The 94,920-nt window shown below is 74.0% G+C and carries 80 protein-coding genes and 1 riboswitch; of the genes, 50 read left to right on the forward strand and 30 right to left on the reverse strand.

What is annotated here, in order from left to right:
• From AC1WTP_RS25020 to AC1WTP_RS25030, 3 genes are all read left to right on the forward strand, one after another.
• A partial coding sequence (locus tag AC1WTP_RS25020; RefSeq protein WP_481651711.1) for a DUF998 domain-containing protein occupies window positions 1-355 on the forward strand: 355 nt, incomplete at its 5' end.
• 144 nt (window positions 356-499) lie between these two features.
• Window positions 500-1,144, forward strand: a complete 645-nt coding sequence (locus tag AC1WTP_RS25025) for a hypothetical protein (RefSeq protein WP_481651712.1) — start codon at window positions 500-502, stop codon at window positions 1,142-1,144.
• A gap of 174 nt (window positions 1,145-1,318) precedes the next feature.
• Window positions 1,319-2,215, forward strand: a complete 897-nt coding sequence (locus AC1WTP_RS25030; protein ID WP_481651713.1) for a hypothetical protein — start codon at window positions 1,319-1,321, stop codon at window positions 2,213-2,215.
• A gap of 100 nt (window positions 2,216-2,315) precedes the next feature.
• Here AC1WTP_RS25030 and AC1WTP_RS25035 read toward each other — a convergent pair whose 3' ends face one another.
• From AC1WTP_RS25035 to AC1WTP_RS25050, 4 genes are all read right to left on the reverse strand, one after another.
• Entirely contained in the window at window positions 2,316-3,260 is a 945-nt protein-coding gene (locus AC1WTP_RS25035) for an ABC transporter substrate-binding protein (protein WP_481651714.1), read from the reverse strand.
• The gene (locus AC1WTP_RS25040; RefSeq protein WP_481651715.1) at window positions 3,260-4,132 is read right to left on the reverse strand and encodes an ABC transporter ATP-binding protein; all 873 of its coding nucleotides are present in this window, start codon (window positions 4,130-4,132) and stop codon (window positions 3,260-3,262) included. Before AC1WTP_RS25040 ends, AC1WTP_RS25035 begins: the two co-directional genes overlap by 1 nt.
• A 74-nt stretch (window positions 4,133-4,206) precedes the next feature.
• Window positions 4,207-5,313, reverse strand: a complete 1,107-nt coding sequence (locus AC1WTP_RS25045; protein ID WP_481651716.1) for a FecCD family ABC transporter permease — start codon at window positions 5,311-5,313, stop codon at window positions 4,207-4,209.
• Window positions 5,310-6,356, reverse strand: coding sequence for a FecCD family ABC transporter permease (locus AC1WTP_RS25050; RefSeq protein WP_481651717.1), 1,047 nt, complete (start codon window positions 6,354-6,356; stop codon window positions 5,310-5,312). The genes AC1WTP_RS25045 and AC1WTP_RS25050 overlap by 4 nt, the downstream gene beginning before the upstream one ends.
• A gap of 152 nt (window positions 6,357-6,508) precedes the next feature.
• Between AC1WTP_RS25050 and AC1WTP_RS25055 the strand changes: the two genes are divergently transcribed.
• The gene (locus AC1WTP_RS25055; protein WP_481651718.1) at window positions 6,509-6,868 is read left to right on the forward strand and encodes a YciI family protein; all 360 of its coding nucleotides are present in this window, start codon (window positions 6,509-6,511) and stop codon (window positions 6,866-6,868) included.
• Window positions 6,869-6,915: 47 nt separating this feature from the next.
• Here the strand turns inward: AC1WTP_RS25055 and AC1WTP_RS25060 are convergent, their stop codons facing one another.
• On the reverse strand, window positions 6,916-7,356 hold the full coding sequence (locus AC1WTP_RS25060) for a cytidine deaminase family protein (protein WP_481651719.1): 441 nt from the start codon (window positions 7,354-7,356) through the stop codon (window positions 6,916-6,918).
• Between the two features lie 110 nt (window positions 7,357-7,466).
• Here AC1WTP_RS25060 and hrpA point away from each other — a divergent pair, with 110 nt between their 5' ends.
• Window positions 7,467-11,522: an ATP-dependent RNA helicase HrpA gene (gene hrpA / locus AC1WTP_RS25065; protein ID WP_481651720.1), complete on the forward strand. Its 4,056-nt coding sequence runs from the start codon at window positions 7,467-7,469 to the stop codon at window positions 11,520-11,522.
• Here hrpA and AC1WTP_RS25070 read toward each other — a convergent pair.
• On the reverse strand, window positions 11,519-12,448 hold the full coding sequence (locus AC1WTP_RS25070; RefSeq protein ID WP_481651721.1) for a LysR family transcriptional regulator: 930 nt from the start codon (window positions 12,446-12,448) through the stop codon (window positions 11,519-11,521). The two genes, hrpA and AC1WTP_RS25070, sit on opposite strands and share 4 nt — an antisense overlap.
• A 35-nt stretch (window positions 12,449-12,483) precedes the next feature.
• On the opposite strand from AC1WTP_RS25070, the gene AC1WTP_RS25075 reads away from it, so the two are divergent.
• The 7 genes from AC1WTP_RS25075 to AC1WTP_RS25105 all read left to right on the forward strand — a co-directional run bounded on the left by AC1WTP_RS25075 (window position 12,484) and on the right by AC1WTP_RS25105 (window position 20,582).
• Entirely contained in the window at window positions 12,484-13,215 is a 732-nt protein-coding gene (locus AC1WTP_RS25075) for a succinate dehydrogenase cytochrome b subunit (protein ID WP_481651722.1), read from the forward strand.
• A 1-nt stretch (window position 13,216) separates the two neighbouring features.
• On the forward strand, window positions 13,217-15,154 hold the full coding sequence (locus AC1WTP_RS25080; protein WP_481651723.1) for a fumarate reductase/succinate dehydrogenase flavoprotein subunit: 1,938 nt from the start codon (window positions 13,217-13,219) through the stop codon (window positions 15,152-15,154).
• Window positions 15,151-15,915 carry a succinate dehydrogenase/fumarate reductase iron-sulfur subunit gene (locus AC1WTP_RS25085; RefSeq protein ID WP_481651724.1) on the forward strand — a complete coding sequence of 255 codons (765 nt, stop codon included), beginning with the start codon at window positions 15,151-15,153 and terminating at the stop codon, window positions 15,913-15,915. The genes AC1WTP_RS25080 and AC1WTP_RS25085 overlap by 4 nt, the downstream gene beginning before the upstream one ends.
• A 183-nt stretch (window positions 15,916-16,098) precedes the next feature.
• Entirely contained in the window at window positions 16,099-17,283 is a 1,185-nt protein-coding gene (locus tag AC1WTP_RS25090) for a zinc-dependent alcohol dehydrogenase (RefSeq protein WP_481651725.1), read from the forward strand.
• Window positions 17,280-18,224: an SDR family NAD(P)-dependent oxidoreductase gene (locus tag AC1WTP_RS25095; protein ID WP_481651726.1), complete on the forward strand. Its 945-nt coding sequence runs from the start codon at window positions 17,280-17,282 to the stop codon at window positions 18,222-18,224. The genes AC1WTP_RS25090 and AC1WTP_RS25095 overlap by 4 nt, the downstream gene beginning before the upstream one ends.
• Window positions 18,225-18,317: 93 nt before the next feature.
• Window positions 18,318-19,337: a serine hydrolase gene (locus AC1WTP_RS25100; protein ID WP_481651727.1), complete on the forward strand. Its 1,020-nt coding sequence runs from the start codon at window positions 18,318-18,320 to the stop codon at window positions 19,335-19,337.
• A gap of 99 nt (window positions 19,338-19,436) precedes the next feature.
• Window positions 19,437-20,582: an MBL fold metallo-hydrolase gene (locus AC1WTP_RS25105; RefSeq protein WP_481651728.1), complete on the forward strand. Its 1,146-nt coding sequence runs from the start codon at window positions 19,437-19,439 to the stop codon at window positions 20,580-20,582.
• 36 nt (window positions 20,583-20,618) lie between these two features.
• Here AC1WTP_RS25105 and AC1WTP_RS25110 read toward each other — a convergent pair whose 3' ends face one another.
• Window positions 20,619-22,130, reverse strand: coding sequence for a deoxyguanosinetriphosphate triphosphohydrolase family protein (locus tag AC1WTP_RS25110; protein ID WP_481651729.1), 1,512 nt, complete (start codon window positions 22,128-22,130; stop codon window positions 20,619-20,621).
• A gap of 86 nt (window positions 22,131-22,216) precedes the next feature.
• Between AC1WTP_RS25110 and AC1WTP_RS25115 the strand changes: the two genes are divergently transcribed.
• The 3 genes from AC1WTP_RS25115 to AC1WTP_RS25125 all read left to right on the forward strand — a co-directional run bounded on the left by AC1WTP_RS25115 (window position 22,217) and on the right by AC1WTP_RS25125 (window position 25,579).
• Window positions 22,217-24,673 carry a Tex family protein gene (locus AC1WTP_RS25115; RefSeq protein ID WP_481651730.1) on the forward strand — a complete coding sequence of 819 codons (2,457 nt, stop codon included), beginning with the start codon at window positions 22,217-22,219 and terminating at the stop codon, window positions 24,671-24,673.
• A 78-nt stretch (window positions 24,674-24,751) separates the two neighbouring features.
• Window positions 24,752-24,880: a hypothetical protein gene (locus tag AC1WTP_RS25120; protein ID WP_481651731.1), complete on the forward strand. Its 129-nt coding sequence runs from the start codon at window positions 24,752-24,754 to the stop codon at window positions 24,878-24,880.
• Window positions 24,881-25,144: 264 nt separating this feature from the next.
• On the forward strand, window positions 25,145-25,579 hold the full coding sequence (locus AC1WTP_RS25125) for a hypothetical protein (RefSeq protein WP_481651732.1): 435 nt from the start codon (window positions 25,145-25,147) through the stop codon (window positions 25,577-25,579).
• Between the two features lie 6 nt (window positions 25,580-25,585).
• Here the strand turns inward: AC1WTP_RS25125 and AC1WTP_RS25130 are convergent, their stop codons facing one another.
• The gene (locus tag AC1WTP_RS25130; RefSeq protein ID WP_481651733.1) at window positions 25,586-25,792 is read right to left on the reverse strand and encodes a DUF389 domain-containing protein; all 207 of its coding nucleotides are present in this window, start codon (window positions 25,790-25,792) and stop codon (window positions 25,586-25,588) included.
• A gap of 349 nt (window positions 25,793-26,141) precedes the next feature.
• Here AC1WTP_RS25130 and AC1WTP_RS25135 point away from each other — a divergent pair, with 349 nt between their 5' ends.
• The 9 genes from AC1WTP_RS25135 to AC1WTP_RS25175 all read left to right on the forward strand — a co-directional run bounded on the left by AC1WTP_RS25135 (window position 26,142) and on the right by AC1WTP_RS25175 (window position 37,716).
• A complete protein-coding gene (locus tag AC1WTP_RS25135; protein ID WP_481651734.1) occupies window positions 26,142-26,834 on the forward strand; it encodes a sugar transferase in 693 nt (230 codons plus the stop codon).
• 22 nt (window positions 26,835-26,856) lie between these two features.
• A complete protein-coding gene (locus AC1WTP_RS25140; RefSeq protein WP_481651735.1) occupies window positions 26,857-28,005 on the forward strand; it encodes a DegT/DnrJ/EryC1/StrS family aminotransferase in 1,149 nt (382 codons plus the stop codon).
• A complete protein-coding gene (locus AC1WTP_RS25145; RefSeq protein ID WP_481651736.1) occupies window positions 28,002-28,646 on the forward strand; it encodes an acetyltransferase in 645 nt (214 codons plus the stop codon). Before AC1WTP_RS25140 ends, AC1WTP_RS25145 begins: the two co-directional genes overlap by 4 nt.
• A gap of 157 nt (window positions 28,647-28,803) precedes the next feature.
• Complete coding sequence (locus tag AC1WTP_RS25150) at window positions 28,804-30,735, forward strand: polysaccharide biosynthesis protein (RefSeq protein WP_481651737.1); 1,932 nt, start codon at window positions 28,804-28,806, stop codon at window positions 30,733-30,735.
• Window positions 30,736-31,126: 391 nt separating this feature from the next.
• Complete coding sequence (locus tag AC1WTP_RS25155; protein ID WP_481651738.1) at window positions 31,127-32,392, forward strand: lipopolysaccharide biosynthesis protein; 1,266 nt, start codon at window positions 31,127-31,129, stop codon at window positions 32,390-32,392.
• Window positions 32,393-32,412: 20 nt separating this feature from the next.
• Window positions 32,413-33,714 carry an O-antigen ligase family protein gene (locus tag AC1WTP_RS25160; RefSeq protein WP_481651739.1) on the forward strand — a complete coding sequence of 434 codons (1,302 nt, stop codon included), beginning with the start codon at window positions 32,413-32,415 and terminating at the stop codon, window positions 33,712-33,714.
• Complete coding sequence (locus AC1WTP_RS25165; protein ID WP_481651740.1) at window positions 33,672-34,913, forward strand: glycosyltransferase family 4 protein; 1,242 nt, start codon at window positions 33,672-33,674, stop codon at window positions 34,911-34,913. The genes AC1WTP_RS25160 and AC1WTP_RS25165 overlap by 43 nt, the downstream gene beginning before the upstream one ends.
• 365 nt (window positions 34,914-35,278) lie before the next feature.
• Entirely contained in the window at window positions 35,279-36,619 is a 1,341-nt protein-coding gene (locus tag AC1WTP_RS25170) for a D-glucuronyl C5-epimerase family protein (protein ID WP_481651741.1), read from the forward strand.
• 167 nt (window positions 36,620-36,786) lie between these two features.
• Window positions 36,787-37,716 (forward strand): NAD(+)/NADH kinase, encoded by a 930-nt coding sequence (locus AC1WTP_RS25175; RefSeq protein ID WP_481651742.1) that lies wholly within the window; start codon window positions 36,787-36,789, stop codon window positions 37,714-37,716.
• 7 nt (window positions 37,717-37,723) lie between these two features.
• On the opposite strand, the gene pgm is transcribed toward AC1WTP_RS25175, so the two are convergent.
• Together pgm and glgC are read right to left on the reverse strand one after the other, a co-directional pair.
• Window positions 37,724-39,367 carry a phosphoglucomutase (alpha-D-glucose-1,6-bisphosphate-dependent) gene (gene pgm / locus AC1WTP_RS25180; protein WP_481651743.1) on the reverse strand — a complete coding sequence of 548 codons (1,644 nt, stop codon included), beginning with the start codon at window positions 39,365-39,367 and terminating at the stop codon, window positions 37,724-37,726.
• A gap of 73 nt (window positions 39,368-39,440) precedes the next feature.
• On the reverse strand, window positions 39,441-40,673 hold the full coding sequence (gene glgC, locus AC1WTP_RS25185; RefSeq protein ID WP_481651744.1) for a glucose-1-phosphate adenylyltransferase: 1,233 nt from the start codon (window positions 40,671-40,673) through the stop codon (window positions 39,441-39,443).
• A 71-nt stretch (window positions 40,674-40,744) separates the two neighbouring features.
• Between glgC and glgA the strand changes: the two genes are divergently transcribed.
• The 3 genes from glgA to glgB are packed head-to-tail and all read left to right on the forward strand — an operon-like array spanning window position 40,745 to window position 46,178.
• Entirely contained in the window at window positions 40,745-41,953 is a 1,209-nt protein-coding gene (gene glgA / locus AC1WTP_RS25190) for a glycogen synthase (protein WP_481651745.1), read from the forward strand.
• A 38-nt stretch (window positions 41,954-41,991) separates the two neighbouring features.
• Window positions 41,992-44,088, forward strand: a complete 2,097-nt coding sequence (locus AC1WTP_RS25195) for an alpha-1,4-glucan--maltose-1-phosphate maltosyltransferase (RefSeq protein ID WP_481651746.1) — start codon at window positions 41,992-41,994, stop codon at window positions 44,086-44,088.
• Window positions 44,076-46,178: a 1,4-alpha-glucan branching protein GlgB gene (gene glgB, locus AC1WTP_RS25200; protein WP_481651747.1), complete on the forward strand. Its 2,103-nt coding sequence runs from the start codon at window positions 44,076-44,078 to the stop codon at window positions 46,176-46,178. The genes AC1WTP_RS25195 and glgB overlap by 13 nt, the downstream gene beginning before the upstream one ends.
• Window positions 46,179-46,391: 213 nt before the next feature.
• Here glgB and AC1WTP_RS25205 read toward each other — a convergent pair whose 3' ends face one another.
• Window positions 46,392-47,432, reverse strand: coding sequence for an App1 family protein (locus AC1WTP_RS25205; RefSeq protein ID WP_481651748.1), 1,041 nt, complete (start codon window positions 47,430-47,432; stop codon window positions 46,392-46,394).
• 132 nt (window positions 47,433-47,564) lie between these two features.
• Here AC1WTP_RS25205 and AC1WTP_RS25210 point away from each other — a divergent pair, with 132 nt between their 5' ends.
• The 4 genes from AC1WTP_RS25210 to AC1WTP_RS25225 all read left to right on the forward strand — a co-directional run bounded on the left by AC1WTP_RS25210 (window position 47,565) and on the right by AC1WTP_RS25225 (window position 51,885).
• Window positions 47,565-49,187 carry a hypothetical protein gene (locus AC1WTP_RS25210; RefSeq protein ID WP_481651749.1) on the forward strand — a complete coding sequence of 541 codons (1,623 nt, stop codon included), beginning with the start codon at window positions 47,565-47,567 and terminating at the stop codon, window positions 49,185-49,187.
• Between the two features lie 59 nt (window positions 49,188-49,246).
• Window positions 49,247-50,041, forward strand: coding sequence for a peroxide stress protein YaaA (gene yaaA, locus AC1WTP_RS25215; RefSeq protein ID WP_481651750.1), 795 nt, complete (start codon window positions 49,247-49,249; stop codon window positions 50,039-50,041).
• 98 nt (window positions 50,042-50,139) lie between these two features.
• Window positions 50,140-50,811, forward strand: coding sequence for a hypothetical protein (locus AC1WTP_RS25220; RefSeq protein ID WP_481651782.1), 672 nt, complete (start codon window positions 50,140-50,142; stop codon window positions 50,809-50,811).
• Window positions 50,812-50,910: 99 nt separating this feature from the next.
• A complete protein-coding gene (locus tag AC1WTP_RS25225) occupies window positions 50,911-51,885 on the forward strand; it encodes a TAXI family TRAP transporter solute-binding subunit (RefSeq protein WP_481651751.1) in 975 nt (324 codons plus the stop codon).
• Between the two features lie 15 nt (window positions 51,886-51,900).
• Here the strand turns inward: AC1WTP_RS25225 and AC1WTP_RS25230 are convergent, their stop codons facing one another.
• From AC1WTP_RS25230 to AC1WTP_RS25240, 3 genes are all read right to left on the reverse strand, one after another.
• Entirely contained in the window at window positions 51,901-53,358 is a 1,458-nt protein-coding gene (locus AC1WTP_RS25230; RefSeq protein ID WP_481651752.1) for a sensor histidine kinase, read from the reverse strand.
• Between the two features lie 9 nt (window positions 53,359-53,367).
• Complete coding sequence (locus AC1WTP_RS25235; protein WP_088995023.1) at window positions 53,368-54,024, reverse strand: response regulator transcription factor; 657 nt, start codon at window positions 54,022-54,024, stop codon at window positions 53,368-53,370.
• A 99-nt stretch (window positions 54,025-54,123) separates the two neighbouring features.
• Entirely contained in the window at window positions 54,124-54,435 is a 312-nt protein-coding gene (locus AC1WTP_RS25240; RefSeq protein WP_302922846.1) for a hypothetical protein, read from the reverse strand.
• Between the two features lie 129 nt (window positions 54,436-54,564).
• Here AC1WTP_RS25240 and AC1WTP_RS25245 point away from each other — a divergent pair, with 129 nt between their 5' ends.
• Window positions 54,565-54,903, forward strand: coding sequence for a DUF952 domain-containing protein (locus tag AC1WTP_RS25245; protein ID WP_447139061.1), 339 nt, complete (start codon window positions 54,565-54,567; stop codon window positions 54,901-54,903).
• Between the two features lie 150 nt (window positions 54,904-55,053).
• On the opposite strand, the gene AC1WTP_RS25250 is transcribed toward AC1WTP_RS25245, so the two are convergent.
• The 3 genes from AC1WTP_RS25250 to AC1WTP_RS25260 form a co-directional block, all read right to left on the reverse strand.
• Window positions 55,054-56,814: a CDP-glycerol glycerophosphotransferase family protein gene (locus AC1WTP_RS25250; RefSeq protein WP_481651753.1), complete on the reverse strand. Its 1,761-nt coding sequence runs from the start codon at window positions 56,812-56,814 to the stop codon at window positions 55,054-55,056.
• A gap of 214 nt (window positions 56,815-57,028) precedes the next feature.
• Window positions 57,029-59,125: a DUF6077 domain-containing protein gene (locus AC1WTP_RS25255; protein WP_481651754.1), complete on the reverse strand. Its 2,097-nt coding sequence runs from the start codon at window positions 59,123-59,125 to the stop codon at window positions 57,029-57,031.
• A 148-nt stretch (window positions 59,126-59,273) separates the two neighbouring features.
• On the reverse strand, window positions 59,274-59,873 hold the full coding sequence (locus tag AC1WTP_RS25260; protein ID WP_481651783.1) for a TetR/AcrR family transcriptional regulator: 600 nt from the start codon (window positions 59,871-59,873) through the stop codon (window positions 59,274-59,276).
• Between the two features lie 216 nt (window positions 59,874-60,089).
• Between AC1WTP_RS25260 and AC1WTP_RS25265 the strand changes: the two genes are divergently transcribed.
• The 5 genes from AC1WTP_RS25265 (at window position 60,090) to AC1WTP_RS25285 (ending at window position 65,962) form a co-directional block, all read left to right on the forward strand.
• On the forward strand, window positions 60,090-60,986 hold the full coding sequence (locus tag AC1WTP_RS25265; RefSeq protein ID WP_481651755.1) for an ABC transporter permease: 897 nt from the start codon (window positions 60,090-60,092) through the stop codon (window positions 60,984-60,986).
• The gene (locus tag AC1WTP_RS25270; protein WP_481651756.1) at window positions 60,979-61,797 is read left to right on the forward strand and encodes an ABC transporter ATP-binding protein; all 819 of its coding nucleotides are present in this window, start codon (window positions 60,979-60,981) and stop codon (window positions 61,795-61,797) included. The genes AC1WTP_RS25265 and AC1WTP_RS25270 overlap by 8 nt, the downstream gene beginning before the upstream one ends.
• Before the next feature lie 133 nt (window positions 61,798-61,930).
• On the forward strand, window positions 61,931-63,430 hold the full coding sequence (locus AC1WTP_RS25275; RefSeq protein ID WP_481651757.1) for a D-ribitol-5-phosphate cytidylyltransferase: 1,500 nt from the start codon (window positions 61,931-61,933) through the stop codon (window positions 63,428-63,430).
• 31 nt (window positions 63,431-63,461) lie between these two features.
• The gene (locus tag AC1WTP_RS25280) at window positions 63,462-65,168 is read left to right on the forward strand and encodes a CDP-glycerol glycerophosphotransferase family protein (RefSeq protein WP_481651758.1); all 1,707 of its coding nucleotides are present in this window, start codon (window positions 63,462-63,464) and stop codon (window positions 65,166-65,168) included.
• A gap of 242 nt (window positions 65,169-65,410) precedes the next feature.
• Window positions 65,411-65,962, forward strand: a complete 552-nt coding sequence (locus AC1WTP_RS25285; RefSeq protein WP_481651759.1) for an acyltransferase — start codon at window positions 65,411-65,413, stop codon at window positions 65,960-65,962.
• A 60-nt stretch (window positions 65,963-66,022) separates the two neighbouring features.
• Here the strand turns inward: AC1WTP_RS25285 and AC1WTP_RS25290 are convergent, their stop codons facing one another.
• Entirely contained in the window at window positions 66,023-67,306 is a 1,284-nt protein-coding gene (locus AC1WTP_RS25290) for a nucleotide sugar dehydrogenase (RefSeq protein WP_481651760.1), read from the reverse strand.
• 279 nt (window positions 67,307-67,585) lie between these two features.
• On the opposite strand from AC1WTP_RS25290, the gene wecB reads away from it, so the two are divergent.
• Entirely contained in the window at window positions 67,586-68,674 is a 1,089-nt protein-coding gene (gene wecB, locus AC1WTP_RS25295) for a non-hydrolyzing UDP-N-acetylglucosamine 2-epimerase (RefSeq protein ID WP_481651761.1), read from the forward strand.
• A 126-nt stretch (window positions 68,675-68,800) separates the two neighbouring features.
• Here the strand turns inward: wecB and AC1WTP_RS25300 are convergent, their stop codons facing one another.
• The 6 genes from AC1WTP_RS25300 to AC1WTP_RS25325 form a co-directional block, all read right to left on the reverse strand.
• On the reverse strand, window positions 68,801-69,835 hold the full coding sequence (locus AC1WTP_RS25300) for a Gfo/Idh/MocA family protein (protein ID WP_481651762.1): 1,035 nt from the start codon (window positions 69,833-69,835) through the stop codon (window positions 68,801-68,803).
• Window positions 69,832-70,944: a DegT/DnrJ/EryC1/StrS family aminotransferase gene (locus AC1WTP_RS25305; protein ID WP_481651763.1), complete on the reverse strand. Its 1,113-nt coding sequence runs from the start codon at window positions 70,942-70,944 to the stop codon at window positions 69,832-69,834. The genes AC1WTP_RS25300 and AC1WTP_RS25305 overlap by 4 nt, the downstream gene beginning before the upstream one ends.
• A 225-nt stretch (window positions 70,945-71,169) precedes the next feature.
• Entirely contained in the window at window positions 71,170-71,916 is a 747-nt protein-coding gene (locus AC1WTP_RS25310; protein WP_481651764.1) for an alpha/beta fold hydrolase, read from the reverse strand.
• A gap of 118 nt (window positions 71,917-72,034) precedes the next feature.
• Window positions 72,035-72,877: a C39 family peptidase gene (locus AC1WTP_RS25315; RefSeq protein WP_481651765.1), complete on the reverse strand. Its 843-nt coding sequence runs from the start codon at window positions 72,875-72,877 to the stop codon at window positions 72,035-72,037.
• Window positions 72,878-73,105: 228 nt separating this feature from the next.
• Window positions 73,106-73,247: riboswitch (cyclic di-AMP (ydaO/yuaA leader) on the reverse strand.
• 289 nt (window positions 73,248-73,536) lie between these two features.
• The gene (locus tag AC1WTP_RS25320) at window positions 73,537-74,298 is read right to left on the reverse strand and encodes a hypothetical protein (RefSeq protein WP_481651766.1); all 762 of its coding nucleotides are present in this window, start codon (window positions 74,296-74,298) and stop codon (window positions 73,537-73,539) included.
• A 111-nt stretch (window positions 74,299-74,409) separates the two neighbouring features.
• The gene (locus AC1WTP_RS25325; RefSeq protein WP_481651767.1) at window positions 74,410-74,880 is read right to left on the reverse strand and encodes a hypothetical protein; all 471 of its coding nucleotides are present in this window, start codon (window positions 74,878-74,880) and stop codon (window positions 74,410-74,412) included.
• A gap of 627 nt (window positions 74,881-75,507) precedes the next feature.
• Here AC1WTP_RS25325 and AC1WTP_RS25330 point away from each other — a divergent pair.
• The 3 genes from AC1WTP_RS25330 (at window position 75,508) to pseI (ending at window position 79,236) form a co-directional block, all read left to right on the forward strand.
• On the forward strand, window positions 75,508-76,833 hold the full coding sequence (locus AC1WTP_RS25330; protein ID WP_481651768.1) for a polysaccharide pyruvyl transferase family protein: 1,326 nt from the start codon (window positions 75,508-75,510) through the stop codon (window positions 76,831-76,833).
• Between the two features lie 89 nt (window positions 76,834-76,922).
• Window positions 76,923-78,050, forward strand: a complete 1,128-nt coding sequence (locus AC1WTP_RS25335; RefSeq protein WP_481651769.1) for a glycosyltransferase family 2 protein — start codon at window positions 76,923-76,925, stop codon at window positions 78,048-78,050.
• Between the two features lie 133 nt (window positions 78,051-78,183).
• Complete coding sequence (gene pseI / locus AC1WTP_RS25340) at window positions 78,184-79,236, forward strand: pseudaminic acid synthase (RefSeq protein ID WP_481651770.1); 1,053 nt, start codon at window positions 78,184-78,186, stop codon at window positions 79,234-79,236.
• 418 nt (window positions 79,237-79,654) lie between these two features.
• Here pseI and AC1WTP_RS25345 read toward each other — a convergent pair whose 3' ends face one another.
• From AC1WTP_RS25345 to AC1WTP_RS25360, 4 genes are read right to left on the reverse strand one after another with little or no spacing between them, the layout of a single operon-like run.
• Window positions 79,655-80,077 carry a hypothetical protein gene (locus tag AC1WTP_RS25345; RefSeq protein WP_481651771.1) on the reverse strand — a complete coding sequence of 141 codons (423 nt, stop codon included), beginning with the start codon at window positions 80,075-80,077 and terminating at the stop codon, window positions 79,655-79,657.
• Window positions 80,061-80,816 (reverse strand): SDR family NAD(P)-dependent oxidoreductase, encoded by a 756-nt coding sequence (locus AC1WTP_RS25350; RefSeq protein WP_481651772.1) that lies wholly within the window; start codon window positions 80,814-80,816, stop codon window positions 80,061-80,063. Before AC1WTP_RS25350 ends, AC1WTP_RS25345 begins: the two co-directional genes overlap by 17 nt.
• Window positions 80,809-82,068, reverse strand: a complete 1,260-nt coding sequence (locus tag AC1WTP_RS25355) for an AMP-binding protein (RefSeq protein WP_481651773.1) — start codon at window positions 82,066-82,068, stop codon at window positions 80,809-80,811. The genes AC1WTP_RS25350 and AC1WTP_RS25355 overlap by 8 nt, the downstream gene beginning before the upstream one ends.
• Entirely contained in the window at window positions 82,065-82,316 is a 252-nt protein-coding gene (locus tag AC1WTP_RS25360) for a phosphopantetheine-binding protein (protein WP_481651774.1), read from the reverse strand. The genes AC1WTP_RS25355 and AC1WTP_RS25360 overlap by 4 nt, the downstream gene beginning before the upstream one ends.
• Before the next feature lie 101 nt (window positions 82,317-82,417).
• Here AC1WTP_RS25360 and AC1WTP_RS25365 point away from each other — a divergent pair, with 101 nt between their 5' ends.
• A complete protein-coding gene (locus AC1WTP_RS25365) occupies window positions 82,418-82,927 on the forward strand; it encodes a GNAT family N-acetyltransferase (protein WP_481651775.1) in 510 nt (169 codons plus the stop codon).
• A gap of 152 nt (window positions 82,928-83,079) precedes the next feature.
• On the opposite strand, the gene AC1WTP_RS25370 is transcribed toward AC1WTP_RS25365, so the two are convergent.
• Entirely contained in the window at window positions 83,080-84,891 is a 1,812-nt protein-coding gene (locus AC1WTP_RS25370) for a hypothetical protein (RefSeq protein ID WP_481651776.1), read from the reverse strand.
• A gap of 363 nt (window positions 84,892-85,254) precedes the next feature.
• Here AC1WTP_RS25370 and pseB point away from each other — a divergent pair, with 363 nt between their 5' ends.
• The 7 genes from pseB (at window position 85,255) to AC1WTP_RS25405 (ending at window position 92,602) form a co-directional block, all read left to right on the forward strand.
• Window positions 85,255-86,238, forward strand: coding sequence for a UDP-N-acetylglucosamine 4,6-dehydratase (inverting) (gene pseB / locus AC1WTP_RS25375; RefSeq protein ID WP_481651777.1), 984 nt, complete (start codon window positions 85,255-85,257; stop codon window positions 86,236-86,238).
• A gap of 5 nt (window positions 86,239-86,243) precedes the next feature.
• The gene (locus tag AC1WTP_RS25380) at window positions 86,244-87,392 is read left to right on the forward strand and encodes a DegT/DnrJ/EryC1/StrS family aminotransferase (protein ID WP_481651784.1); all 1,149 of its coding nucleotides are present in this window, start codon (window positions 86,244-86,246) and stop codon (window positions 87,390-87,392) included.
• 9 nt (window positions 87,393-87,401) lie between these two features.
• The gene (locus AC1WTP_RS25385; RefSeq protein ID WP_481651778.1) at window positions 87,402-88,238 is read left to right on the forward strand and encodes a hypothetical protein; all 837 of its coding nucleotides are present in this window, start codon (window positions 87,402-87,404) and stop codon (window positions 88,236-88,238) included.
• A 41-nt stretch (window positions 88,239-88,279) separates the two neighbouring features.
• Window positions 88,280-90,049 carry a class I SAM-dependent methyltransferase gene (locus AC1WTP_RS25390; protein WP_481651785.1) on the forward strand — a complete coding sequence of 590 codons (1,770 nt, stop codon included), beginning with the start codon at window positions 88,280-88,282 and terminating at the stop codon, window positions 90,047-90,049.
• Between the two features lie 110 nt (window positions 90,050-90,159).
• Complete coding sequence (locus AC1WTP_RS25395) at window positions 90,160-90,870, forward strand: cytidylyltransferase domain-containing protein (protein WP_481651786.1); 711 nt, start codon at window positions 90,160-90,162, stop codon at window positions 90,868-90,870.
• Window positions 90,867-91,925, forward strand: coding sequence for a PseG/SpsG family protein (locus AC1WTP_RS25400; protein ID WP_481651787.1), 1,059 nt, complete (start codon window positions 90,867-90,869; stop codon window positions 91,923-91,925). Before AC1WTP_RS25395 ends, AC1WTP_RS25400 begins: the two co-directional genes overlap by 4 nt.
• Window positions 91,926-91,966: 41 nt before the next feature.
• The gene (locus AC1WTP_RS25405; protein WP_481651779.1) at window positions 91,967-92,602 is read left to right on the forward strand and encodes an alpha-ketoglutarate-dependent dioxygenase AlkB; all 636 of its coding nucleotides are present in this window, start codon (window positions 91,967-91,969) and stop codon (window positions 92,600-92,602) included.
• A gap of 12 nt (window positions 92,603-92,614) precedes the next feature.
• On the opposite strand, the gene AC1WTP_RS25410 is transcribed toward AC1WTP_RS25405, so the two are convergent.
• Window positions 92,615-93,133 (reverse strand): TrmH family RNA methyltransferase, encoded by a 519-nt coding sequence (locus tag AC1WTP_RS25410; RefSeq protein WP_481651780.1) that lies wholly within the window; start codon window positions 93,131-93,133, stop codon window positions 92,615-92,617.
• Between the two features lie 293 nt (window positions 93,134-93,426).
• Here AC1WTP_RS25410 and AC1WTP_RS25415 point away from each other — a divergent pair, with 293 nt between their 5' ends.
• On the forward strand, window positions 93,427-94,773 hold the full coding sequence (locus tag AC1WTP_RS25415) for a uracil-xanthine permease family protein (protein WP_481651781.1): 1,347 nt from the start codon (window positions 93,427-93,429) through the stop codon (window positions 94,771-94,773).
• Window positions 94,774-94,920: the final 147 nt, after the last annotated feature.

Genomic DNA, 94,920 nt, shown 5'->3' on the forward strand with positions numbered 1-94,920 from the left:
TACACGCGATGACCCACCCGGTCACCGCACCCCTGAAAACCAGCTAACCAACTCTCCATCAAACCCGGGGCTTGACACCCTGTTCGCGTTCCCGGCGCTGGCGGCCGCCTGCTTCGTCTTCACCCGGAGATTCACCGGGCGGGGCGAGCGCGGGTGGGCGGTCTATTCCGCCCTCACCGGCCTCGCCTTCCTGGCCGGAGACGTCCTCGCCAGCGCCGGCTTCAGTCAGACCACCGGCCTGGTCGACCTCGCCGGGCTGTACCAGCGCGGCACCGTCATCATCGGGCTGCTCTGGCTCACCCTGCTCGCCCTGCACCTGGCCCGCCAGCTCTCCCGCACCCAACGCCGGGGGTGAGCACCGGCACGGCGAACGACCGGCTCCGGTGGCTCCGGCCACCGCGAGGTGACCGGCCGGCGGCGGCCAACTTTCCCTGGGCGATGTCAGACCCGTCGATTAGAATGTGTGTACTAATCGAGTTCCTGACCTGGGAGGACGACCGTGACTGCGCCCGCCTCCGCCCCCCTCACGCCCTACGCCACGCTCCTCGGCTTCACCCGCTACGTCGACCGCACCGGCCCGACCAAGGCCACCTTCGTCGGCGGCCTGCGCAAGCAACGGGCCAGCCGTTCCGGGTTCAACCCGCACGGCCAGTTCGTCAAGGCACTCAAGGCCGACATCGCCTTCCACACCGGCGGCACCCACCTCGACCAGGTGGTCGACACGGTCAAGCCCCGCTGGCGCCCGCTCTACCAGGCACTGGTGCCCGGCGCCACCGCCTGGCTGCACTCGCTGGGCGAGCCCACCGCCGTCGACCTGGCCCAGACCCGCGACGCGCTCGCCATGCTCGGCGACCTGCCCGTCAAGATCAACCCTCACTTCGGCGTACGGCACGCCGACGGCCGGGCCGAGGCCGTCCGGCTGCACTTCGACGAGACCCCGCCGAGCGAGGAAGCCGTGCTCGCCACCCTGCACCTGATGGCCCGACACATGGACCAGATCCTCCCGCACGCCGAGCCGGTCCTGGTCGACGTACGGCGCGGCCAGGCCCACCGGATGCCCGACGGCACCAAGCCCGACCAGGTCGAACGCTGGCTGGCCGGCGAAGCCGCCGCCTTCCGCGCCATCTGGTCCACCGCCGCCTGACCCCACCCCTCCCCCGACGACCAAGATCCGCGCAACCGCCCGTCAACTGCGACCTCCGCCACACCGGGGAGGCGGCATCGTCGGGGAGGTTGCGCGGATCTTGCCGTCGGCGTGCGGCAGCAGGGTTATCCACAGGGTCTGCGCGACGGCACAGGCGTGGGCCAGGGTGGCAGCATGCCCGTTCCGCCGCGACGCCCGAGCCATCTGCAAGGACGTGTCTTCCGGGGCTCCGACGTGGTGGCCCGGGGGCTGCTGACCCGATCCGAACTGCGCAGCAGGGCGTGGCGGCCGCTGTTCCGGGACGTCTACGCCGACGCCCGGCTGGCGATTTCCCACCGGACACGCTGCCGGGCAGCGGCGCGATGGGTGTTGCCACCGGGTGCCGTGATCGCCGGACGGAGTGCGGCAGCCCTCTACGGGATCGGATCGGTGGCCACCACCCAGCCACTCGACGTGCTGGTGCCCGTTGGACAGCGTTTCGGGCCCGTCGCCGGCCTCGCTGTGCACACCGCGGAGGTGGCACCCGACGCCGACGTACAGCTTCGTGCCGGGATTCCGGTGACCACACCCTTGCGCACCTGCTGGGATCTGGCGCAGTGGCTCACGGTCGAGGAGGCCGTGGCGCTCGTGGACGGGTTCGCCGGGCAGCGGTTGGTACGGGTCGACCAGTTGCGCGACCAGGCGCGGGGCCGCCTCGGTACGCGGGGCTGGAAGCGCGCGCTCCGGGTGGCGGAACTGACCGACGCCGGGGCCGAGTCGGTCCAGGAATCGCGACTGCGGGTCCGGCTGGTGTTGGCGGGCCTACCGAGGCCGGTCACCCAGTTCGTGGTCGAGCGGGACGGCCGGTTCGTCGCACGGCTCGACCTCGCCTGGCCGGAGTTCCGGGTCGCGGTCGAGTACGACGGCCTCTGGCATGACGATCCGGAGCAGTTCCACCGCGACCGGCGTCGCCTCAACCGCCTCCTCGGAGAGGACTGGATCGTGCTGCACGTGACCTCCAAGCGATTCCGCGACGATTTCGACGGCTTCCTGACCGAACTCCGCCACGCTCTCCGCACCCGCGCCCGCTGAAACGCCAAGATCCGCGCAACTTCAGGGGAAGTGCTGCCTCGACACGGTGTGAGGCAGCATCTTCGGTGAAGTTGCGCGGATCTTGGACAGCCGGGGTGGGTCAGGCGGCGAGGTGCTTCTGGAGGTCGTCGAGGATCTTGTTGGCGGCGCCGACGCCGATGCCGGTCATCCAGATCTCGTCGGAGACCACGTACGTCTTGCCGGCCTTGACCGCCGACAGGCCCTTCCAGAGGCTGCCCGCGGTGACCTTGGCCTGCTCGGCGGCGGCCTTCTCGCCGTACGCCGTCACGAAGATGACGTCACCGTCGACCTCGCTGACCCGCTCGGGGCTGACCAGGTCGAACCGCTTGTCCTCCTTGTTCGCCAGCTGCTGCCGCTCGGGGCGGCCCAGCCCGGTGTCGCCGATGACGATGCCGGAGAAGGAGTCCGGGCCGTAGACCCGGATGTTGCCCGGGACGAAGCGGACGATGGAGATCTTGCGGGTGGCGGCGTCGCCGAGCTTGGCGCCGAACTCCTTGGCCCGCGTCTCGTACGCGGCCAGCAGATCCTTGGCCTGCTGCTCCTTGCCGAGCGCCTTGCCGTCGAGGAGGAAGTTCTCCTTCCAGGTGATGCCGACCTTCTCCGTGAAGACGGTCGGCGCGATGGCGGCCAGCTCGTCGTAGAACTTCTCCTGGCGGAACTTGCTGCCCAGGATCAGGTCCGGGTTCAGCGCGTTGATCGCCTCCAGGTCGGGCTCGGTGAGCACCCCGACCTCCTTGATGCCGGCGAGCTTCTCCTCACCGAAGTAGGTCGGCCAGCTCTTCGCCTCGCCGGCGGTGGCGGCACCGACCGGCGTGACGCCGAGGGAGAGCGCCGTGTCGATCTTGTCGGTGTCGAGCACGACGACGCGCTTCGGCTCGGCCGGCACCTTGGTGGTGCCCATGGCGTGGGTGATCTCCCGGGTCTCCCCGGTGGCGGTGCCGGCGACCGGGTCGCTCTCACCGCAGGCGGTGAGCCCGACGCCGAGGAGGGCGGCCGCGGCGAGGGCGGCGACGAGACGACGCATCAGATTCCTTCCGAAGGGTACGAGCCGGCGAGAGCGTTCCCGCCGACGGTTGGCGCGGCGCCGGACGGCGCGGCACCGGAGAGGGTGGCCAGGGTCGGGCTGGTCAGCGCGGGCACCACCAGCGGCGCCCCGGTCACCGGGCAGGGCACGACCACGCAGTCGAGCCCGAAGACGTCGCGGACCAGGTCCGCGGTGAGGATCTGCCGCGGTGGCCCGGCGGCCACCACGGCGCCGGCCTTCATCGCGATCAGGTGGTCGGCGTACCGGGCGGCCTGGTTGAGGTCGTGCAGCACGGCCACCACGGTGCGGCCCCGCTCGACGCGCAGCCGGTGCAGCAGGTCCAGCACCTCCACCTGGTGGGCCAGGTCGAGGAAGGTGGTCGGCTCGTCGAGCAGCAGCGCCTCGGTGTCCTGGGCGAGCGTCATCGCGATCCACACCCGCTGCCGCTGGCCGCCGGAGAGGGTGTCCACCGGCCGGTCGGCCAGCCCGGCGACGTCGGCGAGGGCCATCGCCCGGTCCACCGCGGCGCCGTCCTGTTCCGACCACTGCCGCCACCAGCGCTGGTACGGCTGCCGGCCGCGGCCGACCAGGTCGGCGACCGTGACGCCCTCGGGCACCAGCGGGCTCTGCGGCAGCACGGCGAGCCGGCGGGCGACCTCGCGGGTGGGCAGCTCCCGGATGGCCGTGCCGTCGAGCAGCACCGCGCCGCGCCGGGGGGTGAGCAGCCGGGCCAGGGTGCGCAGCAGGGTGGACTTGCCGCAGGCGTTCGGGCCGACGATGACCGTGAACGCGTCGGCGGGCAGTTCCAGGTCCAGCCCGTCCAGCACGGTCCGCTCGTCGTAGCCGGCGACCAGGTCGCGGGTGGAGAGCATCGCGCCTCCTTCGAGGGGTCGGCGAACGGCGGCGTCGGCACGGGCCGGGTCGCGACGGCCGGGGACGGCGGGCGTCACGACGACCGCCGGCGGCCGCGGAGCAGCAGGAACATCAGGTACGGCCCGCCGATGGCGGCGGTGAGCACGCCGGCGGGCAGCTGGGTGGGGGCGAACAGCCGCCGGCCGGCCAGGTCGGCCAGCACCAGCAGCAGCGCGCCGAGCAGCGCGGCGCAGACCAGCGGCGGGCGTTCGGCGCGGACCAGCCGCCGGGCGAGTTGCGGGGCGACCAGGGCGACGAAGTCGACCGCGCCGACCTGGGCGGTGACCATCGCGGCGGCGAACACGCCGGTGACGGCGAGCCCGATCCGGCGGGCCACCGGGCGCAACCCGATCCCCCGGGCGGTGTCGTCGTCCAGGGCGGAGCTGTTCAACGCCCAACCGGCCCAGGCCAGCACCGGCAGCAGCGCCAGCAGGGTGAGCGCGATCCAGACGGTCTCCGTCCAGCCCTTGCCGGCGAGCGTGCCGATCAGCCAGATCTGCGCCCGCAGGCCGTCGATCGGGTCGGCGGTGAGCATGACCACCTCGGTGAGCGCCCGCAGCGCGAAGGCGACCGCCACCCCGGCGAGCACGAACCGCTGCGCGGCCAGTCCGTGCCGGGCGCCGAGGACGAGCAGCAGCAGCGCGGCGGCCAGCCCGCCGGCCAGTGCGGCGGGCGCCACCAGCACCGCGGCGGCGCCGGTGGTCAGCGCCACCGTGGCGGCCAGGCCGGCGCCCTGGGTGATGCCGATGACGTCGGGGCTGGCCAGCGGGTTGCGGGCCACGCTCTGGATCAGGGTGCCGGCGATGCCGAACGCCGCGCCGGCCACCGCGGCCAGCACCAGCCGGGGCAGCCGCAGTTCGAAGACCACCAGGTCGTACGGGGTGCCGGCGCCGGAGAGCGCGCGCAGCACGTCGGCCGGGGCGACGTACGGGGTGCCGAGGGAGAGGCTGAGCACCCCGGCGGCGAGCAGCAGCACGACCAGCGTGGCGGCGACCAGCACCGAGCGGCGGCGTACCTGCATGCTGACCGGGCCGACCTGCAGCAGCGAGCGCCCCGGCAGGGCGGCGACGCCGGAGCGGGCGCGGTCGGCCGGCGCGGCGGCGGCCGGGCCGGGGGTGGCGGGGCGGGCCGGGGCGGTCACGCCGTCACCACCTTGGCGCGGCGGACCAGGAAGGCCAGCAGCGGGGCGCCGATCAGCGCGGTGATGATGCCGGCCGGCACCTCCCCGGGCGGGGCGACGAGCCGGCCGACCACGTCGGCGCCGAGCAGCAGGGCCGGCCCGAGCAGCGCGGAGACCGCGAGGGTCCAGCGGTGGTCGGCGCCGACCAGGGCACGGGCCAGGTGCGGCACGGCGAGCCCGACGAACGCGATCGGCCCGGCGGCGGCGACCGCCGCCCCGGTGAGCAGCACCGCGGCGGCGCCGCCGCCGAGGCGGACCAGCCCGATCCGGTGCCCGAGCCCCCGGGCGACGTCGTCGCCGAGGGCGAGCGCGTCGAGGCCGCGGGCGACCAGGGCGGCCAGCGCGAGCCCGGCGAGCACGAACGGCAGCACCTGGACGGCCACCGTGAGGTCGCGGCCGGTCAGCCCGCCGACCACCCAGAACCGGTACTCCTCGAAGGTGCGGGCGTCGATGCTGAGCAGCGCGTACACCACGGAGGCGAGACTGGCGTCGAGGGCCGCGCCGACCAGCGCGAGGGTGACCGGGCTGGCGCCCTCGCGGGCGCGGCTGGCGACCGCGAAGACCAGCAGTCCGGCCAGCAGCGCGCCGCCGATGCCGAACCAGACGTACCCGGCGAGGGTGCCGACGCCGAAGACGGAGATGGCCAGCACCACGCCGGTCGAGGCGCCGGCGCTGATGCCGAGGATCCGCGGCTCGGCCAGCGGGTTGCGAGTGAGGGCCTGGAAGAGCACCCCGGCGACGGCCAGCGCGAGCCCGACGGCGAGGCCCAGGGCGGTACGCGGCATGCGCAGTTCCCGGACGATGGTGCTGGCCTCGCCGCCGTCCGGGGCGACCAGCGCGTGCCAGACCTGGTCGACCGCGAGCGGCCGGCTGCCCAGCGCGAAGCTGGCCAGCACGGCGAGCAGCAGCGCCAGCGCGGCGGCGACGGTGACCGCCACCCGGCGGCCGCCACGACCGCCGGTCCGGCTGCCGGCCGGTGCCGGTCGGGTGGCGAGGGTGGTCACGGATCTCCTGCACGTTCACGCTTAGGTTCGCCTTACCTTAGCCGACCGACTTAGCCGGACCTAACTCGCGGCCGTCGATCCGACCCCCGCCGAGCAGGGCGGACAGCGCCGGTTCGGGGCGCGGACGGCCCGCTCCGCCCTAGGGTGTGGGCATGCGATTCGACCAGCACACGGTCGTGCTCCTGGTCCGCCCGCCGGACGCCCCGGACCTGCCGCTGGAGGCGGCCGACCGGTTGCAGGACGCGCACCTGGCCCACCAGGCGGGGCTGGTGGAGCAGGGGCTCGTCCTCGCCGCCGGGCCGTTCGTGGACGCCGACGACGACCGGCTGCGCGGTTTCGTCGTCCTCTCGGTCAGCCCCGGGGAGGCCCGCGAGCTGTATCACAACGACCCGGCGGTGCGGGCCGGGCGGCTGGCCGTACAGGTGATGAGCTGGATGGTGCCGGAGGGCAACCTGCGGTTCGAGAGCGTGCCGGTGCCCCGGTCGATGCTGGAGGCCGCCGCCGGCGACTGAGCGTCGCGCGGGCCGGCACCGGCGGTCGCCGGCCGGGCTCCGGGCGGTCAGTCGCCGGCGCGCGGCGGCGGCACCGCCTCGACCGCCCCGTCGAGCTGGTGGTCGGCCCAGACGTACGTCTCCGGCAGCAGCTCGCCGATCGGCACCACCCGCAGCGCGTCCGCCGGCCCCACGATCACCCGGAGCCGCGGGAAGTAGTCCCGCAGCACCTGCCGGCAGCGCCCGCACGGCGGGATCACCCCGCGGCCCCGGTCGCCCACCGCGACGATGGTCTCCAGCTCGGTCACGCCCTGGGTGGCCGCCGCGCCGATCGCCACCACCTCGGCGCACGGGCCGCCGGTGAAGTGGTAGACGTTCACGCCGGTGAAGACCCGGCCGTCGGCGGAGCGGGCGGCGGCGGCCACGGTGTGGTTCTCGCTGCGGCAGCGCAGCTTGGCCACCGCCGTGGCGGCCTGCACCAGCGCCCGGTCGGTGTCGCGCATCGTCATCCGGTCCCCCCGCGTCGATCGGCGGTCAACTCTAAACCCGGCGGCCCGCCGGCGGCGCCGCCGTAACCCAGGGGCGGTCCCGCGCCGGGCTGCCTATCCTTGGCCACGACATGCAGAATCCAGCCGCACCCGCCGCGACCGACGTTCGCGAGCTGCACCGCCGCCTGAATCCCCTGATGTTCCGTGACCAGCGCCGCCTCCAGCGGCGGCTGGACGGCGCGCGCAAGCTGCGGGACCCGCAGCGCCGGGAGGCGGCGCTCGCCGAGATCGCCACCGACGTGACGGCGGCGGAGCTGCGGCTGGAGTCGCGCCGGGCCGCGGTGCCGGTGATCACCTATCCGGCCGGGCTGCCGGTCAGCGAGCGCAAGGACGACATCGCCGCCGCGATCCGCGACCACCAGGTGGTGATCGTGGCCGGCGAGACCGGGTCGGGCAAGACCACCCAGCTGCCGAAGATCTGCCTGGAGCTGGGGCGCGGCGTGCACGGGCTGATCGGGCACACCCAGCCGCGCCGGCTGGCCGCCCGGACGGTGGCGGACCGGATCGCCGAGGAGCTCGGCACCGAGCTGGGCGACGTGGTCGGCTACAAGGTGCGCTTCACCGACCAGGTGAGCGACCGCAGCCTGGTCAAGCTGATGACCGACGGCATCCTGCTCGCCGAGCTGCAGACCGACCGGATGCTGCGCCAGTACGACACGCTGATCATCGACGAGGCGCACGAGCGCAGCCTCAACATCGACTTCATCCTCGGCTACCTGAGGCAGCTGCTGCCGCGCCGTCCCGACCTGAAGGTGATCATCACCTCGGCGACCATCGAGACCGAGCGCTTCGCCCGGCACTTCGCCGGGCCGGCGACCGCGGACGAGCCGGCGGGCGTACCGGCGCCGGTGGTGGAGGTCTCCGGGCGGACCTACCCGGTGGAGGTCCGCTACCGGCCGCTGGTCGAGGTCGCCGAGGCCGAGGACGACGGGGAGGACGAGGAGAACGTCCGGGACCAGATCCAGGCGATCGGCGACGCCGTCGAGGAGCTGGCCGCCGAGGGGCCCGGGGACGTCCTGGTCTTCCTCAGCGGGGAGCGCGAGATCCGGGACACCGCGGACGCGCTGGGCAGGCTGGTGGAGAAGAAGCCGGCGCTGCGCGGCACGGAGATCCTGCCGCTGTACGCCCGGCTCTCCACCGCCGAGCAGCACCGGGTCTTCGCCCCGCACGCCGGCCGCCGGGTGGTGCTGGCCACCAACGTGGCGGAGACCTCGCTGACCGTGCCCGGCATCAAGTACGTGGTGGACCCGGGCACCGCCCGGATCTCCCGCTACAGCAGCCGGCTCAAGGTGCAGCGGCTGCCGATCGAGCCGATCTCCCAGGCGTCGGCCAACCAGCGCAAGGGTCGCTGCGGCCGCACCTCGGACGGCATCTGCATCCGCCTCTACGACGAGCAGGGCTTCCTCTCCCGGCCGGAGTTCACCGACCCGGAGATCCTGCGCACCAACCTGGCCTCGGTCATCCTCCAGATGACCGCGATCGGGCTGGGCGACATCGCCGCCTTCCCGTTCATCGACCCGCCGGACCGGCGCAACATCACCGACGGCGTCAACCTGCTGCACGAGCTGGGCGCGCTGGACGTCACCGAGACCGACCCGGCGAAGCGGCTCACCCCGCTGGGCCGGCGGCTGGCCCAGCTCCCGGTCGACCCGCGGCTGGCCCGGATGGTGCTCGAGGGCGAGCGCAACGGCTGCGCCACCGAGGTGATGGTGATCGCCGCCGCGCTGTCGATCCAGGACCCGCGGGAGCGGCCGGCCGACCGGCAGGCCCAGGCCGACCAGGCGCACGCCCGGTTCACCGACCGGGAGTCGGACTTCGTGTCGCTGCTCAACCTCTGGCGGCACCTGCGCGAGCAGCAGCGCGCCCTCTCCTCCGGCGCGTTCCGCCGGATGTGCAAGGCCGAGTTCCTCAACTACCTGCGGGTCCGCGAGTGGCAGGACATCGTCAGCCAGCTGCGCCAGGTGGGACGTACGCCCGAGGCCGGCGACGGGCGGCGGGGCCGGCGCGGCGGCGCGGAGGCCACGCCCGACGGCGGCGGGCGGCGCGGTGCCGGCGCGGACCTGCCGGAGGAGATCGACACCCCGAAGGTGCACCAGTCGCTGCTGGCCGGCCTGCTCTCCCACGTCGGGCTGAAGGACGCCCAGAAGAACGAGTACCTGGGCGCCCGGGGGGCGAAGTTCGCGCTCTTCCCCGGTTCGGCGCTGTTCCGCAAGCCGCCGCGCTGGGTGATGGCCGCCGAGCTGGTGGAGACCTCCCGGCTCTGGGGCCGGGTGGCCGGCCGGATCGAGCCGGAGTGGGTCGAGCCGCTCGCCCAGCACCTGGTCAAGCGCAGCTACAGCGAGCCGCACTGGGAGAAGAAGCAGGCCGCGGTGATGGCCTACGAGAAGGTGACCCTCTACGGCGTCCCGCTGGTCACCTCCCGCAAGGTCAACTTCGGGCGGATCGACCCGGCGCTGAGCCGCGAGCTGTTCATCCGGCACGCGCTGGTCGAGGGCGACTGGTCCACCCACCACCAGTTCTGGCGCGACAACCAGCGGCTGCTGACCGAGATCGAGGAGCTGGAGCACCGGGCCCGGCGGCGGGACATCCTGGTCGACGACGAAACGATCTTCCACTTCTACGACGAGCGGATCCCGGCCGACGTGGTCTCCGGGCGGCACTTCGACACCTGGTGGAAGAAGACCCGGCGGGAGCGGCCGGACCTGCTCACCTTCACCCGCGCGCTGCTGGTCAACGCCGGCCGGGGCGGGGTGGACGAGGCCGACTATCCCGACGAGTGGTCCGCCGACGGGGTGAGCCTGCCGCTGACCTACCGGTTCGAGCCGGGCACCCCGACCGACGGGGTGACCGTGGACATCCCGCTGCCGCTGCTCAACCAGGTGCCGGCGGAGAGCTTCGACTGGCAGGTCCCCGGGCTGCGCGAGGAACTGGTCGTCGCGCTGATCCGCTCGCTGCCCAAGGCGGTGCGCCGCAACTTCGTCCCGGTGCCCGACTTCGCCCGCGCGGCGCTGGCGGCGATGCCGGCCGGCGAGGAGCCGCTGCTCGACGCGCTGACCCGGCAGCTGCGCCGGATGACCGGGGTGACCGTGCCCCGGGACGCGTGGGACCCGGACAAGCTCCCGCCGCACCTGCGGGTCCGCTTCCGGGTGCTCGACGAGGAGAACCGGCCGGTCGCCGAGGGCAAGGACCTGCCGGCCCTGCAACGCCAGCTCAAGGCGGAGGTCCGCCAGGTGGTGGCCGCCGCCGCGCCGGACGTGGCCCGCACCGGGCTGCGCGAGTGGAGCATCGGCACCCTGCCGCGCACCATCGAGCAGGTGCGCGCCGGGTACGCGGTGACCGCGTACCCGGCGCTGGTCGACGAGGGCGCCACGGCCGGGGTGAAGGTGTTCGACTCGCCGGCCGAGCAGGAGGCCGCGCACTGGGCGGGCACCCGGCGGCTGCTGCGGCTGACCGTGCCGTCCCCGGCCAAGTTCCTCCAGGGGCGGCTGAGCAACGAGGCGAAGCTGGCGCTGAGCCGCAACCCGCACGGCGGCGTGCAGCAGCTCATCTCCGACGCCGCCGGGGCGGCGATCGACAAGCTGGTCGCCGACGCCGGCGGCCCGGCCTGGGACGCCGAGGGGTTCGCCGCGCTGCGCGAGAAGGTCCGCGCCGACCTGGTGGACACCGTGGTCGAGGTGATGGACCGGGTACGCCGGGTGCTCGCCGCCGGGTACGCGGTGGAGCAGCGGCTGGGCCGGACCCAGAACCTGGCCGTGGTGGCGGCGCTGGCCGACATCCGGGCCCAGCTCACCGGGCTGCTGCACGCCGGCTTCGTCACCGAGACCGGGTACGGCCGGCTGCCCGACCTGCTGCGCTACCTCACCGCGATCGAGCGGCGGCTGGACCGGCTGCCGGGCAACCCGCAGCGCGACAAGCAGCAGCAGGACCGGATCGCGGTGGTGCAGAAGGAGTACCAGGAGATGCTCGCCGCCCTCCCGCCGACGAAGCGGAACTCGGCGGCGGTACGGCAGATCCGCTGGATGATCGAGGAGTTGCGGGTGAACGTCTTCGCGCAGGCGCTGGGCACCCCGTACCCGGTGTCGGAGCAGCGGATCTACCGGGCGATGGACGAGGCCGAGGGGCGCTAGCGCGGCTCCACCCCGGGCGGCAGGTCGTCCTGGTCGATCGCGGTCTGCACGTAGTCGAGCAGGATCCGGCGCAGCTCCCGGCCGGCGTGGGTGGGCACCACGTCCCGGCGGCGGGCCACCGCGATGGTCCGGGTCACCCCCGGCGGCGCGAGCCGGGTGATCCGCACGCCCGGCCGGCGGGCGACCACGATGCCGGGCACCAGCGCGACGCCCAGCCCGGCCTCGACGAAGCTGAGCACGGCGTCCATCTCGCCACCGTCGACCGCGACGGTCGGCTCGAAGCCCGCCTCCCGGCACGCCTGCAGGGTGGCGTCGCGCAGGTCGTAGCCCTCGCGGAACATCACCATCGGCTGGTCGCGCAGGTCGGTGATCCGCAGCCGGCCGGTCCGCGCCGCGGCCGGCAACTCCTCCACCGAGGCCAGCACCAGGCTCTCCCGCAGGATCGGATCGGCGCGCAGGCCCGGATCGGTGCCCTGCGCCGGCATGATGATCAGCGCCAGGTCGAGGTCGCCGCGGAGCAGGTCGCGGACCAGGTCCTGCGAGCCACCCTCCTCCACCCGCAGGTCGACGGTGGGGTGCGCGTCGCGGAAGCGGCGCAGCACCGGCGGGGCGAGCGAGGTGGCCAGGCTCGGGGTGGCGCCGAGGCGCACCCGACCCCGGCGCAGGCCGACCAGCTCCTGCACCTCGCGGGTGGCGGTGTCGACGTCGGCGAGGATCCGCTTGGCCAACGGCAGCAGCACCTCGCCCGCCGTGGTGAGGGCGATGTTGCCCCTTACCCGTTCGAAGAGCGGGGCCCCGAGGTCGGTCTCCAGGGCGTGAATTTGCTTACTGAGCGACGGCTGGGTTATGCCGACGATGTCGGCGGCTTGGGTGAAATGTCGTACTTCTGCGACCGCCACGAAGTACTTGAGCTGATGGAGCTGCATCTACATAGTTTACGGCTATCAAGACTGCGAGTTCGATGCATTGGACGACTGATCAAACTGCTCCTAGCGTCGATCGGGTGGTAGTCACGAGAACGCGGTCGCCCATCCGTTCCAACGTCGGCCTCAAGGCCGTCATGGCGGTGACGGGCATCATCCTGGTGCTGTTCCTGATCCTGCACATGCTCGGCAACCTGAAGGTGTTCACGGGGGAGACCTCGTTCGACCACTACGCGCACTGGCTGCGCGACATCGGCAAGCCGCTGCTGCCGGGCGTCTGGTTCCTCTGGATCCAGCGCGGCGTGCTGACCGTCGCGGTCCTGGGGCACATCGCCGCCGCCACGGTGCTGGCCCGACGCTCCCGCGCCGCCCGCCCGGTCCGGTACGCGCACCGCGCGAAGGTCCAGGGCAGCTACGCCGCCCGCACCATGCGCTGGGGCGGAGTGATCATTCTGCTCTTCGTGATCTACCACCTGCTGGACCTGACCACAGGCCACCTCAACCCGGTCGGCGACCCGACCAAGCCGTACGCCAACGTCGTCGCCGACTTCGCGCCGGGGCGCTGGTACGTCACGCTCTTCTACACCCTGGCGATCGTCGCCCTCGGCTTCCACCTGCGGCACGGCGCGTTCAGCGCGTTCCGCAGCCTGGGGCAGCAGACCCCGAAGGGTGAGCGCCGGGCGCGCACCGCCGCGCTGGTGTTCGCGGTCGCCCTCTGCGCCGGCTTCCTGGTGGTCCCGTTCGCCGTACTCACCGGATTGGTGTCCTGACATGGATCTCTACACCGAGGGCGACCCGATCGCCGACACCAAGGCTCCCGACGGCCCGATCGAGACCCGCTGGGAACGCCGCCGCTTCGAGGCGAAGCTGGTCAACCCGGCCAACCGCCGGAAGATGACGGTGATCGTGGTCGGCACCGGCCTGGCCGGCGGCTCGGCCGCGGCCACCCTGGCCGAGCAGGGCTACCGGGTCAAGTCCTACTGCTACCAGGACAGCCCGCGCCGGGCCCACTCCATCGCCGCCCAGGGCGGCATCAACGCTGCCAAGAACTACCGCAACGACGGCGACTCGGTCCACCGGCTCTTCTACGACACCGTCAAGGGCGGCGACTTCCGCTCCCGGGAGTCGAACGTGCACCGGCTGGCGGAGGTCTCGGTCAACATCATCGACCAGTGCGTGGCCCAGGGCGTCCCGTTCGCCCGCGAGTACGGCGGCCTGCTGGACACCCGGTCCTTCGGCGGCGCCCAGGTGCAGCGCACCTTCTACGCCCGGGGCCAGACGGGCCAGCAGCTGCTGCTCGGCGCGTACCAGGCGCTGGAGCGCCAGATCGGCCTGGGCAACGTGGAGATGAACGCCCGGCACGAGATGCTGGAGCTGATCGTGGTCGACGGCAAGGCCCGGGGCATCGTGGTCCGGGACCTGGTCACCGGCGAGATCACATGCGAGTTCGCGGACGCGGTGGTGCTCGCCTCCGGCGGCTACGGCAACGTCTTCTACCTCTCCACCAACGCCAAGGGCTGCAACGTCACCGCCACCTGGCGGGCGCACCGCAAGGGCGCGTACTTCGCCAACCCCTGCTACACCCAGATCCACCCGACCTGCATCCCGGTCTCCGGCGACCACCAGTCGAAGCTGACCCTGATGAGCGAGTCGCTGCGCAACGACGGCCGGGTCTGGGTGCCGAAGGCCAAGGGCGACAACCGCAGCCCGAAGGACATCGGAGAGGACGAGCGGGACTACTACCTGGAGCGGATCTACCCCTCCTTCGGCAACCTGGTGCCCCGGGACATCGCCTCCCGCGCCGCCAAGGCCGTCTGCGACCAGGGTCGCGGCGTCGGCCCGGGCGGGCTCGGCGTCTACCTGGACTTCGCCGACGCCATCGAGCGGCTCGGCCGCAAGGCGATCGAGGCCAAGTACGGCAACCTCTTCGAGATGTACGAGCGGATCACCGGCGAGGACCCGTACGAGGTGCCGATGCGGATCTACCCCGCCGTGCACTACACGATGGGCGGCCTCTGGGTCGACTACGACCTCCAGTCGACCATCCCCGGCCTGTTCGTGATCGGCGAGGCGAACTTCTCCGACCACGGCGCGAACCGGCTCGGCGCCTCGGCGCTGATGCAGGGCCTCGCGGACGGCTACTTCGTGCTGCCGAACACCATCGCCAACTACCTGGCCGCCGGCCCGTTCGAGAAGGTCGACGCCAGCCACCCGGCGGCGGTCGAGGCGCGCCGCGACGTCGAGGACCGGATCCAGCGGCTGCTGGCGGTCAACGGCGACCGGACGGTGGACTCGTTCCACCGCGAGCTGGGCCAGATCATGTGGGAGCACTGCGGCATGGAGCGCAGTGACGCCGGGCTGCGCAAGGCGATCGCCGAGATCCGGGCGCTGCGCGAGCAGTTCTGGCAGCGGGTCCGGGTGCTCGGCGACGGCGAGGGGCTCAACCAGTCGCTGGAGAAGGCCGGCCGGGTGGCCGACTTCTTCGAGCTGGCCGAGCTCATGTGCATCGACGCGCTGCACCGGGAGGAGTCCTGCGGCGGCCACTTCCGGGCCGAGCACCAGACCTCCGACGGTGAGGCCCAGCGCGACGACGAACGCTTCTCGTACGTCGCGGCCTGGGAGTTCACCGCCACCGGCGAGCCCGCCGTGCTGCACAAGGAAGACCTGAAGTTCGAATACGTCCACCCCACGCAGCGGAGCTACAAGTGAACCTGACCCTGCGCATCTGGCGCCAGAAGGGCCCTGAGGACAAGGGTCGGATGGTGACCTACCAGGTCGACGACGTCTCCCCGGACATGTCGTTCCTGGAGATGCTCGACGTGCTCAACGAACGCCTGATCCTCGCGGGCGAGGACCCGGTGGCGTTCGACCACGACTGCCGCGAGGGCATCTGCGGCATGTGCGGCATGATGATCAACGGCAACGCGCACGGGCCGCAGCGCGGCACCACCGCCTGCCAGCTGCACATGCGGCAGTTCTCCGACGGCGACACGATCGACATCGAGCCGTGGCGGGCCCGGGCCTTCCCGGTCGTCAAGGACCTGGTCGTCGACCGGAACGCGTTCGACAAGATCATCGCAGCCGGCGGGTACATCACCGCGCCGACCGGCAGCGCGCCCGAGGCGCACTCGGTGCCGGTGGCCAAGGCCAATGCCGACGCCGCGTTCGAGTCGGCGGCCTGCATCGGCTGCGGCGCCTGCGTGGCGGCCTGCCCGAACGGCTCCGGCATGCTCTTCACCGCGGCCAAGGTCACCCAGCTATCGCTGCTGCCGCAGGGCCAGCCCGAGCGGTACACCCGGGTGATCGGCATGGTCGACGCGCACGACGAGGCCGGCTTCGGCGGCTGCACCAACGCCGGCGAGTGCACCGTGGTCTGCCCGAAGGGCATCCCGCTGAACACCATCGGCCGGCTGAACCGGGACTACCTGAAGGCCACCACCAAGCGGGGCGACAACGCCCCCGGCTCCTGACCGGGCCGCGGACGCCGACGGCGGGCCGCCACACCCCGGGTCCGGGGTGTGGCGGCCCGTCCGTTTCCGCCTCGCGGGTCCCGCCGGCAACCCGGGGCGCGCCGCCGCCCGGGCGGACGCCCGCCGGTTCAACCGCCCGTGCGCGGGTAGCAGGACCGGGACGGGCGGTGGAAGGGGCGCGGCATGAAGGCACTGACCTGGCAGGGCAAACGGGACGTACGGGTCGAGGAGGTGCCCGACCCGCGGATCGAGGAGCCCACGGACGCGGTCGTCCGGATCACCTCCACCGCCATCTGCGGCTCCGACCTGCACCTCTACGAGGTTCTCGGGCCGTACCTGAAGCCCGGTGACGTGCTCGGCCACGAGCCGATGGGCATCGTCGAGGAGGTCGGGCCCGGGGTGACCCGGCTCAAGCCGGGCGACCGGGTGGTGGTGCCGTTCAACATCGCCTGCGGCTCCTGCTGGATGTGCGACCGGCAGCTCTACGCGCACTGCGAGACCACCCAGGTCACCGCCGAGGGCAAGGGCGCCGCGCTGTTCGGCTACACCTCGCTCTACGGCTCGGTGCCCGGCGGACAGGCCGAGTACCTGCGGGTGCCGCAGGCCGAGTTCGGCCCGATCAAGGTGCCGGAGACCGGCCCCGACGAACGCTGGCTCTACCTCTCCGACATCCTCCCCACCGCCTGGCAGGCCGTGAAGTACGCCGACACCCCGCCCGGCGGCACCCTCGCCGTCTTCGGGCTGGGCCCGGTGGGGCAGTTCTGCGCCCGGATCGGGCGGCACCTCGGCGCCGACCGGGTGATCGGGCTGGACCTGGTGCCGGAGCGGCTGGAGATGGCCCGCCGGCACGGCGTCGAGGTGCTCGACGTCAGCGCGCTGGACGACGTGCCGGGCACGCTCATCGACCTGGTCGACGGGCGCGGCCCGGACGCGGTGATCGACGCGGTCGGCATGGAGGCGCACGGCGCGCCGGTCGGCAAGCTCGCCCAGACGGCCGCCGGGCTGCTGCCGGACAAACTCGCCCGGACGATGACCGACAAGGTCGGCGTCGACCGGCTGGTCGTGCTCAAGGCCGCGCTCAAGGCGGTCCGCCGCGGCGGCACCGTCTCCGTCTCCGGGGTGTACGGCGGCGAGGTCGACCCACTGCCGCTGATGGAGTTGTTCGACCGGGGCGTGCAGTTGCGGATGGGGCAGTGCCACGTACGCCGCTGGGTGGACGAGATCATGCCGCTGCTCACCGGCGACGACGACCCGCTGGGCGTGGCGGACCTGCGGACCCACCGGGTGCCGCTGGCCCGGGCGCCGCAGGCGTACGAGATGTTCCAGCGGAAGACGGACGGCTGCGTCAAGGTCGTGCTCGAACCGTGAGCCGGGTGGTGGTGGTCACCGGGGCCACCAGCGGGATCGGTCGGGCGGCGGCCCGGGCCTTCGCCGGGCGCGGGGACCGCCTGGTGCTCGCCGCCCGCTCCGCCGCCACCCTGGCCGAGGTACGCGCCGAGTGCGCGGCCGCCGGCGCGCAGGCGCTGGACGTGCCGACCGACGTCACGGCGCCCGGCGCGGTCGGCGCGCTCGCGGACGCCGCGCTGGACCGGTTCGGCCGCCTCGACGTCTGGGTGCACACCGCGGCGGTGATGGCGTACGGGCGGTTCGAGGAGACCCCCGAGCGGGTCTTCGAGCAGGTGGTGCGCACCGACCTGCTCGCCGCCGCGGCGGTGGCCCGGGTGGCGCTCACGCGCTTCCGGGCCGCCGGTGGTGGCACGCTGATCCTCACCGGTTCGGTCCTCGGGCACATCACCGCCCCCTACCTGAGCGGCTACGTGGCCAGCAAGTGGGGGTTGCAGGGGCTGACCCGGGTGCTGCAGCAGGAGGCCCGGGAGGCTCCGGGCGTCGCGGTCTGCCTGGTCAATCCGGGCAGTGTGGACACCCCGGTCTACCAGCGGGCCGCCAACCACCTGGGCCGCCTCGGCCGCCCGCCGCTGCCGGTCACCACCCCGGAGCGGGTCGCCCGGGCCATCCTGGACTGCGCCGAGCGGCCCCGCCGGGAGGTCTCCGTGGGCAAGGCCAACACGGTGATGCGGGTCGGCTTCACCGTGCTGCCCGGCCTCTACGACGTCCTGGTCGGACCGCTGATGCGGCTGGCCGCGCTGACCGACCGCCGGATCCCGCCGCACGACGGGGTGGTGTTCGCCCCCGACCCGTCCGGTACCGCGGTGCGCGGCGGCTGGCTGCCCGACCTCGGGCACCTGGCCCGCGCCGTCGGCGGCCTGCCCGGAGCGGTCGGCTCGGCGCTGCGGCGACGGCTGCCGTGAGCGGCCCGCCGGGATCACCGGCGTCGATCTCTTCGCCTAGGGTGGCCGGAGGAGACGATCCGGACCCGACGGGAGAGACGATTGGCGATCAGGGTGAACCGCAGGACCGCACTGGGCATCGGCACGGTGGCCACCGCCGGCACCGTGCTGGGAGGCGCCGTGCCCGCCGCCGCTGACCCCGGCCCGGGCCGGGCGGTCACCGACCTGTCCTCCCGCGCCGCCACCCGGCCCGACCTGGTGGTGCCGCTGGTGGCGGCGGCCTACCTGCGGGAGACGACGCTCGCCGGTGGCAACTGGCAGGCGTACCTCAGCCTGGCCACCGCCGACGGGCCGCTGGTGGCCGTGGTCGACTCGCCCGACCAGGTGCTCGAGGCGTACAGCGTCAACAAGATCGCCGTCGCGGTGGCGGTGCTGGACAAGGTCGACCGGGGGCTGCTCACGCTGGACCAGCGGGTGGACGTGACCGCCGCGATCGTGGTGCCCGGCGGTGACGGGATCTTCAGCCTCGACAACGCGTACCCCAGCTCGGTCACCCTCGGCCACGCCCTCGCGGCCCTGCTGACCGTCTCCGACGACACCGCGGTACGCCTCTGCGGCCTGGTCTGCCCGGCCGCCGAGCTGAACAGCATCCTGGTGGCCAAGGGCTTCCCGAAGACCCAGGTGCAGCCGGTGGCCAACCCGAACCGGTTCTTCCTCGGCACCAGCACGCCCCGCGAGACGCACGACCTGCTGCGGGCGCTGGTGGCCGGCACCCTGCTGTCGCCGGCCGGCACCGCGTTCCTGCTCAACCTGCTGCGCTCCCCCATCGCGTTCAACGACGGGATTCGGCGCACCACCTCGTCGGCCGAGCGGGCCCGGATCGCCACCAAGGCCGGCTGGTTCGCCGACGCCCGGCACGAGGCCGGCGTGATCTTCGACGCCGCCGGGGCGCCCCTGGTGACGTACGCGCTCTTCGCCGACGGGCAGGCCGACCCTGACAACTTCGGCGCCACCCACCCCGCGGTGGCGGCCCGGGCCCGGCTGGGCCGGCGGATCCTGGACCTGACGGGCGGGCTCACCGGCGCCGGTGTCACCCACCGGCTGGCGGCCCAGCGGCCGAGCAACGGCGGCTGAGCGGCCCGCGCCGCGCCCGCCGTGGCCGTCGGATTCGCCCGGCCACGGCGGTGCCGCGGTGGCTACCGTGTAGGGCGGGAGACGGCGGAGGGGACGACGATGCGGCGACCAGCGGGGCGATCGGAACTCGACCGGGCGTGGGGGCGCCGGCTGGGCGGCAGCGTGGGGCTGGCCGCGCTGGCCGGGCTGGCCTGGATCGCCCGGGACGTGCCGGCGGCGCTCGGCGGCCGGCTGACCGGTGCCCGGGCGGAGCGGGCGGCCCGCTCGCCGCAGTTCCGCGACGGCACCTTCCACAACCGGGCGAGCACCCGGACGATGGTCGCCGATCCCGGCCGGAACCTGCTCTGGGAGCTGGTCTTCGGCAAGCAGCAGCGGCGGCCCCGCTCGGCGGTGCCGCTGCTGCGGCCCGCCGACACGCCGGGCTCCGGCACCGAGCGGGAGCTGAACATCGTCTGGTACGGCCACGCCTCCGCGCTGATCGAGATCGAGGGCCGGCGGGTGCTGCTCGACCCGGTGTGGAGCGAACGGTGCTCGCCGTCGGCCCTGGTGGGCCCCCGCCGGCTGCACGAGCCGCCGGTACGCCTCGACGAGCTGCCGCGCGTCGACGCGATCCTGATCTCCCACGACCACTACGACCACCTGGACATGGCGACGGTGCGGGCGCTGTCGACGAGCCAGTCCGCGCCGTTCCTGGTGCCGCTCGGGGTCGGCGCCCACCTCGACCGGTGGGGCGTCCCGGCGGACCGGATCGTCGAACTGGACTGGTCGGAGACCCACCGGGTGGGCGGGCTGGAGGTCACCGCCACCGCGGCCCAGCACTTCTCCGGGCGAGGGCTGCGCCGCGACGGCACGCTCTGGAGCTCCTGGGTGGTCGCCGGGGCGCGGCGCCGGGTCTTCTACACCGGCGATTCCGGCTACTTCGACGGCTATGGCGAGATCGGCGCGGAGTACGGGCCGTTCGACGTGACCCTGATGCAGATCGGCGCGTACGACCGGGCCTGGCCGAGCATCCACATGTTCCCGGAGGAGGCGGTCACCGCCCACCTCGACCTGCGGGGCGGGCTGCTGATCCCGGTGCACTGGGCCACCTTCAACCTGGCCCTGCACGACTGGGCCGAGCCGGTGGACCGGCTCTGGGCCGAGGCCAAGGCGCGCGACGTGCGGCTGGCCGTACCGCGGCCGGGCGAGCGGGTGGTGGTGGACGACCCGCCGGCGGTGGACGGCTGGTGGCAGTCGGTCGCCTGAGCGGGTCGGGACGGGCGGCCGGTCCCCGGGCGCCGGTCAGAGCACGAAGGCGTCGGTCCAGAGCGCCCCGGAGCGGCCGGAGAGCGCGTCCAGCATGGCGACCGCCTGGTTGTCGGTGAGCTGCGCGACGAAGTCGACGATCGCCCGACCCCGGGCCCTGCCGATCCGGTCCGGGGTACGCGGATGCAGCTCCGCCTCGGCGAGCTCCACCAGGTCGTGCAGCCTGCGCGGCAGCCGGGACTCCTCCGCCGGGTCGAGCAGCCAGTCCAGCAGCGCCTCCACCAGCGTGCCCAGCAGCCGGGCCTGACCGCGCTGGTGCAGCGCCAGGTCGGGACGGGCCAGCACGAACCGGTGGTGGACGAACTTGAGCACCTGCACCTCGTGCCACTGCGCCGGGGCCAGCAGCACGTGCCCGGATCGCACCGAGGGCTGCTCGACCACGGTGATCGCGTCGACCAGCCGGGTGGTCCACCGCGCGGAGAAGCGGGCCACGTACTGCTCCGCCTCGATCGAGCCGTCGAACGGCACCGCGAGCAGCCCCTCGACCAGCTCCTCGCGGACGTGCTCGACCGCGGCGGCGAACGCCTCGTCGTCGGCCACCCAGGCGTCCTTGTGGTGCAGCTGCCGGCGCAGTCGTTCGATCGCCGCGCCGGGCCGGCGGGCCGCGCTGGCCAGCGCCGCGTCGGTGATGGCCCGGAAGTGCCCGCTCTCGCGCTGCCAGGCCATCAGCTCGGCGGCCACCGCGCCCTGCTGGAGCACCCCCACCCGGTAGAAGTCCTCCACGTCGTGGATGGCGTACGCGATGTCGTCGGCGGTGTCCATCACGGACGCCTCGACGGTCTGCTGCCAGTCCGCGATTCGGCCGACGAACGGCTCCCGCGCCTGGCGCAGGTCGTCCACCTCGGTGCGGTACGCGCCGAACTTCGAGGAGCCGCTGGCCGGGTCGTCCGGCGGCGGGGTGGCCCCGCGCGGCGGCGGGTCCATCAGCCGGGGGTGCGGGTCGGGGTGGTCGAGCCGGGTCCACGGGTACTTCAGCATCGCCGCCCGGACGGCCGCGGTGAGGTCCAGGCCGGTGGTCGCCGCGCCCCGGATCTCGGTGCTGGTGACGATCCGGTACGACTGGGCGTTGCCCTCGAAGCCGTCGGCCAGCCCCAGCCGGTGCCGGGCCAGCCGGTCCAGCACCCGCTCCCCCAGGTGCCCGAACGGCGGGTGGCCGAGGTCGTGCGCGAGCGCCGCCGCCTCCACCACGTCCGGGTCACAGCCACCGAGCTTCGCCAGCAGGTCACCGTGCTCGCCGTCCGCGGCGAGCCGCTCGGCGATCGCCCGGGCCACCTGGGCGACCTTGAGGCTGTGGGTGAGCCGGTTGTGCACCAGCAGGCCGCTGCCGACCGGGCTGATCACCTGGGTGACCCCGCCGAGGCGGGCGAAGAACGGCGAGCCGACGATCCGGTCCCGGTCCGCGCGGAACGGGCTCGCCGCCAGGTCGCCGAGGGCCCGGGCGCTGCCGCCGAAGAGCCGCCGGGCGCGCGGCTCCGCAGGTTGCTCCATGATCGCCACGCTAGCGCAGCCGAGCGCACGCCGACGACGGGTCGCCCGGCCGGGCGCGACGACGGTCGTCGGGGCGGGCCGGCACAATGCAGAGCGGAACCCAGACCCGAAGGCGGATCGAGATCGTGACCCTCTCTGTTCATCAGCGGATCGCCGAGGAGCTCGGCGTCGCCGAGCGTCAGGTGCGAGCGGCCGTGGAGCTGCTCGACGGCGGCGCCACCGTGCCGTTCATCGCCCGGTACCGCAAGGAGGCCACCGGCCTGCTCGACGACACCCAGCTGCGCACCCTGGAGGAGCGGCTGCGCTACCTGCGCGAGCTGGACGAGCGGCGGGCCGCCGTGCTGGAGTCGATCCGCGGCCAGGGCAAGCTGGACGAGGCGCTGGAAGCGCAGATCATGGCCGCCGACTCCAAGTCCCGGCTGGAGGACATCTACCTGCCGTACAAGCCGAAGCGGCGGACCCGGGCGCAGATCGCTCGCGAGGCGGGGCTGGAGCCGCTGGCGGACGCGCTGCTGACCGACCCGACGCGGGAGCCCCGGGAGGCGGCCACCGGGTTCGTCGACGCGGAGAAGGGTGTCGCGGACGCGGCCGCCGCGCTGGACGGCGCCCGGGCCATCCTGATCGAGCGGTTCGCCGAGGACGCGGACCTGATCGGCTCGCTGCGCGAGCAGATGTGGTCGCGGGGCCGGTTGGTGTCCCGGGTACGCGAGGGGCAGGAGCAGGCCGGCGCGAAGTTCGCCGACTACTTCGACTTTGCCGAGCCCTATCCGAAGCTGCCGTCGCACCGGATCCTGGCGATGTTCCGGGGCGAGAAGGAGGGCGTGCTCGACCTGACCATGGAGCCGGAGTCGGAGGGTGCGGCGGACGCCGTGCCGACCGGCCCGAGCCGCTACGAGGCGGCCATCGCGGCCAAGTTCGGCGTCAGCGACGCGGGCCGGCCGGCCGACCGGTGGCTGGCCGACACGGTGCGCTGGGCCTGGCGCACCCGGATCCTCATCCACCTCGGCGCGGACCTGCGGATGCGGCTGTGGCAGGCGGCCGAGGAGGAGGCCGTCCGGGTCTTCGCCACCAACCTGCGCGACCTGCTGCTCGCCGCGCCGGCCGGCGCCCGGCCCACCATGGGCCTGGACCCGGGCCTGCGCACCGGCGTGAAGGTCGCCGTGGTCGACGCCACCGGCAAGGTCGTCGCCACCGACACGATCTACCCGCACGAGCCGCGCCGGCAGTGGGACGCCTCGATCGAGACCCTGGCCCGGCTCGCCGCGGCGCACCGGGTGGAGCTGATCGCGATCGGCAACGGCACCGCCTCCCGGGAGACCGACAAGCTCGCCGGCGAGCTAATCAAGCGGCACCCGCAGCTCAACCTCACCAAGGTGGTGGTCTCCGAGGCCGGCGCGTCGGTCTACTCGGCGTCCGCGTACGCCGCCCAGGAGCTGCCCGGGCTGGACGTCTCGCTGCGCGGGGCGGTCTCCATCGCCCGCCGCCTGCAGGATCCGCTCGCCGAGCTGGTCAAGATCGACCCGCGCTCGATCGGCGTCGGCCAGTACCAGCACGACCTGTCCGAGGTGAAGCTCTCCCGGTCGCTGGACGCGGTCGTGGAGGACTGCGTGAACGCCGTCGGGGTGGACGTCAACACGGCCTCGGCGCCGCTGCTGACCCGGGTCTCCGGCATCGGCGCCGGGCTGGCGGAGAACATCGTGCTGCACCGGGACGCCAACGGCCCGTTCCGCTCCCGGGCGGCGCTGAAGAAGGTGCCCCGGCTCGGCCCGAAGGCGTTCGAGCAGTGCGCCGGCTTCCTGCGCATCCCCGACGGCGACGACCCGCTGGACTCCTCCAGCGTGCACCCGGAGGCGTACCCGGTGGTGCGCCGGATCCTGGCGCACACCGGGCAGGACCTGCGGTCGCTGATCGGGAAGAGCACCATCCTGCGCGGGCTGCGGGCCACCGACTTCGTCGACGACACGTTCGGCCTGCCCACCGTCACCGACATCCTCAGCGAGTTGGAGAAGCCGGGCCGCGACCCCCGGCCGGAGTTCCGCACCGCCACCTTCGTCGAGGGGGTGGAGAAGATCAGCGACCTGGTCCCCGGGATGGTGCTGGAGGGGGTGGTCACCAACGTGGCCGCGTTCGGCGCGTTCGTCGACGTCGGGGTGCACCAGGACGGCCTGGTGCACGTCTCGGCGATGTCCCGGACGTTCGTGAAGGACCCCCGCGAGGTGGTCAAGTCCGGGGACGTGGTCCGGGTCAAGGTGCTCGACGTCGACGTACCCCGCAAGCGGATCTCGCTGACCCTGCGGCTCGAGGACGACGCGGAGCCCGGCGGCCGCCGCGAGCGCGGCGGCCCCCGTGGCGAGCAGGGCGGCCCGCCGCGCGACCGGGGCGGCGCCCAGGGTGGCCAGGCCGGACGCGGTGGCCAGGGTGGGCGCGGCGGCGCCCGGGACGGCCAGGGCGGACGCGGCGGGGCGCAGCGGCAGGGTCGGGGCGGTCCGGCCCCGGCCAACGACGCGATGGCCGACGCGCTGCGCCGCGCCGGCCTGGCCTGACCTCGACGGGACTGGCGGCACGGCGGGTCCGGGCCACTGACGGGGGCCTGACGACTCGCCGTGCCGCAGGATCCGGTTGTGGCGCGGTTCGGGCGGGGAATCCTCGCGCCCCGGTTCACCGCGCGCGCCGAACTGCCGGCCGCGCTCTCGTTCGGCGCCGGGGCGATGGTCCGCCACCCCAGGCCATGGCCGGCACTGTGGAGCTGATGTCGTAGCCGAATCACCCCAGCGATGTCACCGACGATTCAGCTCGAGAGGGTGCGCCGGGTGGACGCTCCGGCGCGGCCTGTCGAGCTGCTCGCACAGCTGGGGCAGACGCGCGCGGCACCGGGCCACCCGGCCGGAGCCGCGACGAGCTGCCAGGCGGAGGGCGGGCCGCGGCGCGGGTGGAGACGGCGTGAGTCGAGCCGGGCCGTGCTGCGCGCGGAGTCAAGCCGATGCGGCGGACGGGTGAGGCGTACCGTCGCGGTCGTGGGTGCGGACGACGGCCTGGACTGGCGGGAGCGGCAGCGGCGCGCGGTCCGGGCGCACGCGGCGGCCGACGGGCGACGGCGGGCGGCGGAGCGGGCCGAGGCCGCCGAGCTGGTGGCCGGGTTCGTGGCCGAGGCGACGCGGCGCGGCCTGGCCACCACCCGGCTGGTCGCCCGCGGATACGACGGGCGGGGCCGCTACCGCACCGGGCTCACCGGCTGGTACGTCGACCGGGCCCGGAGCCGGGCGGTGGACGTCGACGGGCGGTTCTACCTGCTGACCGTGCCCGGCGGTCTGCGGGCCCGACTGTTCGGCGTCGCGCCACCACCGGGCCCGGCGCCGCTGATCGTCGGCGAGGGCGGCCGGGACGGCGAATCGGTGCCGCTGCGGACGCTGCTCGCCGGGCGGCTCGACGCCGGCGACGCGTGGCCGTGACCGGGCTCAGCGTGCGGGCCGCTCAGGGGCACGCCGGGCCGGCCGCCACCAGCTGAGCTGCTGCACGACGAGGGTGAGCAACCCGGCGAGCACGATCGCACAGAGGTTGATCACCAGCTGCAGCGCCGAGCCGGCCGCCTCGTGCCAGGCCCGGTACGCGGCGGCGACCGCGACGTCGGCGGCGGCCGGGACCGTGGTCACCGAGATCAGCACGCCGACCAGGCTGCCGGAGAGCGCGTCGGGCCGCCAGACGAGAACGCCAACGGCCGCTCGGCCAGCAGCATCCGGCAGGCCGGCACGGCCGAGGACCGGTCCGGCGCAACGATGACCCGCAGGTGCAGCACGGCACCTCCCCCGCCCGATCGGCCGTCGAGCACTCTCCTGCCCACCCGCCCGGCCCGCCTGTCCACGGGATCTGCCTGGTCAGTGCCGTTTCCTGGGCGGGAGTTCTGAGGTTGATCCGACGGGTTGCTGCCTGAGTGTCGCCATTCAGCGCTGCTGCGGCCTATTTGCCTGATAAAACCTGTTTGTAGCGCAATGACTGTTGCGGGAGGTCGAAACGGTGTCGGTGCCTGCCCTCGTGAACGCGCCCGAACGCCCGCCGCGGCAGCAGGGGCGGCCCGACCGCAGCAAGCGGATCCTCGACGTGACCGTCGCCGCCGTGCTGCTGGTGCTCGCCGCGCCGCTGCTCGCGGTGGTGGCACTCCTGGTCGCGCTCGGGCTCGGCCGTCCGGTGCTGTTCCGCCAGCGCCGCGCCGGGCTGCACGGCCGGCTCTTCGAGGTGGTCAAGTTCCGCACCATGCGGTCGCCCGACCCGAGCCGCGGCCTGATCGACGACGGCGACCGGCTCACCCCGCTGGGGCGCTGGCTGCGCGCCACCAGCCTGGACGAGCTGCCCACGCTCTGGAACGTGCTGCGCGGCGACATGAGCCTGGTCGGGCCGCGCCCGCTGCTGCCGGAGTACCTCGCCCGCTACTCCCCCGCCCAGGCCCGCCGGCACGAGGTCCGGCCCGGCGTCACCGGGCTGGCCCAGGTACGCGGCCGCAACGGCCTGAGCTGGGAGGAGAAGTTCGACCTCGACGTGGAGTACGTCGACAGCCGCTGCCTCCGGCTGGACCTGTCGATCCTCCTCGCGACCATCCGCACCGTGCTGCGCCGGGAGGGCATCGCCGCGGCCGGCTCCCCGACCGCCCCCGAGTTCCTCGGCACGCCGAACTGGTCGGCGTCCCGCGACCGCGACCGCACCCCGGTATGACGACCCGCCCCGGAGGCGCCCGATGAGCCGGACCATCTACCTGTCGCCGCCCGACGTCGGGCCCCTGGAGGAGTCCTACGTGCTCGCCGCCCTGCGCTCGGGATGGGTCGCGCCGGTCGGCCCCGACCTCGACGCGTTCGAGCGTGACGTGGCCGAGCGGGTCGGCACCCGGGGCGCGGTCGCGGTGAGCTCCGGCACCGCCGCCCTGCACCTGGCCCTGGTGGGCGTCGGGGTCGGGCCGGGTGACGTGGTCGTCGTGCCGACGTTGACCTTCGTGGCCACCGCGAACGCGGTCCGCTACACCGGCGCCCGGCCGGTCTTCGTCGACTGCGACCCGCACACCGGCAACATCGACGTCGCGCTGCTGGCCGAACTGTTGCACCGGCTGGCCGGCCGCGGCGAGCGGGTGGGCGCCGTGGTGCCCGTCGACATGTTCGGCAGCTGCGCCGACTACACAGCCCTGCTGCCGCTCTGCGCGGACGTGGACGTACCGGTGGTCGAGGACGCGGCCGAGGCGCTCGGCGCCCGGCACGACGGCCGGGCGGCCGGCTCGTTCGGTCGGGTCGGCGTCCTCTCGTTCAACGGCAACAAGATCATGACCACCTCCGGGGGCGGCATGCTGGTCTCCGACGACCTGCCGCTGCTGGCCCGGGCCCGGCACCTGGCCACCCAGGCACGCGAACCGCTGCCGCACTACGAGCACCGCGAGACCGGCTACAACTACCGGTTGAGCAACCTGCTGGCCGCGCTGGGCCGGGCCCAGCTGGTCCGGCTCGACGGGATGATCGCCCGCCGCCGGCAGGTGCGCGACCGCTACGCCAAGCTCTTCGCGCCGGTGCCCGGGGTCGAGCTGATCGGCGCGGAGGACACCGACGCCAACTGCTGGCTCACCTGCATCCGGGTCGACCCCGAGCGGGCCGGCTGGCGGGCCGCGGACCTCGCCACCCACCTGGCCGGCCGGGAGATCGAGACGCGACCGGTGTGGAAGCCGATGCACCGGCAACCGGCCTATGCCGGGGCCGAGAGCCTGCTCACCGGGGCGGCCGATGCGCTCTTCGCCGAAGGGCTCACCCTGCCCAGCGGCAGCGCGCTGACCGAGCGGCAGATCGGGTTCGTGCTCGGCGCGATCGGCGAGTTCCTGGCCCTGCGGACCGGAGCGGCGACGGCGTGACGATCCCACTGGTGGTCGTCGGCTGCGGCGGTCACGGCCGGGAGGTGCTGTCCATCGCCCGGGCGATGGACGCCGGCGTCGCCCGCCCGCGCTGGCGGCTGCTCGGCTTCCTCGACGACCGGCCCTCCGAGGAGAACCTCAAGCGGGTGCAGCGGCTGGACGTGCCGTACCTGGGCGGGCTCGCCTGGCTGCGCGACGCGCCGCCGGACACCCACCACGTCATCGGCATCGGCGACCCCCGGGTCCGGCGCGCGGTGGGGCAGCGCGTCGACCGCTACGGCACGCCGGCGGCCAGCCTGATCCACCCGGCCGCGACGATCGGGCCGGACACCGAGCACGGGCCGGGGTTCGTCGCGTTCGCGGGCGCCCGGGTCACCACCAACGTGACCATCGGCCGGCACGTGCACCTGAACCAGAACGTCACCGTCGGCCACGACAGCACCCTCGCCGACTACGTCTCGGTGAACCCGCTCGCCGCCGTCTCCGGCGACTGCCACCTGGCCGAAGGGGTGCTGATCGGCACCACCGCCGCGGTGCTGCAGGGGCTGCGCGTCGGGCGGGACAGCACGGTCGGCGCGGGCGCCTGCGTCGTACGGGACGTGCCGGACGGCCTCGTGGTCAAGGGCGTGCCCGCCCGGTGAGCGGAGCCGCCCGCGCGGCGCACGCCGCCGGTACGTTCGGCCGGCAATCGGGAAAACGCCCAAAAGACGAGTGGCGGCATGTAACTACTTAAACGAGGACAAAAGCCCTTCCATCGCTGTGTGGTGGGAGTGGCCGGAGACGGGACAGGGAGCACACATGCCGCGGGACACAGAGCGCACCCGTACGGAACTGACATCGCGCCGGGCCAGGGCGCGCCGCCGGGCCGCCGGTTTCCTCGCCACCGACACCACCGCCTGGGTCGGCGGCTTCCTCGCGGCCGCCTGGACCCGCTACGAGTTCCAACCGCCGCCCGGCCTGCTCGCCCGCGCCGCCGGCGTCGCCGCCATCGCCGCCGTCGTGCACGTCGCGGTGGCCACGCTGCGCCGGCTCTACTCGGGTCGACACCCACTCGGCAGCCTCCAGGAGGTGCAGGGCGTCGCCGGCACCGCGATCACGACGGCGGGCATCGTGCTGCTGGGCCTGCTGCCGTCCGCCGACCGGCCGGTCCCGGCGAGCACCCCGCTGGTCGGTGGCGCGCTCGCCCTGCTCTTCATGCTCGGCGCCCGGTTCGCCTACCGGCACCGCCGGGACCTGGCCATGCGGCCGGACGTCCGCTCCTCCACGCCGGTGCTGCTGTTCGGCATGGGTGACGCCGGGCAGGGCCTGCTACGGGCCATGCTGAGCGACCCGCGCGGCCGGTACCTGCCGGTCGGCGCGCTCGACGACGACCCCGACAAGCGCGACCTGCGCATCGGCGGGGTACGGGTGCTCGGCGGACGGCACGACATCGGGGCGGCCGTCCGCCGCACCGGGGCCAACACGGTGATCTTCTCGGTCGCCAACGCCGACGCCGCGCTGATCCGGGAGATCCGCGAGGCCACCCTCCAGACCGGCGCCGAGTTCAAAGTGCTGCCCCCGGTCCGGGACCTGGTCGACCACCGGATCACCGTCACCGACGTACGCGACGTGCGGATCAGCGACCTGCTCGGCCGCCGCCAGGTCGTCGCCGACCTGCCACTGAGCACCAACAGCCTCGCCGGCCGTCGCGTCCTGGTCACCGGCGCCGGCGGCTCGATCGGTTCGGAGCTGTGCCGGCAGCTGATGAAGGCCGACCCGGGCGAGCTGATGATGCTCGACCGCGACGAGTCGGCCCTGCACAGCCTGCAGATGTCGCTGGCCGGCCGGGCCCTGCTCGACGGTCCCGAGCTGATCCTCGCCGACCTGCGCGACGACGAGGGCATCCGGCGGATCATCCAGGAACGCCGGCCGGACGTGATCTTCCACGCGGCCGCGTTGAAGCACCTCACCCTGCTGCAACGGCACCCGGGCGAGGCGGTCAAGACGAACGTCTGGGGCACCCTGTCGGTGCTCGACGCCTGCCGCGACGTGGCCAAGTTCGTGAACATCTCCACCGACAAGGCGGCCGACCCGATCAGCGTCCTCGGCTACTCCAAGCGGATCACCGAACGGCTGACGGCGCACGCCGCCTCCCGGTTCCCAGGCACCTTCCTCAGCGTCCGGTTCGGCAACGTGCTGAGCAGCCGGGGCTCGGTGGTGACCGCGTTCCAGCGGCAGATCGAGGCGGGCCGCCCGCTGACCGTCACCCACCCCGACGTGACCCGCTACCTCATGACGGTGCAGGAAGCGGTGCACCTGGTGCTGCAGGCCGCGGAGATCGGCCGCGACGGCGAGGCGCTGGTGCTCGACATGGGCGAACCGGTGCGCATCGCCGACCTGGCCCGGCAGATGGCCGAGCAGGCGCAGAGCTCGGTGCCGATCGTCTACACCGGGCTGCGGCCCGGCGAGAAGCTGCACGAGGACCTGCTGGGCACCGGCGAGACCGACACCCGACCGTTGCACCCGCTGATCTCGCACGTGGCCGTCCCGGCCCTGGACCCGCTCGAGGTCAGTGGGCTCGACCCGTACGAGGAACCGGAGAAGGTTGTCGCGCAGCTCGCCCTGCTCTGCGCCCAGCCCGTCGGGACGCTTGCCGACAGTTCGGCCCGCCCGTCGTGGCACCCCGAACTCGCCGTGGCCGACCGGAGGTGGCCCGCCGCACGTCCCTCCAGCGACCCGAGCAACCAGTAGGCATGCGCCCCGACTCGTCGGGCGCCGCCCACCCGGCTGGAATTCCGGCCTGCTGGGAGGCGCCCGGCGTCCAATCGGAAGAACCATCGGATGCACCACTCGTTGAAGTTCCAGGCGCTCCGCCCCGGACGCAGGACATGCCAGGCCGAGCCCGTGATCAATCGTCATACGTGGAACCTCGTCAGGGGAAATGACCCGAGTCGCCGAGACGGAGCAGCGTGACCAGTCGGATGCACCAGTGGATCGACCGTGAGGCCCAGGAGGCAGCCCGGTGACCCGGCGTGCCCCCGAGCCGGCCGCACTCACGCCAGCGGGCCCACCACCCGGCGCCGCACGCCGGGCATCCGCGCCGGCGCAGGGCCGATCCTCTGTCTGGACGGCCGGTCACCTCGTGCTGGGTCAAGCGGTCGTCGGTGCGGCCAGTCTGGTCATCAACGTCCTGGCCGCCCGCTCCATGGGCCCGTCTGGGCGGGGCAGCCTGGCGCTGCTTCTCCAGGTGACCTACGTGGTCAACCTGCTGGCGATCGCGGGTTCGGACCGCTCCTACCCGGCAACGGTCCCGGCGCTGCGCGGCGCGCGGGACACGACCGCCGACATGCTCCGTCTCATCGCACCCACGGCGGCGGTGGCCGTCCTGGCCGTCGCCCCGGTCATTCTGGTGATCGACACCGGGACGGCCAGCCACCTCGTGGCGCTGGCCGGCTTCGTGCTCACCGCGTCGGTCCTAGCGGTGAACTCCGCGCTGCGAACCGGGGCCGCCGCCGCTGGCGTCGCGCGCCCGTACGTCACTGCCACCGTCGTAGCCCAACTGACCCTCGTCGCGTCAGCCGCCGCGCTCTCCGTGGCCGGCGTCGGTTCGGCCGAGGTCTGGTTGCTGGTCTACGGTGCCAGCCTCGCGGTCAGCCCGTTGGTCGCCTGGCTGCTGCTCCGCCACGCCGACCCGAGCCGGCCGGCCGCTCCGCACAGCCTGGTCCCCGCACGTCGGCTCGGCCTGCGGCTGCTTCCCGCCGCGGTGGCCAGCATGGTGATGCTCCGCGCCGACCGGCTTCTGCTGCCCTGGCTCGGCTCGTACGACCAGTTGGGGCTGTACATCGTGGTGGCGACCGTGGCCGAGTTCATCATCTGGCCGGTGCAGTCATACGTGGACGCCCAGACACCGCGTTGGCACCAGCGGTTTCTCGTCGGCGACCTGCGCCGCACCGGGCCACTGCTGGCGGCCGCCGGCTACGGCGTCGTGGCCGGCATCGGCCTGCTGATCGCTGGTCACCTGCTCGTGGTGCGGGTCCTGGGGGCGGAATACTCGCCAGCCACCGAACTGCTCCTTCCGCTCGCTCTCGGCGGGGTCTGCTACAGCGTGAGCAGGATGGCGATCGGGCTGGCAGTGGCCGCCGGGCGGGCCCGCAGCGCGCTGCTCGCGGACATTCCCGCGATGGTGGTGGCCCTGGGCGCATACCTCGTCCTCATTCCGAGGTATGGGGCGATGGGCGCGGCCGTTGGTTCCGCCGCCGCCTATGGCGCTGGGGCGGTCCTGGCAGTGGCCAGCTCCTTCGCCGTCACCTCGCCCACCTCGACTCTGGGGCGGCGGTTCCGGCTCCGCCGGACCCGCTCGCGAACCACGGATGACCGTTCGCGGTGGCCTTTCCCCGCGCCGAAATAACCCGCCAGGAGACACCCTTGATGTCAGGACTGATCCAGACAGGTCGCACCGAGCCGCGGCATGGCACCGCCCTGCCGCCGAGCCCGGATCAGCGGCGTCGGCGCCAGGCTGGGACCTCGGTGGTACTGCTGGCCGCGCTCTTCGTCGTAGCCCTCGCCGGGCGAGTCACGCCGGATCGGCTTGACCTTCCCGCGCAGCGCATATCGGACCTGCGGACCCCCGGATGTGTGGCGCTCCTCGCGGCAGCGGTGCTGTGGCAGCTCAACCAGTCCGCACGGGGACGCACCCGTCCGTGGCCGCGAATGTTTCTGTTCTTCACCGCGCTGATCGCCCTGCAACTGCTGGGGGCCTTCTGGGCCCCGTCCGGAGCCCGGGTCAACACGGCCATCTGGGACCTACTGAGCCTCTGGGTCCTGGTGTTCGTCGCAACGATTCTCGCGGCCGGTAATCCACCGCGTGCCGCACGGGTCCTGCTGGTACTGCTGCTCGCCGCCGGCGTCATCTACGCGGTCGGCGCGCTGGCCGCCGGTCCGCAGGCGGGTGGGCGGTACGCCGCCTTCAGCGGCGGACCCAACGTCTTCGTCCGGGTCGTTGCGCTGGGGATGATCGCGGCAGTCGGCCTGTTCACTGTCTCCCGTAGGTGGTGGCTGCTTCTGCCGCTGCCCGTGCTGGCCACCGCAGCCGTTCTGTCGGGCTCGCGCGGGGGACTGGTCTCGCTCGTCGGCGCCGCCACGGCCTGCTTCGTGCTGTTCGCCCGTCGGCGGCTTGCCGTCCTGATCGGCACGGTAGTGCTCGGCGGTGCCGGCAGTTGGGCGGTGTGGTCTCTGGTCGGCACCCGGTTCGCGGAGGTCGCGGAGACCCGCTACTCCAGCTCGGGGATCCAGAGTGGGGACTTCTCCGCCCGACCGGAACTCCTGTCCTACGCGTGGCAGATGTTCACTCAGCATCCGGTGGCAGGGGGCGGGTTGGACAGCTTCTACGCCGAGGTCGGCGTCGGGTATCCGCACAACTACTTCGCCGGGTTGGCCGCGGAGGCCGGCATCCTCGCCGTCCTGTTGGCGGTGCTCATCATCGCGACCTGGTGGCGGGAGGGGCGGCCCTGGTCGGCAGCGCCGAGGGAACAGGTCGCGTGCGCGGTCGGCGCGATCTACATCCTGCTGACGAGCATGTTCTCCGGCGACTACTTCGACACCCGATTCTGTTGGATTCTCGCCGTCGTCGCCGTGTTGCGGCCCGGCCCCAGACACGTCCGCTCCGGACAGAGAATGGAGATCGCACCGTGGCAGCACAGCAACCGACGGCACGCCGCGTTCTGGTCCTGAACCACTACGCCAAGCCGCTGTCCCACGCGGGTGGCACCCGACACGTCGAGCTGTTCAGCCGACTCAAGGGCTGGGATTGGTCGATCATCGTCGCGAGTCAGGACCACGTCTCGCGCCGGACCTACGTCCCGGACGATCCCCACTTCATCAGCGTCCGGGTGACGAGTTACACCGGCAACGACCACCGCCGGGTGCTGAGCTGGATCAGCTACGCCCGGAACGCCTTCCGGGCGGCGCTGCGCCAGCCCCGCCCGGATGTCGTCTACGCCTCCTCCCCGCACATCCTGGCCCCGGTCGCCGGCTGGATGGTGGCCCGGCTGCGCCGGGCACGTTTCGTGCTGGAAATCCGTGATCTGTGGCCCGAGTCGATGGTCGGTACGGGTTACCTCCGCCGCGGCTCGGCACTGCACCGGGCGCTGCGCGGCCTGGAGCTGTGGTTGTACCGGCGGGCCGACCGGATCGTGATGGTCGCCGACGGCTGGCGCTCGTACTTCCGGTCGTTGGGTATCGACGAGGACAAGCTCGCATGGGTGAGCAACGGGGCCGAACCGTCGACCTTCGCACTACGCCACGACCGGTACATCCCGCTGCGTGACCGGCTGCCCCAACGCGGCAAGCTGATCGTGTTCGCCGGAGCGCACGGTCCGGCGAACGGTCTGGACGAACTGTTGGACGCGGCGGCGGAACTGCCGGAGCACACCTTCGCGCTGATCGGTGACGGCATCGACAAGCCACGGTTGGTCGCCCGGGCCCGCGCCGAGGCCCTGTCGAACGTGCACTTCCTCGATCCGGTGCCGAAGGCTGAACTGGCCGGCATCCTCGGGGGGGCGGACATCGGTGTGCACGTGCTCGCGGACGCGGAGGTGTTCCGGATGGGGGCCAGCCCGAACAAGCTCTACGACTACCTGGCGGCCGGGGTACCGGTGGCGACCAACTGCCCGGGGGAGCCGCACGACATCGTGCGGGAGGCCGCCGCAGGAGCGGCTGTCGAGCCGGGCAAGCTCGCCGTGGGCCTGCGCGACCTGGTGGAACGTGATCCTGAGCTGCTGCAGCAGATGGGGCAACGGGGTCGCCAGTTCATCGACCAGCACCGGTCCCGCACCGCGACGGCGGCCCGCTTGCAACAGGTGCTCGACGAGGCCGTCGCCCTGCCGACCGGGGGCGGTTCCCCTGCATCCGTCACCGCTTCGCCAGGGTGACGACCGGATCCACGAGGAACCGGCCGGCAGGTCGTGACGTTCGACCCCCCCAGCGGCTCGCCCCACCGTTGGCAGTGGGACCGTCGCTCGATCGGCAAGGGCCGAGCCGACGCCGGGAGCGGGCAAGCCCGGCAGTCCCGAACAGGAACCGTCGTGCGGGCCGGCTTGAATGCGGCATCACGGCACGTGAGGTCGGAATTGAGATGACGAGGGTCAGGCTGGAGATCTCGATCACGGTGAGGAAAGAGCCACCGCTGCCACCGCCCGCCATGCGGCGTGGCAGGAAGTTGATGCGCGGGTACCGGACATTGACGTTGGCTACCGCCGTGCTGCTCGTGGTGGTGCTGTCGGGTGCTCGTCCGGCTGTGTCAAAAGCGCCCTTCGCCTTCCATCGCAACGATTACCGGATCCTCGAACTGCCGGTGCAGCGGCTGCCTTACTACGCCAGCGCCGCTGGTCCGCTGGACGGTTCAGGAACGTACGACGAGCAGGGCGTCTCCGTACGGATCATCGACGGCCGCGCGTACGACCATCCGGTTCTCCAGGCGCAATTCATGCTCACCCGGTTGGCCAGCTACCACCACAACCGGGACCCGCGCTACCTCGCCCGGGTGGAGGCCCACGCCGAGCGTCTGCTCACCAACGCCGTACACGCCCGGGGCGCCATCTACCTGCCGTACCCCTTCGACTGGGCGCTGCACGGCGACCGCACCGACATGATGACCGCGCCCTGGTACTCCGCCATGGCGCAGGGACAGGCCATGAGCGCCTTCGTCCGCCTCCACGAAGTAACCGGTAAGCAGCGGTACGCCGATGCCGCCACCCAACTGTTCGCCAGCTTCACCAACCTGCGGAGCGGGGGCGTGCCGTGGACGGTCGACGTCGACAGCGACGGCTACCTGTGGTTCGAGGAGTACGCCAAGCACCCCGGCGCGGACCGTGCCCTCAACGGACACATCTTCGCGATCTACGGCCTGTACGACTACTTTCGTACCACCGGCTCGGAGCAGGCGAAGGAACTCGCTCAGGGCGGGATCACCGCGGTGGAGGGCCACCTGGACGAGATCCGCGACCCCGGCTGGCTCAGCAGGTACTGCCTCGGCCATCCGGAGTACGCGTACCCCAACTATCACACGGTCCATGTCGGCCAGATCTACAAGCTCTACGACATGACGGGCGCCCCCTCGCTGGCGGTTTCCGGAGACCGACTGCTCGACGACTACCCGGCCGCGCAACTCGGCGGGCGCGGGTATCTTGGCGCCGGGAGCCACCAGGCCCACCGAGTGGACTCGGCCCGCCGCATCATCGACAGCCGGACAGTCGAGCTGGGGGCGGCGGAGGCCGTGAGCATCGGGGCGCGGCACCGCCTCGCCGGTGCGTCCGGGGTGTGGTTGCAGGTAACGAGCGGAACCCTCGCCGGGTACTGGGTCCGCGAGACCTACGGTCGCGCCTTCATCAAGCTCTCCGTCGAGACCTACACCTTCGCGCCCGCCAGAATCGTGCAGTTCCGGCAGGGCACGTACACCGGGTACACCTTCAATTCGCTCGGCGTGCGAGCCACCGCGAAGACCTTCACCCTGCGCGCCGCGTCACAGGCGCACACGAACCGTCGCACGGTGATGAACGGAATGCTCTACTACTTCATCGTCGACGGCGTCTGGGCTGGCCGGTGGATACCCGCACAGGACGGCGTCGAGCCCCGCTGACCCCCGTCAGGAGCCCATGCGGCGCCGGCCGGGTCGGTCTCGGGCGCGGAGCAGCGGGCGCGACGGCCGGGACGACCCGGGCTCGCGGCGCGGGGCCGATGGCCGAGCCATCCGCGCTCCCGCCGGTACGGCCGATCCCGCCGCCCTGAATGTGGTGAGGTGTAGGTATGGACCGGATCCGGCTCGGGCTGGTGCTGCACCCCACCCGGGACGTCTCCGAGGTGGTCGGCATCGTCGTCGACTGGGCGACCCGGCACCGGATGAGCGTGACGGTACGGGCCGAGGACCGGCACCGGGTGCCCTCCACGGTCGAGCCGCTGCCGGCCGACGAGGTGGCCGCCGCGTCGAACGCCCTGATCGCCATCGGTGGGGACGGCACCATGCTCGGCGCGCTGCGCTCCGCGGTGCGCGACCCGAAGCCCGTCCTCGGTGTGCACGTCGGCAAGCTGGGCTTCCTGGTGGAGGTGGAGCCGCCGGACCTGCCGCGGGCGCTGGACCGGCTGGCCGTCAAGGACTTCACCGTCGAGCGGCACAGCTGCCTGGTCTGCGACCTGTGCGGCGAGGACGTGGTCGCGTTCAACGACGTCGCGCTGGTCCGCCAGCCCGGTGCGGGGTTCGTCAACGCCACGCTCGCCGTCGACGGGCAGCAGTACGGCTACTACCGCTGCGACGCGCTGGTGCTGAGCACCCCGACCGGGTCGACCGCGTACAGCTACGCCGCCGGCGGTCCACTGATCTCCCCGGCCGCCGACGCGGTGGTGGTGACCCCGTCGGCGCCGATGGCCGGGATCTCCCGCTCGGTGGTGCTCTCCCCGGACGAGACCATCCACCTGGAGCTGCGCCCCGGGTCCGGGCCGGTCGCCATGGAGATGGACGGCGTCATTATCCGCAACGCCGTGACCTCGGGGGCCGTGCGGGTGCGCTACCGCCGCGACGCCGGCCTGGTGGTCCGTCTCGACCCGCGCCGCTACCAGGAGCGCAACCAGCTCAAGCTGAGTCTGCTGGACCTGCCGCTGCTGCCCGAGCAGCTGCGCGAGCTGCTCCCGGAGGGCCTGCGCCAGCAGCTCAACCGCCGGCAGCTGCCGCCACCCCGCTGATCGGGGATCAGGCCTGCTTGAGCACCTCGGCGACGAGGTCCTTGGCCTCCTGCTGGATCCGGGTCAGGTGCTCCGGGCCCTGGAACGACTCGGCGTAGATCTTGTAGACGTCCTCGGTGCCGGACGGCCGGGCGGCGAACCAGCCCGACTCGGTGGTCACCTTGAGCCCGCCGATCGGCGCGCCGTTGCCCGGCGCGGTGGTGAGGGTCGCGGTGATCGGCTCGCCGGCCAGTTCGGTCGCGGTCACCTGCTCCGGGGAGAGCTTGCCGAGCACCGCCTTCTCCTCCCGGCTCGCCGGCGCGTCGATCCGGGCGTACGAGGGCGCGCCGAAGCGCTCGGCCAGTTCGGCCCAGTGCTGGCTGGGGGTACGCCCGGTGATCGCGATGATCTCGGCGGCGAGCAGGCAGAGCAGGATGCCGTCCTTGTCGGTGGTCCAGGTGCCGCCGTCGCGGCGCAGGAACGACGCGCCCGCGCTCTCCTCGCCGCCGAAGCCGACCGCGCCGTCGAGCAGCCCGGGTACGAACCACTTGAAGCCGACCGGCACCTCCAGCAGCGGGCGGCCCAGGTCGGCGGCGACCCGGTCGATCATCGACGAGGAGACCAGGGTCTTGCCGACCGCGGCGGCCGGGCCCCACCGGGTACGGGTGCGAAACAGGTGGGCGATCGCGACCGTGAGGTAGTGGTTGGGGTTCATCAGGCCGGCGTCGGGGGTGACGATGCCATGCCGGTCGGCGTCGGCGTCGTTGCCGGTGGAGACCTGGTAGTCGGCGCGGGCGGCGATCAGCGACGCCATCGCGTTCGGCGAGGAGCAGTCCATCCGGATCTTGCCGTCGCCGTCCAGGGTCATGAACCGCCAGGTCGGGTCGACCGTCGGGTTGACCACCGTCAGGTCCAGCCGGTGCCGCTCGGCGATCTCGCCCCAGTAGGCCACGCTGGCCCCGCCGAGCGGGTCGGCGCCGATGCGCACCCCGGCGGCGCGGATCGCGTCGATGTCGAGGGCCGCCGGCAGGTCGTCGACGTAGCCGGCGAGGAAGTCGTACGACCCGGTGGTGTCGGCGGCGCGGGCCCGGGCGTACGGGATCCGCCGGACCTCCTTCAGCCCGCCGGCGAGGATCGCGTTGGCGCGGTCCTGGATCCACTTGGTGACGTCGCTGTCGGCCGGCCCGCCGTGGGTGGGGTTGTACTTGAAGCCGCCGTCGTCGGGCGGGTTGTGCGACGGGGTGATCACGATGCCGTCGGCGAGCCCGGTGGTCCGTCCCCGGTTGTGGGTCAGCACGGCGTGCGACAGCGCCGGGGTGGGGGTGTAGCCGTCCCGGCTGTCCACCAGCACGGTGACCCCGTTGGCGGCGAGCACCTCCAGCGCGGTCACCGCGGCCGGGGCGGAGAGGGCGTGGGTGTCCCGGGCGAGAAAGAGCGGGCCGTCCGGGCCGCGTTCCCGGCGGTGGTCGCAGAGCGCCTGGGTGACGGCGAGGATGTGACCCTCGTTGAAGGCGTTGCGCAGGCTCGACCCGCGGTGGCCGGAGGTGCCGAAGGAGACCTGCTGCGCCGGGTCCTGCGGATCCGGGTGCTCGGCGTAGTAGGCGGTCACCAGCCTCGGCACGTCGACCAGGTCGGCGGGCTCGGCGGGCTGGCCGGCACGGGGATGGGCCACGGCGGCTACCTCCTCAGGCGGGACGGACGCTGACTCTTTCCCTTCGGCGGGCGGGGTCACACGTGGCGCCGGCTCACAGCTCCACCCGCTGGCCCTTGCCGATCACCACGACGCCGTTGTCCGACACGGTGTAGCGCTGCCGGTCCTTCTCCAGGTCGACGCCGATCTCGGCCCCCTCGGGGACGACCACGTTCTTGTCGAGGATGGCCCGGCGGATCACGGCGTGCCGGCCGATCTCGACGCCCTCCATGAGCACCGAGCCGTCCACGTGCGCCCAGGAGTGCACCTTCACCTTGGGCGAGACGACCGAGTTCTCCACCAGCGAGCCGGAGATCACCGCACCGGGCGAGACCATCGAGGCGACCGCCCGGCCGACCCGCTCGCCCCACTGGTGGACGAACTTCGCCGGCGGGTACGGCGGCTGCTCGGTGTAGATCGGCCACTCGAAGTTGTAGAGGTTGAAGACCGGGTGCACGTTGATCAGATCCATGTGCGCGTCGTAGAACGAGTCCAGCGTCCCCACGTCGCGCCAGTAGCCGCGGTCCCGGTCGGTGCTGCCGGGCACCTCGTTGTCGCGGAAGTCGTAGACGTTCGCCTCGCCCCGCTCGACCAGCATCGGGATGATGCTGCCACCCATGTCGTGCTTGCTGGTCTTGTCCTCCGCGTCGCGTTCGACCACGTCGCAGAGCGCCTTGGTGGTGAAGACGTAGTTGCCCATCGAGGCGTAGATCTCGTCGGGGGCGTCGGGCAGGCCGACGGCGTCGGTGGGCTTCTCGCGGAACGCCCGGATCCGCCGGCCGTCCTCGCCGACCTCGATCACCCCGAACTGGTCGGCCATCGACAGCGGCTGCCGGATGCCGGCCACGGTCACCGCGGCCCCGGAGGCGATGTGGTCCTCCACCATCTGCCGCGGGTCCATCCGGTAGATGTGGTCGGCGCCGAAGACGATCACATAGTCGGGCTGCTCGTCGTAGATCAGGTTGAAGCTCTGGTAGATCGCGTCGGCCGAGCCGGCGAACCACCAGGGGCCGCGGCGCTGCTGCGCCGGCACCGGGGTCACGTAGTTGCCCAGCAGGGTGGACATCCGCCAGGTCTTGGTGATGTGCCGGTCGAGCGAATGCGACTTGTACTGGGTCAGCACCACGATCTTGAGGTAGCCGGCGTTGGCCAGGTTGGAGAGAACGAAATCGACCATGCGGTACATCCCGCCGAAGGGGACGGCCGGCTTGGCCCGGTCCGTGGTGAGCGGCATCAGGCGCTTGCCCTCCCCGCCGGCCAGGACGATCGCGAGCACCTTGTCAGCCATGTCCCGACGCTATCCATCCGCGTCGGACTTCACCACTCGTACGGGCACAGTTCTGCACTAGGGTGCGGGGGATGACGGACACCCCTCAGCTGCGCGTCGACCTGCTCACCCGGGAGTACCCGCCGGAGGTGTACGGCGGCGCCGGGGTGCACGTCGAGTACCTGGCCCGCGAGCTGCGCCGGCTGACCGAGGTCCGGGTGCACTGCTTCGGCGCGCCACGCACCGAGCCGGGGGTCACCGCGTACGCCGAGCCGTTCGGCCTGACCGGCGCGAACGCCGCGCTGCGCACGATGGGCGTGGATCTGGAGATGGCCGCGGGCTGCGCCGGCACCGACGTGGTGCACAGCCACACCTGGTACGCCAACCTGGCCGGGCACACCGCGAAGCTGCTGTACGGGGTGCCGCACGTGGTCACCGCGCACAGCCTGGAGCCGCTGCGGCCGTGGAAGGCCGAGCAACTCGGCGGCGGTTACGCGCTCTCCTCCTGGTGCGAGCGGACGGCGGTGGAGGCGGCCGACGCGGTCATCGCGGTCAGCGCGGGGATGCGGCGGGACGTGCTGGCCGCGTACCCGGCGGTGGACCCGGACCGGGTCCGGGTGGTCCACAACGGCATCGACACCGAGCAGTACGCCCCGGACCGGGGCACCGACGTGGTGGACCGGCTCGGCATCGACCCGGCCCGGCCGAGCGTGGTGTACGTCGGCCGGATCACCCGGCAGAAGGGGCTGCCGTACCTGCTGCGGGCGGCCCGGTCGCTGCCGGCGGACACCCAGCTGGTGCTGCTCGCCGGGGCGCCGGACACCCCGGAGATCGCCGCCGAGGTGGAGAACCTGGTCCACCAGCTGCGGGCCACCCGCTCCGGGGTGGTCTGGGTGGCCGAGATGCTGCCCAAACACGAGGTGATCCAGGTGCTCACGCACGCCACCGTCTTCGTCTGCCCGTCGGTCTACGAGCCGATGGGCATCGTCAACCTGGAGGCGATGGCCTGCGAGACCGCGGTGGTGGCCACCGCCACCGGCGGCATCCCGGAGGTGGTCGCCGACGGCGAGACCGGGCTGCTGGTCCCGATCCGACAGGCCACCGACGGCTCCGGCCGGCCGCTCGACCCGGAAGCCTTCGTGGCCGACCTGGCCGCCCGGATCAACGAGGTGCTGGCCGCCCCGGAGCGGGCCGCCGAGTTCGGCCGGGCGGGCCGGCGCCGGGCGGTGGAGCACTTCTCCTGGGAGACCGTGGCCCGGCAGACCGTGGAGGTGTACCGGTCGGTGGGCGCCGCCGGCTGAGTCGCGCGGGAACGGATCACGCGCAGTAGGTTGGCGGGGTGACTGGACGGTTCCCGATCGAAGACGTCTCCCCCGTCGTCTCGTGCGGTCGCTACCCGGCGAAGGCCGTGGTCGGCGAGGCGGTGCCGGTCTCGGCGCGGGCCTACCGCGAGGGCCACGACGCGCTCGGCTGCAACGTGGTCTGGCGGGGCCCCGACGACCGGCCGCGCCCGTTCACCCGGATGCGCCCCGGCGAGCCCGGCCAGGACCGCTGGCTCGGCACCATCCGGCCGGACGCGGTCGGCACCTGGACCTTCGCCGTCGAGGCGTTCCAGGATCCGTACCTCACCTGGCAGAACGCGGTCACCAAGAAGATCGCCGCCGGTCAGGGCGAGGCCGACCTGGCCAACGACCTGGCCGAGGGGGCCCGGGTGCTGGAGGCCGCCGCCGGGCTGGTGCCGGCCGCGGAGCGGGACCGGGTCCGCGCCGCGGCCGGGGCGCTGCGCGACGGCGGCCTGCCGCTGCCCCGCCGGGTCGGCCCGGCGCTGGAACTGGCCACGCTGCTCTGGGACCATCCGGTCCGGGAACTGGTCACCACCGGCGAGGAGCACCGGCTCTGGGTGGACCGGGAGCGGGCGCTCTTCTCCGCCTGGTACGAGTTCTTCCCCCGCTCCGAGGGGGCGATCCCGGCCACCGTCGACGCGCCGGCCCGCTCGGGCACCTTCGCCACCGCCACGGAACGCCTGCCGGGCGTCGCCGCGATGGGTTTCGACGTGCTCTACCTGCCGCCGATCCACCCGATCGGCCGGGTCAACCGCAAGGGCCGCAACAACGCGCTCACCGCCGGCCCGGACGACGTCGGCTCGCCGTGGGCGATCGGCGCCGCCGAGGGCGGGCACGACGCCATCCACCCCGACCTGGGTACGGCGGAGGACTTCCGGGACTTCATCGCCGCCGCCGCCGAGCAGGGCCTGGAGGTGGCGATGGACCTGGCGTTGCAGTGCGCGCCGGACCACCCCTGGGTGACCGAGCACCCGGAGTGGTTCACCACCCGGGCCGACGGCACCATCGCGTACGCGGAGAACCCGCCGAAGAAGTACCAGGACATCTACCCGCTCAACTTCGACAACGACCCGGACGGCATCCGGGCGGAGATCCTGCGCGTGGTGCTGCACTGGGTCGGCGAGGGGATCCGGATCTTCCGGGTGGACAACCCGCACACCAAGCCGTTCGACTTCTGGCACTGGCTGATCTGGCAGGTCAAGCAGGTCGACCCGGACGTGCTCTTCCTGGCCGAGGCGTTCACCCGGCCGGCGATCATGCACGGCCTGGGCAAGATCGGCTTCACCCAGTCGTACACGTACTTCACCTGGCGCACCTCCGCGGCGGAGATGCGCGCGTACTGTGCGGAACTGGTCGCGGCGGCGGACTACATGCGGCCGAACTTCTGGCCCAACACGCCGGACATCCTGCACGAGACGCTCCAGCACGGCGGCCCGCCGATGTTCAAGATCCGGGCGGTGCTGGCCGCGCTGCTCTCCCCGTCCTGGGGCATGTACGCCGGCTACGAGCTCTTCGAGCACGTGGCCCGCCCCGGCGCCGAGGAGTACCTGGACAACGAGAAGTACGAGCTGCGGCCCCGAGACTGGGCCGGCGCCCAGGCGCAGGGGCGCTCCCTCGCGCCGTTCGTCGCCACCCTCAACCGGGTGCGCCGGGAGAATCCGGCCCTGCACCGGCTGCGCAACCTGGTCTTCCACGACATCGACAACCCGGCGCTGCTCTGCTGGTCCAAGCACGACCCGGACACCGGCAACACGGTCGTCGTGGTCTGCTCGTTCGACCCGCGGGAAGTGCAGTGGGGCAACACCACCCTGGACATGCCCGCGCTCGGCTTCGACTGGCACGAGCGGTTCACCGTGCACGACGAGCTGACCGGCGCCCGGTACGAGTGGGGGCAGCGCAACGCGGTCCGCCTCGACCCGTACCTGCACCCCGCGCACGTGCTGACCGTGCACCGCCCGGCCGCTCCCGACACCCCGCCGCCCGCGACGACGGCCCCGGCCGAGCTGACCGTCGCGGACGTGCCCGCCGACCTGTCGGGCGGCACCGCCCCCACCGCTCCCGCGCAGGAGGACGACGCCCGATGGACCAGCTGATCACCGGAGCGACGCACGACCCGCACGCCCTGCTCGGCGCGCACCCCGCCGACGGCCGGACGATCATCCGTACGCTGCGCCGGGGCGCCGGCGACGTGGCCGTCGTGGTGGGCGCGGAGCGGCACCCGATGAAGCGGGTGCACGACGCCGGTGTCTTCGAGGCCAGCGTGCCGGGCAGCGTGCTCGACTACCGGGTGGAGGTCGACGGCGCGATCCACGACGACCCGTACCGCTACCCGCCCACCCTGGGCGAGCTGGACCTGCACCTGATCGGCGAGGGCCGGCACGAGCGGCTCTGGGAGGCGCTCGGCGCCCGGGTCTACGACGAGGGCGTCGCCTTCACGGTCTGGGCGCCCAACGCCCGCGGCATCCGGGTGGTCGGCGACTTCACCGGCTGGGCCCCGGACGACGGCTGGCCGATGCGCTCGCTCGGCGCCAGCGGGGTGTGGGAGGTGTTCGTGCCCGGCGTCCGGGTCGGCGCCCGGTACAAGTACCGCGTCCTCGGCGCCGACGGGCACTGGCGGGACAAGGCCGACCCGCTCGCCGCGTACGCCGAGGTGCCGCCGGCCACCGCCTCCGTCGTGCACCACTCCCGCTACGAGTGGTCCGACGCGGCGTGGCTGGAACGGCGGGCCCGGCACCGGCCGCACCAGGAGCCGATGAGCGTCTACGAGGTGCACCTGGGCTCCTGGCGGCCCGGGCTGGGCTACCGGGAGCTGGCCGAGCAGCTCACCGCGTACGTCACCGAGCTGGGCTTCACCCACGTGGAGTTCCTGCCGGTGATGGAGCACCCGTTCGGCGGCTCGTGGGGCTACCAGGTGACCGGCTACTACGCCCCCACCTCCCGGTTCGGCGACCCGGACGAGTTCCGCCACCTCGTCGACCGGCTGCACGGCGCCGGGATCGGGGTGATCCTGGACTGGGTGCCGGCGCACTTCCCGCGCGACGAGTGGGCGCTGGCGCGCTTCGACGGCACGCCGCTCTACGAGCACCCCGACCCGCGCCGCGGCGAGCACCCCGACTGGGGCACGTACGTCTTCGACTTCGGCCGCCGGGAGGTGCGCAACTTCCTGGTCGCCAACGCGCTCTACTGGTGCGAGGAGTTCCACGTCGACGGGCTCCGGGTGGACGCGGTCGCCTCGATGCTCTACCTGGACTACTCCCGCCAGGAGGGGCAGTGGACGCCGAACGTGCACGGCGGCCGGGAGAACCTGGAGGCGATCGCCTTCCTGCAGGAGGTCAACGCCACCGTCTACAAGCACCACGCCGGGGTGGTGATGGTCGCCGAGGAGTCGACCGCCTGGCCGGGGGTGACCCGGCCGACCGCGGACGGCGGGCTCGGCTTCGGGTTCAAGTGGAACATGGGCTGGATGCACGACACCCTGCTCTACACCTCGAAGGACCCGATCTACCGGCAGCACCACCATCACCAGCTCACGTTCTCCCTGGCGTACGCCTGGAGCGAGAACTACGTGCTGCCGATCAGCCACGACGAGGTGGTGCACGGCAAGGGCTCGCTCGCCGGGAAGATGCCCGGCGACACCTGGCAGCGGCTGGCCAACGTGCGGGCGCTGCTGGCGTACATGTGGGCGCACCCGGGCAAGCAGCTGCTCTTCATGGGCTGCGAGCTGGCCGACGACCGGGAGTGGAGCGAGGAGCGCGGGCTGGACTGGTACCTGCTGCACGACCCGGCCCGGGCCGGGGTGCAGCGCTTGGTCGGCGACCTCAACGCGGTCTACCGGGACACCCCGGCGCTCTGGGCGCAGGACACCGAGCCCGCCGGGTTCCGCTGGATCGCCGGCGACGACGTCGCCAACAACACCGTCTCGTTCGTCCGGATCGCCCCGGACGGCTCCACCCTGGTCTGCGTGGCGAACTTCTCCGCCCTGCCGCTGCCCGACTACCGGGTCGGGCTGCCGGCCGGCGGCGCCTGGGCCGAGGTGCTCAACACCGACGCCCACCACTACGGCGGGTCGGGGGTGGGCAACCTGGGCCAGGTGCACGCCGAGGACGTGCCGTGGCACGGCATGCCGGCCTCCGCCGCGCTCCAGGTGCCCCCGCTCGGGGTGCTCTGGCTGCGACAGGGCTGACCGGGGCGAGGCTCCTGGCTCGCGCCGCGCCGGCCGACGATGCCTCACAAACCTGATACCTCAGCGGCATATTGATGACTCTGAGGTATCACCCTCACCTGAAGTAGCCGGTCCAGGACGGTCGCCCTGCGTCACGACGCCGCCGTCCCGCCGCAGCGCGAAGGCAGGCCCGGCAGGTGACCGCCGGGCGCCGAGCACGGGCTCGGGCGTACGTCAGACCAGGCCCGCCTCGCGGAGCAGCTTCCACAACCCGGCCCCGTCCGGCGCGGAGAGCCACTTCTGCCCCACCGGCCCCTGCGACGAGGGCCCGGCCGGCGCCGGCAGGCTACCGGCGAGCACCGCCTGGGTCGGCGACAGCCGGCGGATCGCCACCCCGGCCACGTTCTCCGGGTGGGCGACCACGAACTCGCGGTAGATCTCCTGGTCGTGCTGGCCGTCGTCGCCGACCAGCAGCCAGCGCACGTCCGGGAACTCCTTGGCGAGCCGGGCCAGGGTGACCCGCTTGTGCTCGCGGCCGCTGCGGAACCACCGGTCCGCCGTCGGGCCCCAGTCGGTGAGCAGCAGCGGCCCGGCCGGGTAGAGGTGCCGGGACAGGAACCGGGTCAGCGTCGGCGCGACGTTCCACGCGCCGGTGGAGAGGTAGAAGACCGGCGCGCCGGGATGCGCGGTGACCAGCCGCTCGTAGAGCACCGCCATGCCGGGCACCGCGTTGCGGGCGTGCTCGTCCAGGACGAACGTGTTCCACGCGGCGAGCAGCGGCCGGGGCAGCGCGGTCACCATGACCGTGTCGTCGATGTCGGAGAGGATGCCGAACCGGACGTCCGGGTCGAGGATCCGCACCGGCGCCTCGACCGGTTCGGCGTCGGGCATGCTCAGCCGCACCGACCCCCAGCCCGGCGGCAGGTCGGCCGCCACCACCGTGTCGATGAAGCCGCTGCGGTCGGCGTGCGCCTCGTGCCGCACCCCACCCGCCTCGATGGTCACCGTCACGTGCTTGGCCGGCAGCGTGGTGAAGCTGCGCCAGCCGCGCACCTTCTCCGGCTTGGCCCGCTGGCGGGTGTCCGGCCGGCCCAGCAGCACCCGGCACATCACCCGCACCCAGCCCGGCGCGCCGTAGCCGGTGTAGGCGACGATGTTGATCCGCCAGCCGGTGCGCCGCAACCGGCGCTCGACCAGCTGGTGGATGGCGTCCTCGACTCGCGCGGCCCGGTGCAGTTGCGGTACGGCCAGCTGGCCGGCGGGAGTGGGTGGCACGCTGCCACCCTGCCACAGACCGGCCACCTCGGCCACGCGAGACGACCGCCTCCGCCGGCGCCGACTCCGCCCGATCCGGCGCGCCGGTCGCACCGAACGTGAAACACTCCGGGCGGGACGACGACGGGGGCGTTGGTCGTGTCGCAAGCAGCGCGGAACCGTGGGCGGTGGCGCCCTCAGCTCGACCGGCCGGCGCTCGTCGCGCTGCTGCTCGGGCTGGCCGGGGTCGGCTACCGGCTGGTCCTGACGCTCCACACGGTGCCGGTCTCCAACAGCGACGAGGCGACGTTCGGGCTGGCCGCGCTGCACATCGCCGAGGGCCGGGAACTCCCGGTCTTCCTGTACGGGCAGCGCTACATGGGGATGCTGGAGTCGTACCTGGCCGCGCCGCTGGTGGCGGTGGCCGGGCCGAGCTGGCCGGTGCTGCGGCTGCCGCTACTCGTGCTGTACGCGCTCTTCCTCTGGCTCATCCACCGGCTGACCCGGCGGATCGGGTCGCCGTGGTTCGCCACCTTCGTCGTCGGCCTGCTGGCGCTCGGCTCGGAGCGGGTGGTGCGCGACCAGCTCACCGTGGTCGGCGGGCGGCCCGAGGCCAAGGCGGCGGTGCTGCTGATGCTGCTGATCGTGGTGGGGCTGGCGCACCGCACGCTCCGCCGCCGGTGGCTGGCCGTCGGGCTGTTCGGCCTGCTCGCCGGGGTGGCCGTCTGGTCGGACTGGCTGATCGTGCCCTACCTGGCGGTGGCCGGCCTGGCGCTGCTCTGGGCGGCCCGCCGGGAGCTGGCCGGCTGGGCCGGGGTGCTGCTGCTGGCCGGCTTGCTGGTCGGGGCGGCGCCGATGATCTACGACAACCTGGTCGCCCCACCCGGGGAGGACTCGCTGTCGGAGTTCCGCGAGGTCAGCGCCGGGACCGGCGCCACCCCGCCGTGGTCCGACCGGCTCCGCGGTGGGCTGCTGGAGGGGGTGCCGCTGGCCACCGGGCTCTGCCCGGTCGACGGCTGCGCCCGCTGGCAGGAGTGGTTCGGCCTGCTCTATCCGGTGCTGCTGGTGGCCGCCGCGGTGGCCGCGGTGGTGGCGTACTCCCGCGCCGCGGCCGCGCCGGAACGGCGGGTCGGGCCGGTGGTGCGGCTCGCGCTGGTCGCCGCCGCCGCGGCCACCCTGCTGTCGTACGTGCGCAGCCCGCAGGCCGTCAGTGACCCGCTGGGCAACGCGCGGTACCTGTCGGTGCTCCAGCTGTCGCTGCCGGCGGTGCTCTGGCCGCTCTGGCTGGCGGCGGTCGCCTGCTGGCGGGGCACCGTCGGCGTGGCCGGCCGGCTGACCGGGGCGCTCGCCACCGCCGTGCTGGCCGCGCTGGCCGCCACCACGCTGGTGATCACCGTGCTCTTCGCCGCCGTCGGCACGGCGGCGTCCCGGACCGAGGAGCGGCAGGCGCGCGAGCTGGCCGCCGCGGTGCGCGGCGCCGGCCTGCGCGAGGTGTACGGGGACTACTGGACCTGCAACCGCCTGGTCTTCAACACCGCCGAGGAGGTGGTCTGCGGGGTGCTCGACGGCGGCGTCACCCCGGGGCGCAACCGGGTGCCGGCGTACTGGGAGCGGGTGGGCCGGGCCGACCGGCCGGGTTACCTGGTGGAGGCCGGCTCGACGATGGAGCGCCGGCTGCGGCGGCTGCTCGGCGACCGGGCCGACGCCGCGCTGCTCACCGAGGTCGGCGGGTATCGGGTGTACCACCCGGAGAAGCCGGTGCGGCCGTGGCGGTAGGCCCGCCCCGTACGCTGGCCCGGCCGGCCCCCGACCGCCGGGAGATCGAGGAGTCACCGATGCTCATCCTGCTGCCGCCCTCCGAGGGGAAGGCCGACGCCGGCACCGGCCGGCGGCTGGACCTGACCCGGCTCTCGCTGCCCGAGCTGAACCCGGCCCGGGAGGAGGTGCTGGCGGCGCTGGTCACCCTCGCCGCGGGCGACCAGGGGGCGGCCCGCACCACCCTCGGGCTCAGCCCCGGACAGGGTGGCGAGCTGCGGCGCAACGCCCGGCTGCGGGCGGCCGCCACCGCGCCCGCCGGCCGGATCTACACCGGGGTGCTCTACGAGGCGCTCGATCTCGCGTCGCTGCCCCCGGCGGCGCAGCGGATGGCCCGCCGGTCGGTGCTGGTCGCCTCGGGTCTCTGGGGCGCGGTCCGGCTCACCGACCGGATCCCGCCGTACCGCTGCCCGATCGGCGCGAGGCTGCCCGGCGTCGGCGCCCTGTCGGCCTGGTGGCGGCGGGCGCTGGCGCCGGCGATGGACGCCGCGGCCGGCGACGGTCCGGTGCTCGACCTGCGCTCCGGCGCGTACGCGGCGACCTGGACCCCGCGCGGCGCCCCGGCCGCCCGCACGGTGACGGTGCGGGTGCTGCACGAGCGGGAGGTCGACGGGGTGCCCGTGCGGTCGGTGGTGAGCCACTTCAACAAGGCGACCAAGGGCCGGCTGGTCCGCGACCTGCTGCTCGCCGGCGCCCGGCCACGTACCGCCGACGGGCTGGTGACCGCCCTGCGCGACCTGAAGTACCAGGTGCTGGAGCAGCCCGCGCCGGCCGGTCGGCCACGCATGGTCGACGTGGTGGTCACCGAGCTGTAGGGCAGCCGCAAGATTTCCTCAAGGCTGGGCCGGATCGGTACCGCCGGGGCGGCCCACGGGTCACGGTAGGAGGACCCGACGCCCCACGAGGAGCGCCCCTGTTGGAACCGACCCTGCTCGACCGGCCCCGGCTCCCGGCGACGCCGCCGCCGCTGGACTGGCTGACCCTGGCCGACGCGTTCGAGGCCACCTGTCTGCTGCGCTGCATGCCCCCACCGGCCGGCTCCGGGCACCGGCAGCCGCCGCCGGCCCACCGCAGCGGCACGGTGGAGTTCAACCGCGAGGAGGCGGCCCAGCGGATGCGGCAACTGCTCACCCGGTTGGACGTCCCGGTCGAGCACGAGCTGGCCGTCGGCGGGCTGCGCCGCCGCTACGAGCTGCACCGGCTCTCGGTGCCCCCGGAACACCGGCCGGCGTACGCCCGGCTGCTGGAGGCCGGCTGGCGGCAGGGCCGGCGGGAGCTGCTCGGCGGGCCGTTCCCCGGCGCCTCGATGGCCCGCCGGGTGTGGCGGCCCCGGCTGGCCGCGGCGGCCTGGCGCGCCGCCCTGCTGGCCGGCGGGCGGCACGTGCGCCGGCACATCCTCGGCGTCCGGCTCACCGACCGGGAACTCGCCGCCGTCCTGGTCCGCGGCGCCGCGCTGCTGGACGTCCCGGCCCAGCTCCGCCCGGGCACCGGCTGCTTCCTGGTCAGCGTCGCCGACGGCCCGGACCGCCAGCGGATCCTGCACAGCACCGCGCTCGGTCCCGCCCGGGCCACCGACCGGGCCTGACGCGCACCGCAGGGAATCGACCCGCACCTTCGACCCACCGTCAGGGCGACCCCGGACCGGGAGCCGCGGGGTTGCCATCGGCGGCCCGCGCGGCGCAGAGTGCAGCGCGTGAGTCGTACCTGGTCCCGCCCCGCCCGGGCGCCCGACACCCGCCTGGCGGCGTTGGTGGCGCTGCTGGTGGCCGTCACCCTGCCCGGGCTGGCCGGTTGCCGGGAGTCGCCGGCCGCGCCGGTGCCGATCCGGATCGCCACCGGCAGCCCGACCGCGGTCTACCACGCGTTCGGGCAGTCGCTGGCCACCATCCTCAACCGGGAACTGCCCGGGGTGCGGGCCAGCGTGGTGGTCACCGCCGCCTCGGCGGAGAACGTCCGGCTGGTCGGCGCCGGGGAGGCCGAACTCGGCTTCACCCAGGCGGACGTGCTGCCGGCCGCGCCCGCCGCGCACCCGTCGGTGCTCGCGGTGGCCCGGGTCTACGACGACCTGCTGCACCTGGTCACCACCGCCGGTGGCCCGGTCCGCACGCTGGCCGACCTGCGGGGCCGGCGGGTGTCGGTGGGCGCGGCCGGCTCCGGCACCGAGATCACCGCCACCCGGCTGCTGGAGGTGGCGCGGCTGGGCGACGACGCGGTCCGCCGCGAGCGGCTCGGCCTGGACGACTCGATGACCGCGCTGCGGGCCGGGCGGATCGACGCCTTCTTCTTCTCCGGCGGGCTACCGGTGCGGGGCGTCGAGGAGCTGGCCGGCGCGACCGCCATCCGGATCGTCGACCTGGGCGAGTGGACCGAGCCGCTGCGTCGCGGCAACCCGGAGGTGTACGTCTCCCGGGACATCCCCCGCTCGGTGTACCAGGTCGACCCGGTCACCACGGTGGCCAACCCGAACTTCCTGATCGTCCGGGCCGACCTGCCGGAGGCGCTGGTCCGGGAGGTGACGCGGCTGCTGATGGAGCGCCGCGAGGAGCTGGCCGCCGCGCATCCCGCGGCCGGGCGGATGAGTCCCCGCGCGGCGATCGCCACCGCCCCGCTGCGGCTGCACCCCGGGGCCGCCGCCTGGTACCGCGCCACCAAACCCTGAACGCCCCTCAGGCGATCACGGTGCCTCCGCGTGACTGGGGGTGGGGAGCGGCTCGGGCGGGTGGGTTGGCGGATCGACGGTCGACGGGTCGGGGTGCTCGGCGTCGGCGGGGGCGGGGAACCAGAGGCCGGCGACCAGGCCGCGCGGCTCGCCCCGGCGCATGCTGAGCCGACCGTCCGAGGCGTCCACCAGCACGGCGACGATGGTCAGGCCCAGCCCGGCGCCGTCGACGTTCTGCGCGTCCGGCGCCCGCCAGAAGCGCTCGGTCGCCTGGCGCAGCTGGCTGCTGGTCATCCCCGGGCCGGTGTCCCGCACCTCCAGCGCGGTCCCGCCGTCCTGACGCCGGACGGTCACCGTCACCTCCCCGCCGGCGCCGCTGAACTTCACCGCGTTGTCGATCAGCGCGTCCAGGGCCTGGTCGATGGCGGTCGGCACGGTCCGGGCGTACGCCGGCGCGTCGTGCGCCACCAGCCGGAGCGTGACCGACCGGTGCCGGGCCAGCGGCTCCCAGGCGGCCATCCGGGCGGCGGCGACCGCCGCCGCGTCCACGGTGACCCGCTGGTTCTCCCGCCGTTCGGCGCGGGCCAGGGTGAGCAGCGCGTCCAGCACCAGGGCCAACCGGTCGGTCTCCTCCAGGGCGAGCCGGTGCTCCGCGCGGCCCTGCGGATCGGTCAGGCTCGGTCCCAGCTCCTCCACCCGCAGCCGCAGCGCGGTGAGCGGGTTGCGCAGCTGGTGGCTGGCGTGCGCGACGAACGCCCGCTGCCGGTCCATCACGTCGGAGACCACGTCGGCCATGTGGTTGAAGCTGGCCGCCAGCCGGCGCAGCTCGGATGGGCCCAGCCGGTGCTGCACCCGCGCGCCCCGGTCCCCCTCGGCGATCTCGTGGGTGACCGCGTCCAGCTCGGTGACCGGCCGCAGCACCCAGCCGGCCAGCCCGAACGCGGTGAGCACGCAGGCCAGCACGGCGAGCAGGCCCATCCCGGCGAGCAGCAGCCACCAGGTGGTGACGGCGCGGCGCACCGGGTCGGCCGGGGTGGCGGTGACCACCGCGCCGAGCACCTCACCGCCGTCGTTGATCGGCACCGCCACCACGATCGGCCCGTCCACCCACGGCCAGACCGACTCCGGCCCGCTGGCCTGCTGGCCGGAGAGGGCGGTGTCCAGCGCCGCGCCGGTGCCCGCGGCGACCCGCCAGCTCGCCGAGGCGACCACGGTACGGCGGTCCCGGTCGACCACCGCCGCGCCGATCCCGTACAGCTCGTCGTAGCTGCGCAGCTCGTTGTCGAGCGGGCCGGGCGTGCCGCCGCGCAGCGCGGGGCCGGCCAGCGAGGCGAACCGGGTCGCGTCGGCGAGCCGGTCGGCACGGACCCGGTCGGTCTCCCGGGTGGCGAGGGTGGCCGCCAGCGGGGTCTCCAGCGCCATCAGGACCAGCACCATCAGCAGCAGATAGCTGATCACCAGGCGGCGTCGCACCCGTCCCCCTCACTCGCCGCGCAGCCGGTAGCCGACCCCGCGCACCGTTTCCACCAGGCGCGGGTCGCCCAGCTTGCCGCGCAGCGAGCCGACGTGCACCTCGACGGTGTGCCGGTCCGCCCAGGTGGTGCCCCAGGCGTCGAGCAGGATCCGGTCGCGGGGCACCGCCACCCCGGGCTGGCGGGCCAGCGAGAGCAGGATGTCGAACTCCTTGCGGGTGAGCGCCACCGCCCGGCCGGCGACGGTCACCGTGCGGGCCGCCACGTCGATCCGGACCGGGCCGGACTCGATCAGGTTCCGCTCCGGCACGGTGTGCGCCGCGCGGCGCAGCACCGCCTCGATCCGGGCCTGCAACTCCACCATCGAGAACGGCTTGACCACGTAGTCGTCCGCGCCGAGCCGCAGGCCGAGCACCCGGTCCCGTTCCTCGCCCCGGGCGGTCACCGCGATGATGCCGAGCTGCGAGCTGCGCCGGCGCAGCTCCCGGCAGAGGTCGGTGCCGTCGCCGTCGGGCAGGGTCAGGTCGAGCAGCACCAGGTCGCAGGGGGCGGCGGAGAGCGCGGCGGCGACCGTCGCCGCGTGCTCGACCTCGTATCCGCGCCGGGTGAGGGCGGACGACAGCGCGGCGGCCACCCGGCGGTCGTCCTCGACCAGCAGGATGCGCACCCGGGTCCCCCATTCGTCGGTCCGTCGACCCGAATGGTGGCAGAAGCCGGGCCGGGGCGGGAGGGCCGGCCCGGTGGTGCGGCGTCGGTCGGCCGGCTGCTAAAGGCCGAAGGTGTCGTCGGCGACGGCGTCCCGGACGCCGTCCACGAAGCCCCGGAAGCCGGGATCGTCGTGGCTGGCCGGCACGCTGGTCACGTTCTCCCCGGTGGCCTGGGTGACCGCGTCGACCAGCGGCGGAAAGTCGATCTCGGCATCGGCCAGGGTGTCGTCGTCGGCCTCGCCGAGGTTGATCACGTGCTGCACATCCTCGCTCGGGGTGTCCGGGTCGTCGGCCCACTCCCCGCCGGCCTGGTAGCACTCGTCGTACAGCGCGCGCTGGCTGTCGGTCCAGTCGTCGTCGTAGCTCTGCATCGCCATCCCTTTCCGACCCGCTCCACCTGAGCATGCCGGGCCGGGGGCGACGGACGGGCCGGTACCGGCGAAACCGGCCGCTCCGGGACGAGCCGGTCGCCACCCTCCCGGGCGGCGTAGGCTGCCGATGTGATCTACAAGCTGCTGCCGACCACCGAGTGGGACGAGGCGCTGGCCGCCGGCCACCTGGCGGGCACGGCCGTGGACCGGCAGGACGGCTTCGTCCACCTCTCGGCCGCCGACCAGGTGGTGGAGACGGCCCGCCGGCACTTCGCCGGCGCCACCGGGCTGACCCTGCTGACCGTCGACCCGGCCCGGCTCGGCGACGCGCTGCGCTGGGAGCCGTCCCGCGGCGGTCAGCTCTTCCCGCACCTGTACGGCCCGCTGCCGGTGGCCGCCGTGGTGGCCGCGCAGGCGCTGCCGGCCGACACCCCGGCCGCCGACGCGGTGGCCACCCTGCTCGGCTGAGCGGGGGTCGCCAGGCCCGCGGCCCGGCACGAGTCCCGGCCGCCACCGAGCCGGGCAGGGGCGAGGCGCCGTTCGTGCCGTATGCCGGAAACGGCCGCGCCCGGGACGACGCGGTCGTCCCGGGCGCGGTGGGGTCGGTGCGGCGCGCGCTCAGCGGCGGCAGAGGCGGCCGATCTCCTCCTGGAACCGGTCCATCGGGTTGGCCTCCGCGGGGCCGAGCAGGTAGGTCTTCAGCTCCCGGCGGGCCTCGGTCAGCGGGTCGTCGCCGGCCCGGGTCAGTGCGACGATCTTCTCCAGCTCGCCGCAGTCGGCGGAGAGCAGGTACGCCGCGCGGGCCGTCGGGTACTCCCGGCGGAACTCGTCCTCCGGCAGCCCGCCCGGGTTGGCCACCACGTACGGCCGCTGGCTCTGCACGAAGTCGGAGACCACACTGGACACGTCGCTGATCAGCAGGTCGGTCTGGTTGAAGCAGTCGAACAGGGCCGGCGTGCGGCCGGTGACCACCAGGTGGCGGGTGCCCTCCAGCGAGGTCGCGTCGGTGTCGCCGCCGGCCGCGCGGATCCGCTCCACCACCCGGTCGTGCACCGCCCTGGCCTCCTTGGCCCGCGAGCCGGTCAGCGGGTGTGGCTTGTAGATCAGCCGGATCCGGGGCGAGACGGCGAGCAGCCCCTTGACGATCCGCTCGCCCATCACCACCAGCGAGGTGTGGTAGGGGTCGTCGTCGAGCCAGCCCTCCCAGGTCGGCGCGTAGAGGACGGTGAACGGCCGGTCCACCGACTCGGCGCCGAAGGTGTGCACCCCGGCCAACTGCGGGCGTCCGATCTCGACGATGTCGGAGTCGAGGACGCCCACCCCGGCCCGGGCGTAGCGCTCGCGGCCGGCGAGCCCGGCGACCCAGACCTCGTCGTACACCTTGCTGTACGGGTTGACGCTGGCCGCCTTGTCGCTGTCGCCGTGCCCGACGAAGACGTGCTTCATGCCCGGCTCGCGCAGCAGGTGGATGTTCGCGCCGACGTTGGCCGCGTAGAGCGCCGCCCGCACGCTGCCCAGTTCGAGGTTCATGAAGTCCACCCCGGCCGGTACGCAGATCACCGGCAGCCGGGTGTCGGCCAGTTCCAGGAAGGCCTCCCGGTTGCGCATCAGCACCACCGCGCGCTGCTGCAGCGCCTCGGTCGGGGCCAGCCACATGTTCGCCTGGTAGACGTCCTTGGCCGGGCCGGCGAAGTAGAGCGCGACCTCGGGGCGGTAGCTGTCCAGCCAGCGCTGCACGGCGGGCAGCAGCGGGCTCTGCCCGGTGCCCCGGCCGCGCAGCCAGGTGAGCGCGATGATCGCGCCGACCACCGCGGTCACCGCGACCGTCACCGCGCCGGTGACCAGGAACGGGGTGGCGTCGTCGCGCACCACGGCGGCCACCGCGGCCGGCACCAGCAGGATGTTCACCACCGGCATCCGGTCACCGGCGATGGCGGCCGCCCAGGCCGGCGGCTGGGGGGCCGAGCGGAGCGGGCCCAGCTCGATGTTGCGGACCATGGCCGACTGCGGGTTGCGCCGGTCGATCATGGTGGTCAGCGCGCCGGAGAAGACGGCGATCACCCAGACCGCGGCGGGCAGCGCGAGCAGCAGACTGAGCTGCGTTCCGCTCAGCGCCACCTCGGCGGCCACCAGCAGCACCGCCGACAGGTCCCGGGTCAGCTGCCGGTACCCGCGGTTGAGGCCGACCTTCTCCAGCAGCACGTCGGAGGCCGGCGACCAGCGGGTGAGGGCGAATTCGCCGAGCACGGCGACCAGCCCGGCGACGGCGAACAGGCCGACCCAACCGAGGGCGCCCGCGGCGAGCATGACCAGGTAGGACAGCACCAGCAGCGCGCCACGGGCGGCGACTCCGATCCGTCCTGTCAACGTGCCGAACAACGAGTACGCTCCCTAGAGATCGATGACGGGCCGGGCCCGCTGGTCGTGCTCTTCCCCCGAGGCGGGCCGTCAACGCGTGCTGCGACCTTAACGCGAAGGGACACCCGGGCGTCGCTCGGGTATCCGGCACCTTTCGGTCAAACCCGCACCCGACCGCCGCGCCGCACGCGCGGGGCCCGACCCCACGGTGCATCGCGGACGGCCGGAACGCTGGTCAGCCGCGCCGGAAACAGGTCACCGCGCCCGGCCCCCGGCGCTGGGCGAACTGCTCGAAGCCGAGCTGGGGCGCCATCTGCCGGGCGTAGCTGTTGCCGTTGTAGACGCAGATGGTGCTGACGTCGAGCCGGTCGATCGCCGTGGCCAGCTCCGCCCGGGACGGGGTGACGGTCCCGTCGGCGAACTTGGCGAGCAGCAGCCGGTCCTTGGCGAAGTCGGAGTTCAGGTCGTACTCGACGAGGTAGAAGTCGCGGGGCAGCACCACCCGGACCCGGCTGGTGACGACCAGCGAGGTCCGCATGATCACCGACGGGGCGAGGACCAGCCCGTCCGGGCGGTCCAGGTCCTTGATCCAGAACGCGATCCCCTGCCGCTGCTGCGGCAGCTTCCAGGTGGGCCGGTCGTGCACCGTGACCCAGCTCTCCGATGACCACATCGGAGTGGCGAAGACCGCGAACGAGGCAACCATGGCCACCGCGATCCCGACGCTCGCCACCCGGCGCAGCGCCGGCACCGGCGAGGGCACGTTCACCGTGCAGAGCAGCCCGATCAGGGCGGGCAGTGCGAGCAGCCACGGCACCCGCCAGAGCACCACCGAGATGCCGCTGAGCGCGCTGAGCAGCTCCAGCACTCCGGGGATCAGCAGCACGCTGAGCGCCAGGGTGCCGCCGGCGGCGAGCAGCGCCGGGGTGCGCCGGCGGGCCAGCAGCGGGCCGCACCACAGCGCCAGCCCGCAGACCACCCCGACCACGCCGATCATCAGGGTCCGCCGGTAGGTGTACTCGGCGTCGAAGAAGGCGTCGTCCGCGCCGGTGGCGGAGGCCATGTCGAGAACCAGTTGGGAGACCAGCACCGAGCCGACCGGGTACGCCACCGCGGCGGCGCCGGCCAGCAGCGCCTCCTTCCAGCGGCCCACCAGCAACATGGCGAACGCCGCGGCGCCGACCAGCATCGGCAGGATGATGGCGGCGGTGGTGGTGAGCCCGATCGCGGTCACCGAGAGCGCGACGATGAGCAGCAGCCCTCGGCGCGACGGGTTGTCGAACCACCTGGTGAGGTAGAGCCACATCAGCGGGATGACCGCCGAGACGAACATGCCCTTGCCCTCGTAGAGCCGGGGCAGGTGGAAGGTGCCGAGGGCGGCGTCGCCACCGGCCACCAGGTAGAGGAAGGCGACCGCCACGCTGAACGCGAGCAGCGGCCGGCGCGGAGCCCAGCGGTGCACCAGGCGCCAGAGCGCGAGCACGGCGAGCACCGCGAGCACCGGCAGCAGCACGTACCAGGTCGCGGAGGCGCCGTGGATGCCGAAGACCCGGCCGAGCGCCCCGGCGAACACCTCGATGGACGCGATCGGCGGCTGGGAACCCATCGGCGGCGCGACGTTCTCGGTGAACAGGAAGTCGTTGAGCGGGATGATGTCCCGCTCGGCCACCCAGACCGACTTGCCGACGTAGTAGACGTCGTCCGGGGTGTTGCGGGCGATGAAGAACGAGGAGAGGGCGACCAGCAGCGAGACGACCAGCGCGTAGCCGGACTGGAACGCGGTCGGCGCCGGCGCGGCCGGTGCGGTCGCCGGGGAGGTCAGCCACATCCGGCGGATCAGCAGCATCCCGCCGACCGCCGCGACCGCCCCGGCGCTGGCCGGAACCCACCAGGACATCCCGTCGCCCGCCGTGGTGTTGGCCAGGCCGGCGGTGACCGCGGCGACGGCCGCCGCGGCCAGCACCACGACCAACCAGCGGCGGGGATACCCGGGGGCGTCCGGCGCGGTGGTCGTGGTCGCCTCGGTCGCCGGCGCGGCCGGACCGGCCGCGGGCGCCGCCCCGCTCCGTCGGACGGCCCGCAGCAGCGCCACCCCGGCCAGCGCCACGCAACCGGCCAGCCAGACCTTGAAGGTCACCGACGGAGCCAGGCTGAACAGGAACGCCGCGTGGTAGAGCACCGTCCAGAGCGCGAACGCCAGCACGCCGGCGTCGGTGAGGACGGCGGGTGCGGCGGCGATCAGGGACCGCAACCGGCCCGGCCCCACCGGGGCCGGGGTGTCGGCCGCTGCGGGACGCGACGGCGCGACGGCGACGTGGTCGACTTTCGACACGGGGGGTCCTTGTCGGTTGTACGGGCACGGTGTGGGCGATGTGCGGGACGGCGGCCGGCGGGGGTCGCCCTGACCCGCTCTGGCAAGCAGAGTAGTCGGACCCTCCGGCCGACGGGGTCCGGCGCGGAGGCACCGGCGGGTCGGCGGATCAGCCGACGACCGGCGCCTCCCGTTGCCGCGGCAGCGCGCTGTCGGCGCCCAGCCCGACCGCGACCGCCTCCACCAGGCTGTCGAGGTAACCGGGGGTGAGCGGAGTGCGGGCGACGGCGAGCCGCCAGTAGAGCGGGCCGACGATGAGGTCGACCGCCGCCTCCTGGTCGGTGTCGGCGGGCAGCTCGCCGCGCTGCACCGCGCGGCTGATCAGCCGGCCGCCGATCTCCTGCTGCCGGGCCCGCAGCACCTGCTGCAGGGTCTGGTCGATGGTCGGGTTGCGGGCCGCCTCGGCCAGCAGGTCGGGGATGATCTGCGAGGCCAGCGGGTGCCGCAGCGCGTGCGCGACCACCTGGAAGAGCAGTTCGAGGTCACCGCGCAGGGTCCCGGTGTCCAGCGCGGGCAGCTTCCCACCGGCGGCGGCGGAGACGTTGTCCAGCACCAGTTCCAGCTTCGAGCTCCACCGCCGGTAGATCGCGGTCTTGCTCACCCCGGCCCGGCGGGCCACCGCCTCGATGGAGAGCCGGCCGTAGCCGACGGCCGCGAGCTCCTGCATCAGCGCCCGGCGGATGGCCGTGGTGATGTCGTCACGGAGCACGGCCGCGCCGGCCGGCGTGCGCCGCTTCTCGGTCGTCACCTGGGACTCTTCTCGGCTGTCACGTGGAACAATGTACCGCAACGACGGTACGGTTGCGTCCCGACGTGTTTTGAACTACGGTCCACGCAGCGACGGGGGCGGCGCTCCACGCACTGGCCACGCTAGATTCCATCGTCGCGCATCCCCGTTGACCCGAAAAGATCGGAGCGCCCATCCATGGCCGACACGGCGCTGGCCGACCCTGACGCCGGCCTCACCCAGGCGCAGCTCGCCGCCCGGTACGGGCTGCGGGTCGCCGGCGAACGCCCCTCGCTGGCGCAGTACAGCCGGCGGCTCTGGCACTACCGGCACTTCATCTCCGCGTACGCGAACGCGAAGCTGCTCGCGTCGTTCAGCAACGCCAAGCTGGGGCAGCTGTGGCAGGTGCTCACGCCGCTGACCAACGCGGCCGTCTACTACCTGATCTTCGGCGTGGTGCTGAAGCAGAACGAGATACCGAACTTCATCGCGTACCTCTGCACCGGGCTGTTCATCTTCAACTTCACCCAGACGGCGGTGCAGAACGGCACCCAGTCGATCACCGGCAACCTGGGCCTGATCCGGGCGCTGCACTTCCCCCGGGCCTGCCTGCCGCTCGCGGTCACCGTCACCCAGTTCCAGCAACTGCTCGGGTCGATGGTGGTGCTGTTCGCGATCGTGCTGGTCACCGGCGAGCCGATCACCCTCGCCTGGCTGATGCTGGTGCCGGCGATCGTGCTCCAGACGGTCTTCAACGCCGGGCTCACCATGGCGGTGGCCCGGATGGGCGCGAAGGTGGCCGACCTGAAGCAGGTCATGCCGTTCCTGCTGCGCGCCTGGATGTACGGCTCCGGGGTGCTCTACAGCGTCACGCTCTTCGAGAACGAGCTGCCGGCCTGGGCCACCCGGCTGGTGGAGCTGAACCCGATGCTGGTCTACATCGAGCTGGGCCGGGTCGCGCTGCTGGAGGAGGCGCCGCTGCTCAACTCCTCCCTCACGCAGCTCTGGGTGGCGGCGGTGGGATGGGCGATCGTGATGGGTGCCGGGGGTTTCCTCTACTTCTGGCGCGGCGAACAGGAGTACGGCCGTGGTTGAGCACTTCGAGACCGCCAACGACGTGACGGTCACCCTGCCCCGGGTGCAGGAGCGGATCCCGACCGTGGTGGTCGACGACGCGCACGTGATCTACCGGGTGCACAAGGGGGCCGGCGGTGGTGGCGGGCCGGTCGGCGCCCTCAAGCGGATCGTGACCCGCACCTCGGCGCCGAACATCCGGGAGGTGCACGCGGTCAAGGGGGTCACCTTCACCGCGTACCGGGGTGAGGCGATCGGGCTGATCGGCAGCAACGGTTCGGGCAAGTCGACCCTGCTGCGGGCGATCGCCGGCCTGCTGCCGGTGAACCGCGGCGCGGTCTACACCCAGGGCCAGCCGTCGCTGCTGGGCGTGAACGCGGCCCTCTTCAACGACCTCGCCGGCGAGCGGAACGTCGTGCTGGGCTGCCTGGCGATGGGGATGTCCCCGGCCGAGGTGCAGCGGCAGACCCCGGAGATCATCGAGTTCTCCGGGATCAACCAGCGCGGCGACTTCGCCTCGCTGCCGATGCGCACCTACTCCTCCGGCATGGCCGCCCGGCTGCGCTTCTCCATCGCCGCGGCGAAGAAGCACGACGTGCTGCTCATCGACGAGGCGCTGGCCACCGGCGACAAGGGCTTCCGCAAGCGCAGCGAGCAGCGGGTGCGGGAGCTGCGGGAGGGTGCCGGCACGGTGTTCCTGGTCAGCCACCAGCTCTCCTCGATCCGGGACACGTGTGAACGGACGATCTGGCTGGAATCGGGCGTCCTGCGGATGGACGGCCCGACCGACGAGGTCGTGCGGGCCTACGAGGCGTTCGCGAACGGCAAGTAGGTCCGACATCGACATCGGTACGCGCCGCCCGCGCCGTCCCGTTGGGGCGGCCGGACCGGCGCGTTAAGGTTCACCCCGTCGCCGCGCGGGCGGAACCTTCTGTTCACGTAATTCCTGAGAGCGAGGATCGGCAATGACGCAGGACCACACCACTGGCCCGGACGCCGCACCGGAGACCCCGGCGCCGTGGCGGCCCTCCCGGACGGTGGCGGTGGTGCTGGCGGGCGGCACCGGGACCCGGCTGGGCCTCGGCATCCCGAAGCAGCTGCTGAAGATCGCCGGTAAGCCGATCATCGAGCACACCCTGGCGGTCTTCGAGGCGGCCCCGGAGATCGACGAGATCATCGTGCTGATGGCCACCGGCCACGTCGCCGAGGCCGAGAAGATCGTCGAGAAGGCGGGCTTCCGCAAGGTCACCAAGGTCATCGAGGGTGGCGACACGCGGAACGCCACCACCCGGATCGCGCTGGACGCGGTCGGCCCCGACGACTGCAACATCCTCTTCCACGACGCGGTGCGGCCCCTGGTCAGCGGCCGGATCGTGCGGGAGTGCGTGAACGCGCTCTGGACCTACTCCGCGGTCGACGTGGCCATCCCGTCGGCCGACACGATCATCCAGGTCGACGAGAACGACTGCATCACCGACATCCCGGTGCGCTCCTCGCTGCGCCGCGGGCAGACCCCGCAGGCGTTCCGCTCCGGCACCATCCGGGAGGCGTACCGGCGCGCCGAGGGCGACCCGGACTTCGCCGCCACCGACGACTGCGGCGTGGTGCTGCGCTACCTGCCCGGCACGCCGATCAAGGTGATCGACGGCTCGGACGAGAACATCAAGGTCACCCACCCGGTCGACGTGCACCTGGCGGACAAGCTCTTCCAGCTCGCCGCCGCGCAGGCGCCCCGGCTGACCAACCGCGGCTACACCGAGGAGCTGACCGGCCGGACGATCGTGATCTTCGGCGGCAGCTACGGCATCGGCCACGACCTGGCCGAACTGGCCCGCAGCTACGGCGCCCAGGTCTTCCCGTTCAGCCGCTCCAGCACCGGCACCCACGTCGAGCGGCCCGCGGACGTCGAGGCGGCGCTGAAGACGGCCTTCGAGGCCACCGGCCGGATCGACCACGTGGTGGTCACCGCCGGCATCCTCGAGAAGGGCGCCCTCGTCGAGATGGACGAGGAGACCATGGACCGGGTGCTCCAGGTGAACTTCGTCGGGCCGGTCATCGCCGCCCGGCAGGCCCTGCCCTACCTCCAGCAGACCAAGGGCCAGCTGCTGCTCTACACCTCCAGCTCCTACACCCGGGGCCGGGCGCAGTACGCGCTCTACTCGTCCACCAAGGCCGCCCTGGTCAACCTCACCCAGGCGCTGGCCGACGAGTGGGCCGAGTTCGGCATCCGGGTCAACTGCGTCAACCCGGAGCGCACCGCCACCCCGATGCGCACCAAGGCGTTCGGCGAGGAGCCCGAGCACACCCTGCTCGCCGCGGAGACCGTCGCCCGGGCGTCCCTGGACGTGCTGATCTCCGAGCTCACCGGTCAGGTCATCGACGTACGCCGGGCACCGGGCGAGGTGCCCATCCAGCCGACCCCGGCGCAGGCGGACCAGGCGGCGGGCGCCGCCGTCGCCGGCTGACCCGGGCGCGGCGGCGGGAGGCACAGCCAAGATGCGTGGTGACCTGGTCCGGAAGCTGCTCGCCCGCGGCCTGACCACCGGCCTGGCCGTGCTGGCGTTCCTGGTCGTGGCGCTGACCGGCGCGACCGGCTGGGGGCTCGGCCTGGCGGTGGCCGCGCTCGCCGCGGCGGCGTGGGAGCGGCGGGTCCGGCCGGGCGCCGACAGCGTGCCGGAGACCGTGCTGGTGGCGGCGGGCATCCTGGTCGGCTACGCCCGGCGGCTGGAGGCCGGGTTCGATCCGGCGCTGGCCGCGACCGCGCTGGTGCTGCTGGGTCTGGCGTTGCTCGTCGGGCCGCTGCGCGACGCCGGCAACCTGGAGATCCGGGCCGCCAACCTGCCGGTGCGCGGCTGGGCGCCGCTGGTCGCCGCACACCTGGGCACCGCCCTGCTGGGGCTGCTCGCGGTGGTGGCGGCCGCGGCCGCGGCCGCGCTGCCCGCCGCCGTCGCGCTGGCGGTGAGCCTGCTGGTGGGCGCGGGCGCCGGCGCGGCCGGCCTGGACCTGGCCCGGCGGCGGTTCCGGCCGCCGGCCGGCGGGTCGGCGGTGACCCGGGCGCTGCGCCGGCACCAGCCGGAGTTCCTGCTGCACTTCTCCGCGCCACCCGGCTCCGAGTACCAGGTCACCATGTGGCTGCCGTACCTGGAGCGGATCGGCCGGCCGTTCCTGGTCATGGTGCGGGAGCCGGAGTTCCTGGGCACGATCGCGGCGGCCACCACGGCCCCGGTGGTCTACTGCCCCACCCTGAAGGCGATGGACCAGGCGCTGGTGCCGAGCCTGCGGGTGGCGTTCTACGTCAACCACGGCGCGAAGAACAGCCACTGCATCCGGTTCACCCAGCTCACCCACGTGCAGCTGCACCACGGCGACAGCGACAAGGCGCCCAGCGCCAACCCGGTCTCCGCGCTCTTCGACCGGATCTTCGTGGCCGGCGAGGCCGCCATCGACCGGTACGCCCGCGCCGGGGTGGAGATCCCGGCGGAGAAGTTCGAGGTGGTCGGCCGTCCGCAGGTGGAGGCGATCGAGGTCCGCCCGGAGCCGGCCCGCGGCCTGACGCAGCCGACCGTGCTCTACACGCCGACCTGGACCGGGCACCACGCGGACGCCGACTACTGCTCGCTGCCGGTGGCGGAGACGCTGCTGCGGCGGCTGCTGGCGCGCGGCGCGACGGTGATCCTGCGCGCCCACCCGTACACCGCGCAGAACCCCGCCTCGGCCCGGCAGCTGGGCCGGCTCACCGAGCTGCTGGCCGCCGACCGGGCCCGCAGCGGCCGACAGCACGTCTTCGGCGCCGCCGCCCGCGAGCTGACCCTGACCGAGTGCGTGAACCGCTCGGACGCGCTGGTCTCCGACGTCTCCGGGGTGATCTCCGACTACCTCTACTCCGGCAAGCCGTACGCGGTGACCGACATGGGCGGCGAGGGCGACCGGTTCACCGAGCGGTTCCCGCTGGCCGGGTCCGGCTACGTGCTGCGCCGGGACATGTCCAACGTGGACGAGGTGCTCACCGAGCTGATCGACACCGACCCGCTGGCCCCGGACCGCTGGGCCACCCGGCGGCGCTACCTGGGCGACTTCCCCGCCGAGTCGTACGCGGAGGCGTTCCTGGCCGCCGCCCGGCGGGAACTCGACCGGGGCGCCCGGCCACCGGCGCAGCGGACCGGCCTGGCGGTCGAGCCGACGACGGTCTCCCCCACCACCTGAGCACTGCCTCCGCCACCCGGCGACACCGGTGACCCGGGCGGGAGGCGCCCCACGAACGGCGGGGGCGGACGGACGGCGCGGTGCGGGCCATATCGGGCAAGCGGGGCGTATCCTACGCCGAGTCCCCGCTACCGCCCGCGCGCCCGGAGCGGCCCGCGGCGGCCCGGTCCGCCGGACGACGGCCGGTTCCGGGTCCGCCGGCGTGGCGCCGCCGACGGCGCTCCCGAGTCCTGCGAGTTGACATGTCTGACACCAGCACCGCGCTCTCCCCCGCCTTCGTCCACCCCACCGCCGACGTCGAGGACGGCGCCCGGGTCGGGGACGGCACGAAGGTCTGGCACCTGGCGCACATCCGGTCCTCCGCCCGGGTGGGCGCCGGCTGCGTCATCGGCCGCAACGTCTACGTCGACGCCGGCGTGACGGTCGGCGACCTGGTCAAGATCCAGAACAACGTCTCCGTCTACCAGGGCGTCACCCTCGAGGACGAGGTCTTCGTCGGCCCGAGCGTGGTCTTCACCAACGACCTGCGCCCCCGGGCGCAGAACCCGGGCTGGACGATCACGCCGACCCTGGTCCGGCGGGGCGCTTCCATCGGCGCCAACGCCACCCTGGTCTGCGGGATCGAGGTGGGCGCGTACGCGATGGTCGCGGCCGGTTCGGTGGTGACCCGGGACGTACCGTCGTACCAGCTCGTGGCCGGGAACCCGGCCCGCCCGCTGGGCTGGGTGAACGCCGAGGGCGAGGTGGTCTCCCGCGACCCGTCGACCCGCCCGGACGGCCTGGACCGGGGCTGACCGGCCCGCCCTGTCCGGTCCGTCCGGCGGCGCGAACCGCGCCGCACCGGGGCGGGCCGGTCAGCCGCCGATGACCAGCCGGCGGACGCCGGTCCAGCGCGCCGGGTCGGTGACCCGGCGGCCGTCGACCAGCACCCGGACCGACGGCAGGTCGGCGGGGGTGAGCGACCGGTACTCCGGGTGGTCGGCCTGGATCACCGCGGCGGTGACGGCCTGGCCGGCGTACGCCGGCAGCCCGAGCGCGGTCAGCTCGGCGGCGGTGTACATCGGGTCGGACACGTACGGCCGGGCGCCCCGGGCGCGCAGCGCGTCGACGGTCGGGAAGACCCCGGAGAAGGCGGTCTCCTTGACCCCGCCCCGGTAGGCGGCGCCGAGGACCAGCACGTCCGCACCGGTCAGGTCGCCGTACGCGGTGGCGAGCAGGTCGACGGCGTACTGCGGCATCTGCGCGTTCGCCTCCCGGGCAGCGCGGACCACGCTCGCGGCCGGGTCGTTCCACAGGTACATCCGGGGGTAGACCGGGATGCAGTGCCCGCCCACCGCGATGCCGGGTTGGTGGATGTGGCTGTACGGCTGGGTGTTGCAGGCCTCGATCACGGTGGTGACGTCCACCCCGACGGTGGCGGCGAACCGGGCGAACTGGTTGGCGAGCCCGATGTTCACGTCCCGATAGGTCGTCTCGGCCAGCTTCGCCAGCTCCGCCGCCTCGGCCGAACCGAGGTCCCACACGCCGTTGGCCCGGGGCAGCTCCGGCCGCTGGTCGAACTGGAGCACCGCCTCGTAGAACGCCACGCCCCGGGCGGCCGACGCCCGGTCGACGCCGCCGACCAGCTTCGGGTAGCGGCGCAGGTCGGCGAAGACCCGGCCGGTCAGCACCCGCTCAGGGCTGAACACCAGGAAGAAGTCCTCACCCGCGGTGAGCCCGCTGCCGTGCTCGAGCATCGGGGCGAACCGGTGCCGGGTGGTGCCCACCGGAAGCGTGGTCTCGTAGCTGACCAGCGTCCCGGGCCGGAGCCCGGCGGCGACGGCCCGGGTGGCGTCGTCCATCCAGCCGAAGTCCGGCAGCCCCCGTCCGTCGACGAAGAGCGGCACCACCACGACCACCGCCTCGGACGCGGCGACGGCCGCCGTGGTGTCGGTGGTCGCGGAGAGCAGGCCGGCCGCCACCACCTCCTTGAGCCGGACGTCCAGGTCGGCCTCGCCCGGGAACGGGACCGCTCCGTCGTTGACCAGCCCGACGACCCGCTCGGAGACGTCGGCGCCGACCACCCGGTGCCCACTCGTCGCGAACTGCACGGCGAGCGGCAGCCCGATCTTCCCGAGGGCGACGACACAGATGTTCATGGCTCTTCTTTCCTCGTCCTTCGAAGCGGGGTCACCGGCGAGAGCGCCGACCGGCCCGGCGGCACAGGTGCTACGGCGATAACGAGCCAGCCCCGCGGTTGGTGCCGGCAGCTGAGCTACTCAATACCGACATTGCCGACACGAGCCGTTCGCCCGTGTCCCGCCGCTACCAGGCCTTATCGTCAGAGGTCGACGCCGTCGCCCGCAGGCCGTCGCGCTCGTGCGCGGGTGCCGGTTGGTCGCCAGTGCCCGCGTCGTCACTCGCCCAGGAGCCGTCCCGTGAAGGTCATCAGCGTTGTTGGAGCCCGCCCCCAGCTGGTCAAACTGGCGGCGATCGCGGCCGCCTTCACCGGCACCCGGCACGACCACGTGATCGTGCACACCGGACAGCACTACGACGCGAACCTGTCCGACATCTTCTTCAGCGGCCTCGGCATCCCCACCCCCGACGTGCATCTCGGCATCGGATCGGGCAGCCACGGCGTGCAGACCGGCGGCGTACTCGCCGCGATCGATCCCGTGCTGGCCGAGCACCGGCCCGACTGGGTGCTGGTCTACGGCGACACCAACTCCACGCTGGCCGGCGCCCTGTCCGCGGTCAAACAGCACCTGCGGGTGGCCCATCTCGAGGCGGGACTGCGCTCCTTCAACCGCCGGATGCCCGAGGAGCACAACCGGGTGCTCACCGACCACGCGGCCGACCTGCTGCTCGCCCCCACCGAGGAGGCGCTGCGGCACCTCGCCAACGAGGGGCTGGCCGACCGGGCGGTGCTCAGCGGTGACGTGATGGTGGACGTGTGCCTGCGGGTCCGCGACGCGGTGCTGGCCGGTGAACACCCCCGGCCGGCGCTGCCGGACGGCATCGATCCCGATCAGCCGTACCTGCTGGCCACCCTGCACCGTCCGGACAACACCGACGACCCAGCCCGGCTGTCGGCGCTGCTGGCCGCACTCGCCGACCTGCCGGTGCCGGTGGCGCTGCTGGCCCACCCGCGGCTGGCGGCCCGCGCCGAGGAGCATGGCCTGAAGCTCGAGCAGGGCGCGGTGCGCGCCGGCCGGCCCCTCGGCTACGCGGGCCTGGTGGCCGCGGTGCTCGGCTCGGTCGGGGTGGTCACCGACTCCGGCGGGCTCCAGAAGGAGGCGTTCCTGCTCGGCCGCGCCTGTACCACGCTGCGCCCCGAGACGGAGTGGGTGGAGACGCTCGACGGCGACTGGAACCGGCTCGTACCGGAGCCGGACGCGCTGGGCGGGCGGGGGTGGGTCGAGGCGGCCACCCGGCCGACGCCCCGGGGCGAGCGGGGCACCCCCTACGGCGACGGCCGGGCGGCCGAGCGCGTGCTGAGCATCCTGGCGGAACGGCTCGGCTGAACCGGCCCCGCCGCAGGGCGGTCCGGGCCGAGCCGGTGGATCTCCCCGCCCCTGCGGTCTGCCCTGCCAACCGGGCCGGAAGACCGTCCTGCGGCCCGGTCAGGACCACAGGACGGCTCCGTGCCGTCAGGACAGCGCGCCGCTCGCCGCCCGGTCGAGCGCGGTGTCGCTGTCGACATCCACCGTGCCGCCCTCGGCGGCCGAGCGGAGCAGGGCGGCGGCGACCCGCACGGTACGCAGCCCCTGCCGCAGCGTGACGATGTCGCTCTCCTTGCCGTCGACCGCGTCGCGGAACCGCTCGTGCTCCACCAGCAGCGGTTCCCGCTTCGGAATCGCGTAGCGCACCATGTCGCCCTCGGCGACCCCGCGGAACGCGCGCAGCGCCTCCCACTCGGTGTCGATCGCCCCGTTGGCGTAGAAGGTCAGGTCGGCGGTGAGGGTGTCGGCGACGAAGCAGCCCCGCTCCCCCGTGATCACCGTGGACCGCTCCTTCAACGGGCTCAGCCAGTTGACCAGGTGGTTGACCATCGCACCGCCGGCGAGCTGGCCGACCGCGGCGACCATGTCCTCGTGCAGCCGGCCGCTGCGCGAGACGGTACGGGCCGACACCGTGCGGTACTCCCGGCCGACGACCCAGCTGGTCAGGTCGATGTCGTGGGTCGCCAGGTCCATCACCACCCCGACGTCGGCGATCCGGTGCGGGAACGGCCCCTGCCGCCGGGTGACCACCTGGAACACCTCGCCCAGCTCGCCGGCCTCCAACCGGAGGCGCAGGCTCTGCAGGGCCGGGTTGTACCGCTCGATGTGCCCCACGCCGGCCACCAGGCCGGCGGCCTCGAACGCCTCGGCGAGCCGAACCGCGGCGGCCACGGACTGGGCGAGCGGCTTCTCGATGAGCGCGGGCACCCCGCTGTGCGCCAGCGCCAGACCGACCTGCTCGTGCAGCGCGGTCGGGCAGGCGACCACGGCGTAGTCGACGCCGAGCCTCAGCAGACTGTCCAGATCGGGCACCACCGGCACCGGGAGCGCGCCGGTCGGATCGCCCGCCGGGTCGACGATCCCGACCAGGTCCACGCCGTCCAGCCCGGCGAGGACCCGGGCGTGGTTGCGTCCCATCGCGCCGAGGCCGATCAGGCCCGCGCGCAGCCTGGCCCGCGTCACCGGGCACCACCGGCCAGGTTGGCGCCCTCGGCGATCCGCTCCAGGTCCTGCTGGGACAGGGACGGGTGCACCGGCAGCGAGAGCACCTCGGCGGCGGCCCGGTCCGTCTCGGGCAGCTCCCACGGGCCTGGCCTGCCGTCCTCGCCCAGGTAAGGCCGGAGGCGGTGGATCGGCGTGGGGTAGTAGACGGTGTTGCCGACGCCCAGCTCGGTGAGGCGCCGCCCGGCCGCGTCGCGGCGACCGCCCGGTACCCGCACCGTGTACTGGTGGTAGACGTGCCGGGCGGCGTCGGCGACCGGCGGGGTGATCAGGCCGGTGATCCGGGAGTCGAGCAGCTTGGCGTTGGCCCGCCGCTGCTCCGTCCACTCCGGCAGCTGGCGCAGCTGCACCCGGCCGATCGCCGCGGCCACGTCGGTCATCCGCATGTTGGCGCCCACGATCTCGTTCGCGTACCGCTGCTCCATGCCCTGGTTGCGCAGCAGCCGCAGGGTACGGGCCAGCTTGCCGTCGGAGGTGCTGACCATGCCGCCCTCCAGGGAGTGCATGTTCTTGGTGGGGTAGAAGCTGAAGCAGCCCGCCGTGCCGAACGCGCCGACCGGCCGTCCGGACAGGGTGGCCCCGTGGGCCTGGGCGGCGTCCTCGACCACGGCCAGCCCGTGGCGTTCGGCGACCGCCATGATCTGGTCCATGGCGGCGGGGTGCCCGTACAGGTGCACCGGCATGATCGCGACGGTGCGGTGGGTGACCGCCGCGGCGGTCGCCGCCGGGTCCAGGCAGAAGCTGGCCGGTTCGATGTCGACGAAGACCGGCCGGGCGCCCACCAGCCGGACCGCGTTGGCGGTGGCGGCGAAGGAGAACGACGGGACGATGACCTCGTCGCCCGGGCCGAACCCGAGGGCCATCAGGGTCAGCTGGAGGGCGGAGGTGCCGGAGTTCACCGCGACGCAGTGCCGGCCCCCGACCAGCTCGCCGAACTCCGCCTCGAAGGCGGCGACTTCCGGCCCCTGGACGACACGGCCACTGCGCAGCACCCGCACGGCCGCCTCGATCTCGGCCTCGCCGATGACCGGCCTGGCCGGTGGAATCATCTCTGTGGTCAGCCCGGACATGGGCTTCCTCCTGTCGAACAGCGGCCGCGCCCGGACCGGGCGCGGCGCTACCTCGTTCGGATGTGGACAGGAGGGGTGGTGGTTACGGGTGATCCGACGGGGTCGGCGCGAAAGGATCACCCGGACAAACAGGACTCCCGGCGCACTCCGGGACGTACGGGCATGTTATCCCGGAGACGCCGGGCGTGGCGGCACAACACCCTGATCTCCGCCGCGAACCGCGGCTCAGCGGTACGGGTCGACCAGGGCGAGCACCGCCTCCGGGTCCTCGACGTGGGCGTTGTGCCCGAGGCCGGGCAGGGTCACCACCGGCACCCCGAACTCCTTGAGCTGGGCGTCGGAGACCATCGGGTCGCGCTCGCCCCGGGCCAGCACCACCGGCACGTCGGCCGCCGCCAGCAGGGTGGGCAGGTCCGGCTCCCCCACCGCGAACGCGGCCGGGTCCATCGCCAGCCGCCAGCGGCCGTCGACCTGCCGCAGCCCCGCCTCGACCACCGGATGGTCCGGGGCGAACAGTCCGGCCAGCCCGCTCACCCGCAGGTAGCGCCGGGCCGCCTCGTCCCGGGTGGCGAACCAGGTGACCGGGCGGGCGGCCAGCTCGGCGGCGCGGGCCAGCTCGTCCCGCGACCAGACCGCCTTGATGCCGAGCCCGACCACCGCGTCCACGTCCAGCCCGGCGGTACGCGCGGCCAGCGCCAGCCCCACCACCCCGCCGAGGGAGTGGCCCAGGACGACGAGCCGGTCACCCGGCTTGAGGCCGCCGGCGACCTGCCCGGCCAGCCCGGCGAAGGAGTACCGGGGCAGCGGCGGGGACCAGCCGTGCCCGGCGAGGTCCGGCGCCAGCCACCGGCCGGTCCACCGGCGCTCCAGCAACGGCGCCCAGGGCAGCCACACCTCGCCGGTCGCGCCCATGCCGTGCAGCAGCAGCAGGACCGGCCGCCGGCCGTCCCGGGTATCCGATTCGGAGTCCATAGGGCGCAGTGTGCCACCGGTCGGACGGCCGGGGCGAGGGCCGCGGGCCGGGACGCGCCGGGCGCCGGCTCCCCCGGTGGGGAACCGGCGCCCGGACGGTGCGACGGGACGGTGGCGGTCAGGCGGAGTAGCCGCGGGTCGCGGCCCAGTTCGCCAGGTCGATGGTGGTCATCCAGTACGACGCCGTCGCCGGGTTCGCCGAGTCGGCGATCTTCACCAGCCGGCCGTCGTCGTCGTAGCCCACCACCGCGATGTAGTGCCCGCCCGGGAAGGAGTGCCAGCCACCGGCGGTGTCGGTGGCGCTGCCGGCGATGTTCACCACGACGCCGCGCTCGGCGGTGATGGCCCGGACCACGTCGGCCTGGAGCTGGTCCATCTGGGCCGGGGTGGCGGCGCGGCCGGAGATCATCCGGGTCCGGTAGGGGTTGCCCTTCACCACCGCGTTGAGCACCCGGGTGGTGTCCTCGGCGGAGTTGGTGCCCATCTCGGTGGTGCCCAGCTGGGCACCGAGGGCGTCCTGGGTGCGCTCGATGCCGGTGGCGCTGAGCGCGTTCCGCACGGCCGCCGGGCCGCAGTTGTAGTACGTCGTCTGCGCCTGGTAGTCGTAGTCGAGGACCTTGCGCGACGGCGGCTTCGGCGTGCTCTGCTTGCGGGTCAGGTCCGGGTTCGGCGCGGCCGACGAGGCGGCGGCCGACGCGGCGGCGCTGGACGGGGCGGCGCTCGACGGGACCGCACCGATCCGGGCCTCGCCCCGCGAGGCGGCGGCGGGCGCGTTCCGCAGTTCGGCCACGGTGGCCGCGGCCGGCGCCGAGGCCGGGGCCTCGTCGGCTCCGGCGGCCAGCGCACCGGCGCCGGTGGCGAGCACGAGGGCCGCGGCCGAGGCGGCGGCGACCTGGTAGGGGCGGTCGGTGGTGATGCGGCGCAACTGGCGCTTCAGGTGGTGCTTCACGGATTCCTCCACGGGACTCGGGGGGTGAGCGGCACACCGGCGCCAGGTCCGGGGGGCAGGCCGGCGCCACCGCGCGGACGTCTCGTCCGCGGGTTGGTGACCACTCAGGGGAGCGCCCGACTGTCGGGCGGGGGCGGTTTCCGGCGGGTCAGCTCGCGATCGGGGCGAGCGGCGCGGGCACCGCGGGGCCGTGGAGGTGGGGGAACAAGCGAGGGGTGGGATCGTGCTGCACGAGGATGGAACTCCTTCCGACACCGCCGACCGGGTTAGCTGACGGATTCGGGCGGGAAGAACGCCCTACCACGGGCCGTGGCCCGCGGATTCACCCCAAAGGTGCACTGGTTCCCCGGTTCGTGTGATCACGATTGAGCGGGTCGGCGCGGCGTCGCCTCTTGCGATCGGTAACCGCACCAGACGGGCCGACATTACTGGTCAGTCCGTAGCCTGCCAACCCCAGTTCACCTGCGTAAACCTGATCCGGCACGACAATTTTGCGGGCAGTTGCGCACTGACGTGACTCAATGGGACGGACCTCTCCGACGACATCTCGGGTCGACAACCGGACAAGCCACCGCCGTCGACCCGGAATTGTCGACAGGCATCGACCGGGACGAGCCCGATGACCGATTCCGCGGCCACTGTGACCGGCGTCACCGGAATAGTTCGGCGGATCAGCCCACCCGCGCCGGCCGCCAGCGGGCCGCGGCGACGGCACGCGCCGGCACCGCCTCGGCACGCGGTGCGGGCAGCCGACCCGGCCGGAGCCGGGCCGCGGCGGCGTACGCCTCGGCGGCGAGGGCACGGGCCGCCTCGGCGGCCGACTCGGCGTCCCGCCACGCCGACCGCTCCCGCTCGGCGGCCGTCCGGTAGCCGGCCCGGCGCTGCTCGCGCACCGCCCGGGCGAGCACGATCTCCTGCTCGACCGGGTGCCGCCGGGAGTCCCAACCGGCCCGGTGGCCGAACACGTCGGACAACTGCCGGGCGGACAGCTCTCCCCGCCAGTGGGCGGCCATCGCCGCGTGGTGCAGCCAGCGCTCGCGGGCGGCGTACTCGGCCGGCGTGCGCGGGGTGCGCGGGGCGGGCAGGGCGGCGGCCCCGAGGAACCGGCGGGCGGCCGTCTCCGCCTCGTCGTACGCCTGCCAGGTGCGCTCGACCTCCGCCTGCGCGGCGAGCCAGTCGGCCCGCCGGCGGCGCGCGGTCTGCGCCGCCCGGGTCGCCGCGACAGCCACCTCCTCGGCGTAGCGGCGCAGGTCGGCGAGGTCGGGCTCGGCCGGCCCGACCGGGGCGGACTCCTCGTCGGTGGGGCGCTCGGGGCGGGCGACCAGCACGGTGAGCACGGTCAGCGCCAGCACCAGCAGGCCGGACCAGATGGCGGCGGCCCGCGGCACCCCGATCAGGAACTGGTAGTAGAGGACGGTCTCCAAGGTCGGCACCTCACGGGGGAAAGCGGATGCGGAAGCGGGAAGCCGCGTCCGGGCGCTGTGGCGGGGCCGGACGGGTGCGGGGGCAGGGATCGTGGGCGGGGCGTCGACCCCGCGGACGGATCAGGAGTGCGGCGGGGCGCGCGGGGCCCGGGCGGCCGGGAGCGACCCGGCCGGCGCCGGGGCCGGCCCGGCGACGACCGCCGGCGGGGCTGCGGCCGGCTCCGGCCCGGCGGCCGGACCGGCGAGCGCGGCAGGCTGCTCGTCGGCGGCGGCGAGCGCGGCGGAACCGACGAGCACGAGGGCCGGACCGGCGGTCGCGGTCGGGCCGGCAGGTGCGGTGCCCCGGACCGGGTGCCCGGCCGGGCCGGCGTCGGCGAACGCGCCGGCGAGGGCCGCGGCGGGCGGGGCCGGGACGCCCGGACCGGCCGCCCCCGCGGTGCACAGCGCCGGCTCCGGACCGGCCGGTGCGGCCACGGCGCCGGGGGCGCCGGCACCGAGGGCGAGCGCGACGGCGACGGCGAGGCCGGCCGTCAGCCGCGCGGCCCAGCGCGCCACCCACCACAGGGGACAGGTGAGCGCGACGGGAAGCACGGCGACCACGCTACCGTCCGGGCCGGTCCCCCGCATCGCCACCGGGCGTGTCGTCCGGACGCCGCGCCGACGGCACCGACCAGGGTGGACGCCCCAGCGGGAGTCGACGTACGCCGATCGCTGGTCCGGCGTGCCTGCGCCCGGCACGGCGCCCGCCGGGACACCAAGCCTCGCTCCGTGGCCGGCACCGCGGCGCCGCCCGGCACCGTCCGGTTCGGACGGCGCGGGGCGAACCGGCGCATCGTCGGCGTCGGCACGTGCCGGTGCGGCAGCGCGGCCAGCGCCCGGCGCGGTGGGCAGGAAGCCGAGCACCGCCGGTGCACACCAGCCCGGTGAAGCCGGTCCCCCGGTCACCGGTGCGGAGCACGGTGATCATCACGAAGACGTGCACGAGGTCGCAGGCGAACGAGACCTCGCCGAGCCGGACCGCCCCGCCCGGGCACCCTACCGGGCGGGGCGGCCGGGGCACGACGGCGACGGGCGTCTGTGCACGGGACGTCCGGTGGCCTAATATTCCCCGAACCCTCAGGTGCGAGCCGCCCGGCCCCGGTGGCCGGTCGGAGTCGAGCGGTGACGGTGTGTCCGCCCGGAACGCACACGGGGGCGGACGAGAGGCGGAGCGGCGAGATGCACCAGCGGATCCTCATGCGGGCCAAGAAGGGACCGTTCGACGTCTACTCCCCGGAGGAGGCGTTCGAGGGCAACTGGATCGGCGAGAACAACGGCAACCTCGTCTTCAGCCACGCCGCGCACAAGCTGCTCAAGACCCGGGGCACCGAGATCACCTCGAACGGGTTCAAGATCGATCTCCGCGAGGCCGACACGCTCAACGAGCGGTACGACGTGTTCGTCATTCCGCTCGCGAACGCCTTCCGGCGCAGCTACGCGCACCGGCTCGTCACCATGACCAAGTTCATCGAGCGACTCAAGATCCCGGTGGTGGTGCTCGGTGTCGGCGTGCAGACCGACGTCAAGGGTGACCGCGAGTACCTGCGCCCGATCGACGAGGTGGTGACCCGGTTCGTCCGGGCGGTGCTCGACCGATCGCACAGCATCGGCGTACGCGGGGAGATCACCGAGAGCTACCTGCGCGCCCTGGGCTTCTCCGCGGTCGACGTGATCGGCTGCCCGTCGATGTTCCTGCACGGCGACAGCCTGCGGGTGGAGAAGAAGAAGGCCGCCCTGGAGCCGACCGACCGGCTGGCGCTGACCATCTCCCCGTACGTCAAGTCGATGGCGAAGATCATCGCCGCGCACCAGGAGCGCTACCCCAACCTGCGCTACCTGCCGCAGGACCTGAAGACCCTGGGCACCCTGCTCTACGGCGACGCCCCGGAGGACCGCGGCAAGTCCAGCCCGATCCCGATCCACAGCTCGCACCCGCTCTTCGTCGAGGACAAGGTGCGGATGTTCCTCGACCCGTGGACGTGGATGGACTACCTCTCCGGCTTCGAGTTCGCGTTCGGCACCCGGATCCACGGCACCATCACGGCGCTGGTCTCCGGCACGCCCGGATACCTCTTCGCGCACGACTCGCGCACCCTGGAACTGGCCCGCTACTTCGACATCCCGCACCGGGTGATGAAGGACGTGCCGGCCGACGTCGACGCCGCGCAACTCTTCGACGAGGCCGACTACACGGCGCTCAACGAGGGGCACAAGGCGCGGTTCGAGACCATGCTGTCCTTCCTCGCCAAGCACGACCTGGGCAACTCGTTCGCCGACGGCGACAGCGCCGCCCGTTTCGACGCCGAGGTGCGCGCGACCACCTTCCCGCCCGCCGTCCGGCCGGCCGGCGCCACCGACCGGGACACCCTGCTGGCCCGGGTGCAGTGGCTGCGCGACCGTAACGCCGGACTGCAGCAGGACGTGGAGACCCTCCAGGAGCAGCGGCTGCGGGCCCGGGTGCGGCGAGCGGTCGGTGGCCCGGTGCGGCGCATGCTGAACCGTTAACCCACCGCTCGGCGGACGTTCAAGGACTCCACCTCCGCCGGCCACGTGAGGTTCCGGGACCGGCCACCCTCGGGGTCGAGGGTGGCGGCGTGGTCATTGAGCCGACGCAACCGCTGCTGAGCATCGTCGTTCCGGTGTACGGCGTCGAGGCGTACCTCTACCAGTGCCTCGAGTCGGTCCGCGCCGACGTCCCGGCCGGTGACGCGGGCGCGGTGGAGCTGATCGCCGTGGACGACGCCTCACCGGACCGCTGCGGGGAGATGCTGCGCTCGTACGCCGCCGGCCGCGCCGGCGTGCGTACCGTGCACCTGACCCGCAACGTCGGCCTGGGGCTCGCCCGCAACGCCGGGCTCGACGTCGCCACCGGCCGGTACGTCTGGTTCGTCGACAGCGACGACTGGCTGCCGCCGGGGACGATCCCGGCGGTGCTGGACCGGCTGCGCGCGCACCAGCCCGACGTGCTGATGCTGGACCACCTGCGGGTGCACGAGAACGGCCGGCGGGAGGTCGACGCGAGCAGCCACCTGCTGCGCGGCATACCGGGCGTGGTCCGGCTGGCCGACCGGCCCCAGCTGCTGCGGGTGCAGCACACCGCCTGGAACAAGGTGGTCCGCCGGGACTTCCTGACCGAGCTGGAGCTGCGCTTCCACCCCGGCTGGTACGAGGACATCCCGTTCAGCCACCCGCTGCTGATCGGCGCGGAGAAGATATCGGTGCTGGACCGGGTCTGCTACCTGTACCGGCAGGGTCGGCTCGGCGCGATCACCTCCACCCGCAGCGGCCGGCACTTCGACGCGTTCGACCAGTACGAGCGGCTGCTCGACTGGGTACGCCGGCGCCACCCGGACGAGCGGCTGCACGCGGAGCTGTTCCAGCTGATGGTCAACCACTACCTGGTGGTGGCCGGCAACGACGACCGGCTGCACCCGCACCTGCGGCGCGCCTTCTTCCGCCGGGTCGCCGAGCACTACCGCCGCTACCTGCCCGCCGACGGCTATCCCCGACCGGGCGGGGTGGCCGGGCTCAAGCACCGGCTGGTGGGCCGGAACAGCTACCTCGCGTACGCGGCGCTGCGCCGCGCGCACCGGCTGGCCGGCCGGCTGCGCCGCGCTCCCGAGCCGCCGCGGCCCGACCCGGGCACCGGGCCCGCGACGCCGGAGACGGCGCAGGCGGAGACGGCGCGGACCGAGGCGCTGATCGGGCGCGGGCAGCCGTGAGGGTGCCGCGACGGGTGGCACGTCGGGGGCGGGACAGCACCCGGCGTCCGGGTTTCCAGGTCGGCCGCCGCAGCGGCGGCCGGCGACGACAGGACCGCACCCCGGTGTGGTCGTACGGCGAGCAGAGGTCGGCATGACGGCGACAGTGAAGATCGGACCGCACGCGGTCGGGGCCGGGGAGCGGCCCTTCGTGGTCGCCGAGATGTCCGGGAACCACAACGGCGACCTGGACCGGGCGCTGGCCATCGTGGACGCGGTCGCGGCCAGCGGGGCGCACGCGCTCAAGCTCCAGACGTACCGGCCGGACACCATCACCATCGACGTCGACACGCCCGACTTCCGCATCTCCGGCGAGCACGAGCTGTGGGGCGGGGAGAACCTCTACCGGCTCTACGAGCGGGCGCACACCCCGTACGAGTGGCACGAGCCGATCTTCGCGCGGGCCCGGCGGCACCGGCTGACCGTCTTCTCCTCGCCGTTCGACGCCTCCGCCGTGCGGCTGCTGGAGGAGCTGGACGCCCCGGCGTACAAGATCGCGTCGTCGGAGCTGGTGGACCTGCCGCTGATCCGGCTGGTCGCCAGCACCGGCAAGCCCCTGGTCATCTCCACCGGGATGGCCACGGTCGCGGAGATCGACGCCGCCGTGCGCACCGCCCGGGACGGCGGCGCCGGCGGCATCGTGCTGTTGGCCTGCACCGCGTCGTACCCGGCGCCGCCCGCCGACAGCAACCTGCGCCGGCTGCCGGTGCTGGCGGGAGCGTTCGACGTGCCGGTCGGCCTCTCCGACCACACCCCGGGGATCGGCGTGGCGGTGGCCTCCGTGGCCCTCGGCGCCTGCTTCATCGAGAAGCACGTCACCCTCGACCGGGCGGACGGCGGCGTCGACGCCGACTTCTCGCTCGACCCGACCGAGCTGGCGGCCCTGGTCGCCGAGTCGGAGCGGGCGTACGCCGCCCTCGGCGGCACCGCGATCGGTCCGACCCCGGCCGAGCGGGAGGGGTTGCGCTTCCGGCGGTCGCTCTTCGTGGTCGAGGACGTCCGCGCCGGCGACCCGGTGACCGCGGCCAACGTCCGGTCCATCCGGCCCGCGGGCGGCCTGCCGCCGGTGGAGATCGACCGGGTGCTCGGCCGGACCTTCACCGTCGACGTCCCGCACGGCACTCCCCTGAGCTGGGACCTGATCTGACCTACCCGGCGACGTGGTTCGGCTGCCCCGGCAGGCGCCACCCGCGGCCGGTCGGCGGCCGGTGACGTGATCGGTGCGCGCCCTGTCGAGCTGCCCCGCCGCACGGGGCACACGCCGGCCGGCACACCGGTGCCCGCCGACAGACTCCACGCGCGCCCTGCCGAGCCGGCCCCGCCGCACGGGGCACGCGCCGGCCGCCACGCCCGGCACCCGACGACATGCTCCACGCGGCGCCCTGCCGTGGGCGACCCCCGCCGGGGCAGGGCTTCGGGTTGCGGACGAGCGCGGCCGAGCCTCCGCGCAGCATCTCCGCATGCGTCGCCGCTGGGCGGTCGCATGGACGGGGCAGCTCGACAGTCCCCGCGCCGGCACCGGCACCGGGCCCGGCCCCGGCGCAGCTCACCGAGTGAGCTCTGGTTCAGCTGGCGGGCGGCGGCGGGGCGAAGGCGACGGTGACCACCAGGTCGCCCAGGCGCAGGGTGCGCCAGAGCGCGCCGGTGCCCGGCGGGACGACCAGACCGTGCCGGCGCCACCAGGCGGCCATCGGCACGTCGGCGAGCTTGCAGAGGCACTCCGCCCGGGTCCACCGGGCCCAGAAGTCGGCCCGGCCGAAGCGCTGGGCCAGCGCCGGCGGGACCGCGGCGTCGACCCGCTCCGCGTCCACTGCCACCCGCCAGCCGGCGCTCGGGCCGTACCAGCCGACGCAGCGGCCGTCGTCGAGGTGGCTGCGGGTGACCGCCGCGGCCAGCTCGGCGGGGGTGCCGACCCGCAGGTGCCGGTCGGCGGCGCCGAGCAGCGCCGGCACCGGGCGCGGCCCGGCCGGTTCAGACGGACGCGGCACCGTCGACCACGATCACCTGGCCGTTGATGTTGGTCTGCTCGCGCAGCAGCATCCGCACCACCGGGACGACCTCGTCCGGCTCGGTCAGGTGGCCGGTCGGGGTGCGGCGCACGATCTGGTCGAGCTGGGTGCGGCCGAGCACGGCGGACATCTCGGAGGCGAAGAAGCCCGGCGCCACCGCGTTCACCAGCATCCGGCCGCCCAGCTCCCGGGCCAGCGACCGGGTGGCCGCGTCCATCCCGCCCTTGGTGGCGGAGTACGCGACCAGCCCGGGGAAGCCGCGCTGCGCGCAGATCGAGGTGACGTTGACGATCCGGCCGCGCCGCCCCTGGGCGAGCATCCGGCGGACCACCAGGCGGGTGAGCCGCAACGGTGCGGTCAGGTTGGTCTCGACGATCCGGGCGATGTCGTCGGTGGCGGTGTGCACGTGCAGCGAATCCTGCCCGACCGCCGCGTTGTTCACCAGGCCGTCGACCGGACCGAGCCGCTGCTCCGCCGCGCGGAGGAACGAGCCGGTGGCGGCGAGGTCGGTGACGTCGACGGCGTCGACGTGTATCCGGTCGGGGTGCTCGGCGGCGAGCTTGGCCAGGTCCGGGGTGACGGTGCGGGCGAACGCGGCCACCCGTACCCCCCGGTCGACCAGGTCGGTGACGATGGCCAGGCCCAGTCCGCGGGAGCCGCCGGAGACGAGCACCACCGAGGCGGGCGGGACGGGCTGGGGGTCGGGGAGCTCAGACATCGCTCTTCAGGGTCTCCTTGACGGGAATCTCGGTCAGCACGCGGATCCGGCGGGGCACCGCGTGGTCGGGCAGCCGGTCGGCGCACCAGCGGACCAGGGCCGCCTCGTCGGGCGGCTCGGCGGCGTGCGGCGCCGGGACCACCTCGGCGACGACCATCCGGCCGAGCAGCGGGGCCCGGCGGCCGGTGACCCGGGCCCACGCCAGCGCCGGATGGGCGGTGAGCACGTCGCGGACCAGACCGGCGGAGACCTTGCTGCCCCCGACGTTGATCTCGTCGGCGTCGAGCCGGCCGGTGATCAGCACCCGGCCGTCCACCACCCGCACCCGGTCGCCGGTGCGGACCGGACCGTCCAGCCCCGCACCGTGGTACGGCGAGGTGATCACCAGCTCGTCGCCCCGGACGGAGAGGGTGGGCCGGCCGGGGACTGCCCGGTCCAGCCACTCGACCGGAAAGCCGGCCCGGCCGTCGTGCACCACGATCGACGCGCCGACCTCGGACGAGGCGTAGATCCAGGAGATCCGGGCGGCCGGGAACAGCTGCCGCAGCTGGTCCAGGATCGCCTGGTCCACGGGCTCCCCACCGAGGGTGAGCTGGCGCAGCGGCACCCGGGCCAGCGCGGCGGCGTCCCGGTAGAGGGTGCGTCGCCAGAACGTCGGCGTGCCGGAGACTGCGTCCACGCCGTGCGCGGCGGCGAGCGCCGGCCAGTCGTCCAGCTCGTCCGGCTCCACCACCACCAGGTGCTGCCCGGGCTGGGTCAGGGAGAGCGTCACCACCTGCCACCAGGCGTAGCTGCCCGGCGCGTACGGGCAGAGCCAGGTGCGCTCGGGCTGGGCGCCGCGAACGGTGGTCAGCGAGCCGAGGGTGTGCCCGACCCGCTTGGGACGACCGGTGGAGCCGGAGGTGAGCAGCCACAGCCGGCCGGGCTCGGCCGGGCGCGACGGGCCGGCCGCCGGGGCGGCGTCGTCGCCGAGGGCGGTGACGGTGAACCCGGCGGCGCGCAGCTCGGCCCGCATCGCGTCGTCGACCCGCCCGGGCGTGCCGATCAGCAGCTCGGTGCCGTGCACCGCGTGGTGCCGGGCCGCGGCGAGCGCGTACCGGGCGGACTGGGCGAGCACCGCCGCCGGGGCGGGCAGGGTCAGCTCGGGCAGTTCCCGCCAGCTGACCGCGGCGCCGGCGACGACCAGCCGGTTGTCGACGCCCGTCGGCTCGGGGCGCGGGGTCGCGGGCGGGCGGGCGGCGGAGACGGTCACTGCCGCCGCAGCTCGGCGAGGAAGTCGAGCACGTCGCCGACGGTGGCGATGCGGCGCAGGCCGGGGGCGTCGAAGTTGAGCTCCTCGCCGGTCTCGTCCTCGACCCGCAGGGCCAGTTCGGAGAAGTCCAGCGACCGGAAGCCGATCTCCCGCAGCTGCGCGGCGTCGTCGTCGGGGAGCGCCTTGCCCTGGTTCCGCAGGACCTGCGCCATGAGGTCGCGAATCTGCGCGCGACTCAATTCGTTCATGCGCCGGAGTGTACCGCCCGAAGAATGGATAGCTGATTTCCCGGGGGTTGCCGGTAGGGTGCCGAACGACACCATTGAAAGGTGCGGAAAGCGAGAGGCCCGTGCTGCGCGAAGCGACCGGGGACGACGTTAACCTGATGTTGTCCTGGCGTAATCAGGAAATCAACCGGCAGGTCAGCAGGAACAGCCACGAGATCACCCCGGCCGAGCACGCCCGGTGGTGGTCGGGGGTGCGCACCGACCCGGGCAGGCGGGTGCTGATGTATCTCCACGACGGCCGGCCGTGCGGCGTGGTGACCTTCTTCGACCTGCGCCTGACCGACCTCCGGACCGCCTCCTGGGGCTTCTATCTGGACGCGGAGGGGCTGGCGGAGCGCGGCGAGACGCTGCCGGCCTGGTTGGGGATCATGCGGGAGGCGGTCGACCACGCCTTCGACGATCTCGGGCTCGACCGGCTCGACGGCGAGGTACTCGCCCACAACACGGTGGTGCGGCAGATGAACCGCCGGTTCCGGTTCGTCGAGGGCACGCCCTGGCAGGAGGTTTCCGACGGCCGGGAAATCAGCGTCATCCCGATTTCCCTGGCTCGGGTGGATCGCCGCCGCCGCTGACCTCCGGCGCACCGCACGACAATTGTGCTACGCGCATTAACCGGGCGTCGTCCGGCCCGCCATCCGCCGTTAACCCGGCACCCGGAAAACAGCGGGACCGGCCGCCGGGAATGGGGCGGAATTCGGCACCGGGAGACGGCGGCGCGGCCGGTTCAGCCGCGCCGCCAGGCGGCCCAGTGCTGCGCGGGGTTGCCGCCCAGCCGGACGAACCCGTACCGGGCGCCGTCCCAGTCGTCGGGCTCGCCCGGGGCCCAGCGGACGAGGACCACGTCCGCGGCGGCGGGCGGCTGATCGCCGAACCACCGCACATCGGTCCAGGTGACCTGGTGACTGAGGTTGAACCGCAGGATGTAGTGCACCCCGACCGAGGCGTAGACCCGCTCCCCCGGCCGGACGCCCAGGTCGGCCACCCGGGGGGTCGGTTCGGTCGCCGTCACCAGCGGCCGGACCATCCGCTGCGAGATCACCTGCATGGTGCCGAGGTTGACCACGACGAGGGCGACCAGCACCGGCACCCGCAGCCGGGGGACCCGCAGCGCCGCGACGAGCAGCAGGCAGCCGGCCACTCCCACCAGCGCCCCGGTGACCGGGCGCAGCTCCCGCCAGCCGCCGGTCAGCGCCATCAGGTCCGGCGCGCTGAAGCCGCCGTAGCGCAGTTCGTGGCCCCGGCTGCGCACGTACGCCAGCCGGGCGGCGATCAGCGCGGCGCCCACCACCAGCAGCGCCACCGCGACGGCCGCGCGGCGCAGCGCCGCCCGGCGCCCGGCGTCGAGCAGCACCCCCACCCCGACCAGCAGCCAGAACGGGGCGAGCATCTGCACGTACCGGCCGTAGATCGCGTCGAGGGGCTTGCTGGTGATGCCGGCGAGGATCACCGACGCGCCGCCGGCGACCCCGACGGTGGCGACCAGGGCGACGCCGAGGGTCCAGCGGACCGCGTCGCCGCGGTCCGGCCGGCGCAGTTCCCGTACGGTGGCGGCCCAGGCCACCCCGGCCAGCCCGAACGTGATCACCACCAGGTACCAGAGCTGGGTGCCGACCGCGGCGCCGAGCCGCAGCACCCCCTGGCCGGAGGCGATCGCCCGCAGCGTGCCGCCGCCCGGGTTGTCGCCGAGCAGGTACACCCGGTCCCCGAGCAGCCGGATGCCGGCCTCGTTGACCAGCGCCAGGGCGAGCACCGGCAGCAGCGCGGCCAGCAGCCCGCCGGGCCGGATCCGGCCGCGGGCCAGCAGCAGCAGGACCAGCCCCGCGTGCACGGCCACGATGACCAGCCCGCGCGAGTGCAGCAGGTGGAAGGCGCCGACCAGCACCCCGACGGTGGCCGCGGCGAGCGGCCCAGGCCGCCGTACCCACCGGTGCACGGCGAACAGCCAGCCGACCAGCAGCGGCGCCAGCACCGCGTCGATCATCGCCACGTTGGCGTAGAAGGCCGCCGCCGGCAGGGTGGCCGCGGCCGCGGCGGCGGCCAGGGCGGCCGACCGGCGCAGCCCGAGCAGCCGCCGGCCCAGCAGGTAGGACAGCGGAAAGAGGGTGGCGTTGACCAGCGCGTTGATCAGTTGCACCAGCCGGTAGCTGTCGGTGAAGTCCCGGTCGCCGAGGAGCGCCGGGCTGATCAGCATCGGATAGCCGACCCGGCGCAGCGGACCGTTCTCGCTGCTGAAGCCCCCGGGTCCGCCGGCCAGCGCGCGGGCGGTGTTGAGGTAGCTGTCCTCGTCGGTGTGCGCGATCGGCAGGTGGATGTGCCGGGCGAGCCACATCCGCCAGCCGACGCCGAGCAGCCACCCGACGACCAGCAGCACGGGCACCACCCAGCGCCGGCCGCCCGCGGCCGCACCGGCCGCAGCCGCGCCGCCGGGGCCCTCGTGGGCCGGGATCGGGTCCGCCGGAGCCGTACCGCCGGCGGTGGCGTCGGGCGGATCCGCCGGGGACGCCGGCCGCCGGGTCACGTCGCTGCCGGTAGCCATCACCGTCTCCTGCTCTCGTCGCCGGCGCCGGCCGCACGCGTGCTGCGGCGACCCGGCCGGACGGCGTGTGGGTGGGCCGCGAGCACCGGGCGACCGGCGCGGCGGCAGGGGGAAGCGCGGGCGACACGGCCCGGACGGTCGTCGCGTCACCTCGCGCGCCGACACTGTAACGGCCCCACCCGGCCCGGTCACCCCGCCGCTGAGCTGGGCGGAAGTGTTCGCCTGCCCGGTGCTCGGCATTAACGGCGCCAGCCCGAGCGGTTCACCCGTGGGCGTCGGCCCGTTAACCCGCCGCGTCTAGCGTTCCGATCCGGTCGGCCGGCCGAGGGCCGCCGGATCATCCACGGACACGGGAGCACCAAATTGAGTGAGTTGAATGGTTCGTCCATTCTGGTCACCGGGGGAACGGGTTCCTTCGGCAGGACCTTCCTCCGGCACGTCCTCGCCGAGGCCGACCCGGCCCGCGTGGTGGTGTTCTCCCGCGACGAGCTCAAGCAGTACGAACTGCGCCAGCAGCTCGGCGACGACCCGCGGCTGCGGTGGTTCATCGGCGACATCCGGGACCGGCACCGGCTGACCCGGGCGATGCACGGGGTGGACCACGTGGTGCACGCCGCGGCGCTCAAGCAGGTGGACACCGCCGAGTACAACCCGTCGGAGTTCATCGCCACCAACATCACCGGCTCGCAGCACGTGGTCGACGCCGCGATCGAGGCCGGCGTGCGGAAGGTAATCGCGCTCTCCACCGACAAGGCGTCCAGCCCGATCAACCTCTACGGCGCCACCAAGCTGGTCGGCGACAAGCTCTTCGTCTCCGCCAACCACTACGCCGCGCACCACCCGACCCGGTTCGCCGTGGTGCGCTACGGCAACGTGGTGGGCAGCCGCGGCTCGGTGGTGCCGCTGTTCCGCCGGCTGGCCGCCGAGGGCAGGAGCCTGCCGATCACCGACAAGCGGATGACCCGCTTCTGGATCACCCTCGACCAGGCGGTCCGGTTCGTCATGGACTCGTTCGACCAGATGCAGGGCGGCGAGCTGTTCGTGCCGCGGATCCCCAGCATGCGCATCCTCGACCTGGTCGAGGCGGTCGCGCCGGAGGCGACCACGCACGAGATCGGCATCCGGCCGGGCGAGAAGCTGCACGAGGAGATGATCGCGCCGGACGACAGCCGGCGGACGCTGCGCGCCAAGGACCGGTACATCGTGCAGCCGACCATCGCCGGCTGGGGCTACCAGCCGCCGGTCGACTGCGAGCCGGTGCCGGACGGGTTCGCGTACCAGTCGGACGGCAACGACGAGTGGCTCAGCGTGCAGCAGCTGCGCGTCATGCTCGGCAGCGCGGCGTGACGGCGATGCTCCCGTACGGCCGGCAGTCGGTCACCGACGACGACGTGGCCGCCGTGGTCGCCGCCCTGCGCAGCGACTGGCTCACCACCGGCCCGCAGGTCGACGCGTTCGAGGCCGACCTGGCGCGGTGGACCGGCGGGGCCGGCTGCGCCGCCGTCTCCAACGGCACCGCGGCGCTGCACGTGGCGTACGCCGCGGCCGGCGTCCGCCCCGGCGACGAGGTGGTCGTGCCGCCGATGACGTTCGTGGCGACCGCCAGCAGCGCGGTCGCGCTGGGCGCGCGGATCGTTTTCGCCGATGTGGAGGAGGAGACCCTCACCCTCGACCCGGCGGCGGTCGCCGCGGCGACGACCGCGCGCACCCGGGTCGTCGCCGCGGTCGACTACGCCGGCCACCCGGCCGACTACGACGCGCTGCGCGCCGCGCTGGCCGGCTCGGACGCGCTGCTGCTGGCCGACGCGGCGCACTCGATCGGGGCCCGCTACCGGGGCCGGCCGGTCGGGTCGCTGGCCGACCTGACCACCTTCTCGTTCTTCCCCACCAAGAACCTGACCACCGCCGAGGGAGGCGCGGTCGCCAGCACCGACCCCGAGCTGGTGAAGCGGGCCCGCCGGTTCCGCAACATCGGGCTGGTCCGCGAGCGCACCGAGCAGCGCTGGCCGGACGAGGGCGGCTGGCACCAGGAGGTGCACGAGTTCGGGCTGAACTACCGCCTGCCGGACGTGCTCTGCGCGCTCGGCCGCAGCCAGCTGCGCCGGCTCGACGACTTCCTCGCCCGCCGGGCCCGGCTGGTCGCCCGCTACGACGCGGCGCTGGCCGACCTGCCCGGCGTGCGGATCCCGGGCCGGCGCCCGTGGGCCGGGCCCGCCTGGCACCTCTACCCGATCCGGGTGCTCGACGGCCGCCGCCGCGAGGTGTACGAGCGGATGCGCGCCGCCGGCATCGGCGTGCAGGTGAACTACATCCCGGTGCACTGGCATCCCGCCTTCGCCGACCTCGGTTACCGGCGCGGTTCCTGCCCGGTGGCCGAGTCGTTCTACGCCGAGCAGCTGTCCCTGCCGCTCTTCCCGGACCTCAGCGACAGCGACCAGGACCGGGTCGTCGACGCGCTGGACGCGGCGCTGCGGGGCGTCCCGGCGCGGACCGCCGCCTGAGGGACGCCGATGCACCACGCCAACCACTTCTACGGCCACGCCCACGTGCTGGCCCGCTACGCCGGGCTGGGCGACGGGCACCCACCCCGGATCAACGGGTACGTCCAGCACGGCTGGAACATCGGCGACGGCCTCGCCCCCGGCCACCCGTACGCCGAGCGCACCCCCAGCCTGCTCTGGTCCGAGCAGACCCGGCGCCGGGCCTGGTCGGTGGGGCGGCGCAACGTCACCGTGATCGGGGCGCCGTTCGCGTACCTGCTGGCGCTGCGCCCCGCGGACCCGCCGGAGCGGGAGCGGGAGGGGACCATCTGGTACCCGTTCCACGGCTGGGAGGGCCAGCACGTCAAGGGCGACCACCGGAAGCTGATCGCGCTGATCCGGGCCACCGAGCCCGGGCCGGTCACCGTCTGCCTCTACTGGCACGAACACCGGATGCGCCGGGTACGCCGGCTCTACGAGAACGCCGGGTTCCGGGTCATCTGCCACGGCTACCGCGGCCACTGGTGGCGGGACACCGACCCGCTCTTCCTGGACAAGCAGCTCACCGAGCTGCGCCGGCACCGCCGGGTGGCGTCCAACCGGCTGACCAGCGCCATCTTCTACGGCATCGCCGCCGGCTGCGAACCGGCGGTCTACGGCGACCCGATGGTGCTCGCCGACGAGGACCCCACCTTCGGCGGAACCGCCCGGATCCGCCGCCAGTGGCCGCAGCTGCACGGCGAGTCGGTGCACCTGCCGACCGCCGTGGAGATCGCCCGGGCCGAACTGGGCACCGACCACCGCTTGCCGCCGGCCGCGCTGCGCGAACTGCTCGGCTGGGCGCACCCGCAGGAGGAGACGAGTTGACCATCGAGACGGCGCCCCGGATCGCGCTGCCCGGCGGGGAGATGCTGGCCTGGTCCGACCTGCCGGCGGTGCGCCTCGCCGAGGGCGGACCGCTGGCCGCGCTGCTCGCCCGGGTGGTGCCCGCCGGGGCCCGGGTGCTGCTCGCCGGCCCGCACGACCCGGCGCTGCTCGACCGGCTGGCGCACGCCGAGGTGACCTGCCTGCTGCGCAGCCATCCGGACGGGGTGGCGCTGGCCGACCGGGCGGCCCGGGTCGTGGTGGGCGGACCGGCCGGGCTGCCCGACGACGGGCCGTACGACGTGGTCGTCGCGCCGGCCGGGCTGGACGCGGTGGAGTCGGTCGAGGGGCCGCGGCTCGGCTGGGATGGCGTGCTGAACCGGCTGGTGGCGGCGCTGCGCCCCGGCGGCGACCTACTGCTGCGGCTGGACAACCCGATCGGCCTGCACCGGCTGGTCGCCCTCTCCCCCTGGTACGCCGCCCGCGAGGACGCCGCCTGGACCGTCGGCGGGGTGCTCGACGCCGCCCACCCGGCCAACCTCGACCGGCTCCGCGACCGGCTGGCCGGGGCCGGGCTGCGCACCGACGCCTGCTTCGCCGGGTACCCGCGACCGGAGGCGGCCACCGCGCTGCTGGACACCGGCGCGCTGGCCCGGCGTACCGACTCGGGCCTGTTCGACGCGGTGCTGCACGGCGCCTGCGCGGGCGGCTTCGCCGACCGCGACGTGCTGCGCGACCCGGCCCGGCTGGCGGTCGACGCGCTGTACGCCGGGCGGGCCGCCGACCTCGCTCCGGGCTGGCTGGTGCTCGCCCGCAAGACCGGCGGCGCCGACCAGCCGGCCGCCGGCGACCGCCCCGAGCTGCCCGTGGCGCTGGTGCAGACCGGCCCGCCCGGGCTCGGCGTGGTCGAGGTGGTGGACACGCCCGCGGGTTGGCGGTGGCGGGTCGACCGGCCGGCCGACCGGAGCGGGCCGGCGGCGCCGTACGCCACCCGGGAGGCCGCGTACCGGGACCCGGCGGCGCTGGCCGGGCCGGTCCCCGACGGCCGGCTGCTGCGCACCCTGCTGCTCGACGGCTGCCTGCGGCGGGACCTGGACGAGCTGCGCCGGCTGCTGCGCGGGTACGCGGCGTGGCTCGCCGGCCAGGCCGACGCCGGCGGCCGGCTCGCCGGCGCGGTGGCGCTGGCCGGAGTGGACAACGTCGTGGTCGCCGGCGACCACCACGCCGTGCTCGACCCGAGCTGGCGGGCCGCCGAGCCGTTGCCCGGCGACGTGGTGCTGGCCCGGGGGCTGTGGCGGTTCGCCGCCGACCTGCTCACCGGCGGGTACGCCCACCCGTGGACGTCCACGCTGGACGTGGCGGGCCTGACCGTCGTGCTCGGCGGCCTCGCCGGGCACGACCTGGCCCGGGTGACCGTCGACGCGGCGGTGGAGACCGAGGCGGCGATCACCGCCGCGCTGCGCGGGCTGGACGCCGACGGGCGGGTCGCCCTCGCCAGCGAGCTGCGCGCCGTCGACCCCACCGACCCGCCCCCGGGCCCGCGCAGCTACCAGCAGCTGCGCGAGGCGTGGCTGCGCCAGCGCGAGGAGCTGACCCGCCTCGGCGCGCTGCTGAAGTGGACCGAGGAGCTGCTCACCTCGCGGGAACGGGCGCTGCGCCGGGCCGACGCGACGATCAACCTGCTCAGCGGTTCGCTCAGCTACCGGGTCGGCCGGCTGGCCATCACCCCGGCCCGGCTGGCGAAGCGGGGCGCCCGGGCCGCGAAGCGCCGGGCCCGCGCGGCGCTGGGCACCCGGCAGGAGGAACAGCAGTGACCGGGCCGGAGCGAGCGACCCCGCGGGCCGGCACGGCGGCGCAGGTCGGTGCGGGGCCGGCGGCCGGTGCGGGGCCGGCGGCCGGTGCGGGGCCGCGGGTCGTCGGTGTCGTGCAGGCCCGGATGGGTTCGTCCCGGCTGCCCGGCAAGGTGCTGCGGCGGCTCGCCGGGCGCAGCGTGCTCGGCCGGGTGGTCCGGGCCGCCACGGACAGCGGCGTCCTCGCCGACCTGGTGGTGGCCACCAGCACCGACCCGGCCGACGACCCGGTGGTCGCCGAATGCGCCCGGCTCGGCGTGGCCTGCCACCGCGGGCCGGTCGACGACGTGCTGACCCGGTTCGTCGGCGCGCTCGACGCGCACCCCGGGGACGCGATCATGCGGTTCACCGCCGACTGCCCGCTGCTGGACCCGGAGATCGTCACGCTGGTGGCGTCGGTCTACCGGGCGGTGCCCGGGCTCGACTACGCCAGCACCTCGATCGCCCGTACCCTGCCCCGCGGGCTGGACGTCGAGATCATCCGGGCCGGGGCGCTGCACGCCCTGGACCGGCTCGCCACCGGCCACCACCGGGTGCACGTCACCTCGTACGCGTACACCCACCCGGAACTGTTCCGGGTGCTCGGGGTGACCCTCACCCCGGACCGCTCGGGGCTGCGGCTCACCCTCGACACCGAGCAGGACTGGCAGCTGGTGCGGGCGGTGACCGACCATTTCGGTGACGTCAGCGTGCCGCTGGCCAAGCTCGCCGACTGGCTCGACGGTCAGCCGGCGCTGCGCGCCCTCAACGCCGGGGTCCGGCAGAAGCGGCTGGAGGAGTCCTGAGCACGCTACGTGTGGGGCTGCGCTGCGACGCCGGGCCGGACCGCGGCGTCGGCCACCTGGTCCGCTGTCTCGCGCTCGGCGAGGAGTTCCTGGCCCGGGGCGTCGCGGTGGAGCTGTTCGGGTCGGTCGAGCGGCTCGGCTGGGCGGCCGCGCAGCTCGCGGCGCGGGGCATCCCGCTGCGCCCCGGCCCGGAGACGCCCGCCGAGCTGGTCGCCGCCGCGCGCCGGCACCGGCTGGACGCCATGGTGCTCGACTCCTACGAGCTGGATCCGGCCGGGGCGGGCGCGCTGCGCGCGGCGGGTGTGCTGACCGTCGCCGTCGTCGACGGCGACACCCGGGGGCAGGACGCCGATCTCTACCTGGACCAGAACTTCGGCACGCGGACCGTCGCGCCGGCCGGTCGGCTGCTCGCCGGCAGCGCGTACGCCCTGTTGCGGGACTCGGTGGTGGCCGCGCGGCCGGCGGCGCCCCGGGCCGCGACGGCGGTGGGCCGCCCCCGGGTGCTGGCCTTCTTCGGTGGCACCGACGCGGTCGGCGCCGCGCCGGTGCTGGCGAGGGTGCTCTTCGCCACCGGGCACCCGATGGACCTCACCGTCGTGGTCGGCCGCCCCGAGGTGGAGGCGGACCTGGCGGCGGTGCCGCCCGGGCGGGGGCAGGCGCTGCACCCGGTGCCCCCGACCGACCAGCTGCCCGCCCTGATCGGCGCGGCAGACCTGGTGGTCAGCGCCGCCGGCACCTCCACCTGGGAACTGTGCTGCCTCGGCGCGCCGGCCGCGCTGGTCTGCGTGGTGGACAACCAGCGCGAGTCGTACCGCCGGGTGGTGGCGCACCGGCTCGCCGCCGGCCTCGGCGAGCTGCCGGCGCTGACCGGCCCCGGGGTGGCCGGCCGGGCGGCCCGGGCCGCGGCGGCGCGGATCCTGCGCGGACTGCTCACCTCGCCGGCGCACCGCGCGGCGCTCTCCGCCCGGGCGTGGGCGGCCGTGGACGGGCGCGGCCGGGCCCGGGTCGCCGACGCGGTGCTGGCCGCGGTCCGCGCCGCCACCGTCGCACCCTGAGGGTCGTACGCCTGTACGAAGGCCCTGTTAGGGTGGGTCGCATGTCGCAGGCCGCCTACCAGCCGTCGATGCTCGACCTCACCGACGCCGGGCCGGCGCTCGGGCCGCTCGCCGGCGAGGTGCGCCGGCACCTGCTCAGCCGGGGCGCCTGGGTCGACCACCTGCCCGGCTGGGTGCGCGGCTCCGACCAGGTGCTCGACACGCTGCTGCGGGAGGTGCCCTGGCGGGCCGAGCGCCGCACCATGTACGACGCCGAGGTGGACGTGCCCCGCCTGCTCTGCTGGTACGCGGGCGGCCGGGAGCTGCCCCACCCGGTGCTGACCGGGGCGCGCGAGACGCTGACCCGGCACTACGCCGCCGAGCTGGGCGAGCCGTTCGTCACCGCCGGCATGTGCCTCTACCGCACCGGGCGCGACAGCGTGGCCTGGCACGGCGACACCCTGGGCCGGTCCGCGCACAGCGACACCATGGTCGCCATCGTCTCGTTCGGCGCGCCCCGGCCGCTGCTGCTGCGCCCGCGCGAGGGCGGGGCCAGCCTGCGCTTCCCACTCGGGCACGGCGACCTGATCGTGATGGGCGGCTCCTGCCAGCGCACCTGGGAGCACGCCGTCCCGAAGACCGCCCGGCCGGTCGGCCCCCGGGTCAGCGTCCAGTTCCGCCCCGCCGGCGTCGCCTGACCGGCCGCGCCCTCAGAGCAGGCCGGCCAGCTTGTAGAGCACGAGGGAGCCGGCGACCGCGACGTTCAGGCTGAGCCCGCCGCCGACCATCGGGATCTCCACCGCCGCGTCCAGGGCGTCCAACGCCTCCGGTGGGATGCCGGTGGCCTCGTGCCCGAGCACCACGACGGTACGGCCCCGCGCGGCGGGCAGGTCGGCGAGGCGGATCGCCTCGTCGGCCAGCTCCACCCCGAGGATCCGGCTGCCGGCGGCCCGTTCGGCGGCCAGCCAGCGCAACGGGCTGCCGACCCGGTGCACGCAGCCCGGCCGGCGCAGCGTGTTGCCCCGGGCGACCGCCTCGTCGACCCAGCGGAACGGCGGCACGGCGAGGCAGGCGCCGACGGCGTCGCAGGTGCGCAGCAGCGTGCCGAGATTGGCGCCGTGCATCGGCCAGAGCGGGGCGGCGACCAGGTGACCCCAGCACCGGTGCGGACGGGTACGGCGGGCGGCACGCAGCTCGCGACGCGGCCGGACCCGGATGGCGGCGCTCACGCCGCCGCGGCGACTCCGCCGTGGTGCAGATCGGGCATCGAGAGGCGTGCTTCGCGGCGCACACGGGCCATCGACGGTGACAGGCCGCCCGATTGTAGACGGTCCCGCCCTGCCGTGGCACCGCCGCCGGATCCGCGCCACCGCGCGGGCGGCGGTGCCGGCGGCCCGCTCGCGCCGCCGATCGCGGCCGCGGCACGTCACCCACCCTGGGTTGGCGTCATCGGCGGCCGTGCCAGAATCAACGTTCAGGGTCCCTCACGCCCCCGCCTCCACCTCGACGCGAAGGGCGCTTTATGACCCAGTCCCCCACCGAGCCGCGCTCCCGCTGGTCCCCGTGGTCCCTGCACGGCGACGGCCGGTCCATCCGTCCCGGCGACGTGGTGCACCCCGCCGAACGCCTCTCCTGGCCGCGCACCCTCGGGGTCGGCGTGCAGCACGTGGTGGCGATGTTCGGCGCCACCTTCACCGTGCCGCTGATCACCGGCTTCCCGCCGGCCACCACGCTCTTCTTCTCCGGCCTCGGCACGCTGTTGTTCCTGCTGATCACCGGCAACCGGCTGCCCTCGTACCTCGGCTCGTCGTTCGCCTTCATCGCGCCGGTGCTCGCGGCCAAGGCCGGCGGGGACATCGGGCCGGCGCTCGGCGGCATCGTGGTGGCCGGCGCCGCGCTGGCCGCGGTGGGGCTGGTCGTGCAACTGGCCGGCTCGCGCTGGATCGACGCGCTGATGCCGCCCGTGGTCACCGGCGCGATCGTCGCGCTGATCGGCCTGAACCTCGCCCCGGTGGCCTGGGACGGCGGGGGCAGCGGCACCGGGGTGAAGGCGCAGCCGCTGATCGCGGTGGTCACCCTGGCCGCGATCCTGCTCGCCACGGTGGCCTTCCGGGGCTTCCTGGCCCGACTGTCCATCCTGCTCGGTGTGGTGGTCGGCTGGCTGCTCGCGGCCGTGCTCGGTGACCTCGACCCGAAGGCGGTCGACGGGCTGCGCGAGGCCGCCTGGGTCGGCCTGCCCGAGTTCCACGCGCCGAGCTTCAGCCTGCGCGCGGTCGTGCTGGTGATCCCGGTGATCCTGGTGCTGATCGCGGAGAACGCCGGCCACGTCAAGGCGGTCGCGGCGATGACCGGCCGCAACCTGGACCGGGACATGGGCCGGGCGTTCCTGGGCGACGGGCTGGCCACCGTGCTGGCCGGCTCCGGCGGCGGCTCCGGCACCACCACGTACGCGGAGAACATCGGCGTGATGGCGGCGACCCGGGTCTACTCGACCGCCGCGTACTGGGTGGCCGGGCTGGCGGCGGTGCTGCTCGGGCTGAGCCCGAAGTTCGGCGCGCTGATCCTCACCGTGCCGGCCGGCGTGCTCGGCGGCGCCACCACCGCGCTGTACGGCCTGATCGCGATCCTCGGCGCGCGGATCTGGATCGAGAACCGGGTGGACTTCCACGACCCGGTGAACCTGCTGACCGCCGCGGTCGCGGTGATCGTCGGCGCGGCGAACTACACGCTGACCGCCGGCGACCTGTCGTTCAACGGCATCGCCCTCGGCACCGCCGCCGCCCTGGTCATCTACCACGGCATGCGCCTGGTGGCCCACCTCCGCGGCACCACCCCCGAGACCCGCCCCGCCCCCCAACCCGAACTCTGACCCACCCACCCACCCCCCCCCCCCCACCCGGCCCACCCGGCCCCCCCCGCCCCCCCGGCCCCCCCGGTGCCCGGCCGGGCACCGGCCGAGGCCCCGGCGGACGCACCCGTCGGAGCCCCGCCCGCCGTGCCGCAGCCGGCGACGGAG

It is taken from the genome of Micromonospora sp. R311 (assembly GCF_056780015.1).

Excerpts from the sequence above, each read along its gene's own strand:
- AC1WTP_RS25030 (WP_481651713.1), top strand. The coding sequence starts at position 1,319 with ATGCCCGTTCCGCCGCGACGCCCGAGCCATCTGCAAGGACGTGTCTTC.
- AC1WTP_RS25035 (WP_481651714.1), bottom strand. The coding sequence starts at position 3,260 with ATGCGTCGTCTCGTCGCCGCCCTCGCCGCGGCCGCCCTCCTCGGCGTC.
- AC1WTP_RS25040 (WP_481651715.1), bottom strand. The coding sequence starts at position 4,132 with ATGCTCTCCACCCGCGACCTGGTCGCCGGCTACGACGAGCGGACCGTG.
- AC1WTP_RS25055 (WP_481651718.1), top strand. The coding sequence starts at position 6,509 with ATGCGATTCGACCAGCACACGGTCGTGCTCCTGGTCCGCCCGCCGGAC.
- AC1WTP_RS25060 (WP_481651719.1), bottom strand. The coding sequence starts at position 7,356 with ATGACGATGCGCGACACCGACCGGGCGCTGGTGCAGGCCGCCACGGCG.
- hrpA (WP_481651720.1), top strand. The coding sequence starts at position 7,467 with ATGCAGAATCCAGCCGCACCCGCCGCGACCGACGTTCGCGAGCTGCAC.
- AC1WTP_RS25070 (WP_481651721.1), bottom strand. The coding sequence starts at position 12,448 with ATGCAGCTCCATCAGCTCAAGTACTTCGTGGCGGTCGCAGAAGTACGA.
- AC1WTP_RS25075 (WP_481651722.1), top strand. The coding sequence starts at position 12,484 with ATGCATTGGACGACTGATCAAACTGCTCCTAGCGTCGATCGGGTGGTA.
- AC1WTP_RS25080 (WP_481651723.1), top strand. The coding sequence starts at position 13,217 with ATGGATCTCTACACCGAGGGCGACCCGATCGCCGACACCAAGGCTCCC.
- AC1WTP_RS25090 (WP_481651725.1), top strand. The coding sequence starts at position 16,099 with ATGAAGGCACTGACCTGGCAGGGCAAACGGGACGTACGGGTCGAGGAG.
- AC1WTP_RS25105 (WP_481651728.1), top strand. The coding sequence starts at position 19,437 with ATGCGGCGACCAGCGGGGCGATCGGAACTCGACCGGGCGTGGGGGCGC.
- AC1WTP_RS25110 (WP_481651729.1), bottom strand. The coding sequence starts at position 22,130 with ATGGAGCAACCTGCGGAGCCGCGCGCCCGGCGGCTCTTCGGCGGCAGC.
- AC1WTP_RS25115 (WP_481651730.1), top strand. The coding sequence starts at position 22,217 with ATGCAGAGCGGAACCCAGACCCGAAGGCGGATCGAGATCGTGACCCTC.
- AC1WTP_RS25140 (WP_481651735.1), top strand. The coding sequence starts at position 26,857 with ATGAGCCGGACCATCTACCTGTCGCCGCCCGACGTCGGGCCCCTGGAG.
- AC1WTP_RS25150 (WP_481651737.1), top strand. The coding sequence starts at position 28,804 with ATGCCGCGGGACACAGAGCGCACCCGTACGGAACTGACATCGCGCCGG.
- AC1WTP_RS25160 (WP_481651739.1), top strand. The coding sequence starts at position 32,413 with ATGTCAGGACTGATCCAGACAGGTCGCACCGAGCCGCGGCATGGCACC.
- AC1WTP_RS25175 (WP_481651742.1), top strand. The coding sequence starts at position 36,787 with ATGGACCGGATCCGGCTCGGGCTGGTGCTGCACCCCACCCGGGACGTC.
- glgC (WP_481651744.1), bottom strand. The coding sequence starts at position 40,673 with ATGGCTGACAAGGTGCTCGCGATCGTCCTGGCCGGCGGGGAGGGCAAG.
- glgA (WP_481651745.1), top strand. The coding sequence starts at position 40,745 with ATGACGGACACCCCTCAGCTGCGCGTCGACCTGCTCACCCGGGAGTAC.
- glgB (WP_481651747.1), top strand. The coding sequence starts at position 44,076 with ATGGACCAGCTGATCACCGGAGCGACGCACGACCCGCACGCCCTGCTC.
- yaaA (WP_481651750.1), top strand. The coding sequence starts at position 49,247 with ATGCTCATCCTGCTGCCGCCCTCCGAGGGGAAGGCCGACGCCGGCACC.
- AC1WTP_RS25240 (WP_302922846.1), bottom strand. The coding sequence starts at position 54,435 with ATGCAGAGCTACGACGACGACTGGACCGACAGCCAGCGCGCGCTGTAC.
- AC1WTP_RS25265 (WP_481651755.1), top strand. The coding sequence starts at position 60,090 with ATGGCCGACACGGCGCTGGCCGACCCTGACGCCGGCCTCACCCAGGCG.
- AC1WTP_RS25275 (WP_481651757.1), top strand. The coding sequence starts at position 61,931 with ATGACGCAGGACCACACCACTGGCCCGGACGCCGCACCGGAGACCCCG.
- AC1WTP_RS25280 (WP_481651758.1), top strand. The coding sequence starts at position 63,462 with ATGCGTGGTGACCTGGTCCGGAAGCTGCTCGCCCGCGGCCTGACCACC.
- AC1WTP_RS25285 (WP_481651759.1), top strand. The coding sequence starts at position 65,411 with ATGTCTGACACCAGCACCGCGCTCTCCCCCGCCTTCGTCCACCCCACC.
- AC1WTP_RS25290 (WP_481651760.1), bottom strand. The coding sequence starts at position 67,306 with ATGAACATCTGTGTCGTCGCCCTCGGGAAGATCGGGCTGCCGCTCGCC.
- AC1WTP_RS25305 (WP_481651763.1), bottom strand. The coding sequence starts at position 70,944 with ATGTCCGGGCTGACCACAGAGATGATTCCACCGGCCAGGCCGGTCATC.
- AC1WTP_RS25310 (WP_481651764.1), bottom strand. The coding sequence starts at position 71,916 with ATGGACTCCGAATCGGATACCCGGGACGGCCGGCGGCCGGTCCTGCTG.
- AC1WTP_RS25330 (WP_481651768.1), top strand. The coding sequence starts at position 75,508 with ATGCACCAGCGGATCCTCATGCGGGCCAAGAAGGGACCGTTCGACGTC.
- pseI (WP_481651770.1), top strand. The coding sequence starts at position 78,184 with ATGACGGCGACAGTGAAGATCGGACCGCACGCGGTCGGGGCCGGGGAG.
- AC1WTP_RS25350 (WP_481651772.1), bottom strand. The coding sequence starts at position 80,816 with ATGTCTGAGCTCCCCGACCCCCAGCCCGTCCCGCCCGCCTCGGTGGTG.
- AC1WTP_RS25360 (WP_481651774.1), bottom strand. The coding sequence starts at position 82,316 with ATGAACGAATTGAGTCGCGCGCAGATTCGCGACCTCATGGCGCAGGTC.
- AC1WTP_RS25370 (WP_481651776.1), bottom strand. The coding sequence starts at position 84,891 with ATGGCTACCGGCAGCGACGTGACCCGGCGGCCGGCGTCCCCGGCGGAT.
- AC1WTP_RS25380 (WP_481651784.1), top strand. The coding sequence starts at position 86,244 with ATGCTCCCGTACGGCCGGCAGTCGGTCACCGACGACGACGTGGCCGCC.
- AC1WTP_RS25385 (WP_481651778.1), top strand. The coding sequence starts at position 87,402 with ATGCACCACGCCAACCACTTCTACGGCCACGCCCACGTGCTGGCCCGC.
- AC1WTP_RS25390 (WP_481651785.1), top strand. The coding sequence starts at position 88,280 with ATGCTGGCCTGGTCCGACCTGCCGGCGGTGCGCCTCGCCGAGGGCGGA.
- AC1WTP_RS25405 (WP_481651779.1), top strand. The coding sequence starts at position 91,967 with ATGTCGCAGGCCGCCTACCAGCCGTCGATGCTCGACCTCACCGACGCC.
- AC1WTP_RS25415 (WP_481651781.1), top strand. The coding sequence starts at position 93,427 with ATGACCCAGTCCCCCACCGAGCCGCGCTCCCGCTGGTCCCCGTGGTCC.